The sequence below is a fragment of the Burkholderia sp. B10 genome, assembly GCF_004368385.1.
In the GTDB taxonomy this organism is placed as follows: Bacteria; Pseudomonadota; Gammaproteobacteria; order Burkholderiales; family Burkholderiaceae; genus Burkholderia; species Burkholderia vietnamiensis.
This window is the reverse complement of the sequence record NZ_PQMX01000014.1, coordinates 1-109,986: the sequence shown is the minus strand read 5'-3', so window position 1 is coordinate 109,986 and position 109,986 is coordinate 1. Positions and strand designations below refer to the sequence as shown.

Sequence of the window (109,986 nt, the reverse complement as noted above, 5' to 3'; positions counted from 1 at the left end):
TCCTGCACAGTTCCTTGACCGGCATACCGGCCTCGGCTTCCTTCAGAAACCCGATGATTTGCTGTTCCGTAAAGCGCTTCTTCATGTTCGTCTTCTTCTCCGAAAACGAACTTTACTAGACTCCGGCTGGCCCTGTTTGCAGGGGGCAGGTCAAGCGTAGTAAACATAGACGATCTGTTGAGCCGAAGCGGACTGCGGCCGACCGCACGTTCCGCTGGTGTTTCATTGTTCGATTCTCCAGATAGTATGCGGCTGTTGGAGCTATGCGAACGTTTGGGAATCGGGGTGCTAGGTATCGAGGGGTTCACGTTGTCGAATGACGATTTGTTCCCCGAGATGGACTATATAGGGGACTTCTCAGTGCTTTTAGGCCGCGACGATTTCGAGGTTGAGTCGGTCAAGGCGGCCCGGAGGTTTGTGCAGTTGGCAATGGAAGTCCCTCATCTGCTGTTCGAATACGTGCTAGCAAACCGTGATACTTCAGCGGCAGCAGCGGGATACCCATATGAGCAGCGACGCCCCGAACGCTGGGAAGTCTCTGATAGTTGGAACTGCGGCCACCGCCTTAACACCACTTGGACTTCCGCTGGATACGCTTGGAAGCGGTATCGGCGCGAAGATCGCTGTCGGAACCTACAACGGGCTTGTAAGCGCGACGGGAGCGTTCGCAGGGGCAGGAATGGTCAATCCATCGAGCGATCCATCCGCTTCCGCAGCGACTTCGGCAACCGCGTATGGCGTTGGCACCGCAGCGCAAATTTGGCTTCCCGGACACGCGGGGAATATTGCAAACCACGCTGTCCAAATTCTCTCGGGGCCAGCGCAAACGAAGGTCCAGAACAGCCTGAACAATCCGAGTTCCTCAAAATGAGATCGCTCTCATGAATCGCTTGCTAGTTTTCCCGTTCGAACTGATCAATCAAGGCGGGCTAAGCGCGGTTGTCGGGTGCTTATTTTTCGCCATTGGATTATTGCTAATTTTCATCGTTTTCAAAATATCACTTGGCTTACTTAACTTCAGTGTCATGAGTTCGACAACAAAGAAGGGCCGGATAACACGGAAATTCGTCGTGCCGGAACACACCGAGCAGCAAGGTCGGTTGTTGGTCAAAGTGCCTGCTAGAAATATGCTGGAGGTGGACGTGGAGGGTGAATTGTTTGTGATTGGGCCGCCAGATTGGAAATACGAAAGAGTAAGCGAAGGTGATGAAGTTGAGGTTCTGTTGCGCATCGGTCGCCTAACCCGAGCTGAAGTACTCGACGACATCGGGCCGTTCTAACACCGCCGCTGAACGGGGCGTTCCGGCGGGGCGCTAGACAGGAGTGCCGGCGGTTGCAAAAGGGGACACTCGATAACGGTATTGCCCCCGCTTTTCTGGATCCAAGCAGTCGGTTCGGCCCAGCATTCTACGTTGCGGAACAGCCTGTAACATCGTTGGATCAGAATGCGGTAAAAGTGTTGGACGCGATCTGATTTTTGTATTGTGCGAAGCTGATTCTATGGTAAAAGATCGAGCCTATTTCGCTGGAATTGGCCGCGAGTGTATCTAAAGGCATTGCGAATGGGCAGGGCGTGAAAATCGTGACACGCAAATTACCGCGGGCTCCGATTTGTTCGGATTGTTCCGAATGCCGTCATTGATCTTACGCGAAGTCAATTCGAACAGAATCTCGTGGATAATGGATTGGCCGCGACGCCAAAGGGTGGTGCGAACGATGTAACCGTCTACCCAAACGGGAACATTCAGTATACGGTCCGGAACAACGCCAGTTCGGCTGGTGCTGGATTCAATCGCCATTGGTGCTGCCGCGCGGGCGGAAACGCCGTAGGGAAAAATCAATGAAGATCAGATTCATCGAAGATGGAAATCTTACTTCGTGGGTGCGTCTCCTCCTTATCCTTACGGGAATCGGTTTCGCTGCAATCGCAATTGGGTTTGACCTTCCCGTTGTGTGGGCCCGCATTCTCCTGCTTGTTGGATTCGCAATCGCGCTTGTTGGGGGTATGACGAGTCGCGCAAAGATTCTGCACATCAAACCCTTCGGCAACAGTTACAAGAGGGCGCGCAGAAGCTACGAAGTGAAGGGCGATGAGCAGGACAAGTCCTGAAAGCAGCAGATCGTTGCTATACAGTCGGCAGCCTCACCAGAGCGGATACGATTGTGCGGTGAGATACGCGAAAACGGTTTTGAAGGAGCTGAGTATTGGCAAACGGGGGCCGAAGGCCGAATTGTCGCAGGGGACCTGCGTAAGTCGGATCATCGGACGGAAAGCACGATTATGAAATTAGCAGCATCGTGGGTTATCAGGATCTGAACTGCGATGGTTTCAAGAACGACCCTCAATATGCGAATCACGATAAGAATAGCCAGTACATCAAGCCGAATCGAGACGCGTACAACGCGGGACAGCAGCAGTTTGGAACCGGGCGACGGATACAGAATTGCGTAACGAGAATCTCGCGTATGAGCTGACCGGAAAGGCGGTTATTGCGAGGCTAGCAGGCCACTGGCAGAATCAGGGATTAAATTAAAATGAAGATAGCTAAACGGTTGACGGCCCTCCCAATCACGGCCTTGGTGTCGCTCGCGGTACATGCACAGCAGGCCCCCACGCCTGCTGACCAAGCGGCTGCCGCGAAGGCGAACGCCGAACAGGATCGGCAGGCGCAGCAGCAATGGGAAGCACAGCAGCGCGCCGTAACCGTGCGTGCGCCTTCCGTGCGTTCGGAAGTGCCGAAGGTCGAAGCATATCCGGCGCTTCCAACCGAAACACCGTGTTTCCGCATCGACCGCTTCACACTTGACGTTCCTGCCTCGTTGCCTGATGCGGCGAAGGCCCAAGGGGCATCAGCCTTGCCGATGGATCGCTTTGCGTTCGCCCGGGAATGGTTGAACCACTACGAAGGCCAATGCGTTGGTAAGCAAGGCATCGACGTGCTCATCAAGGGCCTGTCCCAAGCGATCCTGGCCCGCGGCTACGTCACGACGCGCGTGCTCATCCCCGAGCAAGACCTATCGACCGGCACGCTCAAACTCTCGCTGATTCCCGGCATGATTCGTCACGTGCGCTTCGCCGATGAAAAACTGCGGGGCACGTGGAAAACCGCCTTCCCGACCCGCGACGGCGAAGTGCTGAACCTGCGCGATCTCGAGCAAGGTCTCGAGCAAATGAAGCGCGTGTCGAGTCAGGACGTCTCGATGCAAATCGTTCCGGGCGCTCTGCCCGGCGAAAGCGACGTAGTGCTCGACGTGAAGCGCAGCAAGCCGTGGACCGTCGTCGCATCGATCGACAACTCTGGCACCCGCGCCACCGGCAAGCTGCAAGGCAATCTGTCGGTCGGCATCGACAACCCGCTCGGGCTGAACGACATGCTCAACGTCGGCGTCAGCCAAGACCTCGAGTTCGGCGACAAGCGCCTCGGCTCGCACGGCTGGAACGGTTTCTATACGATTCCGTGGGGCTACTGGGCGGCTACGCTGTCCGCCAGCACGAACACGTACTACCAGCAGATCGCGGGCGTGAATCAGACATTCATCGCGAGCGGCAACTCGAAGACAGTCGATTTCAAACTGGCCCGAGTCCTGGCACGCAGCCAGAATGACGTGTTCGGTGGGTACTTCCGGCTGTCGCGCCGTTTTGGTCAGAGTTTCATTGAGGACACCGAGATTTCTCAACAACGCCGCAACAACACGATCATCGAACTCGGCGTGACAGATCGTCACTATTTCGATGGCGCGCAGTTCGACGGCTCGACCGCCTATCGGCAGGGCATCGGCGGTTTCGGCGCGCAGGATGACATGCTCGCAGCTGGCCCAACGTATCGCTTCAAGATGGCAGTGCTTGACGCGAACCTGTCGGTGCCGTTCGTGATTAGCAAACAGCCGTTCCGTTATGTCGGTACGTTCCACGGCCAGTATACGGGGAACACCCTGTACTACCTCGACGACATGACGATCGGTAGCCGATACACGGTGCGCGGCTTCGACGGAGAAACGATGCTCGCCTCGTCGCGCGGTTTCTACTGGCGTAACGAGTTGCAGATGCCGATCGGCCAGACGGGTCAAGCGATTTACGCAGGGTTGGACTACGGCCGCGTATGGGGGCCACAGCCGATCGCGCTCGTCGGCACGCAGTTGGCCGGCGCTGTTATCGGCGTGAAGGGAAGCATCGGGACGCGCTTCGGCGCCTACGCGTATGACCTGTTTGCCGGTACGCCGATCTATAAACCCTCGGGCTTTCCCACTGCGCGCGTCACGTTTGGATTCCAGCTGACTTCGCAGTTTTGAGCGGGCAGCCCTTGCAGGTCACAGTCGAGCGTATGCACGTACTTTGCGTCGAATCGAGAATTACCGTGAAGCAAGAGCGACACACGGTATTTGATTGACGTTTCGCCGCTGATTGGTTGCGTCTGCGCGCTCATTTTGAGCCTGGGCGCCTTGCGTGGCATCAACATCGCCACGCGCTTTTTATGCGTGAATCACGCTGTGCGAGTTAGGGAAAATCGGACAGGTGAAGTGTAGGTGTTGTATTTAGAACTGTTTAACAATTGCGGAGAGGCGATGAATAACAAGTCAGAATTGATTGGTCTTATGAGCACCGTGGTCGTGCTTGCTGCATGTGGTGGCGGTGGCGACGGTGGCGGCAGCGCGGCGTCGGGAAATTCGGCCGGCTCGACGTCGCAAACTACGACAACGACGACCGCGGCGTTTTCCTGCCCGGCGACCTACAAGAAACTCAGTTTGTCGAACAACAGCGTCATCGCGAACGCCAACCTCAACCTGACGACCGATGACGGCATTGCGACGCTGACGGTCAAGACACCTGCGAGTGGCCAGACCGGAGACCTGACCATCTGTCTGGGCAAGCCTGATCCGGCGCCGGCCGGCGTAACCGCAAACTACATCTACGAGGTGAAATCTTCGGGCGATCTCCACGCGATGGCATCGTCGACACTGACGCTGAATTTCACGACCAATACCGTTCCGAATCCGAATCCGCCGGTTGTCGAGTTCGCCGACGTGTCCGGCTCGACCGTAGTCTATAAGCAGCTGACCCAGGGCGCATCGTACGCGACTGCACCGAACTACAGTCTGAGCGCGAATGCGCAGGATTCCGGTTTGTACGTCGTTCGACTGACGAAGTGACAACACGTTTCTGATGACCTGACGGTCGAGGTATTGGCTTGCGTGGTGGCGCTCCGCCATCACGCAAGTTTGAAAATCGCCAACGCAACTCGGACATCAACCGAGGTGCCGCTTGTCGTCGCAAATCGCGTGATGAGGATATTGGCGAACTTTGATACGATTCGACTCGCACATTGGGTGAATCGAAATTCAGACATAAATCACCAAACCAAACTCATGCGAACGACCAAAACAACCTTGACGCGATCCGTTTGCGCGGCATTAGCGTCAATTCTCTTGATCACGGGGTGTGCGACCAAGCACGCAGCATCACGCAGGACCGCGGTGCAGGAAGGCAGAAATACTTCTATACCGACGAACCTCGCCGTTGACGCTCCGAAGGATGGTGCAAGAATCGTCTTTACGACGAGCGGCATGCCCATGGCGGTGGGCTTTTCGACAAGCACGTCGGATCAGGCATGCACCGGATTCCAATCGGTCGGAGCCGTCTTCGATAGCGGGCGGGGAGCACTACTGCCGTCGATTGCGAGCTTGACCGAGAAGCTCAACAAGGCTGTCCTCAGAACCGAGACGTCGCGCGCAGTAAACGTGAAGCCCGGCGTACAAATCCAGGTCAAGGGTCTCTACGGCGACGATATGGACCGCCGTTCGGATTCGTGCGGACCGTTCGTCACCGCTTTGGTGCCGGAAAAGGGGCACGTGTATCACGTCAATTTTGCGTTCGATGGCACGCAGAGCTGTTCGCAGAGCATGACGGATATTACGGTCCGCGACCATCCGGTTTCCGTGGGGCGTCCGCTTCATTGCTCACTGCGAGATCTCAGAGCTTCGATGGGCGGTAATCCGCTCCGGGCGAAGCACGAGCAGGCGCTTGCGGCTGCACGGATACACGAGGCGGCTGCAAATTCGGCATTCGACAAGGCGTTGGCGTTGCAGGACGAGGCCGCCGCGCTCGATTCCCTCGGCGAATCCGACGCAGCACTTGCGCGAATCAACGAGGCGTTGCAATTGGCCGATCCCGCCAAAAGCAAGGATTTGATCGCCACGAAAGCCGGCATATTGTTCTCGCTGAACGATCCGCAGCAGGCGCTCTCGATTCTGGCTCCGGAAATGGAAAAGACGCGCGAGTTCGCGGCGCGCAACCCACAACTTGCACGCGTCGGTGTACTGGGTACCTATACCGAAGGATTCGTCACGGCCACTTTCGCGCGTATTCAGTTGCAGCAATGGAAGGCGGCAATCGATACATTGGCCGATGCCGAGGCTCCGCTGGAAGGGCCGAGCTTCTATGCGTACCGTGCGCTGGTCTACCGCTACATCATGGCTCGTGCCCACGATCCCGCGTTGGCGAATCCGCGGCTCGAACGGGACGCGACTTACTACGCCGCGAACGACAAGAACCAATACGGAGTCTTGTTGCGCATATGGCAGGGCGAGGACGCGCTGAAGGCGCTTTCGATCGTCAATGCCGGGTTGTCCGGCGAGGAGCGGCAGGAGGCGGAAGCCGAAGAGCAGTTCTATCTCGGCGCTTATGCGAAGTTCGTCAAAGGCGATGCCGACGCCGCGCGCAGCAGGCTGCGTATCCTCGATGGGATTGCGCCTTACGGCAGTATCGAATGGGTGTACGGCAAACGCGTCCTTCAATAAGGCGCGGTGGACGTAAAGACGGCTTTAAAAAGATGTCGTGCATAATGCGTCGCAAACGCCAACAGGCACTGAGCGGTAGCCGGCATACGCATGGATCGACCAGCGCATAAAAATGATTCGGGGTTAGCTGTTAAAAAACGAGGACCATTAAAAATGAAATTGAAGAAATTGTTCGCGATCGGCGTTTCACTGTCGATTCTGGCCGGTTGTGCGTCGGTACCGATGGGGGATCCGCAGCGCGATGCCGAGCTGAAGACCTTCAACGCTCCGCACGATAAGGCCGCGATTTACGTGTATCGAAACGAGAGCATGGGCGGGGCCGTCAAGATGCCGGTGACGCTCGACGGGAAGATTCTCGGCACGACGGGCGCGAGGACTTACCTGTATAGCGAGGTCGACCCCGGTCACCATCAATTGGTGTCGATGGCTGAAAACGACTCGACGCTGGACGTGGATACGGTCGCAGGGAAGATTTATTACGTATGGCAGGAGGTCAAGATGGGCGTCATGTACGCCCGCAACAAGCTCCAACTCGTCGACGACGTCACCGGACAAACCGGCGTGAAAGAATCGAAGCTGACGGTTCTGAAGTCCGATCAGCCTGATACTGCCAAGTGACCGCGTATTGCTGCTAGTGCTTGCAACCACGCCCGCGCAAGCGGGCGTTCTTCACTGGAGAAGACGTGCGATGACGCATTCACTGGGATCGATTCTGATCATTGTCGGCTTGGCGTCGATCATTCTTTCGCAGATCGGAATCGGGATTCATGTTTTTCTCACCAACCCTGTCAAGGGAATCGTGGGAATGTTCGTGCCGTTCTATCTGTGGGCGTACGCGCGGCGCGAGCGTGCGGGGCGCGTGTTGATTCAATGTTGGTACGCGGGGCTTGCCGCGCTGACTACGGGCGTCGTGCTGGCTTCGTAGACCGGCAACCCTGGCAGGCGTACTCCAGCGCCCGACGGGCATCTCGCGGTAGCGCTCGCGCCGCGCACGTCCCACGCGCGAGCGCCCGCCGCACCACTCCAACCGCGCGTCAGAAAATGAAGCCCGTGTTGATGAACTTCGAGTGGTGATCCGACACGATCGAGTCGAGCAATTGCTTGCTGCCGTCGGTCTGCTTGGCCGCGACCATCGAGCGGATCGAGAACGCACGCAGCGCATCGGTCACCGACAGCGTGCCTTCCGCGGAGTCCTTGCGCCCCGCGAACGGGAACACGTCCGGCCCGCGCTGACACTGGCAATTGATGTTCACGCGGCACACCTGGTTCACGAGCGGGTCGACGAGCGCGCCGATCTGCGCCGGATCTGAACCGAAGATGCTCACCTGCTGGCCATGCTCCGACGTCGTCACGTAGTCGAGCGCGGTCTCCACGTCGTCGAACGGCGCGACCGGAATGATCGGCCCGAACTGCTCTTCGCGATACAGCCTCATCCCTTCCGACACCGGATACACGACGGCCGGATAGAACAGCGTCTTGCTGAATTCGCCGCCCGACGCATTGACGACCTGCGCGCCCTTCGCCTTCGCGTCGTCGATCGCGTCGGTCATGTACGCGGTGCGATGCATGCCCGGCAGCGGCGTGATGCCGACGCCTTTCTCCCACGGCATGCCGATCTTCAACTGCTCGAGCGCGGCGGTGAAACGCTTCAGGAATTCGTCGACGATCGACCGATGCACGAGCAGCATCTTCAGCGCCGTGCAGCGCTGCCCGTTGAACGACAGCGCGCCGAGCAGGCATTCCTTGACGGTGAGGTCGAGGTCGGCATCGGGCAGCACGATTGCCGCGTTCTTCGCATCGAGGCCCAGAATCGCGCGCAGCCGGTGCGACTTCGGATGCTGCTTCTTCAGGTGATCGGCGACCTTGCTCGAACCGATCAGCGCAAGCACGTTGATCTTGCCCGAGGCGAGCATGTGCGGCACGACCACCGCGCCCGGCGCGTAGATGGTGTTGATCACGCCTTTCGGAAACGCGGCGCGGAACGCGTCGAGCAGCGGCTCGAACAGCAGCGTGCCGTACTGAGGCGGCTTGAACACCACGGTGTTGCCCATCAGCAGCGCGGGGATCAGCGTCGCGAAGGTCTCGTTCAGCGGATAGTTGTACGGGCCCATGCACAGCACGACGCCGAGCGGCGTGCGGCGAATCTGCCCGATCGTGCCTTCGGCGATCACGAAACGCGAGTTCGCGTTGTCGAGCTCCTTCAGCGCATCGATCGTCTGCGTCATGTAGGTGACGGTGCGATCGAACTCCTTCTGCGAATCGGCAAGGCTCTTGCCGATCTCCCACATGATCAGGTTCACGATCCGCTCGCGCTGCGCGACCATCCGCCGGATGAAGTCCTGCATGCACGCGATGCGCTGCTCGACCTTCATCGTCGGCCATTCGCCGCGGCCCGAATCGTACGCGCGCACCGCGGCGTCGAGCGCCGCGTCGCTTTCCGTCTCGCCCATCACCGGATAGCTGCCGATCTCCAGTTGCGCGACGCTGCCGTCGGCTTCGCGCACGCACACGGGCGACAGCACGGTCTTGGTCGCGCCGTCCCACGCGCGCAGTTCGCCGTCGACCAACGATACGCGCTGATGGATCGGCGCGGCGAGACGGAACTCGGCGGGAATGTCCTGATGAGCGGGAAACAGCTGCTGCAGCGAAGCGGAGTCGGGCATGACGGTCTCGTTTGACAGGTGTCCGGAAGGACGGGAGCGATGCGCAATCCTGGGCCGAATGGAGGCGATCCTGAACCGCCATCATGACGCGCGCACGACGAGGCGTCATGCAGATCGACCACCGAAACGCGGATTGGAACCAGTTCCATTAAAAGCGAATGCCGCGCCGATTGCAACCAGTGCAGAACGCAGGCGTCTCGAGCGTAAGCGCTTTGTAGGAATGTTTCGGAATCCGCGGAATTGCGCGTTCGCCTCATGCGCAAACGTTTCACTTCGACCGCTTTGGGCGGATAATGGCCCGACGCGACGAAGCAAAAATGCCCGGAACCTGAGAGAAAACACAAGAAGAAGTCAACGAGCGAAGCAAGGTCCGTCGCGTTGCCGAAGCAAGATCGGCTGCCCGGAGCGCCGGGGTGGGGTTGCCCGCCCGGCGCGCACCGGGTCCTGCCGCGCCACGGCGCCGTCACGCCACGTCTTCGTCATCCTCCGCGTCGCCGAGCGCGTCGCGCCCGGGCGCCGCATACGCGCTCGCCTGCTCCAGCAACCACGCGCGGAACGACTCGAGCGGCTTGCTGTGACTGAACTCCGTCGGATATACGAGGTAGTACGCGGAATCGCCGACCGTCGCGGCATCGCACGGCACGACCAGCCCGAGCTGCTGCAACTGCTGCTCGACGAAGAACTTCGGCACCAGCGCGATCCCGAGCCCGGCCGCCGCCGCGCTGATCAGCATCGTATGCAGCTCGTAGCGCACGCCCTGCATCGTGCGGATGTCCTCGACGCCATGCGTCTCGAACCACTGCGCCCACGCGCCGGGGCGCGTCGTCGAGTGCAGCAGCGGATAGGCGAGCAGATCCTCCACGCGTTCGACCGGGCGCTCGAGCAGCGCGGGCGCGCAGATCGGCACGACTTCTTCGCCGAACAGGTAGTCGGACGACGTGCCGGGCCAGGTCGGCTTGCCGTAGTGGATCGCCGCTTCGAAATGTGTGTCCTCGAACGAGAACAGATCGGTGCGGCTGCCCATGTTGACGCGCACGTCAGGCGTGCGGTCGTAGAAGCTCTTGATGCGCGGAATCAGCCAGTGCGACGCGAAGGTCGGCAGCACCGCGAGCTCCAGGTAGCCGCCGCCGCTGCCGTGCGCGATGATCGACAGCGTGTCGCGATCGAGCGCTTCGAGCGCACGCCGCACCTGCGTGCCGTACAGCTTGCCGGCGCGCGTGAGCACCACGCGCTGCTTCACGCGCGCGAACAGCCGCACGCCGAGGCTCGCTTCGAGCGTCGCGATCTGCCGCGATACCGCGCTTTCGGTGAGGAACAGCTCTTTCGCCGCGTGCGTGAAGCTCTCGTGGCGCGCTGCGGCTTCGAAAGCCACGAGCGCCCCCATGTTGGGAATCTTGAATTTGCGCATGATGCTCGTTGTGTCCGACGAACGGGGCCGCAGGGGCGGGCCACAGCGGCGAGAACGCCGACTGATTCCAAAAACTCATCACATCTCAATTTAATCTCGCTTTACGGGCGGCTGCAAGCCTTTGAATAATGCATCCCACGCAAGGCCAGGCGCGCCAGTGGGTGCCTGGCCGCCGAGTGGCCGGCGCGTTTGCCGGCGATGCCCCGAACCGAGAAACCCGATGCGCAATCCGAATATCGAAAGCCTGCTGACCCGGCTGCTGGGACAGGCAAAGACCGACGCCCTGTTCGCGACGTTGAACATGCCGTCCATCCTCGAAGAATGGGAAACCGACGTCGTCACGCGCGCGGAAATCGCGCAGGCGATGAACATGGCGCTGTTCGAAGGGCTGCTCGAGCGTTCGGCGAACGGGCGCGCGTACACGGCCGACGCGGTCGAGGGCGGCGGCTCGGTCTACTTCGATCATGGCGCGCTGCGCACGGTGCGCTGGCCGCATACGGGCGCGCTGCCGCCGGGCGAGGCGGCGTTCACGCGCATCCTGCGTCCGCTCGGCTTCCTGCTGAACGGCCGCTATCCGCTCGACAAGCTCGGCATGACCGGCCGCGCCTATGCGCACGAAGACGCGCCCGACGAGATCGCCCAGTTCTTCGTCAGCGAATTGCATCCGGAGCGTTTCTCGAAGGAATTCCAGCAGGCGGTGACGAACGTGGTGAGCTCGTCGCGCGATCCGCTGTCGCCGGCGGCCGTCGCGCTGCTGTGGGAGATCGAGCGCGAAGGCTGGCTGCCGATCGATGCGGCGCACGCGCTGCTGCCCGAGATCGTCGGCGCGTTCGCGCGCCAGCACGATGTGCCGAGCGAGCTCGACTACGACACGCTGCTGCTCGAATCCGCCGAGATGGCCTGGATCGCGACCGAGGGCAACGCGTTCAACCATGCGACCGACCGCGTGGCCGACGTGTTCAAGCTGTCCGATGACGAGAAGGCGAAGGGCCGGCCGATGAAGCCGGAAGTCGAGCGTTCGCGCTCGGGCCGCGTGTTCCAGACGGCCTACCGCGCGGACGTCGTCGAGCGCGAGTTCCGCACGCGCGACGGCGGCACGGTCAAGCGCAACGTGCCGGGCTCGTTCTACGAGTTCATCACGCGCCGTCGCACGTTCGACCAGGCGACGCGCCGCTGGGTGACCGACCTGCGTTTCGATGCGGGCAACGCGCAGGGCATCTTCAAGATGACGGCGAACGCGGCGAAGCAGGCATAAGCGCGCTACTCATCGAAGAACGGGCCGGCGGCTGAGGACAGCCGCCGGCCCGTTGGCGTTGAATGGACTGCGCAATCGGTCAGAACAGGTGCATGACGAGGTAGAACAGCACCAGCACGCCCAGCGGCACGCCGAGCAGCCATGCAATCAGGTACTTGCCCATGTCGTTGTCCTCCACGTGGCCGCGACGCGCAGCGCGTCGCGGCGGGGTATGACGACCGGTTCGTTACAGCCCGCTATCGAAGTCCTTCAGTTGTCGCTCGGCTTCGTCGCGGGCGATCCCGTAACGCTCCTGGATCTTGCCGACCAGATAGTCGCGGTTGCCTTCGGCGACGGCCAGGTCGTCATCGGTCAGCTTGCCCCACTTCGCCTTGACCTTGCCAGTGAGTTGCTTCCATTGGCCCTTGATCTTGTCTTCGTTCATCATTTGCTCCTCGAGTTAGGGGAAAAAAGTGCGGCGCTCGGGCGCGCAACGGTTCACGCCTTCGGTTTCAGTCCCGCCGCGTCGACGTGCTTCACGCCCTTGATCGAACGCGTGACGGCGACGGCCTTCTTCACTGCGGTGCGGGTCGGCAGTACGCCGGTCAGCGTGACGACGCCGTCGACAGTCTTCACGCTGATGTCGGTGCTCTTCACACCGTCGGTGGCGGCGAGTTCGCTCTTCACCTTGGTGGTGATCCACGTGTCGGTCACCGGCTGATTCGACTCGCTGGTCATGCTGCTGTCGGTCGACGACGCCTGGGTCTGGGCATGCGTGAGCGGCGCAGCGCAGAGCAGGAAGGACGCGCTGATCGCGAGGACGGTCGAGAGATGCGAGGTCTTGTTCATCGATGTTCTCCTTCGATCTTATGGTTGAAAAAATGCTGCGGTCGTACGGTCGTACGGTCGTACGGCCGATCGGGATCGCGCGACGGCTCGCCGTCAACGTGCGATCGGCGTGTCGTAGCCGGGCTCGCGCGGCGGCATGTCCGGCCGCGGCACGTCGGGCGGCAACGGCACCGGCGGGTCGGTGCCCGGCGCCGGTTCGGGCGGATTGTCCGGGGCCGGTTCGGGCCGCGTCGGATCGGGTGTCTGATGCAGCTTCATCAGGATGTCCTCCTCTGCGGTATTGCTGGGCAGCGCGGGAGCGCCGATGTGTTACCAGCGTACCGACGAGAACGCACGCGCACATCGCGCAAATTCACCGGATGCGCTAGTGCGTTTGCATGGGGACGGAACGGCGGGGCAGGAACGACGCGTGCTTCGTACCCTGCGCAAGTGCCCGCTGCACGCGGCGCAGCGCGGCTGCGCGCGTGGCGTGCACGCGCACGCGCACGCAGCGGCGGCGCGGCGCGAATGTACTATTGCGCGGGGTGCATCGGCGCACGTCGAGCGTAGCGACGGCGCCGGCTCCTCGCGGCATCCACCGGCCCGGCGCATGCCCGTGCGGGCGCGACGCGGCCGGCAACCATGCAGACCACGTGGACCATCATTCAATGGACGAACGAGTGAACGAACAGGCGCTCAAGTCGCATACCGATCGGCGCCAACTACATCAGATCATCGCGGGGCTCACCGAGGGCGTGATCCTCATCGAACCGGACCAGCGCATCGTGTGGGCGAACGAGGCCGCGCTCGCGATGCACGGCGTGACCGAGCTCGCCGAGCTGGGCGCGGACGTCACCGAGTATCGCGCGCGCTTCCGGCTGCGCTACCGGAACAATCGTCCGGTGCGTCACGGCCACTATCCGATGGACCGCGTGATCGCGGGCGAGCAGTTCAGCGACGTGACCGTCGAAGTCGAATCGGCCGCCGACGCGAACGTGAGCTGGGTCCACCGGATCCGCAGCCTCGTGTTGACGAATGCGGCCGGCGAGCCCGATTGCCTCGCGCTCGTGTTGCACGACGCAACCGAATGGGCGAGCGCCGAGGACCGCTTCGAGCGCACCTTCAACACGAACCCCGCGCCGGCCGCGATCTGCCGGCTCGACGATCTGCGCTATGTGAAGGTCAATCAGGGCTTTCTCGACATGACGGGCTACGCCCGCGACGAAGTGCTCGGCCGCTCCGTCTATGAAGTGGACGTGCTCGAACAGGCCGAGCGGCGCGAACTGGCGATCGAGCGGCTCGCCGAGCGCGCGACCATTCCGCAGATGGAGGCCGTGGTCAAACGCGCGGACGGCAGCCCGAATGCGGTCGTCGTTGCCGGGCAGCCGATCGACATGAACGGCGAAGCATGCATGCTGTTCACCTTCATGGACCTCGAGCCGCGCCGGCAGGCCGAGCTTGCGCTGCGGCAGAGCGAGGAGCGCTTCGCGAAGGCGTTCCGGATGGCGCCGGTGGCTACCGCGATCGTCACGGCCGACGGCTTCGTGCTGCTCGACGTGAACGACGCCTTCGTCGCGATGACCGGCCATCCGCGCGACGACCTGCTCGGCAAGTCCGCCGACGAAATTGGCCTGTGGGCCGAGCGCGGCGCGCGCGAGCAGCTCGACGGCCAGCTCGCGCGCGACGGCGGCGTGCGCAACGCGGACGTGCAGATCCGCACGCGCGAAGGCGACCTGCGCGATTGCGTGGTGTCGGCCGACCCGGTCGCGATTCACGGCCAGGACTGCGTGCTGATCGCGCTGCTCGACATCAGCGACCGCAAGCGCACCGAGATGGAGCTCGTCTATGCGATCGAGACGGCGATGCAGGATGCGTCGTGGTTCAGCCGCACACTGATCGAGAAGCTCGCGAACGTGCGGCGCGCGAATGCGCCGGACGCGGGGCCGCAGCTGTCGGATCTCACCGCGCGCGAGCGCGACGTGTTCGATCTGCTGTGTCAGGGCCTCGCCGACAAGGAGATCGCCGGCCGCCTCGGCCTCGCGCCGAACACGGTCCGCAATCACGTCGCGACGATCTACGCGAAACTCGACGTGCACAGCCGCGGCGAGGCCATCGTATGGGCGCGCGAGCGCGGCGTCGTCGGCGCGGCCGATCCGAACGTCGCGCGCACCGACAAGGGCGGCGACTGACGCCGTCCCGTATGCGATCGGTGCGAATGCACCAGCCACGATGATGCATCCGCATCTGCCGCGCATTGCGCGCGGCTGCGATCCTGTCCCCTCGGCGGCACGGCGCGCTGGCCGTGCGGCCGACTCTCCCTCAACTCATCGCAGGAGACGACCATGGATAGAAATCGCATCGAAGGCAAGCTCAAACAGGTGAAGGGTTCGGTCAAGGAAGCGCTCGGCAAGGTGACCGGCGACCGCGAGACGGAAGCGGAGGGCGTCGCCGAACAGCAGGCCGGGAAGCTCCAGGAGCAAGCCGGCGAGGCGGCCGACGCGGTGCGCAGGCATACGGGCATCGATACGCATATCGACCGGCAATGAGCGCTGCGCCGGCGGCAGCGTCGCGGCGCGCCTCATCGCCCCCCGGCCGGTGATGATTCTTCCACGGCATCACCGCGCGCCGCGGCTTGCCACCGTACCGGCGCGCGTTCGACCCGACGTACTTCGTTGCCGGCCCGTCCATGCGCGGGCCGGCGCGTCGTCGGCCATACCGTCGGGTGATGACAATTCCTCACAACGTAGTTCCGATATTTCGTTTGCGGCACGCGTATTGGCTACCCACAATCGGCTCACCTGTTGCGCGCGCGATAGCCGCGCACCGTGCCCCGACCCATAAAAGAAAGGATTCGCCGATGACGTTCCGCACTCGCTCGCTTTCCGGCATGGCGCTGGCCGCCGCGCTTCTCGCGTTCCAGACCGGCGCGGCTCACGCGCAGGAAGCGGTCGTCAAGGTCGGCGTGGCCGTGCCGCTGACCGGCAGCGGCGCCGCCTACGGCAAGGACATCGAGAACGGCGTGCGGATGGCCGTCGACGAGGCGAACGCGGCGCGGCCCACGCTCGGCGGCAAGCCGGTGAAGTTCGTCGTCGCGTCGCAGGACGACCAGAGCGATCCGCGCATCGGCGTCCAGGCGGCGCAGCAGCTGACCGACGCGCAGGTCGCGGTCGTGATCGGCCATTTCAATTCGGGCACGACGCTGCCGGCTTCGAAGATCTACGCGAAGGCCGGCATTCCGATGATCACGCCGTCGGCCACCAATCCCGACATCACGCGCGCCGGGCTCGGCACCGTGTATCGCGTGATCGCCACCGACGCGCAGAACGCCGGCAATGCCGGCGCGTATGCGGCGGGCGTGACCAAGGCGAAGCGCATCGCGATCATCGACGACCGCACTGCGTTCGGTCAGGGCGAAGCCGACGAGTTCGAGAAGGCGGTGAAGGCGGCGGGCGGCACGATCGTCGCGCGCGAATTCACGAACGACAAGGCCGTCGACTTCAGCGCGCAGCTCACCAAGATCAAGAGCGCGAACGCGGACCTCGTGTTCTTCGGCGGGCTCGATGCGCAGTCCGCGATGCTGGTCAAGCGGATGCGCCAGCTCGGCGTGCGCGCGCAGTTCCTCGCGGGCGGCGGCGTGATGAACGCCAACTTCATCAGGCTCGCCGGCAATGCGGCCGAAGGCGCGGCCGTGTGGGAGTACGGGCAGCCGCTCGCACGGCTCGCGAAGGGCAAGCAGTTCGAGACGAAGTTCAGGCAGAAGTACGGCGTCGACATGCTCGCCTATGCGCCGTTCGCCTACGACGCGACCTGGATCGCGATCAATGCGATGCAGAAGGCGAATTCGGCGAAGCCGGCCGACTTCAACGGCGCGCTCAAGAGCACGCGCTACGACGGCATCACCGGCACGATCGCGTTCACGACCACGGGCGACCTGAAGAACCCGAGCTCGACGCTGTATGAAGTGAAGAACGCCGCGTGGCAGCCGGTCACCACGCAGACGGCCGATTGAGCGCCGCACGCGCTCTTTCGCGGCGCGGCGTGACGTGCTGAAATAGCCGCAACGATCGGGCGCGCACCATGCGCGCGACGCGGCACGAACAACCTTCGGGCGCGGCCGGCTGGCCGCGCCTTTCATGTGCAACTGGAGTCAGTCGTGAGTTCTCAAGTCGTCATCGTCGGCGGTGGTGTGATCGGCAGCTCGATCGCCTATTTCCTGCGCGCCACCGATCCGACGGTTTCCGTGACCGTCATCGAGCGCGATCCCACCTATGCGAAGTCGTCGTCGGCGCTGTCGGCCGCGTCGATCCGCCAGCAGTTCTCGACGCCGCTGTCGATCGAGATGTCGCTGTTCGGCATCGCGTTCCTGCGCAATATCGGCGAACGGCTCGAAGTCGACGGAACGCAGCCGTCGATCGATCTGCATGAAGGCGGTTACCTGTTCCTCGCGACGCCGGCCGGCGATGCGACGCTGCGCGAAAACCACGCGCTGCAGACGCGGCTCGGCGCCGATATCCATCTGCTGGACCGCGACGCGCTGCGTGCGAAGTTCCCGTGGCTGAACGTCGACGATCTCGTGTCGGGCGCTTACGGCGCGAGCGGCGAAGGATGGTTCGACGGCTACGGGCTCGTGCAGGCGCTGCGCAAGAAGGCGCAGGCGCTCGGCGCGCGCTATGTGGCGGCCGACGTGACCGGCGTCGTGCGCGACGGCCGCAAGATCACGCACGTGGTGACGAACGACGGCGAGCGCCATGCATGCGACACGCTCGTCAATGCGGCCGGCGCGTGGACGCGCACGCTGTCGTCGATGATGGGCATCGACATTCCGGTGTATGCGCGGCGCCGCAGCATCTTCAACGTGTCGTCGCCGGCGAAGCTCGCCGATTGCCCGCTGCTGATCGATCCGACCGGCGTGTATTTCCGGCCGGAAGGGCGCACGTATATCTGCGGGACGTCGCCGAGCCCAGATCGCGATCCCGACGATCTGCCGCTCGACGAGGTCGATCACGATCTGTTCGACGAGGTGATCTGGCCGACGCTCGCGAACCGCGTGCCGGAGTTCGAGGCGCTGCGCGTGGAGAATTGCTGGTCCGGGTACTACGAGTACAACGTGTTCGACCACAACGCGATCATCGGGTATCACCCCGAGCTCGACAACGTCGTGTTCGCGAACGGGTATAGCGGGCACGGGCTGCAGCAGGGGCCTGCCACGGGGCGTGGCGTGAGTGAACTGATTCTCGGCGGGCGGTACGAAACGCTCGACCTGTCGTCGCTCGGCTGGGAGCGTGTGCTGGAAAACCGGCCGATCGTCGAAAAGAACGTCGTGTAGTGCGGCGCGCCCGCCTGGCGTGGTCCGGGCGGGGTTCTCCTCGGATCTCGATCTGATTGGCCCGGCTTTGCCGGGCTTTTTTTCGTCCGCGGCGGCCGTGCAGCGCGCAGTGGGGACCGGGCGGGACGCTCAAGCCAGCAAGCACGCAATCAGGTCATGCGTCGTGCGCACCTCATACTTCCTCAACAAACTCGCACGATGAATATCGACGGTGCGCGGGCTGATGCTCAACTCCTTGCCGATTTCCTTGCTCGTCAGGCCATGCACCAGCAGCGCGGCGACGTCGCGCTCGCGATCGGTCAGCGTGCCGGTGACATCGGGATGCTTGGAGTTTTCCGACAGATCGGTGAAGGTCCACACGGCCAGCTCGAACGGCCGCTTCGGGTTGTATCCGAAGCCGCGGACGGTGACCCAGAAATGACTGCCGTCGACCCGCCGCATGATGCGATCGTCGCTGAAGCCGGCATGCTTCGCGAGCAGCGGCGCAAGGCGGCGGCCGGTCGTCGCGAAGTCCTTCTGTTGCGGATAGAGCTTCGCGAACGACTGGTCGATGATGTCGTCGCGGGTCGCCCTGAACAGTTGCAGCGCCTTCTCGTTGCACTCGACCATGATCCGCTCTTTCGCCACGATCGCCGCGACGGGCAGGTGCCTGAAGAGATCTTCGTAGTCGAGGCTGGGCATCGTGTCGGTCATGGTCGGCATCCCGTCGCTCGGCCCGAACGACGTTCGAACCGGGCGAGCGGTGACAAGGGCGGAATCGTGAAGACCGTTCATGATATCCGCCCGCCGCTCACACGGCGCCTTCGACGCTGCGCTCCGCGTTGCGGGCCGCTCGGCCCGTCGCCGGGCCGGCGTCCTCGAGCGCCGTCTTCGACGTTTCCGGCAGCGCCAGCCCGCCGATCATCGCGAAGATCGCCACGGCGATCAGGTAGTACGCGGGCGACAGGTTGGTGCCGGTCGCGGAGATCAGCCACGTCGCGACGAGCGGCGCGGTGCCGCCGAAGATCGTGTATGCGAGGTTGTAGGTGATCGCGGAGGCCGTATAGCGGGTCTTCGTCGCGAACACTTCGGACATCAGCGGTGCCGTCACCACGCCGGAGAACACCGCGCCGATCGCCAGCAGAGCGACGCCGAGCAGCGATTGCGACAACACGCCCGACCCGCCGAGCGAGAACGCCGGATACACCGACACGATGATGAACAGGCCGGTGGTCGCGATCGTCGCGCGGCGGCCGACGAGGTCGGAGAAGAAGCCGGCGACCGGACACAGTGCCGCGGCGAAGAACAGCGCAAGCACCGTCACGAGCAGCGACGTGCCGCGCGACAGGTGGCCGGCGACCTGGAGGTAGGTCGAGAAGTACGTCGTGAACGTATAGAACGACAGCGCGGTGACCGACACGAACGCACCGAGCTTCAGGATGTTCCACGATTGCGAGCGCAGCGTTTCCATCAGCGGCGCATGCGCGACGTCGTGCTTGCCCTCGAGCGCCTGGAACGCAGGCGTTTCGTTCAGGTTCACGCGCAGATAGACGCCGATCAGCCCGACCGGCGCCGCGATGAGGAACGGCACGCGCCAGCCCCAGTCGATCATCGCCTGCGACGACAGCGACGATTCGAGCAGATACGCGACCACGGCCGCGCACGCGAACGACGAGAACGTCGAGACCGGCACGAAGCTGCCGAAGAACGCGCGGCGGCGGCGCGGCGCGTGTTCCATCACGTACGCGCACGCACCCGCATATTCGCCGCCGGCCGAAAAGCCCTGCACGCAGCGAATGATCGTGAGCAGCAGCGGCGCCCAGTAGCCGATGCTCGCGTAAGTGGGCAGCAGGCCGATCAGCGTCGTCGACCCGGCCATCATCAGGATCGTCAGCGCGAGCGTGCGCTTGCGGCCGATCCGGTCGCCGATCACGCCGAACACCAGGCCGCCGAGCGGACGGAACGCGAACGCCACCGCAAACACGGCGAACGTCTTCAGCAGCCCGATCGTCGGATCGCCGCTCGGGAAAAACTCGCGCGTCAGGATCGTCGCGAGGAAGCCGTAGGCGGCGAAATCGAACCATTCGACGAAATTGCCGATCGACGCTGCGGCGATCACACGCCGTAGCGTGCGGGTATCGACGTCCTGGGTGGTCATGGTCGTGTCCTCTCTAGGTGTGGCGCTTGGGTTCGCGCCGAAAACCATGGTAGGGACGCCAATTACCTAGGTCGATAGGTGTCAATTACCTAGGTAATCGAGGGCGGCTGCGAATGTCCGCCCGGACGGTTGCGTGACCTTGAGCCATTAGGCCGGTGTGCCGAACGCCGGCCGAGGCTCGATGAATCGAATCGTCAGAACAAAAGCCCTAGCATGGTGGCCTTGACCGCGGCTTCGGTCTTGTTGGCCGCGTTCAGCTTGCGCATCGCATTGACGAGGTGGAATTTGACGGTGCGGTCGTCGACATGCATGATCTTGCCGATCTCCGCGTAGGTTTTCCCCGCAGCGGACCATTGCAGCGCCTCGCGCTCGCGTACGGTCAGCTCGACGGTGTATTCGGGCACGAGCCGCTGGAGCAGATGCATGCTCATCGCATAGTTGGCCGTGTTGGCGAGCCATGACATCTGGTATCCCTTTTCCGCGAGCTCGCGTTCCTCGATCGGTTCGCCGGACCGGACCATCGTGATGAGCCCGATCGCGCCGGTGCGGCTGACGGACGGCATGCACCAGCCGTGCCGCAGGCCGTGCTGGCCCGCCTCCTCCCAAAACTGGACGCACTGCGTCTGGCTGTCGGCGCGCCAGATCAGCGGGCTCATCCGGCTCAACCCGTGCCGGACCGTCGGGTCCACGGCGAAATAGTTCTGGCTCACATAGCGTTCGACCCACGTCTGCGGATAGTTGGACTGCAGCATGAACTGCGGCTTGCTGATCGGCAACGGTATGCGCAGACCGAATGAACAGTGGTCGAATCCGAGCGCCCGCACATCCGCCGAAAACTCCAGAAACACGTCGGCCTCGGATTTTGCGGTGGCGAATCCATTCAGATACTTTTCTCTCCAAGCCTGCATATCATTACCTTTTCGGTCAATCTTACCCATGAGGCAGCTATATCGTGTAGTCGACACATCGGTCGATTCTTATTAAACGATATTCCAGGGTGGGGTTGAATTTTCCGGGTATCAGGCAGAAAGCATGGCGCCGGTGATATTTTTTGCTTGACGACGGATTTCGCGGAGCATCCGCACTGACGATGAGACGCTCGAAACGCTCAATTTCACGCAGGCGTGCCCCCTTTTCACGGGCTGATAATGCGATGTCATTCATCAGACGATCTGCAATAATCCTGAATCACATGCGCGCGATCGAACCGGCTATCAAGAATCACAACGCGGGCGCGCTACGAGCGTTGCAATAGCCCTCGTCTGGCCGACCACCGTGAATCTTGCCGGCCTATTCGGAAGCGATTTTAACAGGTGTCACGTCGAGATAACCGATATGCAAAAAAAATGGAACGATGGATACATACGATTGACTTTGCCCGCATTTTACGCGTTGCGTTTCCGGCAGCATATGTGTCAGCCCGATTCGGAACTGCTGCATGATCTTTGGGGCGAGGGGATCAGCGCCGTCAATGCCGGCTACTACGAGCTGGTCTGCACCGACACGCAGCCGAGCGCGAGCGTCGGCTGCGCGTGGTACGTGGCGGTGGGCCAGCCCGACGTGCAGGTCGGGCGAGGCGACGTCAGCAGCAACGTAATGCTTCTCGATACAGACGGCGACGATTATGGCGCGCAATACAGCCGGGCATTAATCCAGAACTGGCTATGCTCGGGGGCGCGGCAACGCGCACTTGAATCGGCCGTCGTCGCCGATCACTGATTTTTTGTTCGATCCCGATGATTATTTCATCAAAAAGCCACGGGTTTATCCGTTGAACCGCGCGTGCCGTGAAACGGAAATCTCGGGTCCGAGTTTCCAGAGCGGCGCGGCGCCGATTCGATCGCGACCGCAATCATCGATCCCGTGATGCGGCGCCCGAGATACCCGGCCCCCAATTTCCGATCCCACGCTCTGCTTCGGCGCTCCGTTTCGCTGATTTTCGAACGATCGTCCGTTAATCCTGAATTCGCTATCCCGGCGCCGCGTTTCGTCGTAATCGGCGCGCGATCCATCGCGTCTGCGACGTACGACCTGTCCATTCGGGCAGCTATTTTGACGCTGCAATTTCGGGTTCAATCGCGTCAACAATTCTGAGATGAGAGAGGGCATTCAGATGCTGACGTTATTGTCGGGAAGAAGCGCTGATTTGAATCGCGAAACGATGTATCAACTCGCAAAGTATCGGCATAAGGTCTTCATACAAGAACTCGGATGGACTTTGCCTACCGATAATGGCATCGAATTCGACAATTTCGATCACGCGGATACCCTTTACGTCATCGCCCGCGATCGCAACGGCGAAATCGTCGGTTGCGGCCGCTTGCTGCCGACCGACGAGCCTTATTTGCTCGGCGACGTGTTCCCGACCTTGATGGGCGACGCCGCGCTTCCCCATGCCCCCGACGTGTGGGAACTGTCCCGCTTCGCGATGAGCATGCCGCGCGGCGAGTCGTTGACCGCCGAAGAGTCGTGGCAAAACACGCGAGCCATGATGTCCGAAATCGTTCGCGTCGCGCACGCCCATGGCGCCAATCGCCTCATTGCGTTCTCCGTGCTCGGCAACGAACGGCTCCTGAAGCGCATGGGTGTCAATGTGCACCGCGCCGCACCGCCCCAGATGATCGAAGGCAAGCCGACCTTGCCGTTCTGGATCGAGATCGACGAACAGACGCGTGCGGCGCTGAACCTCGACGGGCTGGAGCGCGTCGGCGGCGTGCCGCCCAAGACGTTGCGCAGGCCGGATGCGTCGCGCGCGCTCGAGCAATCGGTATGAGCGGGCGATGCGCGCCGTGAAGGTTCGCGTGCGCCGCCGCCCGGCGGCGCGGCCCGGCGCGGCGCGCGCAATACGGTATTTCAACAGGTGTGCCTGAAGATGAACGGCTTTAACGATGTGGCTCGGCTAGTCCCGGTCAGCGAGAGGAATGTGAGATGACGCTTCGAGTGGTGGTAACCGGTATTGGCATTGTGTCTCCACTGGGTTGTGGGAAGGAATTGGTGTGGCAGCGCCTGATCGGCGGGGGCTCCGGGCTTCGCCGCCTCGGCGACGATATCGCCGGTGAGCTGTCCGCCAAGGTCGGCGGGACCGTCCAGGACGTGGCCGAAGATCCGGAAGGCGGCTTCGATCCCGAGCGCTCGGTGCCGCACAAGGAACTGCGGAAGATGGACCGCTTCATCCAGATGGCGATGGTCGCCGCGGACGAGGCGCTCGCCGAAGCAGGATGGGCGCCGGAAGCGGAGCAGCAGCGCGAGCGGACCGCTACCGTCGTGGCCTCGGGCATCGGCGGATTTCCCGGCCTGGCGGAGGCGGTGAGAATCGGCGAGACGCGCGGCGTGCGGCGCTTGTCGCCGTTCACCATTCCGTTCTTCCTGTCCAACCTGGCAGCCGGCCAGATTTCGATCAAGCACCGGTTCCGCGGGCCGCTCGGCTGTCCCGTGACGGCCTGTGCCGCGAGTGTGCAGGCGATCGGCGATGCGATGCGCATGATCAGGACCGGTGAGGCCGATGTCGTCCTCGCCGGCGGCGCAGAAGCGGCATTCGACAAGGTCAGCCTCGGGGGCTTCGCGGCGGCTCGCGCGCTGTCGACCGGTTTCAGCGAGGAGCCGGTGCGGGCGTCGCGTCCGTTCGATCGCGATCGTGACGGATTCGTCATGGGCGAGGGCGCCGCCATGGTGGTGGTCGAGTCGCTGGATCATGCCCTGGCGCGCGGCGCCCGGCCGATCGCGGAAATCATCGGCTACGGCACCACGGCCGACGCTTATCACATGACCGCCGGACCCGACGACGGATCCGGCGCGATGCGGGCGATGAAGCTGGCCCTGCGGATGGGCGACGTCGCTCCGGAGCAGGTCGACTACGTCAACGCCCATGCGACGTCGACGCCGGTCGGCGACGCCGGCGAGATCGAGGCGCTGAAGACGGTGTTCGGTGTGGGCGCCGGCCCGGCGATTTCGTCGACCAAGTCGGCAACCGGACATCTGCTCGGAGCGGCGGGCGCCATCGAAGCGGCGTTTTCCATTCTGGCGCTGCGCGATGGCGTGCTGCCCGGCACGCTGAATCTTGAGCACCCCGACCCGGCAGCCGACGGGCTGGATCTGATCGGGCCTGCCGCGCGGCACGTGCCGGTCGAGATCGCGCTGTCCAACGGGTTCGGGTTCGGAGGCGTGAACGCGTCGGTGCTGTTCAGGCGATATCCGTCGGATCGGTCCGCCGAGGCGCATTGAGCGATGGGCACGCGGGTCCCGCAGTACCGCTGATTTCGTCAGTACGTCAAACCGTAATCATTCGGCGCTGCGCCGCCGTTCGCCGGCTCTCCATCTGACCGATGGCGCCGGCGACGGCGAGGTTGCGTCCCGTGCAATTCGGACTCCGGTCGTTATCCAAAGGGAATTTTCCGTGCTAGACACCCTCATCATAGGCGCCCGCTGTGCGGGCGCCACGCTCGCGATTCATCTGGCGCGCGCCGGCAAGCGCGTGCTGGCGATCGATGCGAACCATCTGCCGAGCGATCAACCGTTGTCCACCCACTGGATTTCTCCCTACGGCATGGCGTTGCTGGACGAGCTCGAGCTCGGCGACAAGGTGCGCCGCTTCGCGCCCCCGGTGCCCAGCATGATGTACGGAAACGACGACGTGACGGGCCGCGTCGAGTACCCGGTCGGCGGGCGCTGCTCGTGCCCGCGCCGCATGGATCTCGATGCCCTGTTGCTGGAGGAGGCCCGCGCGTCGGGGGCCGAGGTGCGGGCCCGGACCCGGCTGGTCGGCCTGTTGCGCGACGGCGAGCGCGTGACGGGCGCCGTGGTCGAACATGACGGCGTGCGCGAGGAGATCCGCGCGCGGATCGTGGTGGGCGCGGACGGCCCGCACTCGACGACGGCCGAGCTGGTCGGCGCGGAGGAGTACCACGGCTATGACTGCCCGCGCGCGATGTACTGGGCGTACTGGCCGCGTCCCGACTGGTTCGACACGGATCCGCGCTATCTGGGCGGGGCGATGAACTGCACGTTCGGCGACGACATCGTCTTCGTGTTTCCGACCAACCGCGATCTTCTGCTGATCGGGGTGGCGTTCCCGAAAACGCAGTTGCCGCAGTGGAAGGGCCGCGCGCTCGAGAAGCTGACCGAAACGCTGAAGGGCAACCGCCATACGGCGCCGCTGATTACCGGTGAGCCGGTGAGCAAGGTGCTCGGCGCATTGAAGCTGCGCTTCTTCTTCCGTCAGGCTGCCGGACCCGGCTGGGCATTGGTGGGCGACGCGGGCCTGTTCATGGATCCGTCCCCCGGATTCGGCATCACCGACGCACTTCGCGATGCGCGCGCACTCGGCCAGGCCATCGTCGAGGACGACGACCGCGCGCTGGAATGCTACTGGCGCCAGCGCGACGCGACGTCGATCGACCTGTTCGAATACTCGCGCGGCCGCGGCGCACTCGGCCACAACAATCCGCTCAGCCGGATCCTGTTCGGCAAGCTGACGGCCGACCCGGTGCTGCAGGCGCGCTTGCTGGCTTCGCAGAATCGCCGATGTTCGCCGTTTGCGGTGTTCGATCCCAGCGATATCAGGAAATGGGCGGACGAGGCCATTGCCGGCGGCGAAACCGGCGTCATTCAGCCGCTGATCGACATGTCGACGCGAGGCGAGACGATCCGCGCCGAGATGGCGTTGCGCCAGCGTCTCGCCGACGAGGCGCACGCGAGGTGGGCGCAGGCATGCGAGTCGGACGATCTCGCGCCGGTGACCGCCGGTGGCGATCGCGACGTTTGCGCGAGAGCGTCGATATGAGCGCACGGAACGACGGCGCGTGGTCGTTTCGATCACGCGTATGCAAGCCGTGGCGGGGCAGTTCTGCCTGTCACCGGTCCCATGTCGACTAAGCCGAGGAGCCATTCCATGACCATCGAAGCCACGTTGGACGGCAATGCTGCATTTTCGCGGCTCAAGCTGCCGCGACACTTCCACCAGATCAGCTCCGTCGCGACGATCCTCTATGTGGCGCACGCGCTCGCATTCTTCCTGATTCCGGCCGCGGTGGCGTTCGCCGTCGTCGATATCCCGGCGTCGGCGCCGGCCCGTGTGGCGATGGCGCTCGTCCTCGGCGTGATCGCGGGCCACGGCATGCACCTGCTGACCTTCGTCGGCCACGAGGGCATGCACACCAACCTGCATCGCAACAAGTACGTGAGCGCCGCGCTGGCGCTCATCTGCTCGTCGCTGGTGCCGGGCTTCCTGATCGTGGGTTTCAGCATGACTCACTGGAAGCACCATCGCTACACCGGTCAGGACATCGACCCCGATGTCCAGATCTATTCGCAGTACCGCACCTTCTGGTCGCGCTTCTTTCTCGCGCGCTCCCGGGGCGTACGGATCTATACGAAGAACGCCGTACGCATGGCCGCTGGCCTTCCGTGGCCGGAGAACACGCGGCTGCCGTTCAGCGAGCGCGAAATGCGCTGGATCTCGCGGATCAACATTGCACTGAACCTGGGTGCGGTGACGGCCTACGGATTCATCTGGCATCGGTCGTTGTGGCTGGGCTTCACGGTCATGCTGATTCCGTATATCGGCGTCTACGTGTTCAGCACCATCCGCGCGTACATCGAGCACACGGATACCGTGCCGGGGCGTTATCGCGACAGCCGCAGCTATACGTCGCCGATCTACACCGCGCTGTTCTTCGGCAGCAACTTCCATCTCGAACACCATCAGTATCCGGCTGTGCCGTGCTACCGGCTGCCGGCGCTCCACAAGTATCTGATGTCGCAGGGGCTGCTCGCCGCGGCACGCGCGCCGGTCGAGCCGTCCTTCTTCGGCGCGCTTCGGTATACGACGGGCCGTTTCCAGTATCCCTGCGTCAATCTGCAGTCGTCGACCGACGAATTCCTCGAGCGGATGGCGCAGGGGCATCTCGACCGCGAGGCGGCATCGATGGACGCGCCGGACGCCGATGCGTTGATCGCCGTCATGCGCAAGTAGCAACGATCCGCAAGCCGCACACCGACCCGCACGCGGGTCGGGTGTGCCGCCACGTCGCCCATGTAGCAAAGAGAGGAATCATGTTTATCGAGAATGCGTGGTATGCAGCAGCACTCTCCGCGGAAGTCCAGCGCGAGCCCTTTGCCCGGACGATCCTGAACCATAAGGTCGTCATGTATCGAACCCTGGCGGACCAGGTCGTCGCGCTCGAGGATCGATGCCCGCACCGACAGGTTCCGTTGTCCCGCGGGCGCGTGGTCGGCGACGAACTCCAGTGCTGGTACCACGGGCTCAGGTACGACTGTTCCGGCGCGTGCGTCGGCATTCCGAGTCAGAGCACGATCCCGAAGGGCGCGCGCGTGCGCGCGTTCCCCGCCGTCGAGAAATACGGCTTCATCTGGCTGTGGACCGGCGACCCCGACCAGGCCGACGAGGCGGCGATTCCGAACCATTGGGTCTGCTCGGCGCCCGAGCTCGCCGGAACGATGAGCTATTGCACGATCGCGTGCAGCTACCTGTTCGGGATCGACAACATCCTCGATATTTCGCACGCCGCGTTCGTGCACGCGAAGACGCTCGGCTCGCTCGACATCGTCGAGACGCCGCCGGAAATCGTGATCGGCGAGGACGAAGTCCGCGTGCGCCGCTACTTGCGCCGCGAGAAGACGCCGCCGCTCTATACCCATATCCTGAAGCTCGACTACATCGATCGCTTCCAGGAAGTGCTCTACTGGCCCATCGGCAACACGCGGGTCGAAACGCGAGCGCACGCCTGCGACGATGCCAGCGGCCGGATCTTCCACGTCTATACGACGACGATCTTCACGCCCGCCACGGACACCACGACCCACGTATTCGTGGGCATGCACCGTGACTTCGACGTCGACAACGAGCGGTTTACCGAATTCACCGCGAAGGAGGTGTTCGCGACCGTGATGGAGGACAAGGACGTCGCGGAGAGCCTGCAGGCGAACTGGAGCCCCACGGCGCCGATGATCGACATCCAGCTCGACCGGCCGGCATTCGCCGCACGACGGATCCTGGAGCGAATGGGTGCGCGCGCATCCATTCGAGCGACGGTATGACGGCCGCGGCAACGGCGCGCCTGCCGGGCGCACCCGAACAAACGACGATGACGGCAGAGGCGGGCGCGACGATGAACGAGCCGGAACGGACGCTCTATGTGGGCGAGTTGCTGCAGGAACTCGGGATGTCGGCGCCGGACGAGGTCGCCTTGCATCATCCGATGATGTTCGGCGAAATCCTCGGTCGCGAGCGGGTCGAGCAACTCGCGGCGGCCGCCGCGGGCGTCTTTGCCGCGATCGAGCCGCAACACGCGTGGCGTGGCGCGGACATCGGCGGGCGCGAATGGCACGGCCGCTTCGAGGACCGCCAGATTCGCGGCGTGACGGTGGCGCGCAGATCCGGCACGCGCATCGAGGTCGACATTTTCCTCGGCTCGTTTCCGGCGCCGGTCCGGCGCGCGCTGTATGACGCGAGCCGGGATCTGGTCGACGTCGATGCGTGGGTATTGCCCGCCGAGGTCAACACCGCGTTGCCGCCGATTCCCGACGACGAAGTGCTGGATGCCAAGCTGCCGTTCGGCATCACCGACGAGATGTTTCTGACCAGCCCGGTGGCCTGCAAGCCGATACGCGGGCGCGCCGATGTCGAGCGCGTGTGCGGCCATTCGATCGCGGTCTATGGCGGGCGCGCGAGCGGGCCGCGTCTGTCGGCAGGTGCGATGACGCTGAGCCTGTGGACCGGCGAGGTCGGCGGGCTGCCGTTGGAAGTAGCCAACGTCATCTGCTGGGAAGACGAGCGCAACGTCAGGAGCATGGCAATGGCGATGCGCCCGTGGCCGGTCGTCGCGCTGTTCCAGGCGCGGATGCGGGCACGGACGCTGCCGTTTCTCGACCCGTCGTATTTCGAAGCGGACGCCGAACCCGAATCCGCATCGGGCGACGGCGTGACGCGCGCCCAGCTTCGCGAGGTATAAGGCCATGAGCGCACCCAGCGTGCCCGCTTCGCAGGCGCAGCCGAATTCGATTTCGCCGTGGCCGGTTTTCTGGATCGCGAGCGTCGCGGTGTTTCTGGTTTCGATCGACGTCACCGTGCTCTACGCGGCGTTTCCCGCGTTGCGACGGGCGTTTCCCGGCGCTGATTCGGGCGGCCTGTCGTGGGTGCTGAACGCCTACACGCTGGTGTTCGCCGCGTTGCTCGTGCCGGCCGGCCGCCTGGCCGACCTGTGCGGGCGCAAGCGGATGTTCCTGCTCGGGCTCGCGATGTTCGTCGGCGGATCGTTCGGCTGCGGGATCGCCTCGCGCATCGAGATGCTGTGGATGATGCGCGCGGTGCAGGGCGCGGGCGCGGCGCTGTTGCTGCCTGCCTCGCTGTCGATCCTGCTGGCGGCGTTCCCCGTCACCAAACGGGCGATCGCCGTGAGCCTGTGGGGCGCGGTCAGCGGCGTGGCCGGCGCATTGGGGCCGAGCGTCGGCTCGTTCCTGGTCGATCGCTTCGGCTGGCCGTGGGCGTTCTTTCTCAATCTGCCGCTCGGCGCGCTCGCGCTCTGGCAAGGATGGCGCGTGCTCGACGAGTCGCGTGACCCCGAGCGGGGCGCGCCGCTCGATCTGGTCGGCGTCGTCCTGCTGATCGTCGGCGTCGGCGCGATCGCGTTCGGGCTGGTGCAATCGGAAGCGCTTGGCTGGGCGTCGCCGAAGGTGGCGCTCGCGATCGCGGGCGGGCTCGCGATACTGGCCGCGTTCGTCGCGTGGGCGCGCACGGCCCGTGCGCCTGCGATCGATCTGTCGCTGTTCCAGGATCGCACTTACCGCTACATCAATCTGGCGTCGCTGTGCTTCGCGATCGGCTTCGCGATGATGTTCTTCCAGACGTTTCTGTTCACCACGGGCGTCTGGTCGTACTCGCTGACGCGCGCCGGGCTGGCCGGCACCCCAGGGCCGCTGCTCGTCGTGCCGACGGCGATCGTCTGCGGCCGGTTCGCGGCGCGCGCGGGGCACCGGCTTCTGCTGGTGACGGGAAGCCTGATCTCCATGGCGGCAAGCCTGTGGTTCGCGCTGGTGCCCGGCGTCACGCCCGACTATCTGCATGCCTGGCTGCCGGGCGCGCTGCTGACCGGGCTGGGCGTCGGGATGGTCATGCCTTCATTGTCGGCTGCCGCGGTTGCGCATCTGCCGCCCGCGCGGTTCGGCGTCGGCTCGGCCGTGAATCAGGCGATACGCCAGATGGGATCGGTGTTCGGCGTGGCGCTGACGGTCGCCATCACCGGCAATGCGATCACGCGGCTCGCCGAATTCCACACGCTCTGTTACCTGCAGATCGCGCTCGCGCTGGCGACGGCGATCCTGTGCGCGCCGGTGGATACGCGACCGCGCGTGCTCGCCTCCGCGGCGGCGCGTTGAGGGCGGCGCCGCGTTCGGCCCGGCGCCGGGCATGACGATTTGATCGAAACAATACGAAACCGATTATCCGAGGGTCTCATGATGGCCGGTAGCATTCCTCCCTCCGCTCTGCTGGCGGAGCGCACGACCTCGTCGCTGCTCCATGTGCTTCGCGAGCGTGCCGAGCACACGCCGGAGCGCGTCGCGTTCCATTTTCTGCGCGACGGCGAGGACGACGTCGCGAGCTGGTCCTACGGCCAGTTCGCCGCCGCTGCGGCCCACGTGCGCGATCTGCTCGTGCAGCACGCGCTGCACGAACGCCGCGTATTGCTGGTGCTGGAACCAGGTCTCGGTTACGTCGCGGCGCTGTTCGGAATCCTGCTGGCGGGCGCCACCGCGGTGCCTTCGTTTCCGCCGGCCGGCTCCCGCGCCGTGGCGCGTTTCGCGTCGATCTGCCGCGACGCCCGTCCCGACGTGGTGATCGCCGGCAAGCAGCATCGCTCGCTGCAACAGGAGCTCGACCGGCTGCACGACGGCGCGCGCGTCGCGCCGGCGTTGCTGACGATCGACGAGCATGCTTTCGACGCCATCGACGCATCGGCGCACGACTTCGGGCGCGTGCTGGAGCAGGGCCTCGATCTGGAGCGGCCGGCGCTGCTGCAGTACACGTCGGGATCGACGGGCGAGCCGAAGGGCGTCGTCGTCACGCACCGGAATCTCGTCAGCAACTGCGCGGTGATCGCCGAGCGGCTCGGCGCCGATCCGGAGCGCGTCGGCTGCACGTGGCTGCCGCCGTATCACGACATGGGCCTGATGGGCGCGCTGCTGCTCGCGGTGTTCAGCGGCTTTCCGCTCGTGATCCTGTCGCCGCAGCATTTCGTTCAGCGTCCGTATCGCTGGCTCAAGGCGATCAGCGACTACCGCGTGACCACCAGCGTCGCGCCGAATTTCGCGTTCGACCTATGCGTCGACCACATCAGCGACGAAGAAGCCGCCACGCTCGATCTCGGCTCGCTGCAGCACGTGTTCTGCGGCGCGGAGCCGGTGAGCCACGCGACGCTCGAGCGCTTCGCCGCGCGCTTCGGCCGGCATGGCTTCGAGCGCCGCGCCGTGGTGCCGTGCTACGGAATGGCGGAGGCGACGCTCTACGTGTCCGGCAAGCCCGGCCGTTCGCCGATCACGCTGATCGACGTCGACAAGGAGGCGCTCGCCCGCGGCCAGTGCGTGCCGCACGACGCGCAATCCGACCTGCTCGGGTGCACGACGCTGGTGGGCTGCGGGCCCGTGGCGGCCGGCCATCGGCTGCTGATCGTCGATCCTGCGACGAAGCGCGTGCTGCCGGAGCGCAGCATCGGCGAAATCTGGTTCAGCGGTCCGAACGTCGCTGCCGGCTATCTCGGCCGCGCGGACAGCGACGACGTGTTCGCGGCGGCGCTCTGCGACGAACGCGGCGACGCCGATTCGGCGCGCTACCTCCGCACCGGCGATCTCGGCTTTCTGAACCACGGCGAGCTGTTCGTCACGGGCCGGATCAAGGACGTCGTGATCGTCGCCGGGCGCAACCTCTATCCGACCGACATCGAAGGATCGGTGCAGGCCGCGCACGATGCGATCCGAACCAACGGCGTGGTGGCGTTTTCGATCGACGGCGGCCCGCGGGAGTCGCTCGTCATCGTTGCGGAGCTCAAGCGCTCGCGCCGTCTGAGCCCCGAGCAAATGGGCGAAGTGCGAGCGGCGATCACGCTGGCGGTCACGCGCGATCACGGCGTGGCGCCGGCGGTCGTGCACCTGGGGCCGATGGGCGCGATTCCGCTCACGACCAGCGGCAAGGTGCGCAGGCAAGCGTGCAAGCAGGCGTTCCAGCAAGGCAGCCTGAGCACGCTCGAGGCCCGCGCCTGAGCCGTTCGCCGCTTCCGCATTCCCGATTTCCATTGTCGCTGTCTTTCTTCGGAGCCAGTCATGGCTGAAGCAGATCTCTCGTCGTCGCGAACACCCGCGACCGCCCGTGCGGCCGACGCCGACACCGACTCGCGCGCGCGCCGGCTCGCTTATCTGACCGTCGGCGTTCCCGCGCTCGGTTTCGTGCTCGCGATTGCCTACACGTGGACATACGGCGTGCGCGCCACCGACTTCATCCTGCTCGCGGTGATGTATTTCTCGACCGCGATCGGCGTCGAAACCGGCATGCACCGTTACTTCTCACACCGTGCGTTCAAGGGACGGCCGATCGTCACCGTGATGCTCGGCGTATTCGGCAGCATGGCCGCCCAGGGGCCGATCCTGTTCTGGGCCGCGACGCACCGCATGCACCACGCGTTCACCGATCAGGACGGCGATCCTCATTCGCCGCTGCCGCGCGCGAACCGCCACGGCCAACCGAGCCGGCTCGCGGGCCTTTGGCACGGTCACGTGGGCTGGCTGTTCAGCGTGCGCCGCGAGAACTGGAGCGCGTATGCCGCGGACCTGCTGCGCGACCGCCTGATCGTCAATCTCAATCTGCGCTATGGGTGGTGGGTGCTGCTCGGCCTAGCGCTGCCCGCGCTGGCGGGCGCGTTGCTCGCGCCGGCCGGGCAGGCCTTGACCGGCGCCGTCGGCGGTTTCCTGTGGGGCGGGCTCGCACGGATCTTCCTGCTCGATCAGTCGACCTGGGCCGTCAATTCGCTGTGCCACACCATCGGCACCCGCCCGCACGCGACGCGCGACCACAGCCGCAATCTGGGCCTGCTCGCGATCGTCTCGGTGGGCGGCGCGTGGCACAACAACCATCACGCACAGCCGGCCTTCGCCAACAACGATCACGCGTTCTGGCAGCTCGATCCTTCCGCCTGGGTCATCCGCTTGCTCGACGCGCTGGGGCTCGTCACGGAGGTGCGCTATGCGCCCAAGCGCCGCGCGACGGCTCCTTCAATTTCGCCGTAATCCTGTTTAGCGTCTGGAGATTCCTATGAATTCGTCGATTCAGGTTGCACCCGGCGTGACTGCCGCAGGCGGGCTGTCGGCCGCCGACGGGCAGATCCCCGGTGTTTCGCCGCTGCTGGGCAGCGGGGCGCGCGTCAAACGCCTGACCGCCCTGGCCGTGATGCTGGTGCCGCTGGCCGGCTTCGCGCTGGCGGTACGCCAGCTCGTGCTGGGCGAGTTCGCCGCCACCGATCTCGTGCTGTTCGCGGTGTTCTATTTTCTGCACATGGGCGGGATCACGATGGGCTTCCATCGGTATCTCGCGCACAAGACGTTCCGCACGTCGAAGTGGTTCGAAGGGCTGCTGCTGATCTGCGGGTCGATGGCCGCGCAAGGACCGATCATGTTCTGGGTGACGACGCACCGCCGACATCACCTGTACAGCGATCAGCAAGGCGATCCGCATTCGCCGAATCTGGCCGGCAAGGGCCTGTTCGCGAAGCTGCGCGGCCTCTGGTATGCGCACATGCCGTGGATGCTGGCCCCCGACGTCTCGGGCTGGACCTTCTTCGCGCCCGACGTGCTGCGCGATCGCCGCCTGTTCTTCTATCACCGCACCTACGCCTGGTGGATCGTGCTCGGCCTCGTGCTGCCGGCCGCGATCGGCGGCGCCGTCGCCGGCTCGTGGCTCGGCGCATGGAACGGCCTGCTGTTCGGCGGATTGGCGCGCATCTTCGTGGCCAACCAGGCCGCGTGGTGCGTGGGGTCCGTGTGCCACATGTTCGGCGGCCGGCCGTTCAAGACCGGGGACAACAGCGCGAACAACTGGACGGTCGCCGTATTCACGTTCGGCGAAGGCCTGCAGAACAACCACCACGCATTCCCCGCGTCATACCGCCATTCGGTGAAGTGGTACGAGCCGGATCTGAGCGCCTGGGTGCTGTGGACGCTCGGCAAGCTCGGCGTCGTGCGCGATCTGCGTCAGCCGACGCCGGCGGCGATCCGCAAGCTCGCCAAGCAGCCGTATTGAAGCTAGTTGCCGTCGTCATTCAGTTCATCTCCCTCGTACGGAAGGATTAATCATCATGTCTCAAGCTGGAATCCTGGGCGGCCTGTTCGGCCGCAAGAAGGCGGTGGCCGCCGATGTCGGGCCGCTGACCGAAGCGTCGATCCGCAACTGGTTGATCGACCGGCTCGCCAAGCAGCTGAAGCTCGAGCGCGCCGCGATCGATCCCGCCAAGCGCTTCGACGAGTACGGGCTCGATTCGATCGTCGCCGTGCAGGTGTCGGGCGATCTGGAGAAGGTGGTCGAGCAGCGGCTGTCCCCGGCGCTGCTGTTCGAACACAACAGCATCGACGAGCTGGCGCGCCACCTGTCGACCGAGCTCGGTCTGCAAGCGGCGTAAGCGGGAGATCGACATGGCGAAAACCTATACGGTCCCCAGCGCGCCGCCGGCGCGTTTCGACGAATTCATGCAGAAGTCGAAGTCGCTCGAGGGCGTGCGGCTGACCGATGCGATTCCGAAATCCCTCTACGAGCCGCGCGTATGGCGCGGCATTCTCGGCTTCGTGGTGAGCTATGCGGCGTATATCGGCGCGCTCGTCGGCATCGCTTACGCGCCGCACTGGTTGTTCTACGTTCCGCTGTGGCTGCTGGCCGGCCTGGGCGGCTGGGGGCTGCATTGCATCGCGCACGATTGCGGGCACAACTCGTTTTCGCGCGTCCGATGGTTCAACCTGGCGATCGGGCACCTGTCGCTTCTGCCGCTGCTGTATCCGTTCCACGCGTGGCGCCACACGCACAACCTGCACCACGCGAATACCAACAACCTCGAGCTCGATACCGACTGGCGGCCGATTCCCGCGCCGCTTTACGATCGCATGCCGCTGTTGAAGCGGCTCGAGTACGCCGGCACCCGCAAGTGGCTGTTCTGGGCCGGCACGGTGAGCTACTGGAAGGAATCGGGCTTCCGTCCGGGCTTCTATCCGAAGCGCGAGATGCGGCGCGACGTGAAACGCTCGATCGCGTTCGTCCTGTTCGCGTCCGCGCTCTATTTCCCGGCGCTCATCTACTTCACCGGCATCACCGGCCTGTTCCTGTACTTCGTCGTGCCCTGGTTGATGATTCATGCGTGGTTCAGCGCCACGACGCTGATGCATCACACGTCGGACGAGATCCCGTTCCTGCCGTCGCAGCACTGGACGCCGAACGCCAGCCGCTTGCTGGTGACGACCGACTACCGGTATCCGAAGTGGCTGCACTTCATGACGCACAACATCTCGGTGCATACGGCGCACCACGTCGCGCCGATCGTGCCGTTCTACAACCTGCCGAAGGCGCAGGCGGCGCTCAAGCAGGCGTTTCCGGGAATGATCCGCGAAAAGGATTTCTCCTTCGGCGATCTGTGGCACGTGATCGGTCACTGCCATTTCTACGACACCGAGTCGGGTTACTACCGCAGCCTGTCCCGGGAGGCCGTGCCGGTCGGCGCGCGTGCGGCGGCGGAGGGCCGGTGATGGCGGCAGCGAACCCTACCGACGTCTCGCCGCTCGCGCGGCGCAAGGCCCGGAAGCCGTCGTGGCGCGTTCGGCTCGGCCGTCGTGCGCTGCGCGTGCTGACGACCTTCGCGCCGCACGCCGCGGGGCGCCGGGCGGCCGACACGTTCGGCTTCACGCGCGGCTACGGGCTGCCCGTCAGCGACCGCGTGCCGCTCGGTGCGAAGGAGGCGTCCATCGACGGCAACGCGGACATCGACCGCGCCTATCACTGGGAGGGCGGCGCATCGCGCGTGCTGCTCGTGCATGGCTGGGGCACCGACAGCAGCAGCATGCTGAGCTTCGTGAAGCCGATGCAGTCGCTCGGCTTCTCGGTGGCCGCGTTCGACGCGCCCGCGCATGGCCGTTCGCCGGGCAAGCATACGACGATGACGCAGTTCACCCGCGCGACGGGTGCGGTGCTGGATGCGATCGAAGGCGCGCAGGTGGTGATTGCGCATTCGCTCGGCTCGATCGCGGCCGTCTCGGCGCTGGCCGAGCGCTCGCGCCGCGCGTCGTTGCGCTGCCTCGTGCTGATCGCCCCCACCAGCGGCCTGACCGAGGTGCTGGAGCGCTGGGCCAGCCGCGACATGGCATTTCCGCGCCCGGTGGTCGAGCGCATCTATGCGGAGCTGCAGCTGCGCAACGGCGTGCCGGTCAGTCACTGGGATCTGCTCGCGCGCGGCGCGTCGCTCGACGTCCCGGTATTGGTGGTGCACGACCCGGCCGATTCGGTGGTGCCGTACTGCGAGGCGCAGCGCGTCGTGGCCGGGCTGCCGGACGCGACGCTGTGGCCGGCGCCGGGCGCCGGGCACGGCCGCATCCTGTCGGATGCGAGGGTACGCGAGCAGGTGCGCGAATTCGTGACGCGACAGACGTCGAACCTGGGAGAGATGGCGAGATGAGCACGACGGCGGTAGAGATGCGCACGCTGATGTGTCTGGTGTGCGGCTGGATTTATTCGGAACGGCACGGTGCGCCGGAAGACGGCATTGCACCGGGCACGCGCTGGGAAGACATTCCGGCCAAATGGAAGTGTCCCGAGTGCGGCGTCGGCAAGGAGGACTTCGAAATGGTCTCGATCTGACGCGATGGCGGGGCGCGCGTCGCCCCGCCACCGGTGCGTGCGTCGGCACACGAGAACGCTTTGCGAACGTGCCGGGCATGCGAATGCATGCGTTCCTTTCCCGCAAGCGCCGCGTCGAGTTGCGGCGGCATCCGTCCCGCATGAAGCGGGCTTTGAATGGAGTGTTGAAATGGTTGCTCGACAGGTAGTGATCTGCAGTCCCGTCCGGACGCCAATCGGCGCGTTCGGCGGCACGTTGAAGGACGTTGCGGCGACGGCGCTCGGCGCGGCCGCGTTGCGCGAAGCGGTGCGTCGCAGCGAGATCGATCCGGCGGAGCTGGCGTCGGTCGTGATGGGCAACGTCGTGCAGGCCGGCAACAAGATGAATCCCGCGCGTCAGGCGGCCGTCGCGGGCGGCATTCCCGTGACCGTGCCCGCGCTGACGGTCAATCGCGTGTGCGGCTCCGGTGCGCAGGCCATCGCGAATGCGGCGCAGGACATCTGGCTCGGCTTCGGCGAGGTTGCGGCGGCAGGCGGAATGGAGAACATGGACGGCGCGCCGTATCTGCTCGGCGGCGGCCGTTGGGGCTATCGGATGGGCAATGCCGAGATCGCCGACAGCATGCTCGTGGATGGCCTCGTCGATGCGTTCTCCAACCTGCATTCGGGATGGCACACGGAAGACCTCGTCGCGATGAAGGGGATCACGCGCGAGCAGCAGGACCGCTGGGCGGAACGTTCGCAACGGCGCTTCGCCGACGCGCAGGCGCGTGGGGCATTCGACGCCGAACTGGTGGCGGTCGAGGTCGCGGGGCGCAAGCAGACCGTCCGATTCGAGCGCGACGAGCAGCCGCGCCCGGACACGAACTTCGAGTCGCTTGCGAGGCTGAAGCCCGCATTTCGCGCTGACGGCACCATCACCGCCGGCAATGCGCCCGGCCTGAACAGCGGTGCGGCGGCGATGATCGTGGCCGAGCGGCGTTATGCCGAGACGCGCGGCATCGAGCCGATCGCCACGCTCGTCTCGTACGGCGTGGGGGCGGTCGAGCCGGGCCTGTTCGGACTCGGGCCGGTGCCGGCAGTGAAGATGGCGCTCGCGCGTGCCGGGTGGTCGATGAACGACGTCGAGCGGTTCGAGATCAACGAGGCCTTTGCCGCCGTGCCGATCGCGGTCGCGCGCGAGCTCGGCATCGACGAAGAGCGGATCAACGTCGAAGGCGGCGCGATCGCGCACGGTCACGCGATCGGCGCGACCGGTGCCGTCCTGACCACCCGTCTTGCACATTCGATGCGCCGCGACGGCATCAAGCGCGGCATCGTGACCTTGTGCATCGGCGGCGGCCAGGGCATCGCTCTCGCGCTCGAAGCCGTCTGACGGCAGCCCGGCCGCGACGACGGCCGGCAGCGTCCGGACCATCAGGATCACGGAGAAGACATGGACGAGCGTTCAGCACTGGAAGACCTGAGTGCCCTTGCCGCGACCGGGCATACGACGGCGCATGCCGAGCTTGCGCGCAAATGGTTGGCCCATTTCGGGGCCGACCGCGTGCAGGACCTCGACCTCGGCATGCTCGAGGCGATTGCCTGCTATGTCCGCGACGGCATAGCGCCGCCGCACGGATAGCGCACGCTTGCCGGCGGCCGGGGCACGGCGCGCCTTGCCGATGCTGCGTCGTGGTGCGTACCGCTGACGATGCGGCGAGCTCGCGCCGTGGCCCGGCCGGCCGTGGCGTCGCCGGTGGCAGCTTGCCCGACGGCCGGCCGCACACGTCCGTCAGAGCGGCCGGGCCTTGCTTCGCAACGCCGCAAGGCGCGCGTTCCCCGCGCGCCAATTGATGACCAAACCGCAAGACCTAGTGCGTAGATATCGTTTGCCGCAGCGTTAATGACTGTCGACAATCGTGGCTCGAATTCCCCGCGGCGTGCGCCACGCGCGCCGCGGCGCGCGGCCCCGGCGGCTATCCCGGCCGTCGCCGCCATCCAGCTCACGACGACATGTACGCGTTCACGCCTTCCTTCCAGAATCCCGCCGGTTCGCCGATCCGCGAGCTGTTCAAATACCTGTCCGAGCCGGGGATGATCTCGTTCGCGGGCGGCTACCCGGCCAGCGAGCTGTTCGACGTCGACGGCCTGAACGCGGCCGCCGAGCGTGCGTACGCGCAGCCGGTCCGCTGCCTGCAATACGGCCCGACCGACGGCCTCGCCGAACTGAAGCAGCAGCTGATCGCATTGATGGCGCGCCGCAACGTGGCCTGCACGCCGGCCGAGCTGCTCGTCACGACCGGCTCGCAGCAGGGCCTCGACCTGCTGCTGCGCGTGATGGTCGCGCCCGGCGACGTCGTGCTGACCGAACAGCCGGCATACCCGGCGACGCTCGCGGCGCTGCGTCTGCAACAAGCGCACGTCGTGACGATTCCCGTCGACGGCCATGGCCTCGACGTCGAACGCCTCGCGTCGCAGCTCGAAGCCGGCGCGATTGCGCGGCCGAAGCTGCTGTACACCGTCCCGACCTTCGCGAACCCGACCGGCGCGACGCTCAGCCGCGAGCGGCGCATGAAGCTGCTGCGTCTCGCGGTGCAATACCGTTTCCTGATCGTCGAGGACGATCCGTACGGCGATCTGCGCTTCGCGGGCGAAGCGGTCCCGTCCATGCTGGCGCTCGCGAGCGAAGTCGACGGCGCACGCGACTGGATCGTGCACTTCGCGAGCCTGTCGAAGATCGTCGCGCCGGGGCTGCGCGTCGGCTGGACCATCGCGCCGCCCGAGATCGCGCGGCGTTGCGTGATCGCGAAGCAGACGGTCGACCTGTGCAGCACGCCGTGGACGCAGGCGACCGCCGCCGAGTATCTGGCCGACGGTGCGCTCGAACGCCATCTGCCGCGCATCACGGCCGCCTACCGGCGCAAATGCGACGCGCTGTGCGACGCACTGCGCGACGGTTTCGGCGCGGCGATCGCCTTCCATCGCCCCGAAGGCGGAATGTTCGTGTGGGCGCGGCTCGGCGACGTGTCGTCCGACGCGCTGCTGCAACGCGCCATCGCGAACCAGGTCGTGTTCGTGCCGGGCAAGGCGTTCTTCGCGGACCACGTCGACGCCGCATCGCTGCGCCTGTCGTTCGCCGCGCCGGACGTCGACGCGATCCGGGAAGGCGTCGCGCGCCTCGTGCGCGCGTATCGCGCGGCGCTCGCCGCGTGAGGCGGCCTCGATGAGCATCGTCACCGACGGCGTCGGATCGACCGGCGCCGCGCCGGTCGTCGCCGCTATCGGGCCGGCCGCGCATCGGTCGTCGCAGATCGGCGCAGGGCCGCAGTACGTCGCGGACGTGCTCGGCCGCTTCGCCGCGGAGCCGGGCGACACGACCGCGGCGACCGTGGTGCGCGGCTACAACTGAGCCGCCCGGCGCACCGCGGCTCACGCGGGAAGCGCGCCGGCGGATCGGTTAAGCTGGCGCGATCGAATTCCTCAACCGCGCCGCGCCATCATGTCCGTTCCAGCTGCCGACTCGCTCGCGCACGTCTACGACCGTCTGTGGTCCTGCCTCGAATCCGGCGTCGGGCCGCAGCGCTCGCCGTTCACGATGGTGCAGGCCGCGACGCTCGGCGTCGACGGTGCGCCGAAGGTGCGCACCGTCGTGCTGCGACAGGCGAGCCGTGCGGAGCAGCGGCTGTCGTTCCACACCGATGCACGTTCGGACAAGGTCGCGGAGCTGCGCCGCGATCCGCGCATCGCGATCGTCGCGGCCGATCTCGATGTGCTCGTGCAGATCCGTGTCGAAGGCATCGCGTCGATCTGCGACGACGACGCGCGGCGCCGCGCGATCTGGGCGTCGAGCCGTCCGCATACGCTGCTGTTGTATCGCGCGCCGCTGCGGCCCGGCACGCCGATCGACGCGCCCGGGCACGCGCATGTCGCGCCGGCTCCCAGCACGGCATCCGCCGCCGACGGCTACGCGAACTTCTGCGTGCTCGACGTCGCCGTGACGCGCATCGACTGGCTCGACCTCGCGCGCAGCGGCCATCGCCGTGCGCTGTTCGAGCTGCACGACGACGGCTACGACGGGCGCTGGGTCGCACCTTGACCGCACCTTGACCGCGCCGCGCGGCGCACGGCTACAAACGCATACGTACCGGACAAACTCGCGATACATCGGACCTTTCAAATGGGCGACGCCGCACGACCGCGTGCGCCCGCTCGACAGACGGCGCGCCGGCGCGCGCGGCATGTTCACTTTCCACTTCAAGAAAGGAGATGCCGAACGATGTCTTCCACACCTTTTTCCCCGCTGCGTCGCCATCTGCTGGCGTCCTCCATGGCAGCCGGCGTATCGGCGATGCTGCCCACCGCGCTGCACGCGGCCACGGGCAACACCGGCATACGGCCGTTTACCGCTCGCATTCCCGAGCGGGCGCTGACCGACCTGCGCCGCCGCATCGCGGCGACGCGCTGGCCCGGCCGCGAGACGGTCGCCGACGAATCGCAGGGCGTGCGGCTCGCGCGCATGCAGGCGCTGCTGCAGTACTGGGGCAGCGACTACGACTGGCGCAAGGGCGAAGCGCGGCTGAACGGCTTCCCGATGTTCATCACCGAGATCGACGGGCTCGACATCCACTTCATCCACGTGCGGTCGCGGCACGCGAACGCGCTGCCGATGATCATGACGCACGGCTGGCCGGGCTCGGTGTTCGAGCTGGTGAAGGCGATCGGCCCGCTGACCGACCCGACCGCGCACGGCGCGAGCGCCGACGATGCATTTCACGTCGTCGTGCCGTCGCTGCCGGGCTTCGGCTTCTCGGGCCATCCGGCGAAGCCCGGCTGGGGCTCCGACCACATCGCGCGCGCCTGGGGTGAACTGATGGCGCGCCTCGGCTACACGCGCTTCGTGTCGCAGGGCGGCGACTGCGGCTCGGTGATCTCGCACCGGATGGCGATGCAGCGCGTGCAGGGGCTCGTCGGGATTCACGTGAACATGCCGGCGACGGTTCCGCCCGACATCGCGGCGCTGCTGCAGACCGACGCGCCGGCGCCGGCGTCGCTGTCGGCGAAGGAGCGGGCCGCCTACGAGCAGCTCGCGACGTTCTATCGCGACAACACCGGCTATTCGGCGATGATGGTCACGCGTCCGCAGACGGTCGGCTATGCGCTCGCCGATTCGCCGTCGGGGCAGGCCGCGTGGATGTACGACAAGATCTCGCAGTGGACCTACAGCGGCGGCGTGCCCGAACGGTCGATCCCGCGCGACGAGATTCTCGACGACATTTCGCTGTACTGGCTGACCAACTCGGCGACGTCCTCCGCTCAGATCTACTGGGAGGATCACTCCAACAACTTCAATGCGGTGGACCTCTCGCTGCCGGCCGCGATCACCGTGTTCCCCGGCGAGATCTATCAGGCGCCGCGGAGCTGGGCCGAGCGCGCGTATCACGACCTGATCTACTTCAACGAAGTCGACAAGGGCGGCCACTTCGCGGCATGGGAGGAGCCGGAGCTGTTCGCCCGCGAGGTGCGCGCCGGATTCCGGCCGTTGCGGCGCGCTTGAGCGCGGCGGCTGCCGGCCTCGACGTCGGCGGGCCGCCCGTGCGGCCCGCATCGTGCCGCGGCGCCCGCAATTTTGAATCGCCTTGTGTCATCCGCAATTGCAGATACGTTGGGATACAAACCGTCGCGGCCGCTCGGATATAACGTCGGTCAAGCGTTCGGCCCGACCGCGGCCCGCTCCCAACACCGTTCCGGATGCCCGCCCGCGCGGGCTCTTTTCTTAGCGATCGACCCTGGAGAACGAGTCATGTCTGAAACCGTCAATACCCGTCGCCGCCTGCTGCTCGGTACGACCCTCGCCAGCCTGACCCTCGCGGATCTCGGCTTCGGCTCGCCGGCGCAGGCGCAACCCGCGCCCGATGCATCGGCGGCGAGCGGTGCGGCCGGCACCGCGTCGCTCGGCACGATCCACCAGATCGACGCGGGCCTGCTGAACGTCGGGTATGCGGATCTCGGCCCGAGGAGCGGCCCCGTCGTGTTCCTGCTGCACGGCTGGCCGTACGACATCTACAGCTACGCGGACGTCGCGCCGCGGCTGACGGCGGCCGGCTATCGCGTGATCGTTCCGTATCTGCGCGGCTACGGATCGACGACGTTCCGCTCGGCCGACACGATGCGCAACGGCCAGCAGGCGGTGACGGCCGTCGACGTCGTCGCGCTGATGGACGCGCTGAAGATCGACCGCGCGGTGTTCGGCGGCTACGACTGGGGCGCGCGCACGGCCGACGTCATCGCGGCGCTGTGGCCGCAGCGCGTGAAGGCGCTGGTGTCGGTGAGCGGCTATCTGATCGGCAGCCAGGCCGCGAACGAGAAGCCGTTGCCGCCGCAGGCCGAGCTGCAGTGGTGGTATCAGTTCTACTTCGCGACCGAGCGCGGCGCGCTCGGCTACGCGCAGAACCGCGACGCGTTCAACAAGCTGATCTGGCAGCTCGCGTCGCCGCAGTGGAAGTTCTCCGACGAGACGTTCGCGCGCAGCGCGGCCGCGTTCGACAACCCCGACCACGTCGCCGTCGTGATCCACAACTATCGCTGGCGGCTCGGGCTCGCGCAGGGCGAGGCGCAATACGACGACATCGAGCGACGCCTCGCGGCCGGCCCGACGATCGCGGTGCCGACCATCACGATGGAGGGCGACGCGAACGGCGCGCCGCATCCGCAACCGGCCGCGTATGCGAAGAAGTTCACCGGCAAGTACCAGCACCGTACGATCACCGGCGGCATCGGCCACAACCTGCCGCAGGAAGCGCCGCAGGCGTTCGCCGAGGCGATCCTGCACGTGGAGCATCTGTGATGCGCGCGCGTGCGGCGGTGCGCAGTGCGGCCCGTTGCGTGCTGGCGGCGGGCGTGCTGCTGGCCATCGCCAGCGGCCCGTTCGCGTTCGCCGAGCGGCCGAAGCCGGCCGCGTCGCCGCTCTACGGCGTGACGATTCCGCCCGGCTACCGCAAGTGGGAGATGGTCGCGCCGGCCGAGGAAGCGGCGCCGCTCGACGAACTGCGCGTGGTGCTCGGCAACCCCGTCGCGATGCGCGCGCTCGAGCGTTCGACGCTGCCGTTCCCGGACGGCACGATCCTCGTGAAGCTCGCGTACAAGCGCAAGCAGTCAGACGAGTTCGCGCCGGCCACGGTGCCCGGCCAGGCGACGACCGTGCAGGTGATGGTGAAGGATTCGCGGCGCTATGCGGCGACCGGCGGCTGGGGTTTCGGGCGCTTCATCGACGGCGTGCCGGCCGATCTTGGGCAGCACCAGACGTGCTTCGCGTGTCATCAGGCGCGCGTGAAGAACCACGACTACGTGTTCACGCGGCTCGCGCCTTGACGCGACCCGTCGCGCCCGGTGGGCGCAGTTCGACGAAGGCGTGCCGCGCGCGGCACGCCTTTTTTCATCGTGGCGCGCGATGCGTCGTCCGACCGTTTTGTATCGCACTGTATCGGGCGCCGTCGTGGAAACGTCTGCTTGCACGGCACGGGGGGTTCGGAAACATGCCGGATACGTGAGCGGGTTCTACTGTCGACATGCAGCAAGCGTTCGGTGGCACGCGCAGGATCGCCGCCCCCATGATCGACCGACCCACCTTGTTCAAGGAGAACACCATGAAAGCCGCCCGAATCCTCGCCGTCGCCGTCCTCGCCGCCATCCCCGCGTTGTCGTTCGCCGCTCCCGGCCAAGGTCTCACGCGCGCCGACGTGCGCGCCGAGCTGATCCGCCTCGAGCACGCCGGATACAACCCGGCAGGCAGCGAAGCGCATTACCCGGACGACATCGAAGCCGCGCAGCGCGTGCTGGCCGCGCAGCAGGTCGCACGCTCCGACCAGAACGGCCCGTCGAAGTCGCAGGACGACCAGACCGCCGCGCTCGCGCCGGCCGCCCGCTACGAAGCAGCCGACACGCACGCGGCACGCGCTGCGCGCAACCCGCGCCCGGACACCGACGATCTGTACGCGCATTCGTGATGCGCGGCCGCGCCTGCGTCACGCCGGCGCGACATCACCGCACTTCATCCAGTCGACGACACGAAGCAAAGGAGCATGACGATGTTGGGTATGACGAAACGGCTGCTGCTGTCCGCGGCGGTGCTGGCAGGACTGTCCGGCGCGGTCGCGGCGCACGCGGCACCGAAGCAGGACTTGAAAGGAACCAACGTCGTGCTCGCGCACGGCGCGTTCGCCGACGGCTCGAGCTGGAGCCGCGTGATTCCGCTGCTCGAAGCGCGCGGCCTGCATGTGGTCGCGGTACAGAATCCGCTGAGTTCGCTCGCCGACGACACGGCCGCGACCCGTCGCGCCATCGACGCGCAGACGGGGCCGGTCGTGCTGGTCGGCCATTCGTGGGCCGGCGTCGTGATCAGTGAGGCGGGCAACGACGCCAAGGTGAAGTCGCTCGTCTACGTCGCCGCGTTCGCGCCGGACGACGGCCAGTCGATCGCCGACGTCACGCAGGGGCTGCCCGCGCCCGCGTGGGCCGGCGAGCTGCGCAAGGACGCGGCCGGCTTCACGACGCTGTCGGACCGCGCGATCGCGCAGGACTTCGCGCCGGACCTGTCGCCCGCGCAGCAGCGCGTGGTCGCGGCGACGCAGGGGCCGTGGTACGGAGGCTGCCTTTCGGAGAAGGTGACGCAGGCCGCGTGGCATGCGAAGCCGTCGTCGTTCGTCGTCACGACACAGGACCGGATGATCGATCCGAAGCTGCAGGACGCGATGGCGAAGCGGATCGGCGCGACGGTCACGCACGTGCGCGCGAGCCACGTCGCGATGCTGAGCCAGCCGAAGGCGGTGGCCGATGCGATCATCGCGGCCGCCGAGCGCGCGCAGCACGATGCACGATGAATGACGCGGCGCCGCGCGTGCCGCCGCGCGATCGTGCGGCCGCTCAGCGCCCGGCCAGCATCTTCCCGCCGACCCCCATCAGCAGCAGCCCGGCCGTCGTATCGAGCGCGGCCTTGCGCGCGACCAGCAGGCGGCGCACCGCCGGGTGCGACGCGAGCAGCGCCATCGCGCCGTACCAGGTGCCGGAGATCGCGATCGACAGCGCGACGACCGCGCCGTCGAACCATGCCGACGCCTGGGCCGGGACCATCAACGCGAAGATGCTGCCGTAGAACGCGACGGCCTTCGGGTTCGTCATGCTGACCACATAGCCTTTTCTCGCGGCCTGCCAGCCGCCCGCCGTTGCGGGCGCGGCGGGCGCTGCCGGCTGGCCGGCGGCTAGCACCATTTTCAGACCGAGCCAGATCAGATAGAGGGCGCCCGCGAGCCGCAGCGCCGTGTGCACCCATGCAACGTGGGTCACGAGCAGGCTCAGGCCGCCGATCGCGATCGCGGCCCAGCTGCCGGATGCGGCGGCGAGGCCCAGCGCGGTCATCACGCCGGCGCGGCGCCGGGCGAGCGCGGTCGACGTGACGACGACGAAGTTCGGGCCCGGGCTGGCGACACTCAGCAGCAGGACGCCGGCGAGCGGCAGCAGGGCGGTGGCGGCGGTCGACATGGGATGGGCGGCGAATCGGAGCGGGCTTTCATCTTACAGAATGCCGCCCGACGATCTGCGCGATTGTTGACGAAGTTGGAAAGGTCCAATCCAGAAACAGCAATAGGTGTCGCGTATATGACCGATTATTCTCCGGGTCGCAGTTCCGGCCACGCGCGCAAATGCTGTCGGAGTGCTTACAAAATTAATTTGCTCAGGGAGGCCTTTCATGAGACGTATCGTCGTTCCCGCCGGTATCGGCGCGATTTTCGCTATTGCAGCACCTTCCGCGTTCGCGCAGAGTTCGGTCACGTTGTACGGCCTCGTCGATACGGCCATCCGTTATCAGACGAATGCCGCACCCGACGGCAAGGACCTGATCGGCATGACGGTCGGCCCGGAAACGCACAGCCGCTGGGGCTTGCGCGGCAGTGAGGATCTCGGCGGCGGCCTGGCCGCGATCTTCCGTCTCGAGAACGGCTTCGAACTCGGCGACGGCAAGCTGCACGTCGCGAACACGCTGTTCAGCCGGCAGGCGTACGTCGGGCTGTCGAGCGACCGCTACGGCGCGCTGACGTTCGGTAACCAGTACGCGCCGGTGTACGACACGATGGGCGACATCTTCGACCCGATGACCGTCGGCGATTACTGGCAGGACAGCTGGGCCTACAACGGGATCGGCAACTTCCTGACCGTGCAGAACTCGGTCAAGTACAAGTTCGCGTACCGCGGCTTCAGCGTCGATGCGATCTACGGCTTCGGCAATCATGCCGGCGCGATGGGCCTCGACAGCACCTACGGCGTCGAACTGACCTATGCGCAAGGGCCTGCATCGGTCAACGCCGGCTATCAGCAGACCTCGGTGTCGTCGCTGAACGGCAGCGCGGTCAACGGCGCGAAGGTGAGCTTCCTGCACCTGAGCGGCGCGTACCAGATCACGCCGACCGTGCGCCTGCTCGCGGGCTGGCTGCATGGCCAGGACAAGACCGGCACGACCGACTTCAACATGCAGCAGTCGGGCGCACCGACGCTCAACGGAAGCAGCCCGAACCGGATCGACGACACGTTCTACGTCGGCGCGAACTGGCAGGCCACCGCGCCGCTGCTGATCACGGTCGCCGGCTACTACGGCCACGCGCGCAACGCGGAGCGGCTCGACGGCACGCTCGGCTCCGGCATCAACTACTCGGCGACCGTGCTGGCCGAGTACTCGCTGTCGAAGCACACCGAGGTGTACGGTACGGTCGACTTCGCGCGCGGCAACGGCGCGTTCGCGGCCGATTACCCGGGCGCGACGAACCGGCTGACGGGCAAGGTCGACCAGATCGGCCGGACCAACAACGTCGGCGCCGCGATCGGCCTGCGTCAGATGTTCTGACGACGGCGTGCACGACGCATGAAACGAAACGCGGCGCCCGAGGGCGCCGCGTTTTGCTTTGGGCGTGGGCAGGGCCGGCGCGGCCGCGATCGCGCCGACCGCGACGATCGGACGGACGACGGTTGCCACGGCTGCCCGCACCGTCACGCCTTACGACGCGACGCGAATCACCACCTTGCCGAAGTGCTGCCCGGACTGCAGGTACGCGTACGCGTGCGGCGCTTCATCGAAGCCGAACACGCGATCGACCACCGGCTTGATCCGTTGCGCGTCGACCACGCGCACGACGTCGTCGAGCATCGCGCGGCTGCCGACCATCAAGCCGTGCAGCCGCCGCAAGCCGCCGATCAGCGACAGCAGCCCGAGCTCCGGACCGCCGAAGCTGCTGAGGCCGCCGATCACCGACACGGTGCCGCCGATCTTCGTCGCGGCGACCGAGCGCGGCAGCGTATCGCGGCCGCCGACTTCGACGACCAGATCCGCACCGTCGCCGCCGGTGAGCCGCAGGACTTCGTGCTGCCAGTCGGGTATCGCCCGGTAGTTGATGGTTGCGTCCGCACCGAGTGCGCGGGCGCGTTCGAGCTTCGCGTCGCTCGACGACGTGACGATCGTGCGCAGCCCGGCCGCGTGCGCGAGCTGCAGCGCGACGATCGACACCCCGCCGGTGCCGAGCAGCACGACGGTCGCGCCCGGCCGCAGCGCGCCGTCGACGAACAGTGCGTTCCACGCGGTGATGCCCGCACACGACAGCGTCGCCGCTTCGTCGTAGTCCAGATGTGGCGGAATCGCGACGAGCGCGGCTTCGTCGGACACGAACCGTTCCGCGAGCACGCCGTCGAATTGCGCGCCCGGCGAACCCGATACCTTGTGCGGCGTCGGCGGCCCGTCGATCCAGCGCGGAAAGTAGCTGTTGATCACGCGGTCGCCCGGCTTGAAGCGGGTGACGTCGCGGCCCGTTTCGACGACTTCGCCGGCGCCGTCGGCGACGGGGATCAGCGCGTCGGTGCCGATGCCGAGATAGTCGCCGCGCGCGAACATCAGGTCGCGATAGTTCAATGAGGCCGAGTGGATCTTCACGACGACGTCGGTCGGCCCGACGGCGCGCGCGGTCGCGTCGATGCGGCGTAGCCCGGCAATGCCGTCGCCCGGTTTGACTTGCCATGCGTGCATGTCGACTCCTTTTTCGAGATAGTCGGGACTATCATAGTGTCGCGCACGGGGACGCATTGGCGAGAATTCGGCCGACGATTGTCGCCTGCAAGGACACAACCCGTCATCGCATCGGAGCGGAGCCGCATGGACGAACGACTGAGAGGCGTCGCGGAATTTGTCGACGTGGTGGAATCAGGCAGCTTCGCGGCGGCGGCGCTGCGCGCCGGCAAGACGCGCTCGGCCGTCGCGAAGATCGTCGCGCGGCTCGAACAGCGTCTCGGCGCGCGCCTGCTGCGACGCACGACACGCCAGCTCGGGCTCACCGACGAAGGGCTCATCTATTACGAGCAGTGTCGCCGGCTGCTGGCGGAGCTGGGCGAAACGGAGGCCGCGCTCGACGCGGGCCGCCGCGAGCCGGCCGGGCGCGTGCGCATCAGCGTGCCCGTGCTGTTCGGCCGACAGTGCGTGGCGCCCGTGGTGCGGCGTCTGGTCGAGCGGTATCCGAAGCTCGAAGTCGATCTGTCGTTCAGCGATCGCATCGCCGATCTCGTCAACGACGGTTTCGACGTGGCGGTGCGCATCGGCGAGCTGGCCGATACGAGCGCGCTCGTCGGCCGGAAGCTCGGCGTGCAGCGGATGGGCATCTGCGCATCGCCGGCGTATCTGTCGCGGCACGGCAGGCCGTCGGGGCTCGACGAACTCGCGTCGCACGTCGGCATCGCGTATTCGCGCGGCGGGCAGCCGTCGCCGTGGCGCGTCATCGGCGCCGACGGCACGGTGCGGGAGCATCGCCCGGCCGGCCGCCTGCGGCTGGACGACCTGCTGGCGATCGCCGACGCGGCCGCCGCCGGCGCGGGCCTCGCCTGGCTGCCGTGCTGGCTGATGGCGCCGTACGTGCGCGACGGGCGCCTCGCGCTCGTGATGGACAGCGACAGCGTGTCGGGCGCGGAGGTGTTCGCGGTGCGGCCGGCGTCGCGCCACGTACCGTCGAAGGTGCGTGTCGTCGTCGATGCGCTCGTCGACGAGATTCCGCAGATGCTCGCGTCCGACGACGCCGACGGAGAACGCGCGCCGCGACGCGCGAGCCGCACGCGGTAGCCACGGCGCACGTACGCCAGCACGATGCGCGGGCGCGAGCATTCGGCTATCGGCGAAAGCGCGTGGGCGTACGCGGATGGCCGCGCATGGCGGTTGCGGCAACCGGCTCGTATCCGGCGATGCCCGACCTCGTTGAGCGCAAGAGCAGTGACCCGTCACCGCGTCACAGCGCTTCCACCAGCAACCGGTTGCTGTTCCCGCAATACTCATGACACGCGGCGCGCGCGGCGATCGACGCGCCGTGCACGAACTTCGGCGCATCCGCGCGCCGTGACATCGACACCACGATCGACGGGGGCAACGGCTGCAGCGGCAGCTCGACCACCTCGCCGCGCTCGATCAGCGCATCGACGAACAGCACCGGAATCGCCGCGACGCCGAACCCGTCGCGCACCAGCTGCACGATGACCGAGATCGACGGCGAGCCGGTGATGCGCGTCTCCGACAGCGGCACGCCGTGCGCGTGCGCGAGCGTGCGCACGATGTCCTCGAGCGCGCGATGCGGCGCGGTCCCGCGCCCGTAGGTGAGGATCGGCTGACGCAGCACCTGCCGCGCGAGGCCCGTGCGCGTGTTCGGCAGCAGCCCCGCGCGGGCGATCCAGCGCACCGGATAGTTCGCGAGCGCGTCGCACACCACCGACGGCTCGTCGCTGCCTTCCACCCGAATGATCAGATCGAGCTCGCCGGCCATCAGCCGGCGCTGCAGCACGACGCTGACGTCGACGGTCAGGTCGACCTCCAGTTGCGGATAGTCGGCGGCGAGCCGGCGCAGGTAGTGCGGCAGCCAGCTGTGCACGACCGTCTCGATCACGCCGAGCCGCAGCTTGCCGCGCAACGCGCTGTCGCCGGCCGCGGCCGCCTGCAGCTCCTGCGTCGCGGCGACGACGGCCTTCGCGTAGCCGAGCAGGTATTCGCCGTGCGCGGTGAGGCGGAATTCGCGGCTGTCGCGGTCGACGAGCACCGTCTGCAACTCGTCCTCGAGCGCCTTCACGCGCTGCGAGATCGCGGCCGGCGTCGCATGCAGCGCAGCCGCCGTGGTGCGGAAGCTGCGCAGCTTCGCGAGCGTGACGAAGGTTTCGAGAAAGCGCGTGTTCATGGGCGATCGGTGGACGTGGGACGCGCAGCTTGCCGGTGAAGAAAACTGAACGGGATCGGGGAAGACCCCGATACGCGTTAAGGAATTCTATACACCGGCAGCAAAAAAACTCGTTGGCCGGCCAATTTTTTCTTTCCTATTCTTCGCCGTATCCGCTGACGCAAGCGCGTCATCCCGACCACCGACCGATCTTCAGAGCACCTACATGACCCCTTCAGAATTCCGCCGGTCCGTACGCAGCGGCGCGTTCCGCGGCCCGACGGCCGGCCAGTGCGGGCCGTTCGCGCAGGCGAACCTCGCCATCCTGCCGAACGCGCATGCGCACGATTTCCTGCGCTTCTGTCATGCGAATCCGAAGGCGTGTCCGCTGCTGGGTGTCGGCGAGCCGGGCGCGTTCCGGGTCGACGTGCTCGGCGCGGATCTCGACGTGCGCACCGACGTGCCGAGCTACAACGTGTACCGCGACGGCCGGCTGACCGAGCGCGTCGATTCGCTCGAAGCGCTGTGGCGCGACGATTTCGTCGTGTTCGCGATCGGCTGCTCGTTCTCGTTCGAGGACATGCTCGCACGCGAAGGGATCGCGCTGCGCCATATCGAAGAAGGCCGCAACGTGCCGATGTACCGCACGTCGATTCCGAACCGCCGGGCGGGCATCTTCGGCGGCCAGCTGGTCGTGTCGATGCGCCCGCTGCGCGGCGCCGACGCGATTCGCGCGGTGCAGATCACGAGCCGCTTTCCCGGCGTGCACGGCGCGCCCATCCATATCGGCCATCCGCGGGCGTTGGGCATCGCCGATCTCGGCGCGCCCGATTTCGGCGACGCGGTGACGGTGCGCGACGACGAGCTGCCGGTGTTCTGGGCGTGCGGCGTGACGCCGCAAACCGCGCTGATGGAAGCGAAGCTGCCGCTCGCGATCGCGCATACGCCCGGCTACATGCTGATCACCGACATGACGAACGCGTCGCTCGCGGTGTTCTGAGCCGGCGTCCGCCGGCGCGACTTACCCGACGCGCATCGACCGAACCGCACACTTCGACAGGAGCTTCACCATGGAAAGCAAGACGCTCGCGGCGCCCGCCGCCGATCCGACGGGCCCCGCACGCAACGACAACGGCCTGTTCGGATGGTATGCGCACGCGCAGCCGCGCGAGCGCCGCGCGTTCTGGAGCTGCAAGGTCGGCTACATGCTCGACGGGATGGACACGCAGATGCTGTCGTTCGTGATCCCGACGCTCGTCGCGACGTGGGGCATTTCGCTCGCGGACGCCGGCTTCATCGGCACGATGACGCTGCTCGCATCGGCGCTCGGCGGCTGGCTCGCGGGCATCCTGTCGGACCGGATCGGCCGCGTGCGCACGCTGCAGCTGACCGTGCTGTGGTTCGCGGTGTTCACCGCAATGTGCGGGCTCGCGCAGAACTACTCGCAGCTGCTCGCGGCGCGCGCGCTGATGGGCTTCGGCTTCGGCGGCGAATGGACGGCCGGCGCGGTGCTGATCGGCGAAGTGATCCGCGCGCGCGACCGCGGCAAGGCGGTCGGGCTCGTGCAGTCGGGCTGGGCGATCGGCTGGGGCCTGGCGGCGCTGCTGTATGCGCTGCTGTTCTCGGTGCTGCCGGCCGAGCAGGCATGGCGCGCGCTGTTCCTCGTCGGCCTCGCGCCCGCGCTGCTGGTGGTCGTGATCCGTCGCTACGTGAAGGAGCCGGACGTCTACGAAAAGGAGAAGGCCGCGCAGCGCGCGACCGACGCGCCGCGCCTCACCGAAATCTTCGCGCCGAAGCTGCTGTCGACCACGCTGCGCGCGGCGCTGCTGACCACCGGCGCGCAGGGTGGCTATTACGCGATCACGACGTGGCTGCCGACGTTCCTGAAGACCGAGCGGCACCTGACCGTGATGGGCACGGGCGGCTATCTCGCGACGATCATCGTCGGCTCGTGGATCGGCTATCTGACGAGCGCCTACCTGACCGACCGTCTCGGCCGCAAGCCGAACTTCATCCTGTTCGCGCTCGGCTCGATGGTGATCGCATTCGCCTACACGTCGCCGGCGCTGCATCTGACGAACACGTCGATGCTGTGGCTCGGCTTTCCGCTCGGCTTCTTCGCGTCGGGCATCTTCTCCGGGATGGGCGCGTTCCTCACCGAGCTGTTCCCGACCCGCGTGCGCGGCTCGGGGCAGGGCTTCTGCTACAACGTCGGCCGCGCAGTCGGCGCGCTGTTTCCGTTCCTGATCGGCGCGCTGTCGAAGCACTACGGGCTCGGCGCGAGCATCGGCATCTTCGCGGTCGCCGCGTACGGCGTGTTGATCGTCGCCGCGCTGACGCTGCCCGAAACGCGCGGCCGCGAACTCGACGCCGCGTAAGCGCACCGCGCCCGCCGCTTCACCTTCCCACGTTCATCGAAGCCCACCCGCGGCGCGCGACGCGCGCCGTGCGGCGGCGCTCGTCCTCCGCTTCAACGACGCATCGACTTCAACGCCATGACCGACCGACACACTTCCCCCGTTTCCTCCGACGCCGCGCGCTGGCAATTCTGGATCGACCGCGGCGGCACGTTCACCGACATCGTCGCGCGCCGCCCGGACGGCACGCTCGTCACGCACAAGCTGCTGTCGGAAAACCCCGAGCAGTATCGCGACGCAGCGGTGGCCGGCATCCGCCAGCTGCTCGGCCTCGCCGACGGCGAGCCGATCACGCCCGAGCGCGTCGAGATGGTGAAGATGGGCACCACGGTCGCGACCAACGCGCTGCTCGAGCGCAACGGCGAGCGCACCGCGCTCGCGACGACCCGCGGCTTTCGCGACGTGCTGCGCATCGCGTATCAGAACCGGCCGCGGCTGTTCGATCTCGACATCGTGCTGCCCGACGCGCTGTACGAGACGGTCGTCGAGATCGACGAGCGGATCGGCGCGCACGGCGACGTCGTCGTGCCGCTCGACCTGCACGGCGCCGAAGCCGCGCTGCGCAGCGTGTTGGATACCGGCGTGCGTGCGCTGGCGATCGTGCTGATCCACGGCTACCGGCACACCGCGCACGAGCGTGCGCTCGCGCTGCTGGCGCGCCGGATCGGCTTCACGCAGGTGTCGGTGTCGCACGAGGTGTCGCCGCTGATGAAGATGGTGCCGCGCGGCGACACGACCGTGGTCGACGCATACCTGTCGCCGATCCTGCGCCGCTACGTCGAGCAGGTCGCGCACGAGATGCCCGGCGTGAACCTGCAGTTCATGCAGAGCAGCGGCGGCCTCACGCGCGCCGACGCGTTCCAGGGCAAGGACGCGATCCTGTCGGGGCCGGCCGGGGGCATCGTCGGGATGGCGCGCGCCGCGCGCGCGGCCGGCTTCGAGCGCGTGATCGGCTTCGACATGGGCGGCACGTCGACCGACGTATCGCACTACCACGGCGAGTTCGAGCGCGTGTTCGACACGCAGGTGGCCGGCGTGCGGATGCGCGCGCCGATGATGAGCATCCACACGGTCGCGGCCGGCGGCGGCTCGGTGCTCGGCTTCGACGGCGCGCGGCTGCGCGTCGGGCCGGAGTCGGCCGGCGCGAACCCCGGGCCGGCCGCATACCGGCGCGGCGGCCCGCTGACGGTGACCGACTGCAACGTGATGCTCGGCAAGATCCAGCCCGAGCACTTCCCGCGCGTGTTCGGCCCGAACGCGGACCAGCCGCTCGATCGCGACGGCGTCGTCGCGAAGTTCGCCGCGCTCGCCGACGAAATCCACGCGGCGACTGGCCGGCGCGAGACGCCCGAGGCGCTCGCCGAAGGCTTCCTGGAGATCGCGATCGGCAGCATGGCGAACGCGATCAAGAAGATTTCCGTGCAGCGCGGCCACGACGTGTCGCGCTACGTGCTGACGACCTTCGGCGGCGCGGGCGGCCAGCACGCGTGCGGCGTGGCCGACGCGCTCGGGATGACGCAGGTGTTCGCGCACCCGCTCGCGGGCGTGCTGTCCGCCTACGGGATGGGGCTCGCCGACCAGACCGCGATGCGCGAGGCCGCGATCGAAGCCGTGTTGTCCGACGCGTCGCTGCCGGCGCTGAACGCGGCGCTCGACCGCCTCGCCGACGACGCGATCGGCGCGCTGCTCGAGCAGGGCGTGGCGCCCGAGCGCATCGCCACCGAGCGGCGCGTGCACCTGCGCTACCAGGGCACCGATTCGGCGCTCGACGTGCCGGCCGGCAGCGTCGCCGCGATGCAGCAGGCGTTCGAGGCCGCGTACCGGCAGCGCTATGCGTTCCTGATGCCCGGCACGCCGCTGGTGGCCGAGCTGGCGTCGGTCGAGGCGATCGGCCGCTCCGACGCGCCGGTCGACGTCGCGCCGCTCGCGCCGCGCGACGCGGCGGCGAGCGTGCCCGTGCACGACACCGTGCGGTTTTATTCGGGCGGCCGCTGGCACGATGCGGCGCTCTACGTGCGCGACGCGCTGCTCGCTGGCGACACGATCGACGGCCCGGCGATCGTCGCCGAGCGCAACGGCACGACGGTCGTGGAGCCGGGCTGGCGCGCGCAGATGACCGCGCAGGGCAACCTCGTGCTGACCCGCACGACGCCGCTGCCGGTGCGCCGCTCGCTCGGCACCGAGGCCGATCCGGTGCGGCTCGAGATCTTCAACAACCTGTTCATGTCGATCGCCGAGCAGATGGGGCTGCGGCTGCAGAACACCGCGTATTCGGTGAACATCAAGGAGCGGCTCGACTTCTCGTGCGCGATCTTCGACGGCGCCGGCAACCTGATCGCGAACGCGCCGCACATGCCCGTGCATCTGGGCTCGATGGGCGAGAGCATCCGCACGGTGATCGAGCGCAACCGCGGCCGCATGCGCGACGGCGACGTGTTCATGCTGAACGATCCGTATCACGGCGGCACGCATCTGCCCGACGTCACGGTGATCACGCCGGTGCTCGCGGACGATGCCGACACGCCGCTGTTCTACGTCGGCTCGCGCGGCCACCACGCGGACATCGGCGGCACCACGCCCGGCTCGATGCCGCCCGATTCGACCCACATCGACGAAGAAGGCGTGCTGATCGACAACTGGCAGCTCGTGTCGGCGGGCGTGCTGCGCGACGCCGAGACGCGCGCGCTGCTCGCGTCGGGCCGCTATCCGGCGCGCAACGTCGAGCAGAACATGGCCGACCTGCGCGCGCAGATCGCGGCGAACCAGAAGGGCGTCGACGAGCTGCGGCGGATGGTCGCGCAGTTCGGCCGCGACGTGGTGGTCGCGTTCATGGCGCACGTGCAGGACAACGCGGAAGAAGCGGTGCGACGCGTGATCGGCGCGCTGCAGGACGGCGCCTATCGCTATCCGCTCGACAACGGCGCGGAGATTCGCGTCGCGATCCGCGTCGACCGCGCGGCGCGCAGTGCGCGGATCGACTTCGGCGGCACGTCCGCGCAGCTCGACAACAACTTCAACGCGCCGAAGGCCGTCTGCATGGCCGCGGTGCTGTACGTGTTCCGCACGCTGGTCGGCGACGACATTCCGCTGAACGCCGGCTGCCTGAAGCCGCTCGACGTGATCGTGCCGGCGCGCTCGATGCTGAACCCCGAGTATCCGGCGGCCGTCGTGTCGGGCAACGTCGAGACGTCGTCGGCGATCACCAATGCGCTGTACGGCGCGCTCGGCTGCGTCGCGTCGAGCCAGGGGACGATGAACAACTTCACGTTCGGCAACGCGCGCTACCAGTACTACGAGACCATCGCGGGCGGCAGCGGTGCCGGCGACGGCTTCGCCGGCGTGGGCGCGGTGCAGACCCACATGACGAACTCGCGGCTGACCGATCCGGAGGTGCTCGAATGGCGCTACCCGGTGCGGCTCGAGTCGCACCGGCTGCGCGCCGATTCCGGCGGGCGCGGGCGCTGGCGCGGCGGCGACGGTGCGGTGCGGCGGATCCGCTTCCTCGAGCCGATGACCGCATCGATCCTGTCGAACAACCGGATCCATGCGCCGTTCGGCGCGGCGGGCGGCCAAGCGGGCGCGCTCGGGCGCAACACGATCGAGCGCGCCGACGGCACCGTCGAGACGCTCGCGCATATCGGCCGCGCGCAGATGGCGGCCGGCGACGTGTTCGTCGTCGAAACGCCGGGCGGCGGCGGTTACGGCTTCGTCGACGGCGAATAGGCATGACGCGCGCCGCGCGGCCGTATGCGCGGCGTGCGATTTTCCGCGCGGGCGGGGCGCCTCGCTGGATTAGTACCGGTTCCACCGCGCGTCGCGTCGCCGCCCGCGTGCCGATATGGATGCGATTCGTCCGATGGAACGCCGCAACGGGACGGGAATTAATATGCGCCACTACGCGTGCATTCTCATGCGTACGGCAATAAAAATACGGCTTTAAGCGCTAATCCGCATTGCGTTCCGACCCCGGCTGGGCACGTGACCGCCGCTCGATTGCCGCGCTCGTCCGCTGCGCCGCAAAGCCCGCCGGACGCGGCTTCCCGACGGCCCCCACCACGTGCTTCGACGCCCGCGCAAGTCGCGGGCGCGATGCGGCGCGCATTCATGGAAAATCGTTGTCAATCATTGCGTGATTCCTTGACACTCGCCGTCAAATGTGAGTGTCAATCCGCATCGTCATTTGATAAGATGGGTTACATCATTCGTTTGAATAATCCTGCGCGCGTCGAGCGCGAATGCCGGGTCGCATTGGTTGAAAACACGTACGGAACGAGGGCCGCTGTCCCTGTCGTCACGACTGCGCCGCCGCGCATGCACGGTGCACCTGCAGCGACCGATGGCAGATGGCTCGCCTCCGTCTACACTATGCGTTTTTTCTGGATCGGGGCGTGTCGATGGATGACGAAAACGATTGCGCGGTGCTCGAAGCGCATCTCGGTACGCGCAGCCCATGCTGGCGCCTCGGTAGCGACAGCAATGCACTCGAACTGGCCGCGCAGCGCGGCTGTACCAATGTCGCCGTCGCGCTGACCGGCGAGCAGGCCGCGCGCATCCGCGCGCTCACCGGCGTCACGTCGCACCTCGTGCTCGAACTCGCGTTGTTCGGCGATCCGGTGAGCCTGCACCTCGTCGGCCGCAAGGTCGACACCGCCAACTGGGCCGGCACCGCGTCCGCCTACTCGGATACCGAGTCCGTCGCGGCCGACCTCGCCCACGGGCTCGCGTTCGCCGAGCAGGTCGTGTCCGAAGTGAATTCGCTCGTCGTGATTCTCGACCGCAACGGCATGGTGCAGCGCTTCAACCGTCTGTGCGAGGAAGTGACGGGTAAGCGCGAAGTCGACGTGATCGGCCGCAGCGCGTTCGAGCTGTTCATGAGCGAGGAGCAGGGCGAGCAGTCGCGCAGCAACATCACCGGCTTTTTTGCGAGCAACCGCCCGTTCGCGGTCGAGCGCTACATCAACACGGTCAACGGGCCGCGCCTGTTCCAGTTCCGCAACAAGTTCGTGCAGAGCGGCAGCGGCGTCGACGAGCAGTACCTGATCTGCTCGGGCATCGACATCACCGAGGAGCGCAACGCGCAGCAGCGGCTCACCGAGCTCGCGAATACCGACGTGCTGACCGGGCTGCCGAACCGCCATGCGATCAGCGAGCGCATCCGCATCGCGCTCGCGGCCGATCGCAGCGACGTGCGCGGCCAGGTCGGCATCCTGTTCCTGGATCTCGACAACTTCAAGCGCGTCAACGACCACTACGGGCACATCACCGGCGACCGGCTGCTGCAGGACGTGTCGGCCGTGATCGGCGGCTGCCTGCCGTCGGGCGCGACGCTGGCGCGGCTCGGCGGCGACGAGTTCCTCGTGCTGTTCGAGCACGGCACGCGGCCGCTGCTCGAGGCCACCGCACAGATCATCCTCGAGCGGCTGCGCACGCCGATCCATCTGGGGCTCGTGGAGGTCTACACGAGTTGCTCGATCGGCATCGCGATGTATCCGCAGCACGGCGATTCGCTCGAGACGCTGATCCGCAGCGCCGACACCGCGATGTACGTCGCGAAGGAAGAAGGCAAGCACACGTACCGCGTGTTCTCGCTGGAGATGAACCAGAAGGTCGCGAAGTACATGTGGCTCGACACGAACCTGCGCAAGGCGCTCGAGGACGAGCAGTTCGTGCTGCATTACCAGCCGGTCGTCGACATCGCCACCGGCGACGTGCGCAGCGTCGAGGCGCTGATCCGCTGGCAGTCGCCCGATCGCGGGCTCGTCGCGCCGGTCGAGTTCATCCGCTTCGCCGAGGAGTCGGGGCTGATCGCGCCGCTCGGGCGCTGGGTGATGCGTACCGCGGCCGCGCAGGCCGCCGCATGGAAGGCGCAGGGGCTCGGCGTGCGGATCGCGGTGAACGTGTCCGCGCGGCAGTTGCAGGACATGAACGTGGTCGATCAGTTCGCGTCGATCCTCGACAGCGCCGGACTGAAGCCGAGCCTCGTCGACGTCGAGCTGACCGAGAGCAGCTTCATCGAGGACGAGAACGCGGCGCACGGGCTGATGAAGCAGTTCCGCCAGCTCGGCGCGCAGATTCACCTCGACGATTTCGGCACCGGCTATTCGTCGCTGTCGCAGTTGTCGCGGCTGCCGCTCGATTCGATCAAGCTCGATCGCAGTTTCATCACCGGCATCGATCGCAACACGCGCTCGCAGGCGCTGGTGAGCTCGGTCGTGTCGCTCGCGCGGGCGCTGAGCTTCTCGGTGGTCGCCGAGGGCGTCGAGACGCGCGCGGAGGCCGAGTTCCTGAAGCAGATCGATGTCGACCGCGCGCAGGGTTTCTACTATGCGCGGCCGATGCCGGCTCAGGCCTTCGAGGCGTGGCTCGCCGAAACGAGAAAGCTCAGGCTGATCGCCTGAGCGTGTCCGCATCGCGGGCGCGCCGCCGCGACGCGGCGGCGCGCTCCGCTTCCGTTACACCGTGCGCAGCTTCGACACGCGCCGGTTCTGCAGCATCACCAGGCGTTCCATGTAGGCGAGGTCCTTCGGCTCGATCGTGAACGCCGCGTGAACCCATTGCTCGGTGATGTCCATCAGCTCGGAACGCGTGAGCTGGAACACGCGCTCACGCGCGCGCAGCATCGCCCGGATGCCGTTCAGCTTCGGCTTGACCACGTCGATGAAGGTGCGTGTCGTGACGTACGCGTCGCCCGCGTCGAACGTCTCGTCGACGAGCCCGCGATCCTCGTACCACTCGGCCGCATGCGCCTCGCCCGACGCGATCAGCGTTTCGGCGAGGCCGCGGTCCGCCTTGCGCGCGACGAGCGAATAGCCGCCCATGCCCGGGAACAGGTTGAACGCGATCTCGGGGAAGCCGAGCTTCACGCCCTTTTGCGCGAGGATGTAGTGATGCGCGAGCGCGGCCTCGAAGCCGCCGCCCAGCGCGCTGCCTTCGATCATCGCGATCGAGATCGCGCCGGTGCCGAAGCCCGTGTAGATCTCGTACACGCCGTCGATGCACGAGCGCGCATAGGCCATCAGCTGATCGCGTCTGCCGCTGCGGATCGCGTCGACGAAGAAGCTCAGGTCGCCGCCGACGTTGAACAGCTCGGGGACGAGCGAGCCCGTCACCCAGAAGTCGAACGGCAGGCCCGAATCGCGTGCGACGCGCGCGAGGTGGATGATGTCCGTGACGAGCTGCTGGTTGAAGCACGGACGCGGCTCCGATCGCAGCATCATCCACATGACGTTGCGGCCTTCTTCGTAGAACGCGGTCAATTGCGTGAGTTCGCCTGCTTCATGGAACGGACGGCACGCCGGATGGGATTGGAGTTGCATGGTATGTCCTCGTGAGATGTGGTTCTTCGGAAAGCGCCGCGGCCGGCGTCGCGGAAAAACAGGCCCCCGGACGGCGCCGGTCGCGAGGCACCGCCATTGTTGCGCGCGCACAAATGCCGAAATGCGGGGAACAACGCACGAGTTGGGCGCTTACGCGAGCCGCGCACGCGGCGAGCGATGTGATCGCGCGAGTGGAGAGGGAGGGGTGGTGCCGCGCGCGTGCGCTTGCCGCGCGGCGGCGGCGATGGGCAGGGTGGTTTCGTGCGGGGCGAGCGAATGCCGGGCGGGTTGACGCTGGGCGGTGCGGCGAACACACTGGCTGCTCGAACTGAGCGAGCCGACCTCATCGGCTCGCGCTCGTTGCAGCCGGCGCCGATACGCCGGCCGAATTCCTGACCCGAACCCCCACGCGTTGGAGCGCTTCGACGTGGTGCGATTTCCCTTCCGCCGGTCCGGCAGCGGGCCGCGTCGCGCCTTTGCATGGGCGGCGGTCGCCGCCGTCGCGCTGACCGCCGCGCGCCCCGTGCCCGCCGCCGACACGGGCGACGCGGCGCCCGTCACGCTCGTCGACGATGTCCACGTATTCGTGATCCAGCGCGACGGCTCGCTCGACGAGGACGACGATTCGACGCTGCGCGCCAACGACGCGAGCGGCATCGATGCGATTGCGCAGCGCTACGTCTGGTACGACAAGAATCTGGAGAAGGTCGAACTGGTCGCGGCCGAGACGATCGATCGCGACGGCGTCGCGCATCCGGTCGGCGCCGACGGCATCCGCGACGTGCAGGAGCCGCGCTCGGCCGGCGCGCCGACGTTTCAGGACGGGCTGCTGCGCACGGTGGTGTTTCCCGGCGTCGAGGCCGGCTCGCGCACCCGCATCGCATTCCGCAAGTCACGCACGAAGCCGGTCAACGCGGGCTACTTCGGCTACTACGTCGAACCGTCGCGCGAGCCGGTGGAGCATCAGCGGCTGATCTTCGACGTGCCGGCCGACATGCCGCTGCATGCGGACGCGCGCGGCTACGTCGCGTTGCCGCCGGTGACCGCGAACGGCCGCACGCGCTACGCGTTCGATTACCGGCATGGGCCGTACGAGCGGATCGAGAGCGGCTCGGTCGGTTATCAAACTTACGGCGACCGGCTCGTGGTGTCGACGCTGCCGGACTACGCGGCGTTCGCCGCGCGGTATCGCAACGCGGCCGTCGATGCGGGCGCGCACGATCCGGCCGTCGTGCAACTGGCGCGCGCGCTCACCGCCGACGCCGACGGCGCGCGCGACAAGGCGCGCATCCTGTACGACTGGGTACAGGCGAACGTGCGTTACGTCGCGATCTTTCTCGGCGAGACGGCCGCCGCGCCGCATCGCGTGACCGACATCCTGCGCAACCGCTACGGCGACTGCAAGGACCACGTCGCGCTATTCGGCGCGTTGCTCGCGGCGGTCGGTATCCGCAGCGAGCCGGTGCTGATCAACCTCGGCGCGGTGTACACGCTGCCGTCGGTGCCCGGTTACGGCGGCGGCGCGATCAATCATGCGATCACGTGGCTGCCCGAGCTCGGCCTGTACGCCGATACGACGACGGCCGGCATCGCGTTCGGCTACCTGCCGCCGATCGTGATGGACCGGCCGGCGCTGCTGGTCGACAGCGGCGTGCTGTCGCGCACGCCGGCCACGCAGCCGCGGCGCCGCACCGCGCGGCTCGCGATCGATGCGGCGCAGGCGGGCGCCGCGCCGTTCCACGCATTCGTCGAAGACGACGGCTGGACGGCCGAGCTCGAGCGCAACCTGTTTCGCCGTGCGCCGGCCGAGCGGATCGGTCAGCTCGCGAACGAACGCCTGCGGCAAACCGGGCTGCGCGGCCGCGCGCAGATCGAGACGAGCGATCGCCGCGCGACGGACGGCCCGTTCGACGTGACGTTTGCCGGCACGCTCGATCATTTCGTGTGGCCGGACGGCACGACCGCGGTGCCGGCGTTGTCGAGCGTCACGGGCGGCATCGCGACGCAGATCGAAGGGTGGCTCGCCGAACCGATGCGCACGCAACCATGGACCTGCATCGGCGGCACGTTCGACGAGACCGGCCAGATCGCGCTGCCGGCCGGCGCGGCGCTGACGGACCTGCCGGCCGACACGATCGTGCATGGGCGCTTCGTCGACTTCACGTCGCATTACGTGTTCGACCCGGTCGCGCGCATCGTGCAGGTCACGCGCCGGATGACGGCGGCGTTCGGCACACAGGTTTGTTCACCTGAAGTGTTCGCGGCGTTGCGCGGTTCGCTGGAGCGTATCGAACGCGATACGCAGGCGCAGATCGTCGTGCGGGTCGGGCAACGGTGAGCGTCGAGTGCGGTGTGATGGGAGGCGCGGTCGAAACCAACGCCGCGGCAACCAAACCCAGCCCCGCCGCATCGACCGAGCCACTCCCCCTAAACCTCCGCCCGCGCATCGCCCTCCGCACGCACCGCACCGGGCGGCCGGCCGACCACGCGCTTGAACGCGCGGCTGAACGCGGCGAGCGATCCGTAACCGAGCCGGTACGCGACCGTCTCGATGGTGTCGCGGTCGCGCGCGATCCACTGCGCGGCGAGCCGCATCCTCAGCTCGGTCAGGTAGCGCACCGGCGTCATCCCGGTGGCGGCGAGAAACCGCTCGGCGAACACCGAGCGCGACACGCCGGCGGCGGCGGCCAGTTCCGCGACGCTCCAGTTGCGCCCCGGATCGCGATGCAATGCGACGATCGCGCGGCCGAGCTTCGGCTCGCGCAGCGCCTGCACCCATCCGGTGGCGTCGCCGCAGCCGCACTCGACCCAGCCGCGCACGATGAACGCGGCGACCACGTCCGCGAGCCGCGCGAGGATGCCCGCGAAGCCCGCGCGTTCCGAGCAGGATTCGCGCTCCATCGCGTCGAGCATCGGGCGGATTTCCGGGTAGCGGGCGAGCAGCGTGCCGACGTGCATGAACGCCGGCATCGTGCCGACGAGCGGCTGCATGCCGCCCAGATCGAGTTCCATGCACGCGCTGAAGATCAGCGCGTCGCCGGCGGCCGGCTCCGTCGCCGCGCACGCCCCGACGCCGACCGATGCCACCGTGTCGCAGATCTTCGCGGCCTCGAAGCCGCCGATCTCGCGGCACGGCGCATCGCGGTCCGACAACAGCGCATGCGTGCGGCCGTGCGGCAGCAGCACCGCGTCGCCGGCCTCGAGCTGCATCGTCGTGCCGTCCGCGTCGCGCAGCAGCACCGGTCCGCGCCCGACGAAATGGAACTGCGCGCGCCCCGGCGCATGGCCGAAGCTCAGCCCGAACGGCCGCGCCACCTGGATCCGGCGGTATTGCACGCCGCTCAGCCGCATCCCGAGCAGCAGTTCGCTGACGAGGTCGTGCGGGTCGGACGTCGGTGGGAGCAACGGAGTGGACATTGCGAAATCCAGACGATGGATCAATAAGAACGGATTGTATGTCATAGACCGTCCTGTCGTTGTTCCTTACGATACGTCGACATCGGTACTTTCCCCAGACGACTCGGAACGACGCATGAATCCCGGAATCTCCTCTGCCGCCGCCCCGGCGGCTCCCCGCGAACCCGCATGGGGCGCCGTCTTCGCGATGACGCTCGGCGTGTTCGGCCTCGTGACCGCGGAATTCCTGCCCGCGAGCCTGCTCACGCCGATGGCCGACAGCCTCGGCGTGACCGAGGGCGTCGCGGGCCAGGCCGTCACGGCCACGGCGACGGTCGCGCTGGTCACGAGCCTGCTGATCTCCGCGCTCACGCGCACCATCGACCGGCGCCGCGTGCTGCTCGTGTTCTCGGTGCTGCTCGTCGCGTCGAATCTCGCGGTCGCGTTCGCGCCGAACCTGACGACGCTGCTGATCGGCCGCGTGGTGCTCGGCATCGCGCTCGGCGGCTTCTGGACGATGGCGACCGCCACCGCGATGCGGCTCGTGCCGACCGCGATGGTGCCGCGCGCGCTGTCGATCATCTTCAGCGGCGTGGCGGTCGCAACGATCGCTTCGGCGCCGATGGGCAGTTACTTCGGGCACCTGATCGGCTGGCGCAACGTCTTCCTGATCGCGGCCGCACTCGGCGGCGTCGCGTTCGTATCGCAGGCCGCCACGCTGCCGTCGATGCCGCCGAGCGGCACGACGCGCCTGCGCACGCTCGTCGACGTGCTGCGCCGGCCGACCGTCGGCCTCGGGATGTTCGCGACGATCCTCGTATTCACCGGGCATTTCGCGTTCTTCACGTATTTGCGGCCGTTTCTCGAACAGGTTGCCGGCGTCGGCGTGAACGGCTTGTCGGCGATCCTGCTCGGCTACGGGATCGCCAACTTCGTCGGCACGTCGCTCGCCGGCCGCGTGCTCGAACACCGGCTGCGGCCGATGCTGATCGGCATGCCGGCGTTGATGGTCGTGCTCGCGATCGCGCTGGTCGCGCTCGGCCGCGCGCCGATGCTCGACGCGGTGCTCGTCGCGTTGTGGGGGATGGCGTTCGGCGGCGTGCCGGTCGCGTGGTCGACGTGGGTCACGCGCACCGTGCCGGACGAAGCGGAAAGCGCGGGCGGGCTGATCGTCGCGGCGATCCAGCTCGCGATCGCAACGGGCGCGGCGGCCGGCGGCGTCGTGTTCGATGCGAACGGCGCGGGCGGTGTGTTCGTCGGCGCGGCCGCGGTGCTGGCCGTCGCGGTCGCGACGATCGTGGCCGGCGTGCCGAAGCGCGCCGGCGTCGCGGCGGCGCTCGCCGAGTGACGTGCACGCGGGCCGATCGGCCCGCTGCCGCCCGGCTGCGGCAAGCATCAACCCGCTGCATCAACCAGCTATGACGCGCGCCTCAGCCGCGCGTCGCCGGGTCTTCCGACAGCATGCGCAACTGGTCGCGCAGCACGTCGACTTGCTCCGGTGCGAACGACTTTTCGATGTCGGCATGCGCTTGCTGCCACAGCGGAAACGCGTCGGCGAGCAGCTGGCGGCCGGCCGGCGTGAGTTCGAGCAGACGGCTGCGCCCGTCGTCCGGATCCTGAGCGATCGTGAGCAGCCCGCGCCGCTCCAGCGGCTTCAGCGCGGCAGTCAGCGTGGTGCGATCCATCGCGAGCAGCGACGCCACCGATTTCATCGTCGCCGGCTGCGGCCGGTTCAGCGACATCAATAGCGAAAACTGGCCGTTGGTGAGATCCAGCGGACGCAGCACATCGTCGAAGATGCGCGCGAGATTGCGCGCCGCGCGCTGCATGTGCAGGCACAAGCAGCAATCGCGCACCATCAACGTCGTTTCGAAGGGAAGGTCATTATTGCGGGCCATGTTGCAATTGTGTTGATATCAACCTATTGTGTCAAGGGCGAGGTGCGGCAGCCTGCCGCGCCCGCCACCGGACGGAGGAAGCATGGATGCTCGACAGCAGTTGTATCTCGCGGTTTTCGTCGGCAGCAAGGACAGTGCGCCCATGAAGGCGTGGCTCGCGCTGTCGGAGGACGAGCGGCGCGCACGCGAGCGGGACGGAATGGCCGCGTGGCATGCGTGGGTCGACCGGCATCGCGATGCGATCGTCGAACTCGGCGGCCCGCTCGGCAAGACCAAGAGGATCGACACGCGCGGCGTCGCCGATACGGCCAATGCGCTCGGCGCGTTCACGATCGTGCGCGCCGCGTCGCACGACGCAGCGGCCGCGCTGTTCGAAGGTCATCCGCATTTCACGCTGTTTCCCGGCGAGGCGGTCGAGGTGATGCCGATTCTGCCGGTGCCCGGCATGTGAGCGGCGGCACGCGCTGCGCGCGACCGACGCCGGCCGTGGTCGGACACGACGCGGCCCGCGCGACATGACACACAATCTGGACGGAGACATTGCGATGAAGCTTTACGGATTTGCCGGCACGCGTTCGCAGCGCGCGCTCTGGGGGCTCAAGGAACTCGACGCGGATTTCGAATTCGTGTCGGTCAACCTTCCGGCGGGCGAGCACAAGCATCCCGAATTCCTGCGCCTCAATCCGGCCGGCAAGGTGCCGGTGCTGGTGGACGGCGATCTGGTGATTCCCGAGTCGGCCGCGATCGTGCTGTATCTCGCGGACAAGTATCCGCAGAAGGCGCTGCTGCCCACGGATCCGGCGCTGCGTGCGCAGGCTTACCGATGGGTGATGTTCGCGGTGACGGAGCTCGAGCAGCCGCTGTGGCGCATCGCGCGCCACACGTTCCTCTATCCGCCGGAAAAGCGTCTGCCGGCCGACATCGCGCTCGCACGCGAGGACTTCGTGACGATGGCCGCGATTCTCGAGCGGCATCTCGAAGGCCGCGAGTTCATCGTCGGCGATGCGCTGTCGGTGGCCGATTGCGTGACCGCTTATCTGATCGACTGGGCCGGCGAATGCCAGTTGCTCGATACGTTCCCGCAATTGCAGGCGTATCTCGAACGGCTCTATGCGCGCCCGAAGGCGCCGCAACGGATCGCGCAGGCGCGTCAGGCGGCGTGACGGGGCGGGCGCCGTCACGCCGCTTCGTTGGGGCTGCCGAAGGCGCGACTCGGGATCGACGGGTTGTGAGCGGAGCGGGCGATGTCGATCGGCGGTGCGTCGTCGACGCAATTTGCCTCGTGCGCGCTGAAGGTCGTATCCGTTGGGCTCGTGCGCGCGTGTCGAGCCGCATGCGCGCACCGCAACGCATCGTCGAAGTCAAACGTGCTTGCGCATACGCGAGATGACCGCATGGCGACGCAACCTGCCGCGCGCGGCGGCGCTCACCATGGCCACGGAACGCGGTGGCCTGCGCCGTGCTCGACGGCCTGTCGATAGACGACGCGCGCGACGGTCAGATCCTGTAGCGCGAGGCCCGTCATGTCGAACACGGTGATGTCGTGCGCCGCACGATCGACCGTGACGACGCCCGCGAGCACGTCGCCGATCTCGATGCGCGGCAGCTCGGGCGCCCATTGGCATTCGCCGATGCTGCGCGCCTGCTCGTGATCGTCGACGAAGATTCGCGCGCGCGCCAACAGGTGTTCGGGAAGCTCGCGCTTGCCGGCGGTGTCGGCGCCGACGCAGGTCAGATGCGTGCCCGGCTGCACTGCGGCGGCGTCGAACAGCGGGCCGCGGCCGGGCGTCGCCGTGATCACCACGTCGCTGCCGGCCACCGCATCGTTGCGGTCGCGCGCGGCCCGGATGTCGCAGCGTGCGCTGAATGCCGACTCGAACGCCGGGTCCGGATCGCCGCCGGCGCTCACGTATTGCACCGCGCATCGCTGCGGCAGCAGCGCGAGCGTCCGGTCGAGCTGGGCGCGCGCCTGCACGCCGGTGCCGAATACGCAGACGCGCGAGCTGTCGGGACGCGCCAGCGTCTGCAGCCCGAGCGCCCCGGCCGCCGCGGTGCGCGCGGTGGTGATCGCATTGCCGTCCATGATGCACAGCGGGCGGCCGGTGGCCGGATCGAACAGCGCGATCGTCGCCTGGTGCGGCTCGCCGCCGCGGCTTCGGTTGCCGGGCCAGAAGCCGGCCGCCTTGAAGCCGAGCAGTTCCTGCTGTGCGACGTCGCCCGACTTGATGCCGAATATGCCGCCGGTATGGAGCTTTTCGCGCACCACCGGGAAGACGCGCCCGGCGCGCCGACTGTGCAGCAGGAAAGCGTCGCGCACGGCCGCCGTCACCTGTTCGGCCTGAAGCGCGGGCCCGACGGCATCACGATCGAGAAGCAGGAGCTGGGCGTCTGACGGCATGGCGGGCGAGCCTGTGGAAAGATGATGCAAAGTGGAATTCGATGAGGCGACTGTCGTTGAACAAACGGTTGCCTCGACGTTGAATCGCAACGGCCGCGATGGCCGGCGCTTTTACCACCCGTAGAAACGCGGCCAAGTCTGCGTCGCGCCGTCGCGCGTCAGCGCACGGTATTCCGGATGTTGCGCACCGGTCGCGCACGCGTGATTCGGCAGAATCCGCAAGCGGGTGCCGATCGGAAACCGCTTCGCGATATCCGGATCCGGCGTGCCGCTGCGCGACACGATCCCATGCTCCTGATTCGCCGAGCTCATCAGATAGCCGTCGAGCGCGTCGCCGGCTTCAGTGCACACCTGACCGTAGCCGAAGTCCCGCGCCTGCCGCTGCGTGCCGCGATCGCGGCTCATCGCCATCCAGCCCGCATCGACGATCGCCCAGCCTTTCTCTTCCTGGTGGCCGATGACGGTGGTCAGCACCGACAGCGCGATGTCGGACAGCGCGCACACGCCGATGTTGTGCATCACGAGGTCGAACATCACGTACACGCCCGCGCGGACTTCCGTCACGCCGTCGAGGTTCGCCGCGGACAGCGCGGTCGGCGTCGAGCCGATGCTGACGACGTCGCACGGCAAGCCCGCCGCCCGCAGGCGCTGCGCGGCGTGCACGGTGCGCGCGCGCTCCTGTTCGGCGATCGCGACCAGCGCGTCGTGCGTGTCGTATTCGTAGCTCGAGCCGGCGTGAGCCAGGACGCCGCCGAGCGTCATGCCGCCAGCGGCGAGCGTGCGCCCCACGTCGATCAGCAAGTCGTCGTCGGGGCGGATCCCCGAACGGTGACCGTCGACGTCGATCTCGATCCAGACTTCGAAGCGCTCGCCATGCTCGCGGCCGAACGCCGCGATCGCCTGCGCGGTGTGCAGGCTGTCGGCGACGATCTTCAGGTCGCAGCCGCGCCGGCGCAGCGCGAGCGCCTGCGGGAGCCGGGCGGGAATCATCCCGACCGCATAGACGATGTCGCGCACGCCGCTCGCGAAGAACTGCTCGGCCTCCTTCAGCGTCGACACCGTGATGCCGCGCGCGCCGGCCGCGATCTGCGCGTCCACGACCTGTTGGCACTTGGTCGTCTTCACGTGCGGCCGGAACGCGACGCCGAATGCGTCCAGATGCGCGTGCAAGCGCGCGATGTTGGCGTGCATCCGATCGACGTCGATCAGTGCGGCGGGGGTGGTGACGGTGGGGATGCCCATGATGCGTTGCCTCGATGGTTGGCGACGCACACACTCTACGGCGTTCGACTCGCCGCGGGTTTAACGCGGCGGAAATCGGTCATTAACACCAATTTAATGAGGGGCGGGCGGCGGCACCTTCGCGCGCCACGGCGGCGGCGCGAGAAATTGCGTGGCCGCTTCGAGGAACACCCGTTGTCGCGCGGAACGGCCCGTGCGCGACGGCAGCAGCGCGGTCACCGGCGCGGGCGGCAGATGCCAGTCGGGCAGCAGCCTGACCAGCTTGCCGCTCGCCAGCAGCGGCGCGACGTCCCATTCGGAGCGTTCGACGATGCCGAGCCCCGCGAGCGCCCAGTCGGTGATCACGGTGCCGTCGTTCGACGACAGCGCGCCCGTCACGCGGATCACGGCCGAGCGCCTGGCGTCGCCTTCGCCGTCGCCGGCTTGCGAGAAGCGCCAGCGGACGATGTCTTCGTCGTTCTCGCGCAGGCACAGGCAGTCGTAGCGGGCGAGGTCGGACGGATGGCTCAGTGCGCCGATGCGGCGTGCGTAACCGGGGCTTGCGCACAGGAAGCGTTCGTTGGGCGCGAGCGGATAGCCGATCCACGACGACGATTTCAGGCTGCCGACGTGGATCACCACATCGGCGCCCGACGCGCTCGTCAACGGGCTCTCCGACAGATGCAGCGAGATCTCGAGCTTCGGATGCGCACGCTGCACGTCGCGCACGATGCGCGCGACGTACTTGCGCCCGAAGCCGAACGGCGCGACGACGCGCAGCGTGCCTTGCACGTCGCCGTGATCGCCGGAGAGGCTGAGCGGCAACGCTTCGACGCGCTCGAGAATCGCGACGGCTTCCTGGTACAGCCGCTGCCCTTCGTCGGTCAGCGCGATGCCTTTCGACTGCCGCACCGCGAGCCGGACCTCGAGCCGCGCCTCCATCCGCTGCAGGCGCAGCGTGACCGCGGGCGGCGTGAGGTCGAGCAGGCGCGCGGCAGACGCCAGCGAGCGTGACGCGCCGATCGCGCGAACGAGCCGAAGATCTTCGAGGTCGAGCATGAAATGTCCGTTGATGCTGGCGTGGCCGGGCATCGATTAAACCGCACTTGGCGCGCGGAATCCATCGCTGCGCAGCGGTTGTGACGCCGGATTCCATCCGCGGCCAGCAACAATCACTTCCACGCAGCCCGATAACTCTCGAGGGCGCACGTGCTTAAACTTTAGTCATTGGCAACGAACGAGGTGTTCGAAGCCACACAACCAGACACAGTCGGAGGTACGTATCATGAAGAACCTTATTCAAGCCGTTGTCGTTGCTGCTGCCCTTGCCGCTCCGGTCGCCGTTTTCGCTCAGAACACCGCACCGCTCACCCGTGCGCAAGTGCGCGCCGAGCTGATCGAACTGGAGAAGGCCGGTTATAACCCGGCGGTCGGCGAAGACCCGCACTATCCGGACGACATCCAGGCCGCACAAGCCCGCGTCGATCAGCAACATGCGCTGGCTCGCGCACAAGGTGTCGACAACAGCGGTGTGGGCAACAACGCACAAGGCGCCGCAGCGGCCGGCAAGCCGGCGAAGGTCGTCGCGCCGCGCGCGAATGACGAGATGAAGTCGCTGTACCGCGGTCACTAAGCAGCACGAGTGACGCGAGGTTCGAGCGGGAGGCCGTAGCGCTCCCGCGTCGAACCGGACGGCCCGCGATTGCGATCAGCGCAATCGCGGGCTGTTTTTGTATCGGTTGGGCGGGCGTGGGTGCGCTGCGCGGCCGGGATCGATGGTCGCGCTCGGCGCATTGAATCACGCGGGTTTTGTCGAGCCGTCGCGGTTGCCGGTTCGCGCTCATGGTCGGCTGGGCCCGACGCGAGGCGATGCGGCATGTCGTTCGCGTTTCTCTTGCGGCTCGCGTCGGCTTTGGCTTCGGTATCGCCATCGCCATCGCCGTAGAGTCATCGAGCCGACGAACGCTCGGCGCAAGCGCGTTCGAACGATGCGCAATCGCGGCCGGCCTGCAACGATCGCGGTTGCGCCCGCGCGTCGCATCGACGGATGGGTAGCCAGTCGGCAATACGCACGACGACGGCCCGCGTATCTTCTGCTGCCGATCTCACGCGAATGACCGGCCGCGACGGCGTCGGTTTCGACGACGACCGACGCCGTCGCCGCAATGCCGCGTCTGCGCCATCACACTCACTCGCGCGTGCATGCCACGAACGCATTCGCACGCCGATCCCAACCGCCAGCGAACCGCCACTCCGGCCCGGCACGGCCCCCCGCGCTATCGCGGCCGACGTCCTGCAGCAGGCCATCCGACGCATTCCTGCACGCCGCGAAAGCCGTCGCGCCCGTGTCCCGTCCCCCGGACTTCTGCCCGATTCGCCCGCCACAGGGCAAAATACGGGTTTTCCGCACCCGAGAGGGCGCGCCCGAACTACGCGCCGGGCCGGGCGGCGTGCGTTCCGCGCATGCCGCTGCCGGGCGCTCAGGCAAGCTGCTCGCCGCGTCGCGAGCCCACAGGAGTCCACACCCCATGCCCGAATCCAACCTGTCCTTCTTCGGCCGGCTGTCGCTGGCCGTCGGCACGTTCTTCTCCGTGCTCGGCAACCGCGAGTTCGCGGCCGGCGTGCTGCGCGTGCGCGACGGCGCCGCGGCACCGATCGCACCGGCACCGGTTGCGCCGGCACCGGCCGCGGCGCCCGCACCCGCACCTCCTCCCGCACCGGCCAAGGCGCCGGCGCCCGAACTGCGCGAAGCGAGCCCGCAAGCCGCGCTTCAACTGCTCGGCCTGCTGCAGCGCGATGCGCGTTTCATCGATTTCGTCGAGGAAGACATCGCCGGCTATGCGGACGCCGACATCGGCGCAGCCGCGCGCCTCGTGCACGACGGTTGCCGCGCCGCGCTGCGCGAACACTTCACGATCGTGCCGGTACGCGACGAAGCGGAAGGCACGCGCGTGACGCTGCCGGCCGGCTTCGACGCGACGGCCGTGCGCGTGACCGGCAACGTGGTCGGCGCCGCGCCGTTCACGGGCACCGTCAGCCATCGCGGCTGGCGCGTGGCCGACGTGCGCCTGCCGAAGCTGACGGGCAGCCACGACGCATCGGTGATCGCACCGGCGGAGGTGGAACTGTGAGCGATCCGCGCTATTCGATCGGTATCGATCTCGGCACGACCCACTGCGCGCTGTCCTACGTCGACAGCGCCGCGAGCGACGGCGAGAAGATCGTGCAGCAGGTGCTGCCGATCGCCCAGCTGACCGCGCCCGGCGCACTGGAGTCGCGCGACCTGCTGCCGTCGTTTCTGTATCTGCCGCACGAGAGCGAGCTCACGCAGGGCGACCTGACGCTGCCGTGGACGGCGTCGCGCAATTTCGCGGTCGGCGAGATGGCGCGCACGCGCGGCGCCGGCACGCCGATTCGGCTGGTGTCGAGCGCGAAGAGCTGGCTGTGCCACCCCGGCGTCGATCGCCGCGCGGCGATCCTGCCGAGCGATGCGCCGCCCGAAGTCGCGCGCGTGTCGCCGCTGGAAAGCTCGACGCGCTACCTCACGCATCTGCGCGAAGCGTGGGACCACGCGCATCCGGACGCGCCGTTCGCCGATCAGGACGTGACGGTCACGATCCCCGCGTCGTTCGACCCGGCCGCGCGCGAGCTGACGGCCGAGGCCGCGCGCGCGGCCGGCTACGCGCGGATGACGCTGCTCGAGGAGCCGCAGGCGGCGCTCTACAGCTGGATCCAGAAGAGCGAAGGCGGCTGGCGCAAGCAGGTGCAGGTCGGCGATCTGATCCTGTGCGTGGACGTCGGCGGCGGCACGACCGACCTGTCGCTGATCGCGGTGGTCGAACGCGACGGCAATCTCGAACTGCATCGCGTCGCGGTGGGCGAGCACATCCTGCTCGGCGGCGACAACATGGACCTCGCGCTCGCGCACGTGGTCGCGCGCAAGCTCGCGCAGAACGGCACGCAGGCCGATCCGTGGCAGCTGCGCGCGCTGACCTACGCGTGCCGCTCGGCGAAGGAAACGCTGCTGTCCGACCCGACGACGGATGCGGTGCCGCTCGTCGTGCCGAGCCGCGGTTCGAAGCTGATCGGCGGGTCGATCCGCACCGAACTGACGCGCGCGGAACTCACGCAGACGATCCTCGAAGGCTTCTTCCCGCAGGTCGATGCGGCGGCGCGGCCGGTGAGCCGCGCGCGCGTCGGCCTCACGCAGCTCGGCTTGCCGTATGCGCAGGACGCGGGCATCACGCGCCATCTGGCGGCGTTCCTCGGCCGTCAGGTCGCGGCGCTCGACGCGCTCGACGGCGTGGCGCGCACGCTGCCGGCGGGCGCGACGTTCCTGCATCCGACCGCGGTGCTGTTCAACGGCGGCGTGTTCAAGTCGGCGCTGCTCACGCAGCGCGTGCTCGATACGCTGAACGGCTGGCTCGCCGCGGAAGGCGCGCCGGCCGCCCGCCTGCTCGAAGGCGCGGACCTCGATCTCGCCGTCGCGCGCGGCGCGGCCTACTACGGCTACGTGAAGCGCGGCCGCGGCGTGCGCATTCGCGGTGGCACGGCGCGTGCGTACTACGTCGCGATCGAATCGGCGATGCCCGCGGTGCCGGGGCTCGAGCCGCCGGTGCAGGCGCTGTGCGTCGCGCCGTTCGGGATGGAGGAGGGCACCGATGCGGCGCTGCCGCCGCAGGAGTTCGGCCTCGTCGTCGGCGAGCCGGTGCAGTTCCGCTTCTTCGGGTCGTCGGTGCGCCGCCAGGATCAGGTCGGCACGCTGCTCGACTACTGGTCGCCGGATGAATTGCAGGAGCTCGAGGAAATCCAGGCGACGCTGCCCGCCGACGGACGCACCGTCGGCGAGATCGTGCCGGTCAAGCTGCATGCGCGCGTGACCGAAGCCGGCACGCTCGAGCTCGAGGCGATCCCGAGCGGCACGAGCGAGCGCTGGAAGGTCGAGTTCGACGTGCGCGGCGCCGCCTGAGCGCGATGAAGCGCTATACGGTCGGTATCGACCTCGGCACCAGCAACACCGTCGTCGCGTACGTCGAGGCCGGCTCCGACGCGATCCGCGTGTTCGACGTCGAGCAGCTGGTCGGCCCCGGCGCGGTGGCTGCGCAGCCGCTGCTGCCGTCGGTGCGCTATCACCCGGCGGCCGGCGAACTGCCGGCCGACGCGATCGCGCTGCCGTGGACGGCCGGCAATGCGGCCGACGCCGTGCCGGCCGTGATCGGCCGCTACGCGCGCACGCTCGGCGCACAGGTGCCGGGCCGGCTCGTCAGCAGCGCGAAGAGCTGGCTGTCGAACGCAGCGGTGGACCGGCTCGCGGCGATCCTGCCGTGGGGCGGCGCCGACGGCGTCGCCAAGGTGTCGCCGGTCGATGCGAGCGCGAGCTACCTCGCGCACGTGCGCGCGGCCTGGGACGCGCACTTCCCCGATGCGCCGCTCGCGCAGCAGGACGTCATTCTGACCGTGCCAGCGTCGTTCGACGACGGCGCGCGTGCGTTGACCGTCGAAGCCGCGCGGCGCGCGCAACTGCCGGCGTTGCGCTTGCTGGAGGAGCCGCAGGCCGCATTCTACGACTGGCTGTACGGTCAGCGCGCGACGCTGCGCGCTACCTTCGCCGCGCCGCGGCGCGTGCTGATCTGCGACGTCGGCGGCGGCACGACCGATCTGACGCTCGTCGACGTCGCACCGGGCGACGACGGCGAACCGACCTTCACGCGCGTGGGCGTCGGCAATCACCTGATGCTCGGCGGCGACAACATGGACCTCGCGCTCGCGCGCCTGGTCGAGCCGCGCCTGACCGAGCCCGGCACGCGGCTGTCGGCCGCGAGCCTGTCGCAGCTCGTCGAACGTTGCCGCGCGGCCAAGGAGCGGCTGCTCGGCGCCGCTGCGCCGGCGTCCGTCACCGTGACGCTGCTCGGCGCGGGCAGCCGGCTCGTCGGCGGCGCGCGTTCGACCGAGCTGACGCGCGCGGAGGTCGAGCAGATCGTCGTCGACGGTTTCTTTCCGCAGGTCGACGCGAACGACATGCCGCGCCGCACGCGCGCCGCGATCGTCGAGTTCGGCTTGCCGTACGCGAGCGATCCGGCCGTCACGCGCCACGTCGCCGCGTTCCTGAATCGTCACGCGCAGGGGCCGCTGCCCGACACGCTGCTGCTCAACGGCGGCGTGTTCCGCGCGGACGCGCTCGCCGGCCGCCTCGCGCAGACGCTCGGCGCATGGCGCGGCGCGCCGCTCGACGTGCTGCACAACGCGCATCCGGACGTGGCGGTCGCACGCGGCGCGGTGGCCTATGGGCTCGCGCGCGGCGGGCATGCACCGCGCATCGGCGGCGGCTCCGCGCGCAGCTATTTCCTCGTGCTGGACGACGGCGGCGATGCCGCCGCCGCGCCGCGCGGCGTGTGTCTGTTGCCGCGCGGCACCGACGAAGGCCGCGAGCTCCCGCTCGATGCGCGCACGTTCGCGCTGCAGCTCGGACAGCCGGTGCGATTCCATCTGGTGTCGACGGTCGCCGACACGGCCTATCGGCCCGGCGATCTCGTCGAACTCGCCGGCGGCGACTTCGTGCGGCTGCCGCCGATCGCGACGGTCATCGACCGGCAGGCGGGCGGCGGCGCACGCGAAACACCGGTGAAGCTCACCGCGTCGCTGACCGAGGTCGGCACGCTCGAAATGCACTGCATCGCGACCGATGATGCGTCGCGGCGCTGGCGGCTCGAATTCCAGCTGCGCGGCGATGCGCCCAGCCCCGGCGATGTCGACGGGCCCGCGCGCCATCCGCGGCTCGATCAGGCGATCGAGTTGATCGACCGCTCGTTCGGCGGCAAGGCAGCGAACGTCGAGCCGAAGGACACGCGGCGGTTGCGCGCGCAACTGGAGCAGGTGCTCGGCCCGCGCGACGAGTGGGACGTCGCGCTCGCGCGCGAGCTGTTCGACGCGTTGCTCGCGCGTGCGCGTCGCCGCCGCCGTTCGGCCGATCACGAGCGCGCGTGGCTGAACCTCGCCGGCTATTGCGTGCGTCCTGGCTTCGGCCATCCGCTCGACGCGTGGCGCATCGAGCAGCTGTGGCCGCTGTTCGACGACGGGATCCAGTACGTGAACGACGCGCAGGTGTGGTCCGAATGGTGGACGCTGTGGCGGCGTGCGGCCGGCGGCCTCGACGACGATGCGCAGGCGCAGGTGCGCGACGCGATCGCGTTCCTCGAACCGTCCGACGACAAGCGCCGCAAGCTGCCGTTCGACCCGGCCAAGGTCGGGCCGGCCGACATGACGCGCTTGTCCGCGTCGCTCGAGCGATTGCCGGTCGAGCGCAAGGTGGAACTGGGCGAGCGGTTGATCGCGCAGTTGCAGAAGCCGGCCGAGCGCACGCTGTGCGCGTGGGCGCTCGGGCGCATCGGTGCGCGGCGGCCGTTCTACGGCAGCGCGCACAGCGTCGTGCCGGCCGACGTCGCGCAGCGCTGGCTCGATGCGCTGTTCGCGCTCGACTGGAAGCAGGTCGAACCGGCGGCGTTCGCGGTCGCGCAGATCGCGCGGATGACGGGCGATCGCGAACGCGATCTGCCGGACGACACGCGTGCGGCGGTGATCAAGCGGCTGTCGGCGGCGAACGCGTCGGCCGCCTGGATCGACATGGTGCGCGAAGCGATCGCGTTCGATGAAGCGGACACGGCGCGCGTGTTCGGGGAGACGTTGCCGGCGGGGTTGAAGCTGCTGGAGGGTTGAGCGAACGGCCGGGCGCCGCATCGACGGCTCGCCGGCCGGCGAGCAGCGCCACCGTCAAGTGTTCGTCGTGGCCTGCGGAAACACCGGTTCGCCGAGCGTCAGCATCAAGCGGTTCGCCCACGCGAAGATCGCGATCGCATGCGACAGGTCGAGTATTTCGTCATGAGCGAGTCCCGCGGCCTCGAGCGCGGCGATGTCGCTGTCGTCCACCGTGTCGGGCCGCTCGGTTAGCGCGATCGCATAGCGGACGATCGCGCGTTCGCGCGCGTTCGTCCCCGCCGTCGATGGGTCTTCAAATACCTGCTCGATCGAATCGCTGCGTTTCGCGAGCTGCGTGAAGCGTTGCGCATGGACCGATGCGCAGTACACGCAGCCATTCACACGCGACACCACCGTGCTCGCCAGTTCCCGCTCCGCGCGCGACAGTCCGCCGGGGCCGTACATGATCGCGTTGAACACGGCCGAGCGTTGCCGCAGGATCTCGGGCTGATGCACGAGCAGCAGGTAATAGTCGGACGTCGTTGCGTGCGGATGGCTCGCCTCGAGCACGTCGAGCTGCTCCGCGGTGGCGCGTTCGAGCGGCACCGTATCGAGCCACGCACGCCAGCCGAGCGTGTCGGACGTGAAGCCGTGGGAGGTGACCGTGGTCATGCGGCCTCCCGCGCGACGCGCGTGTGCAACGCGCTGGCCGCCGCCGCGACGCGCAGCTGATACGCGACGAACGCGACGAGCTGCGACAACGCAACGATTGCCGCCGTCGTGAATCCCGCCGACTTCAGTGCGGCGAGATCGGACGCGTGTGCGTCGACGGGCGACAGCGTCAGGCGCCGCGCATGCGCGAGCAGCGCACCCAGACGGCGCGGCAGCGCATCGAATGCGTCGGCGTCGGCGCGCGCGATGTCGTCCGGCGTGCCGCCCGCCTCGATCAGCCGCGCGTGGTAGGTCGCGGCGAGTGCGTGCGCACTCGATCGCTGCGCGACGTAGCGCGCCGCATGCAGACGCTCGATGAGCGAAAGATCGGGCAGCGCGGCATCGAACAGCGCGGCTTCGCTCAACTGCGTATGGCGCAGCACCTTCTCGCGCGCGCGGCGCAGTGCGGCGACCGGACTGTCGTCGCGCAGCCCGGCGACCGCGTCGATCGTATCCGGCGCGGCGGCCGGCGGTTGGGTATCAATCATCGTGGTGGGTTCCGGTGGTCACGGGTGTCGTGGAAGGCGCCGTCCACGCGTCGGCGTCGCGCCATTCGTCGCCATGCAGCTCCGCGTTGGCGAACGCGACGAGCGCGTCGTAGTGGCGGTCGCGATCGTCGTCGAACAGCCGGCTCGCGATGCCGCGCGCGAGCCGTCCCGCGCCCGCGCTGATCGCGGGGATGTCGCCGGACAGCTTGCCGTGGCTCAGACTCGCCGCATTGTTGAAGCAGTGGATGCGCGTGACGGCTGGGCATGCGCCGCGCTCGCGTTCCTGGAACGCGAACGCGGGACCGAGATCGGGCGACTCGGCGAGTTCGTCGAGCCAGGTGCCGGGCGGCGGTTGGTAGCGATCCTTCCAGCGCCGCACATGCGGCCCGAACGATGCGAATTCCGTGCGCGTGGTCCAATCGGAATGGAAGCCCGTCGCGAAGATCAGGAAATCGACCGTGTAGCGACCGCGCGGCGTGACGACCTGCAGCCCGTCATGAGCGTCGACCAGCGTTTCGATCGGGCTGGCCGCATGGAAGTACGCGTGCGGGTGCCGCGACACGCGCAGCACGCTCTCGCGCGGCGGCGGTGTCTGCGACGTCAGCGCATAGTGCATGAAGCGCCACTTCGTCGCGTCGTCGAGCGCGGCGAAGCCATGCACGAGGCCCGGGCTGCCGATGCCGGTCAGCTTGTTGATGCGCGGAATGTCCGCGCGACGGAACAGCAGGTCGACGCGAGCGGCGCCTGCCTCGAGTGCGGTACCGGCATTGTCGAACGCGGACGCGCCCGCGCCCACCACGCCGACGCGCTTGCCGGCGAGCGCCGCGAAATCGATCGGCTCGGACGAATGCGCCCAGCGCGTGCGCGGCACGCGTTGCGCGACGGGCGGAACGTACGGGCCGCCGAGTCCGTCGCGGCCGGTCGCCAGTACGACGTGACGCGCGAGCACCGTCCGCGTTGCGCCGCTCGCTTGCAAGTCGAGCGCAAGCAGGCCGTCGTCACGCGGGCGCAGTGCGACGAGCGTGGTGTCGTTGTGCACCGACAGGTCGAGCACGCGGCGGTACCAGCGCAGATAGTCCATCCACTGCGTGCGCGGGATCTTGTAGAGCGCATCCCATGCGTCGCGGCCGTGGCAGGCTTCGAACCACGCGCGAAAGGTCAGTGCGGGGAGCCCGAGCGCGGGGCCGGCGAGCTGCTTTGGCGAGCGCAACGTCTCCATCCGCGCGAAGGTGACCCACGGGCCTTCATAGCCGGCCGGCGCGCGGTCGATCACGCATTGGTTGTCGATGCCGAGCAGACGCAGCTCGGCCGACGCCGCGAGCCCTGCCATGCCGCCGCCGACGATCGCGACGTCGAGTACGCGCGCACCGTCGACCTCGCGCGGCGGCACCCACGACGGCGGGGGCAGGTCGAGCCAGCGCAGGTCCTGCGCGACACGTGCTTCCAGTGCCGCGAGTGTGTCGGGCGTCGCCGTCATGCGGCCTCCTTGCGGGCGCCGCGCGCGTGCGCGGTTCGGGTCGATCGGGTAGGGCGCGTCGCGCGAGCCGGGCGCGCGTCGCCGTCGGTGCGCGGCCGGTCGCCGCGCATCCACGCGTCGTGCACAGATGCATCGTGAAAGATCACGCCGTCGAGGAGTGTGCGCGTCGTGCGCTGCAGCGCGTCGAGCAGCGCGTCGACGGCGGCCGTGCGCGGCTTGCCGGCCGGCGTCGCGACGCCGAACGCAAACGGTATGTCCGCATCGAGCGGGCGTACGACGACGCCTTCGACCGGCAGTGCGACGCCCGTTGCCGGATCGACGATCGCGATCCCGAGCGCGGCGCGCGCGGCCATCACGGCATTCAGCGATGCGTTGGTCTCGACGAATACACGGACGTCGACACGTGCTGCGGCCAACGCCGCATCGATGCGCTGGCGCAGCCGGTGCCGGTTCGCGACCGTCACGATGCGGCGCCGCGCGAGATCGCGCAGTGTGATACGCGGCTTGGTCGCGAGCGGATCGGCCGCGGCCAGCACGGCGACGCAACGGGCTTGCGCGATCCAGTGCACGTCGAGCCCGGCATGCGCGATCGGCAACGTGACGACGCCGATATCGGCGGTGCCTGCCAGCACTTCGTGCACGACGTGTTCGGCCGATTCGCTGCGCAGCTGGTAATGCGGCGCGTGCGCGCCGTCGGGCAGCGCGGCGAGCGCGGCCGGCACGAGCGCGGCCGCGAGCGAAGGCGTGGCCGCGATGCGCACGGGCTCGGCCGTTTCGTCGCCGAGTGCGCGTGCCCGCGCTTCGATCGCGCGCAGGCCGACGAGCGAACGCTCGACTTCGTCGTAGAGCAGGAACGCGCGGCGCGTCGGCGTGACGCGGGGGCCGTGCCGGTCGAACAGCGCATAGCCGAGATCGGCTTCGAGCTCCTGGATCTGCCGCGTGACGGCCGGCTGCGAACGGCCGAGCAGTTCGCCCGCGCCGGTGACGCTGCCGGCCGACATGACCGCCGAAAATGCTTCGAGTTGATGCAACTCCATGGCGCGTTCCGATGATGCAATGTGCGCATTGTAGGAGCGCCAGCATGCGTGATTCATATAATGATTTTTGCTATCGACAGCGCGAAAAGTGCGAAGCGCGGGCGCACCGCGCGGAGTTCGATTACGTGCATGCGTGCCGGTCCCGCACGGCCGCGCATGTCGAACCTCAATCGAATCAAAGCGCTGCGCCGCGTACGCACGCGCCGTGCATGTGCGCCGCACGCCGATGCATCGACGCACGCGTTCGGCTTCGCGCCGCGTGCGATATCGATATGCGCAAAACTTCGTTGGAACGCCCTGAGGCAGATGGTTACATGCCGTCACTCTTTTCGATTGGCGGACGGCTGGGGGGCGTATGAAGGTATCGGGCATCGACACACGCGGCGCATGGCGGCGCGCACTGGGCACGGTTGCGGCGCTGGCTGCCGCATGGGGTTTGTCGACGGGCGGCGCGCTCGCCGCGGGCGTATCGGGCGAGCCGCTGGTGATCGGCGTGAGCGGACCGCTCACCGGGCAGGACGCGCAATACGGCGAGCAATGGAAGCGCGGCTTCGATCTCGCGCTCGACGAGATCAACGGCAGCGGCGGCATCCATGGCCGCCCGCTCGCGGTGGATTTCCAGGACAGCCGCAGCGACCCGCGCCAAGCGGTCGCGATCGCGCAGAAATTCGTCGCCGATCCGCGCATCGTGATCGAGCTCGGCGACTTCTCCAGCGCGACGTCGATGGCCGCGTCGCCGATCTACCAGCGCGGGCAGCTGATTCAGTTCGGCTTCACGAATTCGCATCCCGATTTCACGAAGGGCGGCGACTACCTGTGGAGCACCGCGCTCAGTCAGGCCGAGGAGCAGCCGCTGCTGGCGCGTTACGCGGTGAAGGAGCTCGGCTTCAAGCGGATTGCGGTGCTGTACCTGAACACCGACTGGGGCCGCACGAGCAAGGACATCTTCGCGAAGGCGGCGGCGGGGCTCGGCGCGCAGGTCGTCGCGGCCGAAGGCTACCAGCCGGCGGAGAAGGACTTCCGCTCGACGCTCGTGCGCATCGGTGCGTCGAAGCCCGATTCGATCGTGCTGATCTCGTATTACGCCGACGGCGCGCAGATCGTGCGTCAGGCGCGTAGCGCGGGCCTCGCGTTGCCGATCGCGGCGGTCGGCTCCGTGTATTCGCCGAAATTCCTCGAACTGGGCGGCACGGCCGTGGAAGGCGTCTATACCGAGTCGAACTTTTTCCCGGCCGAACCGCGTCCGGAAGTGCAGGCGTTCGTGCAGCGCTATCGCGCGAAATATCATGCGGATCCCGATTCGTTCGTGGCGCGCGCGTACGACGCGCTGATCCTGTCGGCCGACGTGCTGCGCCGCTACGGGACCACGCGTGCGGCCGCGCACGACGGCTTCGCGAAGGTGAGCGACGTGCCGAGCGTGATCTTCGGCAAGGTGCGCTTCGACCCGCAGACGCGCCGTGTCGCGGGCGCCCGCACCGTCTATCTCGTGGTGAAGCAGGGGCAGTGGGCGCTGTGGGACGGCGCGAAGCCGCAGCTCGCCGCGCGCTGATCCAGCGCGCGCCCTGACCCGCATGCTTTCGACGGACGTATCGTGATGGCTTCCTGGCTCGACTACACGCTCAACGGTCTCATCGTCGGCAACATCTACGCGTTGCTCGCGGTCGGGCTCGCGTTGATCTTCGGCGTGTCGCATCTGATCAACTTCGCGCACGGCTCGGTCTACATGGTGGGCGCGTTCGTCGGCTGGCTGTGCCTGACGCGCTTCGGCCTGCCGCTGCCCGTCGCGCTCGCGGCGGTGGTCGCGGGCTGCGCGGCGCTCGGCATCGCGATCGAGCGCATCGGGCTGCGGCCGTTGCGCCACGCGGCGCGGATCGCGCCGCTGCTCGCGACGATCGGCATCAGTTTCATCCTCGATCAGCTCGTGCAGCTCGTGTTCGGCGCCGATCCGCGCGCCGTGCCGACGCCGTTGCCCGACTGGCACGTGCGGATCGCGGGCGCGACGCTCGGCGCGCTCGACCTGCTGATCGCGGGCATCGGCATCGCGGCGGCCGCACTGCTGTACGGATTCCTGCGCTTCACGCGGCTCGGCTGGGCCGTGCGCGCCACTGCGCAGGACCGCGACGCGGCGCTGCAAATGGGCGTCGACGTCGATCGCGTGAACCAGGCCGTGTTCGCAATCGCATGCGCGCTCGGCGGCGTCAGCGGGCTGCTGGTCGGCATGTACTACAACAGCATCGATCCTGCGATGGGCTTCCAGGCGACGCTCAAGGGCGTGGTCGCGCTGCTGATCGGCGGGCTCGGCAACGTGCCGGGCGCGATTGCGGGCAGCCTGCTGCTCGGTCTCGTCGAAAGCTACGGCGTCGCGCTGTTCGGGACGAGCTATCGCGACCTGTTCGCGTTCGGGCTGCTGATCGTGTTCCTGGTATGGCGGCCGAACGGGCTGTTCAGCGCGAAGCGCGCGCTGCCGCCCGAGCCGATGACCGGCACCTTCCTCGCCGCTGCGAGGCACGTACGCGTGTCGCGCCCGGCCGTCGCGGCGCTGATCGTGCTGGCTGCCGCGCTGCCGTGGCTCGGCGCGTCGCCGTATGTGCTGCAGACACTGACCAACGCGTGGCTGTACGGGCTGCTCGCACTGAGCCTCACGCTGGTGGCCGGCACGGTCGGGCAGATCTCGCTCGGCCATGCGGCGCTGCTCGTGATCGGCGCGTATGCATCGGCGCTGCTGTCGTCGGATCTCGGCTGGTCGCCGGCCGTGACGATCCCGTGTGCGGGCGCGATCACCGCGGCGCTCGGCACGCTGCTCGTCTATCCGGCATTCCGCTTGCGCGGCCACTACGTGTCGATCGCGACGCTCGGCATCGGCGAAGTGGTGAGCCTCGTGATCCTGAACTGGGACGGCCTCACGCGCGGCCCGCTCGGCATCACCGGCATCGCGCCGCTGCCGTGGGCGAGCACCGCGCGCGCCGCGTACTGGTTCGCACTCGCGGTGCTCGTCGTGCTGGCGCTGCTGCAGGTGCGGCTGCTGCGCTCGCATCTCGGCCGTACGCTGCGCGCGGTGCGCGAGGACGACGTCGCCGCACGCGCGCACGGCATCGCGCCGAATCGCTACAAGGCGATCGCATTCGCGGTCGGCGGCGTGGCGGCCGGCGTGAGCGGCGGAATCGCCGCGCATCTGTACAGCTACATCAATCACCAGACCTTCGATTCGCAGGTCTCGATCCTTGCGTTGACGATGGTGATCCTCGGCGGGCTCGGCAACGTGCTTGGCGGTATCGTCGGCGCGGTTGCGCTGATCGGGCTGCCCGAGCTGTTCCGCTGGGCGGCCGACTATCGGATGCTGATCTACGGCGTCGTGCTGGTGCTGCTCGTCCGGTTCCGGCCGCAGGGCCTGCTCGGCACCGTGTAAGGAGAAATGCGATGACCACTCGTCGACCGTTGCTCGACGTGCGCGGATTGACACGCCGCTTCGACGGCGTGACCGCGCTCGACGCCGCGAGCCTGACGCTCGCCGACGGCGAATTGCTGAGCGTGATCGGCCCGAACGGCGCGGGCAAGTCGACGCTGTTCAACCTGATCGCGGGCGCGGACCGTCCCGACGCCGGCCGCGTGACGTTCGACGGGAGCGACATCACCGGCGTCGCACCGGAGCGGCTCGCGGCGCTCGGCATCGCGCGCACGTTTCAGCACGGCCGCGTGTTCGGCAACCTGAGCGTGCTCGACAACGTATTGATCGGCGCCCATGCGCGGCTGCGGGCGGCGCGACGCGGCTGGCCGGTGCTCGGCGCGGCGGCCGAGGTATGGCGCGCGCTGGTGCGGCCCGCGTCGGTGCGGCGCGAGGAAGCCGCGTTGCGCGCCGAAGCGCGCGACATCGTCGCGCGATTCGGCGAGCGGCTCGCGCCGCGCATCGATCACCCGGCGCATAGCCTGTCGTATGCGAACCGCCGACGCGTCGAGATCGGCCGCGCGCTCGCGCTGCACCCGCGCCTGCTGCTGCTCGACGAGCCGACCGCCGGGATGAACGAGACCGAGACCGCCGAGATGCTGCAACTGATCCAGTCGCTGAAGGCGGGCGGCCTGACGATCCTGCTGATCGAACACAAGCTCGAGCTCGTGATGCGCGTATCCGATCGCGTGATGGTGCTCGACAACGGCGTGAAGATCGCCGAAGGCGCGCCGCGCGACGTGCGGCACGATCCGCGCGTGATCGAGGCCTATCTCGGGCGCCGCCATGCGGACGCCGCGCGCGCGGCGGCATGAGCCCACCATTTTCTGGAGCTGACCTCGCGATGACCGACACGCTGCTGAAACTGGAGCACCTCGACACGTTCTACGGACCGGTGCAGGTGCATTTCGACGTGAGCTTCGAGGTCGGCCGCGGGCAGATCGTCAGCCTGCTCGGCGGCAACGCGAGCGGCAAGTCGACGACGATGAAGCTGATTCTCGGGCTGATGCGGCCGGGGCGCGGCGTCGTGCGCTTCGACGGCGACGACGTGACGTCGCTCGCGACGCCGCAGCGCGTCCGGCGCGGGATCGCGGCGGTGCCCGAGGCGCGGCGGCTGTTCGGCGACATGAGCGTGCGCGAGAACCTGTTGATGGGCGCGTACACGCGTGGCGACCGCGCGGCGGTCGCCGACGATTACGCGCGCGTGCTCGACCTGTTTCCGCGCGTGAAGGAGCGGCTCGCGCAGCGTGCGGGCACGCTGTCGGGCGGCGAGCAGCAGATGCTCGCGATGGCGCGTGCGCTGATGGCGCGGCCGAAACTGATCTGCATGGACGAGCCGACGATGGGCTTGTCGCCGCTCTACGTCGACAAGGTGCTCGAACTCATCGATGCGATCAACCGGCAGGGCGTGACGGTGTTCATGGTCGAGCAGAACGCGAGCCTCGCGCTGGAGATCGCGCACTACGGATACGTGTTGCAGACGGGGCGCGTCGCGCTCGAAGGGCCGGCGAGGGCGCTGCTCGACGACGAACGCGTGCGCGATGCGTATCTCGGCGGGGATGCCGTGACGGCCTGACGGCGGCAGTATGCTGCGTGCTCACGCTCCCCGCCCACTCCCCACCGCCCGTGGAAACGTCAACACGACCGCAAACCCGCCCGCGTCGGGAAACGCGAACCCGACGCGCCCGCCGTGCGCCTTCATCACCTCCTGCACGATCGCGAGCCCGAGCCCCGAGCCCGTGCGGCGCTCGCTGCCGTCCGCCGCGATCCGCACGAACGGCTGTAACGCCGCGTCCCAATGCTCGCGCGCGATCCCGCGGCCGTTGTCGGTGACGGTGAGCGTGACGCCATCCTCCGCATTGCCCGCCGTCGCGACCGACACGACGATATCGTCCGCATGTCCGTGCAGCAGCGCGTTGTGCAGCACGTTCGACAACGCCTCCTGCAGGCTGATCGCATCGCCGTCGATCCACGCTTGCGGTGCATCGCTCGCGAACGCAACGGCCACGTCGCGCGCGCCGGCGAGCGGAATCGCGCGGCCGAGCACGTCCTTCGCGAGCGCGACGAGCTCGACCGGTTGCAGCGGCACCGCCTCGGTGCGATGGATCACCATCGCGTGATTGAGCAACTGCCCGGTGAGACGTCCGACATCGGCGCAAGTCGCGCGCAACGCATCGAGCCGCGCCGCATGCCGGGCCGGATCGTGTTCGCCGTCGAGCAGCTCGATCTGCGCGTCGAGCCGCGCGAGCGGCGTGCGCATCTGGTGCGCGGCATCGGCGATGAAGCGTTGCATCGCGTTGATCCGCTCGGCCAGCCTTCGCATCAGCCCGTTGATCGAGCCGATGATCGCGTCGATCTCGCTCGGCGTGTCGACGGCCACCGGCCGCAGGTCGGCCGGGTCGCGCGCAGCGATGATCGCGCCGATCTGCGCGAGCGGGCGCAGGCCGCGCCGGATCGCGAGCCCGCTTGCGCCGATCGCGAGCACGCTCATCAACACGATCAGCGTCCACACCTTGATGCTCATGTCGTTGGTCAGCTGCTGCCGCGCGTTCGTTGTCTGCGCAACGGTGACGATCGCCCAGCCCGGCGTGCTCTCCTCGGGCATGTAGCGCGCGATGGTCGCGGTGCGCACGCGATGCCCCTGGTACACGGCGTCCGCGAACGCCGGCCCCTGCTTCGCGGCGGCCGCTGTCGCGGGGCTCGCGAGATCGCCGTAGCCGGCCACGACGACGCCGCGCGAATCGACGACCTTGTAGTAGACGAGGTCGTAGCGCGACAGCGTCGACAGCGCGGCGACCGGCGGGTTCAGCGCGAGCACGCCGCCTTGCACGTAGAGGTTTTCCGCGACCTGGATCGACGCGCCTGCAAGCAGCTGGTCGTACGCGCGCTCCGCCGCGACGCCCGCGTAGTAGCGCGCGATCGCGGCGAGCGCGAGCGCGCCGGTCGCGACGACGAGCGCGATCAGCAGCAGCGTGCGGCCGAACAGCGTCTTCGGAAACCAGTCAGTGCGCGGCAATCTGATACCCCATCCCGCGCGCGGTGCGGATCTCGACCGAGCTGCCGTGCAGCTTCCTGCGCACGCGCGTCACGTACTGCTCGACCGCGTTCGCGCTCGGCTCGTTGCCGAAGCTGAACAACTGATTCAGCAGCTCGTCCTTCGAGAAGATTCGCTGCGGGCGGCTCGCGAGAATCTCGAGCAGTGCGAACTCCTGGCGCGACAGCGACAGCGGCTGGCCGTCGAGCTCCGCGAGCCGGCTGCTGCGGTCGATCACGAGGCCGCCGAGCGTCAGCACGTCGTTCGCATGACCGCTGTTGCGGCGCAGCAGCGCCTGCACGCGCGCATCGAGCTCGCGGTAGTCGAACGGCTTCACGAGGTAGTCGTCGGCGCCGAGGCCGAGGCCGCTCACGCGGTCGTCGATCGCCGAGCGCGCAGTGACGAGCAGCACCGGCGTCGTGCTGCCCGCCGCACGCAGGTTGCGCAGCACGGCGAAGCCGTCGAGGCCGGGCAGGTTCGCATCGAGCACGACGAGATCGAAGCGCTCGACGCGCAGCAGGCTGTTGGCGGTCGCGCCGTCGGTTTCGTGGTCGACCGCATGGCCGAGCCGCGTGAGCCGCGCGCGGATCGCCGCGCCGATTTCGGCATCGTCCTCGACGACGAGAATGCGCATGGTGCCGTTCGCAATGAAGGGTTACGGGTTTCCCCGGGGGCGGGATCTCAGCATTTTCTCAGACTCGCCCGATAACCTGTGTTCAGCCGAAACGAGCGAAGACGGCATTAATACCAGAGGAGACGGCAACATGCAGCATCTGACGCGCACCGCGAGCGCGCGGCCCCATGCGCGACGCAGCGCAGCGCACGCCGGCCGGTCCGCGTGCGATCTCCGTTGCACGCGGAGCTGCGCGTGACGACGTCGCCGCGCCGACGTGCGCTCGTCGCCGCAGGCGCGGGCCTCGCGCTCGGCCTGCTGGCCGCACCGCCGCTCGCGCGTGCGAAGCCGCGTACGGTACGGATCTCGAAAGGATATGGCGTGCTGTATCTGCCGCTGCTCGTGATGGAGAAGCAGCGGCTGTTCGAGCGTCACGCGGCGCGGCATGGGTTGCGCGACATCGCCCTCGACTGGGTGCTGCTCGACGGCGGCAACTCCGTGAACGACGCGATGATGGCCGGCACGCTCGATTTCGCGGCGGCCGGCGCGCCGGGCTTCATCGAGCTGTGGGCGCGCGCACGCGGGATTCCGAACGTCGAGGTGATCGGCATCAGCGGCCTGTCGACGACGTCGCTGTCGCTGAATGCGAACCGGCCGGGCCTCGTCGCACTGCGCGACTTCACGCCGTCCGACCGGATCGCGGTGCCCGGCATTCGCACGTCGCTGTCGGCGGTGGTGCTGCAGATGGTCGCGAGCCGGCAGCTCGGCGCGCGCCATTTCGCGCAGCTCGATTCGATCACCGTGAACCTGCCGCACCCGCAGGCGATGCAGGCGCTGATCCGCCGCGACGGCGGCATCACCGCGCACTTCACGTCGCCGCCGTTCTCGACGCTCGAGCTGCGGCAGCCGGGCATTCATCGCGTCGTGAATTCGGTCGACGTGCTCGGGCCGCTGACGCTCGACGTCGTGTTCGCGCCGAAGCGGCTCGTCGATACGGAGCCCGCGCTGGCGATGGCGTTTCTCGGCGCGCTCGACGAAGCGAACCGGCTGATCGCGCAGGACCCGCGCGCGGCGGCCGCGCTGTATGCGGCGTCGTCGGGCGTCGGCGTGTCGCACGACGACGTGCTGCAGATGCTGGCCGCGCCCGACACGCGTTTCTCGGTGCGGCCGAACCAGCTGATGGACTACGTCGACTTCCTGTACCTCGCCGGCACGATCAAGGCGAAGCCCCGCGCGTGGCACGAGATGTTCGCGCCGATGCTCGACGCATACCGGCCGAGCTGAGCACCGATTCAACCGATACCACCGAATAGCCGGGCGCGCGCGTCGCGCCGGTTCAACCGATCAGCAACCGATTCACGGAGGAGCCCGTAGTGAATGCCACCGATACCCTGGACCCCGCGTCCGCCGAAGAACAGCGCATCATGTCGAAGATCGCGCGGCGCCTGCTGCCGATCCTCGTCGTGATGTTCCTGATCGCATTCATCGACCGGCAGAACGTCGGCTTCGCGAAGCTGCAGATGGTGCACAGCCTCGGGATGACCGAAGCCGCGTTCGGCCTCGCGTTGTCGCTGTTCTTCATCGGCTACCTGCTGTTCGAAGTGCCGAGCACGCTTGCGCTGCATCGCTACGGCGCGCGCGTATGGCTCGCGCGGATCATGCTGACGTGGGGGCTCATCACCGTGCTGATGGGCTTCACCACGTCGATGCCGGCGTTCTGCTCGCTGCGCTTCCTGCTCGGCATCGCCGAGGCCGGCTTCTATCCGGGCGTCATCTACTACCTGACGCTGTGGTTCCCGCAGAGCTACCGCGCGAAGGTGCTTGGCATCTTCACGCTCGGCAGCGCGCTCGCGAACATGCTGGGCTCGCTGGTCGGCGGCGTGCTGCTCGGCCTGAACGGCGTGTGGGGGCTCGCGGGCTGGCAGTGGGTGTTCGTGGCGACTGGCGTGCCGGCCGTGCTCGTCGCGATCGTCGTGTTCCGCGTGCTGCCCGCATCGTTCCGCGAGGCGCCGTTCCTCGACGAACGCGAGAAGCAGATCGTCGCCGCCGCGCTCGAACGCGAGAAGCCGGCGCAGGCCGTCCATGCGAAGCCGTGGGCTGCGCTGCTCGATCCGCGCGTGATGCTGTTCGCGGCCACCTACATGCTGATGTCGACGTCGCTGTACGGCGTCACGTACTGGCTGCCGACGCTGGTGAAATCGTTCGGCGTGTCGAGCAGCACGAACGGTCTGCTGAGCATGCTGCCGTGGGCGCTCGCGGTCGTGCTGCTGGTGTGGCTGCCGTCGAAGCTGCGCCGCGCGAAGAGCATCCTGCGCACCATCGCGATCGTCGCCGCGCTCGGCGCACTCGGCTTCCTGATGAGCCTCGTGCTGCCGTCCACACCGTTGCGCTTCATCGCGCTCGTGCTCGGCGGTGCGTGCATTCCGCTGCTGTATCCGTGCTTCTGGTCGATGCCGCCGCGCTACTTCACCGGCGCGCGCGCAGCGGCGAGCGTCGCGGCGATCAACTCGATCGGCAACCTCGGCGGCTTCTTCAGCCAGAACCTGATGCCGTTCGCGGGCAAGGTCACGGGCACCGCGTTCGGGCCGATGATCGTGCCGATCGTGTGCCTCGCCTTGCTCGGGATCGGCGCGCTGATCGCGTGGGCGCGCTCCGAGCGCACGATGGTCGCCGCGCAGGCGTGATGCGCCACGCCGCGCGCGCCGGCGTGCTCCTCGCCGGTCATTCCTGTGTGCGCGCGGCGTGGCGTGCGTCGTACGCGATCGCGACATGCGCGGCCGCCACCGGAACCTCCACCTCGACCGTCGTTCCTTCGCCGAGCGTCGTGTCGATGCGCAGCGTGCCGCCGACGAGGTAGGCGCGCTCGCGCAGGCCCACCAGCCCGAACGAGGCGGATTTGCGCGGCGCACCCGGATCGAAGCCGGCGCCGTCGTCGCGAATCGTCAGCACGAGCGTTTCGTCGCGATACGCGAGCGCCACGCTCGCGCTCGACGCCGCCGCATGCCGCGCGACGTTCGCGAGCGCTTCCTGCGCGATGCGGAACACGGCGGTCGCATACGGCTCGTCGAGCTGCAATTCGCCGGGCTCGACGCGCAGCGTGCAAGCGACCCCATGACGGCGCTGGAAATCTTCGACGAGCCATTGCATCGCGGCCGCGAACCCGAGGTCGTCGAGCATCAGCGGGCGCAGGTCGGACGCGATGCGCCGCGTCGCGGTGACCGCGCCGCGCGCGAGCGCGTGCATCGCGCCGATCTTGCGGGCCAGGGTCGCGTCTTCCTGCGGCACGTGATCGAGCAGCCATTCGAGGTCGTTCTTCAGCGTCGCGAGCGTCTGCGCGAGTTCGTCGTGCAGCTCGCGCGCGATGCGGCGCTGTTCGGCCTCGCGCGCGCTCGCACTCATCGCCGCGATTTCCCGCAACTCCTCGCGCGACGCCTGCAGCGCCCGCTCCGCGCGCACGCGCTCCTCGACCTCGCGCCGCAGGTCGCGGTTCGACGCGCTCAACTGCGCGGTGCGCGCCGCGACACGCTGCTCGAGCCGTTCGTTCGCGTCGTTGAGCTGCGCGCTCTTCTGCACGACCAGCAGGTGCTGATAGCGCGCGCCGGCGAGCGCGTGCACCGTCTGCGCATGAAGCCGGCCGTTCTCGAACAGCAGCGCGAACAGCACGACGGCCGACGCGACGAGGCCGTAGGTGCGCCCCGCGTAGAAGCCGAGGTCGAAGCGCCCGTGGTTCAGCATCGACGACAACGCGATGTCGAACAGCCACGCGACCAGCACGATCATCAGCCACAGATCGAGTACCGAGTGACGGCGCCGCTGCCGCCACAGCAGCACGAGCGCCGCGAGGTTCAACCCCCAGACGACCGCGATCGCGTTCGTCATCGTCGCGGTCATCCGGTTGCCGTCCATGATGCGCGGCAGCAAATCGTGGCCGGCGGTCGCGAGCAACGCGAGCGCGGCGGTCGCGCCGGCGGTCAGCGCGATGCACAGCAGCACGGGAACCGCCGCGCGGCGCCGCTGCAGCGATGGGCTGCGCGTACGCGAGGCCGCGCGCAGCAGCGCGTATACGCCGAGCGCCAACGGAAAGCCGCCGTGCCAGAACAGATACAGCCATGCGGTGGTCTGCTCGCCGGCGCCGAGCAGGCCGGTCGGCGCGAACAGCCCCGGAAAGGTCAGCATGTGCGTGCCGGCCATGAAGCCCGTGAACAGGTAGCCGCCGGCGAGCGCGAGCAGCGATTTCTCGCGCAGGATCGCGAACTGGCCGAGCAGCAGCCCGGCCGTCACGATGTCGCTGACGACGATCGCCGACTGGTACACCGGAATGAAGCCCCATACCCGCGGCAGCTGCATGCGCGCGAACGGCGCGAGCGCGACGAAGATCGCGACCGACACGAGCACCGTCGCGAGCGCGAGCCGCCGCTCGCGCCGGCCCGGCGGCAGCGACGACATGAACATGTGCGACGGCTGTGGCGCGTCGTCGTCGGCGGCGGCGGCCGGCTCGCGCATGCGGAACGCGGCCATCATGCGTCGCCCACGCCGAGATCGAGCTCGTGGCGCACCGCATAGCGCACCAGCGCGGCCTCGTGCGGCAGATCCATCTTCTCGAGGATGCGGGTCTTGTAGGTGCTGACCGTTTTCGCGCTCAGCGCCAGCTCCGAGGCGATCCGCGTGACCGTCTGACCGGCCACGATGCGACGCATCACGTCGAGCTCGCGCGCGGACAGCCGTTCGTGCGGCAGCAGGTCGGCCGGCGTACGCAGCGTGCGCGCGAGGCTCTCGGCGGCCGACGGGCTGACGTACACGCCGCCCGCCGCGACCTTGCCGACGGCTTCCACCAGCGCGGTGCTCGCGCTGTCCTTGGTCAGGTAGCCGGTCGCGCCGGCCTTGAACGCGCGTGCGGCGTATTGCGTCTCCGCGTGCATCGTCAGCACCAGCAGCCGCAGCGACGGCGCGCGTTTCTTCAGCAGCCGGATCAGGTCGATGCCGGTCGGCCCCGGCATCGACAGATCGAGCAGCAGCACGTCGGCGGTGTGCCGTTCGGCGAGCGCCAGCGTGGCGTCGCCGTCGCTCGCCTCGCCGACGATGTCGAAGCCGCCGGCCGTCTCCAGGATGTGACGCAGCCCGTCGCGCATCACTGCATGATCGTCAGCCAGAATTACCCTGATCATCGAGCGGTTCTCTCCCGGATGGCGCCGCGTGGCCGCGGCTGTTCGTCCAACAATATATTCCGCCGCAGCGGCAAACGGTGTGCCCGATGTATCTTTTTGAGACACTTGAGCGGGGAATGCATATTGCAGCGAAACGATCGCCGCGTACAGGTGCAGGCGGCAGCGCCAGACGGGGCGGGCGTTTCCGCGTGGTCGTCGGCCGCCGGTCGATGCCGCGGACCGCGGGCCGGCCTGTTTAAGAGATAAACTGGTGAGCGATTGGAATGCGTCCCGCCGAAGGAATCCCGACGATGGTCGATCTCGTCCACATCCTGCCGTCCGTGCTGCCCGACGCCGTCGCGTGGGCCGGTGCGCAGGCCGCGCAGGGGCTTGCGCACGGCGCGCCTCTGACGCGCGCGCAGCACGCCGATGCGCGCGCCGTCGGCGTCGCGCAGCCGGAGCGGATCCGCGTCGTGATCGCGGATCGGCTGCCGTTTCCCGATACGCCGACGCTGGGCGCGATCGCCCACGACTCCGGGCTGCTCGCGCCGGAGACGATCGGCCTCACGCTCGGCCACGCGGTCTTCGTGCTGCGCGGCCACGACACGCGGCGTTTGCTCACCCATGAGTTTCGTCATGTCCATCAGTACGAGGAAGCCGGGTCGATCGGCGCGTTTCTCGCGCGCTATCTGCACGAAATCGCGACCGTCGGTTACCACGACGCGCCGCTCGAGGCGGACGCGCGGCAGCACGAGTTCGACTGACGCTGCCCACGGGCGCGCACGCGCATCGACGAAGCCGCGCGCCGCCGCGATGCGCCCGCTGCCGGCGCGGCGCACAGTGATGCCCGGCGGCCCGCGATGAGCGACGCGATCCACGGCTGGCTGGCCGCGATCGGCGCGCATCCGCTGCTCGTGCTGGCGGTGGTGTTCGTCGTCGCCTGTGCCGAATCGATCGCGCTGATCGGCACGATCGTGCCGGCCGGTGCCGTGATGTTCGCGGCCGGCACGCTGGTCGGCGCGGGCGCGCTCGACGCCTGGACGACGCTCGGCGTCGCGGCGGTCGGCGCGATCGTCGGCGACGGCGTCAGCTACGAGGTCGGCCGCCGCTATCGCGGCGCGATTCGCAACGGCTGGGTGCGCTTCGGCTACGCGAACGCCTATGCGCGCGGCGAGCAGTTCGTGTTGCGCCACGGCATGAAGAGCATCGTCCTCGCGCGCTTCCTCGCGCCGGTGCGCGCGGTCGTGCCGGTCGTGGTCGGATGCGCGACGCTGCCGCGACGCGCGTTCTATCCGGTCAACATCGTCTCGGCGCTGATCTGGGCGCCCGTGCACGTCGCGCCCGGCATTCTGTTCGGTGCGTCGGCCGCGCTGGCCGCCGCGATCAGCGTGCGGGTCGCGGCGATTCTGCTGGTGGTGGCCGCGCTCGTCGCGCTCGTATGGATCGGCGTGCGCCTCACGCTGCGGCGCGGCTGGCCGTTGCTGCGCCGCATAGCCGCCGCGGGCATGCACGCGTGCGCGCGGCGCTGGCCGCGCTTCGGCACGCGGCTGCACGCGGCGATCGAAGCGCTTCGGCGGCTGCCCGGCGCCGTGCCGGTGCTCGCGCTGCTGTTCGTCGGCTGCGTGTGGCTGTTCGGCGACGTCGTGCGCGACGTCGTCGCGAACGATCCGCTCACGCATGCCGACATTGCGCTGTACTCATTTCTGCAGAACCTGCGCACGCCGCCCGTCGATGCGGCGATGCGCGCGCTGGCCGTGCTGCATGGACGCGATACGGGGCTGATCGTCGCCGCTGCGTTTCTCGTCTGGTTGATGATCCACCGCTGCTGGCTGACGTCGGCGTGGTGGGCCGCGACGGTCGGCGTCGCGGTCGTGCTCGCGCCGGCGTTCGGCGCCGGCGCGCTCGGCACGACGCCCGCGAGCCTGCCGCCCGGCACGTTGCACGTGCCGCTGCCCGACGCCGACGCGGCGTTCGCGATCGTCGCGAGCAGCGGCATCGGCTGGCTGCTCGCGCGCGACCGGCCCGCGCTGTGGCGCGTGCCGGTCGTCACGGCCGTCGTGCTGTGGATCGTACTGGGCGGCTTCGCGCGGCTCTATGTGGGCGACACCTGGCTGTCGGGGCTGATCGGCGGCTGGAGCCTCGGGCTCGCCTGGTTCGCGGTGCTGGCCGCCACCTATGCGTACTGGCGGGTGCGCGAGCACGTGCAGCCGCGCGGCGCGCTGGTCGCGCTGGTGGTCGTCACGGCGACGGCCGGCGTGTGGACCGTGCCCGCGCAGTGGGCGCTCGATCGCGCGGCGCGTCCGCATGTGGGCGACGTCGTCGCGATGACGGTCGACCAGTGGCTGCGCGGCGGCTGGCAGCGCGTGCCGGTGCGACGCACCGAGATCGGCGGCGATCGCGAGGAGTATCTGCCGCTGCAATGGTGCGCGACGTCGGATACGCTCGATCGCCATCTGTCGCTGGCCGGCTGGCAACGCGCGACGCCGTGGTCGCCCGCGAGCGCACTGCGCTGGCTCCTGCCGCAGGCGCAGGCCGACGCGTTGCCGGTGCTGCCGCGCTACACGCACGGCGAGAGCACGCGGCGCGAGTTCGTGCGCGTCGATCCCGCGCGGCCGGACAGCCGTCTCGTGCTGCGGCTGTGGCGTTATCCGTACGTGTTGCAGGACGCGCTCGGCACGCGGCCGCTGTGGTACGGCGCGCTGTATCGCGAGACGCTGCATCGGCCCGCGCGGCTGATGACGATCGTGCGCACGACGACGGTCGACGATGCGGCCGCGATTGCGCAGGCACTCGACGTCGAGCCGAGGCTCGAACGCCCGCCGGCGGACATGCACGCGGCGCCGGCGACGGTGGTGCTCGTGTGGATGGTGCAGCCTTGATGCGCGCGCCACTCCGCTCCCATCTTTCAACCGCAAGGACCCCAATGATCACGCTTCGCCCGATGACCGAAGACGACTTCGCGCGTTTCTGGCCCACCTACCGCGCGGTCGTCGCCGCGCAGGAAACCTACGCGCTCGATCCCGCGCCGACGCTCGAAGCCGCGCGCACGCTGTGGCTCGATGCGCCGCTCTGCACCTGGGTGGCCGAACAGGATGGCGAGCTGCTCGGCTCGTACTTCCTGAAGCCGAACGCGGCCGGCCCCGGCAGCCACGTGTGCAACTGCGGCTACATGGTCAGCGAGGCCGCGCGCGGCCGCGGGCTCGCGCGCGCGATGTGCGAGCACTCGCAGCAGGTGGCGCGCGAGCGCGGCTTTCTCGCGATGCAGTTCAATTCGGTGGTCGCGACGAACGACGTGGCCGTCGCGTTGTGGCAGAAGCTCGGCTTCGAGATCGTCGGGCGCCTGCCGCGCGCGTATCGGCATGCGCGGCTCGGCTTCGTCGACTGCTTCGTGATGTTCAAGTGGCTCGGCGACGCTGCCGCCGCCGAAGCCTGACGCGCGCTCAGACGGCGAACGCGCCGTCGAACACGATCCGCTCGTCGAACGCGAGCGTGCCGCGCGCGAAGATCAGGTCGAGATGATGACTGCCGTTCGCGCCGCCGCCCAGACCGAGATGCAGGCCCGGGTGGCGTTCCTCGAAGCCGGCGTTGCGGCCGTACAGCGCGCGGATGCCGAGGTTCGTGCCGATCCCGAACTCCTCGATGCGCCGGTGATTGTCGTGGCGCTCGAGATAGGCGGCGAAGTCGCGCCGGAAGCCCGCATCGTCGCTGTCGAAACCGTCGATCAGGCTGTCGCGCACGTGCAGCGTCGCGAGCCGCTCGGCCACGCGGTATTTGATCGCGAACGGCACGGTGCCGAGGAAGGTGCCGCTGAACACGATCGAGCCGTTGAGGTCGGTGACGTGCGTCGCGATCTCGCCGGGCACGACGTCGTGGTTGCCCATGCCGTCGACGCTCGTCCATTTCTGGTCCGCCGCAAGCGAACCGCTGAGACGGTTGCCGGCCTCGTCGATGAAATGGATCTGCGATGCGTGCACGGCCGCTTCGATCAGCCGCGCGTTGCGCGCGGCGATGTCGTCGAGCGATTCGGCGAACGCCTCGTCGAGATGCGGGCCGTAATCCTTGAACAGCACCGACTTGTTCCAGTGCTCGACGATCGCGGGACGGATCGCCGCAAGAAACGGCGGCCCGCTCGGCGACGGCGTGGGCAGGCATGAGGAGTCGTACAGCAGCACGAACAGATCGGCCTGCGTGAGCGCGGCGGCGATGTCGTCGGGTGCGGTGTTTTCGAGGCTGAGAGTGGTCGCGTCGAGCGAGGCGGGCAGGGCGGAAAACGCGCGCAACGCGGTGTCGCGATTGCGGGTGTCGTAGCCGACCAGCAGTTTGCCCGTCTCGCCGCGTGCGAGCTTGTCGCGCAGCGCCGGATGAAAACCCAGCGCGCGATGCAGGTTCAGCATGCGTGTCTCCGGAAGCGGCGGAAGGGCCGCAGCCCTTCCGCGGGAACGGGCGGGCCGCTCAGACCGGCCAGAGCGCGGTGCCGAACGGCACCACCGCATCCTCGACCATCATGTCGACGGCCTCGGGGTGCGTGTCTTCCTGCATCCAGTCAAGCAATTCGATCTGCTGGGTTTCCTGCATGTCAATTCTCCTGTGGTGAACAGCGATTCAACATGAAAGCACGGTAAGGGTATTACCGCCGCCCACCCGGTATTTCCTGAATGCCGGGCGAGTGGCGTCGATATTAGTCTGAGGATTTATCGAATGCAATGCATTGCTGCGTTTTTAGTCGTTCGCTGATAAACACGCGGAATTCGCGCCTGTCGGCGTGATCCGGGGCCGGATGAAGCCGAATCGATTCAAACGCGCGCGGCGATTTTTTTTGGAATATCGGCGATGGGAGCAATTCAGCGGGGAATTGTATTTTTTATAATTTCAATCGGCGTATAGCGGCTTCTTTTTTTGCATTCGGTCATGCGCAACATGCGCACGCACGACCGGCCGCGCTCGCGCGCCGGCGGTTGCCGATGCCGCACCGGGCACGCGCGGCGCCGCCGGTTTTCTGGCACCATCTGACGGCTTCCTCACGCGCGGCCACGGCCGCGCGCACGGCCGGTCAGGCTGGACGATTCGAACCATCATGGAGACACCGCGATGCGCGCAGCGCCGCCACCGCAGCATGCCGCCCGCGCACGGGCGGGCGCCGGCACGGCCGAAGCCGACCGGATGGCCGCATGGCGGCTCGCGGTCCGGCTGTCGCTCGGCAGCGCGATCGCGCTGGGGCTCGCGCGCTTTTCGTATGCACTGCTGTTGCCGCCGATGAAGGCCGATCTCGGCTGGTCGTTCGCCGAGGCCGGCGCGCTCAATACGGCCAACGCGGCCGGCTATCTGCTCGGCGCGCTCGTCTTCCCGTTGCTGTCGCGGCGCTGGCGCGCGGGCACACTGCTCACCGCCGGCTGCGTGCTCACCGTATCGCTGATGGCCGCTTGCGGGCTGCTGTCGGGCGCCGACGCGCTGCTCGCCGCGCGCGTCGCGACGGGCATCGGCAGCGCGCTGATCTTCATCAGCGGCGGCGTGCTGGCCGCGCGGCTCGCGTCCGCGTCGCCACGCGACGCGGGGCTGCTGCTCGGCCTGTACTACGGCGGCACCGGCTGGGGGATCGTCGCGTCGTCGCTGCTGGTGCCCGCGACGCTCGTGCATCGCGCGCACGGCTGGCAACCGGCCTGGTTCGCGCTCGCAGTCGCGTGCGTGCTGTTCTCGGCGGCGGCCGTGTCGGCCGCGCGCCGCATCGAGCACGCGCACGCGGCAGCCGCCGTGCGGCGCGACGCCGCCGCGCCGGCCGCGATCGCCGGCCCCGCGCGCTTCGCGTTCGCGCTCGCGGGCTACGGGCTGTTCGGCGTCGGCTACATCGGCTACATGACGTTCATCGTCGCGCTGCTGCGCGGCGCCGGGATGAGCGGGACGGTGGTGGCCGCGTTCTACGTGATGCTCGGCGTCGCGACCGTCGTGTCGGCACGGCTATGGTCGACGCTGCTCGACCGGATGCGCGGCGGCCAGGCGCTCGCGGTGCTCAATGCGTTGCTCGGCGTGGCGACGCTGATGCCCGCGCTGTTCGTTCATCCGGCAGCCGCGTTCGCGTCGGGCGTGTTGTTCGGCGCGACGTTCCTGTCGGCGGTCGCGTCGACGACCGCGTTCGTGCGTCACAACCTGCCGCCGCAAGGCTGGGCGAAAGGCATCAGCGCGTTCACGACGGTCTTCGCGTTCGGACAGATCGCCGGGCCGGTCGCGATCGGCTGGGTGTCGGACAGCGCGGGGCTCGCGCGCGGGCTCGTCTATTCGGCGCTGACGCTGTTCGCGGGGGCTGGGCTGGCGGCGGCGCAGCGGGCGTTGCCGCGCCGCTGATCGCCGGCGCGCGGCCGGCGCGCACCGCGTCCGCGGAGGATGGCCGCGGCGCCGGCGATGGCGCACCCCCAACCCTCGACACTCACCGCTCGATCTGCCGATTCCAGCGCGTATCCCACTGCGTGCGATGCGCGTTGATCGCGGTCCAGTCGACCACCGTCACCTTGTGCAGCAGATCGTCGACGTTGCCGAGGCTCTGCTGCATCGCGGCGGGCATCTTCGCGAGCCGGTTGGTCGGGATCTGCCTGCCGGCCTCGGCCGCCTTCGTCTGCGCGGGGGCCGACAGCAGGAACTGCGCGAGCTTCTGCGCGAGTTGCGGGTCCGGGTTGTTCGCCACCACGCACAGGTCGACCAGCAGCAGCACCGGCCCTTCCTTCGGGTTCGCGTAGGCGACCGGAATGCCCTTGTCCTGGAGATCGCCGACACCGGTCGGCGTCAGCGGGAACAGGCCGGCTTCGCCGGTCTGCACCATCTCGGAGATCTTCGCCGAGTTCGGAATGTACTCGACGACGTTCGGGCCGACCGTGCTCGCCCACTTGCTGAAGCCCGGCTCGACGTTCTGCTCGCTGCCGCCGAGCAGCCGGTTGATCGCGAGGAAGCCGTGCAGCCCGAAGGTGCTGCTCGATGCGGACTGGAACACGACCTTGCCCTTGTATTTCGGATCGGCGAAATCGAGCCACGACGTCGGCGGCGCCCAGCCCTTTTCCGCGAACAGTTTCCGGTTGTACGCGATGCCCGTCATGCCGAGCTGCACGCCCGCGCCGACGTCGTCCTTCATCCGCGCGAACGGATACAGCTCCTTGAGCACCGGCGAATCGTCGAGCTTCTGGCACACGCCGAGGCTCACCGCGCGCGCCATCACGCCGTCGTCGAGGAACGCGACGTGGATCTGCGGCTTGTTGCGATTCGCAAGCAGCTTCGCGAGCACGTCCGACGACGTGCCGGGCACGACGACGACCTTCACGTTGTTCGCCTTCTCGAACTCGGGCAGCACCTGGCTCGTATAGGCCTTCTCCATCGGGCCGCCGTTCATGCCGACGTAGATCGTCCTGGTTTGCGCGGACGCGGGCGCGACGGCGCACGCGATGCAGAGGGCGGCCGCCGCCGCGATCGTTGCGGGCAGTTTCATCGTTGGGTCTCCTGTTGACGGATAGGGGCGCTCGGCGCGGCTTCGCGGAAGAAGCGGCCGATCGAGAATGCACTGAGCGGCGTGGCGGTTTCGCCGGCCGTGACGAGGTCGGCGAGCACTTCGCCGACGCCCGGCGCGAGCAGGAAGCCCCCGCCGGAAAAGCCGAACGCATGCAGCAGCTTCGGTGTCGTACGGCTCGCGCCGATGACGGGGTTGTGGTCCGGCGTGCAGCCTTCGACGCCGCTCCACGTGCGGATCAGCAGCGCGTCGCGCAGCGCGGGCAGCAGCGCGCACGCGTCGCGCATCACCGCGCGCGTCGTGTCGACCGACGGCTGGCCGAACTCGCCGTCGCCGCGGCCGCGTCCGCCGCCGATCACGCAGTTGCCGCGCGCGACCTGCCGCGCGTATACGCCGCCGCCGTACACGCCGAGGTTGTGCGTGATGAACGGCGGCAGCGGTTCGGTCACCCACATGTTCGGGTAGATCGGCTCCATCGGCACCGCCTCGCCGAAGCGTTCGGCGATCGTGTTCGCCCACGCGCCGGCCGAGTTGATCAGCCACGTCGCGACGCATGTGCGCGCGCCCGCATGGATATGAAACTGCGTGCCGTCGTGTCGCACGTCGTCGACGGGCGCGTGTTCGAACACGTCGGCGCCGGCCGCGCGCGCCGCGCGCGCGAACGCGGGCGACACGATGCGCGGGTTCGCGTGCCCGTCGGTCGCGCACAGCGAGCCGCCGAGCGCCGCGCTGCCGAGCCAGGAGTAGCGGCGGCGGAACGCCGCGCCGCGCATCACTTGCAGCGGCAGCCCGTGCTCGCCGGCGAGCGTCGCGTATGCATCGAGCGCGTCGAGATCGGCGTCGCTGCGCGCGAGCCGCAAGTGGCCGGACACGACGAACTCGCCGTCGCTGCCGATCAGCTCGGGCAGCCGATCCCAGATGCGCCGCGCGCGCAGCGCGAGCGGCAGCTGTTCGGCCGGGCGGCCCTGGCAGCGCACGCCGCCGTAGTTGACGCCGCTCGCCTGCGCGCCGCAATCGCGGCGCTCGAACAGCGCGACGCGCAGCCCGCGCCGCGTCAGCGCGAGCGCCGCCGACGCGCCCACCAGCCCCCCGCCGACGATCGCGACATCGTAACGGCTGCGCTCATTCATCGCGCGCCTCGTCGGGAATCGTCGCGACGTCGTCGCTTGCGAGCGCGGCCGCGATCGGAAACGGCTTCACCGGCGGTTGCGCGCGCAACCGTCCGACCTCCGCCAGCGGGCGGCCGGTTTCGGCGGCGAGCACGCGCGCGGCCGCGTCCGCGCACATGCGGCCCTGGCAGCGGCCCATCCCGGCACGCGTCAGCGCCTTCAGCCGGTTCAGTTCGGTTGCTGCGCCGTCGCGAACACAGCGGCGCAGCGTGCCCGCATCGATCTCCTCGCAGCGGCACACGATCGTGTCGTCGGGGCAGCGTGCGGCGAGCTCGGGCGGCGGCGCGAACGCCGCCTCGAGGCCCGCGCGGAACGCACCGAGCCGCGCCAGCGTGCGCTCGAGCGCGGCCGCGCCGGGCTTGCCGGAGGGCGAGCCCGGCGCGAAGCCGGCATCGTCGAGCAGTGCGAGCGCCGCGCGCCGGCCCGATGCTTCGGCCGCGTCGGCGCCCGCGATGCCCGCGCCGTCGCCGGCGACGTAGACGCCGCGCATCGACGTGCGGCCGGCCGCGTCGCGCTCCGGCAGCCACGTGCCGCTCAGCGGATCGAAGCGGAACCGGCATCCGGCGAGATCGGCGAGCTGCGTTTCGGGGCGAAGCCCGAAGCCGAGGCCGAGCGCATCGCAGTCGAGCATGTGCGCGTCGCCGTCGGCCGCGCGCCACGCGAGCCCGCGCACGTGCTGGTCGCCGAGCACGCGCTCGAGCGTCACGCCGGTTTCCACCGCAACGCCGTGCGCGCGCAGCCAGCCGATGTAATACAGCCCCTTCGCGAAGGTCGTCGGCATCCGCAACAGCGCGGCGGCGGCGGCCGTCTGCTGACGCAGCGGGCTCGTATCGAGCACGGCCGCGACCTGCGCGCCGGCTTTCGCATATTGATAGGCGACCAGATACAGCAACGGCCCGGTGCCGGCGAACACGACGCGGCGGCCGATCGCGCAGCCCTGCGCCTTCAGCGCGACCTGCGCGCCGCCGAGCGTGTAGACGCCCGCGAGCGTCCATCCGGGCACCGGCAGCATGCGGTCGGTCGCGCCGCTCGCAACGATCAGGCGCGAAAACGGCACCGTCACTTCGCGGCCGTCCTGCAGCGTGTCGATACGGCCCGTGCCGCACGCCCACGCGAGCGTGTTCGGCCGGTAGTCGACGTGCGGCAGCAGCGCGGCCATGGTGCGGTGCACGGCGTCGGCCTTCGCGGCGTCGAAGCCGTACAGCGTGCGCTTGCCGCGCGTGAACGCGTGCCCGGCCGGCGGCTGCCGATAGATCTGCCCGCCCCAACGTGCGTTCTCGTCGATCACGACGGGGCGCAGCCCCGCGTCGACCAGCGCCTCGGCCGCGCGCACGCCCGCCGGCCCCGCGCCGACGATCACCGGCTGCAGCGCGGCCGTCACGACGCGGCTCCGGTCGCGGCCGGCTGCACGGCTGTCGTCACGAGGCGCATGCCTTCGGCGATCGGCGTGGAGCACGCGCGCAGCCGTGCGCCGGCTTCGGTGCGCACCCAGCAGTCCTGGCATGCGCCGATCAGGCAGAAGCCCGCGCGCGGCTGGCCGCTGAATTCGCTCACGCGCACGCGACGCTGCGCGACGAGGATGGCGGTGAGCACGGTGTCGCCGGCGAGCGCCTGCGCGGCGCGGCCGTCGAGCGTGAACCCGACCGCCGTGCGTCCGTGTTCGGCGACGCGCACGAACTGCGCGCCGTCGTCGGCGATATCGGTGGAGCGGGAAGCGGAAGTCGTCATCAATGTTGGCCGATCAGGATGCGGTTCAGGCCGTACACGCGATCGAGCAGCAGCATCGCGCCGGCGGTGATGAAAATGACGAGCGCCGACACCGACGCCATCATCGGGTCGATCGATTCGGTCGCGTACATGTACATGCGCACCGGCAGCGTGACCGTCTGCGGCGACGTGACGAAGATCGACATCGTCAGCTCGTCGAAGCTGTTGATGAAAGCGAGCAGCCAGCCGCCGGTGATGCCCGGCACGATCATCGGCAGCGTGATGCGGCGGAAGATCGTCCACGGGTCGGCGCCGAGCGAGCACGCGGCCTGTTCGATGCTGCGGTCGAGCCCCGCGACGGACGCGAGCACGAGCCGCATCACGAACGGCGTGATGACGATCGTGTGCGCGAGCACGAGCCACGCGAACGAGCCGGTCGCGCCGATCAGCGCGAACAGGCGCAGCAGCGCGATGCCGAGCACGAGGCCGGGAATCACCAGCGGCGACAGCAGCAGGCCGTTCACGAACGCGCGGCCGGGGAACGTCGCGCGCCCGATCGCGAGGCCGGCCGGCAGGCCGAGCGCGAGCGACAGCGTCGCCGACGCGAACGCGAGCTTCACGCTGTTGGCGAACGCCGTGATGAAGTCCGGATAGTCGAGGATCGCGCGGAACCAGCGCAGCGACAGTCCGTGCGTCGGCAGCGTCAGCGTTTCGTCGGGCGTGAACGCGACCAGCACGACGATCGCGAGCGGCGCGAGCACGAACAGGATCACGAGCGTGTGGAACGCCAGCGCGACAGGGCCGTTGTTTCTCATCGGGAAGCGCCTCCGAGGCTGCGCGCGTAGCGGCGTTCGAGCACGCGGTAGTAGGTGAGCATCACGACGAGATTCGCGACCAGCAGCAGCACGGCGATGGTCGCGCCGAGCGGCCAGTTCAGCGAGCCGAGGAATTCGTCGTAGACGGCGGTGGCAGCAACCTTCAGCCGGCGTCCGCCGAGCAGGCCGGGAATCGCGAACGCGCTCGCCGACAGCCCGAACACCATCAGGCTGCCCGACAGCACGCCGGGCATCAGCTGCGGCACCACGATGCGCCGCAGCGTCGTGAACGGCGATGCGCCGAGCGACAGCGCCGCGTGCTCGGTTTGCGGATCGAGCCGTTGCAGGGCCGTCCACACGGGAATCACCATGAACGGCAGCATCACGTGGACGAGCGCGATCACGATCGCGAACGTCGTGTACTCGAGCTTGTACGGGCCGAGCCCGACGAGCGCGAGCGCCTGGTTCGCGAGGCCGCCCGTGTTGAGCAGCATGCTCCAGCCGAATGCGCGCACGACCACCGAGACGAGCAGCGGCGCGAGGATGACGAGCAGGAACAGCGAACGCCACGGGTCGCGCATCTTCGACAGCACGTACGCTTCCGGCGTGCCGATCGCGACGCAGATCGCGGTGGTCAGCGCGGCGATGCCGAAGGTGCGCGCGAAGATCGCATGGAAGTACGACGAGCCGAGCACCTCCGCGTAGTGACCGAACTGGAACGCGGCGCTCGGGCCGGTGGCCGGATCGAAGCGGTAGAACGTGAGCGCGAAGGTCATCGCGAGCGGCGCGAGCACGAGCGCCGCGAACAGCGCGAACGCCGGCGCGCACATCAGCCACAGCGGCGCATGGGCGCGCCACGTCGCGCGCGGCGGACGCGGGGCGGCCGCGCGTGCCGGCGGCGTAGCGGCGCTCGTATTGGTGCTCGTGCTCGTGCCGCGTTGCGCGGGATCGGCAGGCAGCGGGCGGGCAGGCTGTGCCATTCATGCCTCCCCGCGCATCACGCGCACCGCGTCGCTGTGCCAGTCGACGCCGACCGGCGCGCCTTCCTCGAGTGGCTCCGCGCCTTCGTTCTGGCAGCACACGAGCACTTCGCCGAGTGCGCTGTCCACGCGGTACAGCCACTGGCTGCCGAGGAAGAAGCGGCTCGTGACGGTCGCGGCGAAGCGGCCCGCGCCCGGCGCGCACAGCCGCAGCTTCTCGGGGCGGATGCATACCGACACGGCGTCGCCGACGCGCACGTCGCGCTCGTGCATCGGCAGATGCGCGGTGCGGCCCGTCTCGGCGAGATCGTGGCCGAGGTCGATGCGAATCGCATCGCCGTCGTGCGCGACGACCGTGCCGGGCAACAGGTTCGCCTTGCCGATGAACTGCGACACGAAGCGGTTCTCCGGGCGTTCGTACGCGCGGTACGGCGTGTCGGTCTGCGTGATGCGGCCGGCTTCCATCACGACCACGCGGTCGCTGATCGACAGCGCCTCGGACTGATCGTGCGTGACCATGATCGTCGTCGTGCCGATCTTGCGCTGGATCGCGCGCAGTTCGAACTGCATGTCCTCGCGCAGCTTCGCGTCGAGGTTCGACATCGGCTCGTCGAGCAGCAGCACCGGCGGCTCGATCACCACCGCGCGCGCGATCGCGACGCGCTGCCGCTGCCCGCCGGACAGCTCGCGCGGAAAACGCTGCGCGAGCGCATCGAGTCGCACCAGCGACAGCGCCGCGCGGATGCGCTCCGCGCGCTCGGCCTTGTCGACGCCGCGCATGTCGAGGCCGAAGCCCACGTTCTGCTCGACGCTCATGTGCGGAAACAGCGCATAGCTCTGGAACACGATGCCGAGGCCGCGGCGATTCGGCTTCATGTGCGTGATGTCCTGCCCGTCGAGCGCGATGCGCCCGCGCGTCACGTCGACGAAACCGGCGATCATCTGCAGCGTCGTGGTTTTGCCGCAGCCCGACGGCCCGAGCAGCGACACGAACTCGCCTTGCTCGACCGACAGGTTGACGTCCGCGACGGCGGTGAGCTCGCCGTACGTTTTCGTCAGATCCGTAAGCGTGAGAAACGACATGGGAGGCTCCGGTTCGCACACCGGAGCGCCGGTGCGTCATTGACGCGGACTCTAGCCAGCCATATTTCGGCGCGTCAATTTCGAATTCTGCTCAACGAGAGGAATTTCGGAAAAATTCCGGTGAACGGAATGAATCGACGAAGCGGGTGCGATTCGTTCCGTTGGATGAAGGGCGGCCGTGCCGCGAAAAACGCACGTCAATCCCGTGCACACCCGGATGCCCGCGGTTTTTCGGCGGGACCACAATGGCGGCTCACCCTGTTCCATTCAATGAAATCATCGAGGAGCGCCGGTATGCAGGAACCCGATTCGCGCGGAACGTCGGCGGAAGCGCCCGTGCGGCAGCCGGACGACGCCAGCGGCGCAGCGGGCGTCGGCATGCTGCAGCGTGCGTTCGCGATCCTGCGCGCGCTGGCGGGCATGCAGCAGGACGGCGTGCGCGTCACGCACCTCGCGAAGGCCGTCGGCCTCACGCAAGGCACCGCGCATCGCATCCTGCAGTCGCTGATCGCCGAGCGCATGGTCGAGCAGGACGAACAATCGAAGCTGTATCGGTTGAGCGTCGACTTCTTCGCGCTCGCCGCGCTGGCCGGCAATCCGAGCAGCATGCGCACGCTGTGCCGGCCCGCGTTGCTGCGGCTGTGCGCGAGCCTCGGCGAGACGATCTTCCTGCTCGTGAAGAGCGGCTTCGACGCGGTGTGTCTGGACTTGTGCGAAGGGCCATTTCCGATCCGGTCGTTTACCGGCGACATCGGCGGGCGCATCGCACTCGGCGTCGGGCAGGGCAGCCTCGCGATCCTCGCGTTCCTGCCGGAAGCCGAGCGCGAGGAGGTGATCCGCTTCAACGTGCCGCGTATCCGCGGCTACGGCGTGCTCGACGAGGTGTATCTGCGCACCGAGATCGAGCGCGTGCGCGAGCTCGGCTACGCGGGTCGCAACAGCGGCGTGCTCGACGGCATGGCCGGCGTCGCGGTGCCCATCCTCGATCGCACCGGCTATCCGGTCGGCGCGCTGAGCGTCGGCACGCTGGCGTCGCGGCTCGGCGACGACCGGATGCCGATGGTCGTCGAACTGCTCAGGCGCCAGGCCGACGCGATCGGCCCGCGCACGAATCCGTTCGATGCCGCGCTGCGGCGGCCGATGCACGGGCTGTCGGGGAACGGCGGCTAGAGGCGGTGCGCGGCGGCGCTGCGGCGCGGCCGGTTCCGCGGTTGGGCGTCGCCTGTCGGTCACGGCTCACCGCTCGCGCGCCATCAGCGTGCCATCAGCGTGCCATCAGGCCGTCGCCGCGCCGTGCAGACGAAACTGCGCGACGGCATCGCTCAGCCGCGCGCCCTGATCGTCGAGCGACAGCGCGGCCGCCGCCGCTTCTTCGACGAGCGCGGCGTTGCGCTGCATCGTCTGTTCCATCTGGATCACGGCCGCGTTCACCTGCTCGATGCCGGCGGTCTGCTCGTCGAACGCGGTGCTGGTTTCGCTCATGATCGCGTTGACGCGCTCGACCGCGGTGACGAGTTCGGACATCGCCGAACCGGCGAGCGCGACGAGCGCGCTGCCGTCCTCGACACGCTGCGCGGAGTTGCCGATCAGTTCGCGGATTTCCTTCGCTGCCGACGCGCAGCGCTGCGCGAGCCCGCGTACCTCGGTCGCGACGACCGCGAAGCCGCGTCCCTGTTCGCCTGCCCGCGCGGCTTCGACGGCGGCGTTCAGCGCGAGGATGTTGGTCTGGAACGCGATGCTTTCGATCACGCCCACGATGCCGGAGATCCGCGCGGAGCTGGTGGAGATCGCCGACATCGTTTCGACGACGCGCCGCATCGCATCGCCGCCCCGCGCCGCGATGCCGGCCGCGCCCTGCGCGTAGGTGCGGGCATCGCGTGCGTTGTCCGCGTTCTGGCGCACCGTCGCGGTCAGTTGCTCCACGCTTGCGGCGGCTTGTTGCAGCGAGACGGCCTGCTGTTCGGTGCGCGTGGACAGATCGACGTTGCCGCTCGCGATCGTGCGCACGTCGCCGACGATCGTCTCGGTGCTCGTGCGTACCTGGGTCACGGTGTCGACGAGGCCGGCCTGCATGCGCTTCAACGCCTTCAGCAGATAGGCCATTTCGTTTTCGCCGCGGATCGCGACCGCGCCGGTCAGATCGCCTTTGGAGATCCGGTCGAACTGATCGACGGCCAGATGGATCGGCTCGATGATCGCCTTCGCCAGCACGCGCTGCGCGACGAAGCCGACCAGCAGCGCGAACGCGGCGACGCTCGCCATCGCCCATACGATCCGGTGAAAGCGCGCGCCGGCTGCGTCGTAGCGCGCCTTCTGGCGCGTGACCTGGAACGATTCGAGCGCGTCGATCGCCTGCTGATAGGCGGTGAACAGCCCGGGCGGCGCGGTGCGGTGCGTTTCGAGGAAGTCGAAGGCGTTGTCGTGGTCGAGCTGCGACATCGCCTTGAGGAACACCTGATCGAGCAGCGTGCGGCGACGTGATTGCAGCGTGTCGAACAGCGCCTGCTCGTCGGCGTCGCGGGCGTGCAGTCGCGTGTACGCGTCGAGCTCGTCGTTGCTTTGCTGGAGCAGCGTATGGAGCTGCGCGATTTCGGCGTTGGCCGGCTGGCCGGCGCTGATGATCTGCGCGACGTCGCTCACGCGTTCGCGCAGCACGAGCATCCGCTCGGAGCTGGTTTTCAGATGCAGCAGCGACGCGGTGTCGTCACGGTACATCGCCTCGAGCGAATGGTTGCCCGCGTAGAGCGCGGCGATGCAGGCGCCGACCACCAGCAGGAGCAGCACGGTGTAGCCGGCGATGGTCGCGACGAGGCCGCCGCGGATGGTGAGTTTGCGCATGACGTTCCCTTGCCGGCGGCCGAACGGCGGCCGACGGGCGATGTGGATGGCGGATCACGAACGACGACGGGCGCCGCGTCGAAGCTCGGGGCGCCGGGGTTACGAACGCGTTAACGGCGGGCGGGGCGCGGAGGTTTTATCCGTATGCGACGTGGATATGGATGGATG

At 68.0% G+C, this 109,986-nt stretch carries 99 protein-coding genes; 62 read left to right on the top strand and 37 right to left on the bottom strand.

What is annotated here, in order from left to right; genetic code table 11:
• A partial coding sequence (locus tag C3Y15_RS10305; RefSeq protein ID WP_134206827.1) for a transposase occupies positions 1-85 on the bottom strand: 85 nt, incomplete at its 3' end.
• Positions 86-881: 796 nt separating this feature from the next.
• Between C3Y15_RS10305 and C3Y15_RS10300 the strand changes: the two genes are divergently transcribed.
• From C3Y15_RS10300 to C3Y15_RS10270, 7 genes are all read left to right on the top strand, one after another.
• The gene (locus tag C3Y15_RS10300; RefSeq protein ID WP_034194866.1) at positions 882-1,280 is read left to right on the top strand and encodes a hypothetical protein; all 399 of its coding nucleotides are present in this window, start codon (positions 882-884) and stop codon (positions 1,278-1,280) included.
• Positions 1,281-1,840: 560 nt separating this feature from the next.
• On the top strand, positions 1,841-2,110 hold the full coding sequence (locus C3Y15_RS10295) for a hypothetical protein (protein WP_011881335.1): 270 nt from the start codon (positions 1,841-1,843) through the stop codon (positions 2,108-2,110).
• Positions 2,111-2,535: 425 nt separating this feature from the next.
• Complete coding sequence (locus tag C3Y15_RS10290; protein WP_069246564.1) at positions 2,536-4,290, top strand: ShlB/FhaC/HecB family hemolysin secretion/activation protein; 1,755 nt, start codon at positions 2,536-2,538, stop codon at positions 4,288-4,290.
• A gap of 273 nt (positions 4,291-4,563) precedes the next feature.
• Positions 4,564-5,148: a hypothetical protein gene (locus tag C3Y15_RS10285; RefSeq protein ID WP_059890522.1), complete on the top strand. Its 585-nt coding sequence runs from the start codon at positions 4,564-4,566 to the stop codon at positions 5,146-5,148.
• Between the two features lie 531 nt (positions 5,149-5,679).
• On the top strand, positions 5,680-6,795 hold the full coding sequence (locus C3Y15_RS10280) for a hypothetical protein (RefSeq protein ID WP_124259906.1): 1,116 nt from the start codon (positions 5,680-5,682) through the stop codon (positions 6,793-6,795).
• 153 nt (positions 6,796-6,948) lie between these two features.
• Complete coding sequence (locus tag C3Y15_RS10275; RefSeq protein ID WP_014724421.1) at positions 6,949-7,413, top strand: DUF2846 domain-containing protein; 465 nt, start codon at positions 6,949-6,951, stop codon at positions 7,411-7,413.
• A 70-nt stretch (positions 7,414-7,483) separates the two neighbouring features.
• Positions 7,484-7,720, top strand: a complete 237-nt coding sequence (locus tag C3Y15_RS10270) for a hypothetical protein (RefSeq protein WP_034194870.1) — start codon at positions 7,484-7,486, stop codon at positions 7,718-7,720.
• 109 nt (positions 7,721-7,829) lie between these two features.
• On the opposite strand, the gene C3Y15_RS10265 is transcribed toward C3Y15_RS10270, so the two are convergent.
• Together C3Y15_RS10265 and C3Y15_RS10260 are read right to left on the bottom strand one after the other, a co-directional pair.
• Positions 7,830-9,458, bottom strand: coding sequence for an NADP-dependent glyceraldehyde-3-phosphate dehydrogenase (locus C3Y15_RS10265; protein WP_124259905.1), 1,629 nt, complete (start codon positions 9,456-9,458; stop codon positions 7,830-7,832).
• Between the two features lie 463 nt (positions 9,459-9,921).
• Positions 9,922-10,866, bottom strand: a complete 945-nt coding sequence (locus C3Y15_RS10260) for a LysR family transcriptional regulator (RefSeq protein WP_014724424.1) — start codon at positions 10,864-10,866, stop codon at positions 9,922-9,924.
• A 220-nt stretch (positions 10,867-11,086) separates the two neighbouring features.
• Between C3Y15_RS10260 and C3Y15_RS10255 the strand changes: the two genes are divergently transcribed.
• Positions 11,087-12,121, top strand: a complete 1,035-nt coding sequence (locus C3Y15_RS10255) for a DUF1338 domain-containing protein (protein ID WP_059475667.1) — start codon at positions 11,087-11,089, stop codon at positions 12,119-12,121.
• Between the two features lie 226 nt (positions 12,122-12,347).
• Here the strand turns inward: C3Y15_RS10255 and C3Y15_RS10250 are convergent, their stop codons facing one another.
• From C3Y15_RS10250 to C3Y15_RS31690, 3 genes are all read right to left on the bottom strand, one after another.
• Positions 12,348-12,545 carry a CsbD family protein gene (locus tag C3Y15_RS10250; protein ID WP_014724426.1) on the bottom strand — a complete coding sequence of 66 codons (198 nt, stop codon included), beginning with the start codon at positions 12,543-12,545 and terminating at the stop codon, positions 12,348-12,350.
• A 53-nt stretch (positions 12,546-12,598) separates the two neighbouring features.
• On the bottom strand, positions 12,599-12,949 hold the full coding sequence (locus tag C3Y15_RS10245; protein WP_041494066.1) for a BON domain-containing protein: 351 nt from the start codon (positions 12,947-12,949) through the stop codon (positions 12,599-12,601).
• Positions 12,950-13,042: 93 nt separating this feature from the next.
• Positions 13,043-13,207 (bottom strand): hypothetical protein, encoded by a 165-nt coding sequence (locus C3Y15_RS31690; protein ID WP_006484627.1) that lies wholly within the window; start codon positions 13,205-13,207, stop codon positions 13,043-13,045.
• A gap of 389 nt (positions 13,208-13,596) precedes the next feature.
• Between C3Y15_RS31690 and C3Y15_RS10240 the strand changes: the two genes are divergently transcribed.
• The 4 genes from C3Y15_RS10240 to C3Y15_RS10225 all read left to right on the top strand — a co-directional run bounded on the left by C3Y15_RS10240 (position 13,597) and on the right by C3Y15_RS10225 (position 18,254).
• Positions 13,597-15,117, top strand: a complete 1,521-nt coding sequence (locus tag C3Y15_RS10240; RefSeq protein WP_014724427.1) for a helix-turn-helix transcriptional regulator — start codon at positions 13,597-13,599, stop codon at positions 15,115-15,117.
• A gap of 153 nt (positions 15,118-15,270) precedes the next feature.
• Positions 15,271-15,474, top strand: a complete 204-nt coding sequence (locus tag C3Y15_RS10235) for a CsbD family protein (protein WP_059739703.1) — start codon at positions 15,271-15,273, stop codon at positions 15,472-15,474.
• A 311-nt stretch (positions 15,475-15,785) separates the two neighbouring features.
• Complete coding sequence (locus C3Y15_RS10230) at positions 15,786-16,937, top strand: branched-chain amino acid ABC transporter substrate-binding protein (protein WP_014724429.1); 1,152 nt, start codon at positions 15,786-15,788, stop codon at positions 16,935-16,937.
• Positions 16,938-17,081: 144 nt separating this feature from the next.
• Positions 17,082-18,254 carry an FAD-binding oxidoreductase gene (locus C3Y15_RS10225; protein WP_014724430.1) on the top strand — a complete coding sequence of 391 codons (1,173 nt, stop codon included), beginning with the start codon at positions 17,082-17,084 and terminating at the stop codon, positions 18,252-18,254.
• Between the two features lie 129 nt (positions 18,255-18,383).
• On the opposite strand, the gene C3Y15_RS10220 is transcribed toward C3Y15_RS10225, so the two are convergent.
• From C3Y15_RS10220 to C3Y15_RS10205, 4 genes are all read right to left on the bottom strand, one after another.
• Complete coding sequence (locus tag C3Y15_RS10220) at positions 18,384-18,956, bottom strand: PAS and helix-turn-helix domain-containing protein (RefSeq protein WP_034194877.1); 573 nt, start codon at positions 18,954-18,956, stop codon at positions 18,384-18,386.
• 88 nt (positions 18,957-19,044) lie between these two features.
• Positions 19,045-20,391 carry an MFS transporter gene (locus C3Y15_RS10215; RefSeq protein WP_034194878.1) on the bottom strand — a complete coding sequence of 449 codons (1,347 nt, stop codon included), beginning with the start codon at positions 20,389-20,391 and terminating at the stop codon, positions 19,045-19,047.
• Between the two features lie 194 nt (positions 20,392-20,585).
• Positions 20,586-21,329 (bottom strand): LuxR family transcriptional regulator, encoded by a 744-nt coding sequence (locus tag C3Y15_RS10210; RefSeq protein ID WP_224022544.1) that lies wholly within the window; start codon positions 21,327-21,329, stop codon positions 20,586-20,588.
• 7 nt (positions 21,330-21,336) lie between these two features.
• A complete protein-coding gene (locus tag C3Y15_RS10205; protein ID WP_124259904.1) occupies positions 21,337-21,555 on the bottom strand; it encodes a hypothetical protein in 219 nt (72 codons plus the stop codon).
• Between the two features lie 171 nt (positions 21,556-21,726).
• Between C3Y15_RS10205 and C3Y15_RS10200 the strand changes: the two genes are divergently transcribed.
• The 25 genes from C3Y15_RS10200 (at position 21,727) to C3Y15_RS10080 (ending at position 46,119) form a co-directional block, all read left to right on the top strand.
• Entirely contained in the window at positions 21,727-22,110 is a 384-nt protein-coding gene (locus tag C3Y15_RS10200) for a DUF4902 domain-containing protein (protein ID WP_034194879.1), read from the top strand.
• A gap of 394 nt (positions 22,111-22,504) precedes the next feature.
• Complete coding sequence (locus C3Y15_RS10195; protein WP_011881339.1) at positions 22,505-23,164, top strand: acyl-homoserine-lactone synthase; 660 nt, start codon at positions 22,505-22,507, stop codon at positions 23,162-23,164.
• Positions 23,165-23,319: 155 nt separating this feature from the next.
• The gene (gene fabF, locus C3Y15_RS10190) at positions 23,320-24,612 is read left to right on the top strand and encodes a beta-ketoacyl-ACP synthase II (RefSeq protein ID WP_011881340.1); all 1,293 of its coding nucleotides are present in this window, start codon (positions 23,320-23,322) and stop codon (positions 24,610-24,612) included.
• Between the two features lie 172 nt (positions 24,613-24,784).
• A complete protein-coding gene (locus tag C3Y15_RS10185; protein WP_059739699.1) occupies positions 24,785-26,170 on the top strand; it encodes an NAD(P)/FAD-dependent oxidoreductase in 1,386 nt (461 codons plus the stop codon).
• A gap of 108 nt (positions 26,171-26,278) precedes the next feature.
• Positions 26,279-27,361, top strand: a complete 1,083-nt coding sequence (locus tag C3Y15_RS10180; RefSeq protein WP_011881342.1) for a fatty acid desaturase — start codon at positions 26,279-26,281, stop codon at positions 27,359-27,361.
• Positions 27,362-27,441: 80 nt separating this feature from the next.
• Positions 27,442-28,446, top strand: coding sequence for an aromatic ring-hydroxylating dioxygenase subunit alpha (locus C3Y15_RS10175; protein ID WP_045578272.1), 1,005 nt, complete (start codon positions 27,442-27,444; stop codon positions 28,444-28,446).
• The gene (locus C3Y15_RS10170; RefSeq protein WP_069239923.1) at positions 28,443-29,360 is read left to right on the top strand and encodes a hypothetical protein; all 918 of its coding nucleotides are present in this window, start codon (positions 28,443-28,445) and stop codon (positions 29,358-29,360) included. Before C3Y15_RS10175 ends, C3Y15_RS10170 begins: the two co-directional genes overlap by 4 nt.
• Before the next feature lie 4 nt (positions 29,361-29,364).
• Positions 29,365-30,783: an MFS transporter gene (locus C3Y15_RS10165; RefSeq protein WP_046425884.1), complete on the top strand. Its 1,419-nt coding sequence runs from the start codon at positions 29,365-29,367 to the stop codon at positions 30,781-30,783.
• Between the two features lie 78 nt (positions 30,784-30,861).
• Positions 30,862-32,661 (top strand): fatty acyl-AMP ligase, encoded by a 1,800-nt coding sequence (locus tag C3Y15_RS10160; protein WP_230459746.1) that lies wholly within the window; start codon positions 30,862-30,864, stop codon positions 32,659-32,661.
• 60 nt (positions 32,662-32,721) lie between these two features.
• Positions 32,722-33,681, top strand: a complete 960-nt coding sequence (locus tag C3Y15_RS10155) for an acyl-CoA desaturase (RefSeq protein WP_034194882.1) — start codon at positions 32,722-32,724, stop codon at positions 33,679-33,681.
• Between the two features lie 25 nt (positions 33,682-33,706).
• Complete coding sequence (locus C3Y15_RS10150; RefSeq protein WP_069239924.1) at positions 33,707-34,690, top strand: acyl-CoA desaturase; 984 nt, start codon at positions 33,707-33,709, stop codon at positions 34,688-34,690.
• Positions 34,691-34,745: 55 nt separating this feature from the next.
• The gene (locus C3Y15_RS10145; RefSeq protein WP_011881349.1) at positions 34,746-35,066 is read left to right on the top strand and encodes an acyl carrier protein; all 321 of its coding nucleotides are present in this window, start codon (positions 34,746-34,748) and stop codon (positions 35,064-35,066) included.
• Between the two features lie 13 nt (positions 35,067-35,079).
• Positions 35,080-36,177, top strand: a complete 1,098-nt coding sequence (locus tag C3Y15_RS10140; RefSeq protein WP_011881350.1) for a fatty acid desaturase — start codon at positions 35,080-35,082, stop codon at positions 36,175-36,177.
• Positions 36,177-37,100 carry an alpha/beta fold hydrolase gene (locus C3Y15_RS10135; protein WP_011881351.1) on the top strand — a complete coding sequence of 308 codons (924 nt, stop codon included), beginning with the start codon at positions 36,177-36,179 and terminating at the stop codon, positions 37,098-37,100. Before C3Y15_RS10140 ends, C3Y15_RS10135 begins: the two co-directional genes overlap by 1 nt.
• Positions 37,097-37,282 carry a rubredoxin gene (locus tag C3Y15_RS10130; RefSeq protein WP_011881352.1) on the top strand — a complete coding sequence of 62 codons (186 nt, stop codon included), beginning with the start codon at positions 37,097-37,099 and terminating at the stop codon, positions 37,280-37,282. Before C3Y15_RS10135 ends, C3Y15_RS10130 begins: the two co-directional genes overlap by 4 nt.
• A gap of 169 nt (positions 37,283-37,451) precedes the next feature.
• Positions 37,452-38,636 carry a thiolase family protein gene (locus C3Y15_RS10125; RefSeq protein WP_011881353.1) on the top strand — a complete coding sequence of 395 codons (1,185 nt, stop codon included), beginning with the start codon at positions 37,452-37,454 and terminating at the stop codon, positions 38,634-38,636.
• 60 nt (positions 38,637-38,696) lie between these two features.
• Positions 38,697-38,885, top strand: coding sequence for a hypothetical protein (locus tag C3Y15_RS10120; protein WP_014724447.1), 189 nt, complete (start codon positions 38,697-38,699; stop codon positions 38,883-38,885).
• A 371-nt stretch (positions 38,886-39,256) separates the two neighbouring features.
• Positions 39,257-40,456 carry a PLP-dependent aminotransferase family protein gene (locus C3Y15_RS10115; RefSeq protein ID WP_045578268.1) on the top strand — a complete coding sequence of 400 codons (1,200 nt, stop codon included), beginning with the start codon at positions 39,257-39,259 and terminating at the stop codon, positions 40,454-40,456.
• Between the two features lie 10 nt (positions 40,457-40,466).
• Positions 40,467-40,652 carry a hypothetical protein gene (locus tag C3Y15_RS10110; RefSeq protein ID WP_069224512.1) on the top strand — a complete coding sequence of 62 codons (186 nt, stop codon included), beginning with the start codon at positions 40,467-40,469 and terminating at the stop codon, positions 40,650-40,652.
• Between the two features lie 90 nt (positions 40,653-40,742).
• Positions 40,743-41,339 (top strand): pyridoxamine 5'-phosphate oxidase family protein, encoded by a 597-nt coding sequence (locus C3Y15_RS10105; protein ID WP_059735869.1) that lies wholly within the window; start codon positions 40,743-40,745, stop codon positions 41,337-41,339.
• 180 nt (positions 41,340-41,519) lie between these two features.
• Positions 41,520-42,797 (top strand): epoxide hydrolase family protein, encoded by a 1,278-nt coding sequence (locus tag C3Y15_RS10100; RefSeq protein ID WP_011881357.1) that lies wholly within the window; start codon positions 41,520-41,522, stop codon positions 42,795-42,797.
• A gap of 246 nt (positions 42,798-43,043) precedes the next feature.
• Positions 43,044-44,087 carry an alpha/beta hydrolase gene (locus tag C3Y15_RS10095; RefSeq protein ID WP_059735870.1) on the top strand — a complete coding sequence of 348 codons (1,044 nt, stop codon included), beginning with the start codon at positions 43,044-43,046 and terminating at the stop codon, positions 44,085-44,087.
• Positions 44,087-44,611, top strand: a complete 525-nt coding sequence (locus tag C3Y15_RS10090) for a cytochrome P460 family protein (protein ID WP_014724452.1) — start codon at positions 44,087-44,089, stop codon at positions 44,609-44,611. The genes C3Y15_RS10095 and C3Y15_RS10090 overlap by 1 nt, the downstream gene beginning before the upstream one ends.
• Positions 44,612-44,886: 275 nt before the next feature.
• A complete protein-coding gene (locus C3Y15_RS10085; RefSeq protein ID WP_059623070.1) occupies positions 44,887-45,246 on the top strand; it encodes a DUF4148 domain-containing protein in 360 nt (119 codons plus the stop codon).
• Between the two features lie 81 nt (positions 45,247-45,327).
• The gene (locus tag C3Y15_RS10080) at positions 45,328-46,119 is read left to right on the top strand and encodes an alpha/beta hydrolase (protein WP_069246608.1); all 792 of its coding nucleotides are present in this window, start codon (positions 45,328-45,330) and stop codon (positions 46,117-46,119) included.
• Positions 46,120-46,162: 43 nt separating this feature from the next.
• Here the strand turns inward: C3Y15_RS10080 and C3Y15_RS10075 are convergent, their stop codons facing one another.
• Positions 46,163-46,777: a LysE family transporter gene (locus C3Y15_RS10075; RefSeq protein WP_059890507.1), complete on the bottom strand. Its 615-nt coding sequence runs from the start codon at positions 46,775-46,777 to the stop codon at positions 46,163-46,165.
• A 208-nt stretch (positions 46,778-46,985) separates the two neighbouring features.
• Between C3Y15_RS10075 and C3Y15_RS10070 the strand changes: the two genes are divergently transcribed.
• Complete coding sequence (locus tag C3Y15_RS10070) at positions 46,986-48,134, top strand: porin (protein WP_014724456.1); 1,149 nt, start codon at positions 46,986-46,988, stop codon at positions 48,132-48,134.
• Between the two features lie 150 nt (positions 48,135-48,284).
• Here the strand turns inward: C3Y15_RS10070 and C3Y15_RS10065 are convergent, their stop codons facing one another.
• Complete coding sequence (locus C3Y15_RS10065) at positions 48,285-49,304, bottom strand: NAD(P)-dependent alcohol dehydrogenase (protein ID WP_011881364.1); 1,020 nt, start codon at positions 49,302-49,304, stop codon at positions 48,285-48,287.
• A gap of 126 nt (positions 49,305-49,430) precedes the next feature.
• Between C3Y15_RS10065 and C3Y15_RS10060 the strand changes: the two genes are divergently transcribed.
• Entirely contained in the window at positions 49,431-50,384 is a 954-nt protein-coding gene (locus C3Y15_RS10060; protein ID WP_014724458.1) for a LysR family transcriptional regulator, read from the top strand.
• A 163-nt stretch (positions 50,385-50,547) separates the two neighbouring features.
• Here the strand turns inward: C3Y15_RS10060 and C3Y15_RS10055 are convergent, their stop codons facing one another.
• Positions 50,548-51,480, bottom strand: coding sequence for a LysR family transcriptional regulator (locus C3Y15_RS10055; protein ID WP_011881366.1), 933 nt, complete (start codon positions 51,478-51,480; stop codon positions 50,548-50,550).
• A 205-nt stretch (positions 51,481-51,685) separates the two neighbouring features.
• Here C3Y15_RS10055 and C3Y15_RS10045 point away from each other — a divergent pair, with 205 nt between their 5' ends.
• From C3Y15_RS10045 to pdeR, 4 genes are all read left to right on the top strand, one after another.
• Positions 51,686-52,459 carry a putative hydro-lyase gene (locus C3Y15_RS10045; protein WP_011881367.1) on the top strand — a complete coding sequence of 258 codons (774 nt, stop codon included), beginning with the start codon at positions 51,686-51,688 and terminating at the stop codon, positions 52,457-52,459.
• 70 nt (positions 52,460-52,529) lie between these two features.
• Positions 52,530-53,837, top strand: coding sequence for an MFS transporter (locus C3Y15_RS10040; RefSeq protein WP_059623024.1), 1,308 nt, complete (start codon positions 52,530-52,532; stop codon positions 53,835-53,837).
• Between the two features lie 117 nt (positions 53,838-53,954).
• Complete coding sequence (locus tag C3Y15_RS10035) at positions 53,955-57,599, top strand: hydantoinase B/oxoprolinase family protein (protein WP_069239931.1); 3,645 nt, start codon at positions 53,955-53,957, stop codon at positions 57,597-57,599.
• A gap of 671 nt (positions 57,600-58,270) precedes the next feature.
• Positions 58,271-60,274 carry a cyclic di-GMP phosphodiesterase gene (pdeR, locus tag C3Y15_RS10030; protein ID WP_011881370.1) on the top strand — a complete coding sequence of 668 codons (2,004 nt, stop codon included), beginning with the start codon at positions 58,271-58,273 and terminating at the stop codon, positions 60,272-60,274.
• A 54-nt stretch (positions 60,275-60,328) separates the two neighbouring features.
• Here pdeR and C3Y15_RS10025 read toward each other — a convergent pair whose 3' ends face one another.
• The gene (locus C3Y15_RS10025) at positions 60,329-61,192 is read right to left on the bottom strand and encodes a crotonase/enoyl-CoA hydratase family protein (RefSeq protein WP_011881371.1); all 864 of its coding nucleotides are present in this window, start codon (positions 61,190-61,192) and stop codon (positions 60,329-60,331) included.
• Positions 61,193-61,619: 427 nt separating this feature from the next.
• On the opposite strand from C3Y15_RS10025, the gene C3Y15_RS10020 reads away from it, so the two are divergent.
• Positions 61,620-63,530 carry a DUF3857 domain-containing protein gene (locus tag C3Y15_RS10020; protein WP_011881372.1) on the top strand — a complete coding sequence of 637 codons (1,911 nt, stop codon included), beginning with the start codon at positions 61,620-61,622 and terminating at the stop codon, positions 63,528-63,530.
• 89 nt (positions 63,531-63,619) lie between these two features.
• Here C3Y15_RS10020 and C3Y15_RS10015 read toward each other — a convergent pair whose 3' ends face one another.
• Positions 63,620-64,654, bottom strand: a complete 1,035-nt coding sequence (locus C3Y15_RS10015) for an AraC family transcriptional regulator (protein WP_069246563.1) — start codon at positions 64,652-64,654, stop codon at positions 63,620-63,622.
• A gap of 70 nt (positions 64,655-64,724) precedes the next feature.
• Here C3Y15_RS10015 and C3Y15_RS10010 point away from each other — a divergent pair, with 70 nt between their 5' ends.
• On the top strand, positions 64,725-65,936 hold the full coding sequence (locus C3Y15_RS10010; protein ID WP_034194894.1) for an MFS transporter: 1,212 nt from the start codon (positions 64,725-64,727) through the stop codon (positions 65,934-65,936).
• Between the two features lie 82 nt (positions 65,937-66,018).
• Here the strand turns inward: C3Y15_RS10010 and C3Y15_RS10005 are convergent, their stop codons facing one another.
• Positions 66,019-66,486 carry a MarR family transcriptional regulator gene (locus C3Y15_RS10005; RefSeq protein ID WP_011881375.1) on the bottom strand — a complete coding sequence of 156 codons (468 nt, stop codon included), beginning with the start codon at positions 66,484-66,486 and terminating at the stop codon, positions 66,019-66,021.
• A gap of 82 nt (positions 66,487-66,568) precedes the next feature.
• Here C3Y15_RS10005 and C3Y15_RS10000 point away from each other — a divergent pair, with 82 nt between their 5' ends.
• Both C3Y15_RS10000 and C3Y15_RS09995 read left to right on the top strand, forming a co-directional pair.
• Positions 66,569-66,937, top strand: a complete 369-nt coding sequence (locus C3Y15_RS10000) for a YciI family protein (protein WP_014724471.1) — start codon at positions 66,569-66,571, stop codon at positions 66,935-66,937.
• A gap of 94 nt (positions 66,938-67,031) precedes the next feature.
• Entirely contained in the window at positions 67,032-67,649 is a 618-nt protein-coding gene (locus C3Y15_RS09995) for a glutathione S-transferase family protein (protein WP_011881377.1), read from the top strand.
• Between the two features lie 263 nt (positions 67,650-67,912).
• Here the strand turns inward: C3Y15_RS09995 and C3Y15_RS09990 are convergent, their stop codons facing one another.
• From C3Y15_RS09990 to C3Y15_RS09980, 3 genes are all read right to left on the bottom strand, one after another.
• On the bottom strand, positions 67,913-68,884 hold the full coding sequence (locus tag C3Y15_RS09990; protein WP_069246562.1) for an ornithine cyclodeaminase family protein: 972 nt from the start codon (positions 68,882-68,884) through the stop codon (positions 67,913-67,915).
• Positions 68,885-68,995: 111 nt separating this feature from the next.
• On the bottom strand, positions 68,996-70,126 hold the full coding sequence (locus C3Y15_RS09985) for a DSD1 family PLP-dependent enzyme (protein ID WP_011881379.1): 1,131 nt from the start codon (positions 70,124-70,126) through the stop codon (positions 68,996-68,998).
• A gap of 93 nt (positions 70,127-70,219) precedes the next feature.
• Positions 70,220-71,164, bottom strand: coding sequence for a LysR family transcriptional regulator (locus C3Y15_RS09980; protein ID WP_014724475.1), 945 nt, complete (start codon positions 71,162-71,164; stop codon positions 70,220-70,222).
• Between the two features lie 226 nt (positions 71,165-71,390).
• Here C3Y15_RS09980 and C3Y15_RS09975 point away from each other — a divergent pair, with 226 nt between their 5' ends.
• The 4 genes from C3Y15_RS09975 to C3Y15_RS09960 all read left to right on the top strand — a co-directional run bounded on the left by C3Y15_RS09975 (position 71,391) and on the right by C3Y15_RS09960 (position 77,818).
• Entirely contained in the window at positions 71,391-71,738 is a 348-nt protein-coding gene (locus C3Y15_RS09975; RefSeq protein ID WP_011881381.1) for a DUF4148 domain-containing protein, read from the top strand.
• An 895-nt stretch (positions 71,739-72,633) separates the two neighbouring features.
• Complete coding sequence (locus tag C3Y15_RS09970) at positions 72,634-73,236, top strand: DUF2760 domain-containing protein (RefSeq protein ID WP_059567535.1); 603 nt, start codon at positions 72,634-72,636, stop codon at positions 73,234-73,236.
• The gene (locus C3Y15_RS09965) at positions 73,233-75,074 is read left to right on the top strand and encodes an Hsp70 family protein (protein ID WP_011881383.1); all 1,842 of its coding nucleotides are present in this window, start codon (positions 73,233-73,235) and stop codon (positions 75,072-75,074) included. Before C3Y15_RS09970 ends, C3Y15_RS09965 begins: the two co-directional genes overlap by 4 nt.
• A gap of 5 nt (positions 75,075-75,079) precedes the next feature.
• Positions 75,080-77,818 (top strand): Hsp70 family protein, encoded by a 2,739-nt coding sequence (locus C3Y15_RS09960; RefSeq protein ID WP_060042960.1) that lies wholly within the window; start codon positions 75,080-75,082, stop codon positions 77,816-77,818.
• A gap of 54 nt (positions 77,819-77,872) precedes the next feature.
• On the opposite strand, the gene C3Y15_RS09955 is transcribed toward C3Y15_RS09960, so the two are convergent.
• Genes C3Y15_RS09955 through C3Y15_RS09940 form a run of 4 tightly spaced genes read right to left on the bottom strand, consistent with a single transcriptional unit; the run spans position 77,873 to position 81,510 of the window.
• Complete coding sequence (locus C3Y15_RS09955) at positions 77,873-78,469, bottom strand: peroxidase-related enzyme (RefSeq protein WP_014724477.1); 597 nt, start codon at positions 78,467-78,469, stop codon at positions 77,873-77,875.
• Positions 78,466-78,996 (bottom strand): hypothetical protein, encoded by a 531-nt coding sequence (locus tag C3Y15_RS09950; RefSeq protein WP_011881386.1) that lies wholly within the window; start codon positions 78,994-78,996, stop codon positions 78,466-78,468. Before C3Y15_RS09950 ends, C3Y15_RS09955 begins: the two co-directional genes overlap by 4 nt.
• Complete coding sequence (locus tag C3Y15_RS09945; RefSeq protein ID WP_059567593.1) at positions 78,989-80,473, bottom strand: NAD(P)/FAD-dependent oxidoreductase; 1,485 nt, start codon at positions 80,471-80,473, stop codon at positions 78,989-78,991. Before C3Y15_RS09945 ends, C3Y15_RS09950 begins: the two co-directional genes overlap by 8 nt.
• Positions 80,470-81,510: a LysR family transcriptional regulator gene (locus C3Y15_RS09940; protein WP_069239941.1), complete on the bottom strand. Its 1,041-nt coding sequence runs from the start codon at positions 81,508-81,510 to the stop codon at positions 80,470-80,472. The genes C3Y15_RS09945 and C3Y15_RS09940 overlap by 4 nt, the downstream gene beginning before the upstream one ends.
• Positions 81,511-81,865: 355 nt before the next feature.
• Here C3Y15_RS09940 and C3Y15_RS09930 point away from each other — a divergent pair, with 355 nt between their 5' ends.
• The 4 genes from C3Y15_RS09930 to C3Y15_RS09915 are packed head-to-tail and all read left to right on the top strand — an operon-like array spanning position 81,866 to position 86,528.
• Positions 81,866-83,059, top strand: a complete 1,194-nt coding sequence (locus tag C3Y15_RS09930) for an ABC transporter substrate-binding protein (protein WP_011881389.1) — start codon at positions 81,866-81,868, stop codon at positions 83,057-83,059.
• A gap of 45 nt (positions 83,060-83,104) precedes the next feature.
• Positions 83,105-84,916 carry an ABC transporter permease gene (locus tag C3Y15_RS09925; protein WP_069239942.1) on the top strand — a complete coding sequence of 604 codons (1,812 nt, stop codon included), beginning with the start codon at positions 83,105-83,107 and terminating at the stop codon, positions 84,914-84,916.
• An 11-nt stretch (positions 84,917-84,927) separates the two neighbouring features.
• Positions 84,928-85,767 (top strand): ABC transporter ATP-binding protein, encoded by an 840-nt coding sequence (locus tag C3Y15_RS09920; protein WP_011881391.1) that lies wholly within the window; start codon positions 84,928-84,930, stop codon positions 85,765-85,767.
• A gap of 29 nt (positions 85,768-85,796) precedes the next feature.
• Positions 85,797-86,528, top strand: a complete 732-nt coding sequence (locus tag C3Y15_RS09915; RefSeq protein WP_185499741.1) for an ABC transporter ATP-binding protein — start codon at positions 85,797-85,799, stop codon at positions 86,526-86,528.
• Between the two features lie 21 nt (positions 86,529-86,549).
• Here C3Y15_RS09915 and C3Y15_RS09910 read toward each other — a convergent pair whose 3' ends face one another.
• On the bottom strand, positions 86,550-87,968 hold the full coding sequence (locus C3Y15_RS09910; protein ID WP_011881393.1) for a sensor histidine kinase: 1,419 nt from the start codon (positions 87,966-87,968) through the stop codon (positions 86,550-86,552).
• Entirely contained in the window at positions 87,955-88,620 is a 666-nt protein-coding gene (locus C3Y15_RS09905) for a response regulator transcription factor (protein WP_011881394.1), read from the bottom strand. Before C3Y15_RS09905 ends, C3Y15_RS09910 begins: the two co-directional genes overlap by 14 nt.
• A gap of 234 nt (positions 88,621-88,854) precedes the next feature.
• On the opposite strand from C3Y15_RS09905, the gene C3Y15_RS09900 reads away from it, so the two are divergent.
• Positions 88,855-89,883 (top strand): ABC transporter substrate-binding protein, encoded by a 1,029-nt coding sequence (locus C3Y15_RS09900; protein WP_059696506.1) that lies wholly within the window; start codon positions 88,855-88,857, stop codon positions 89,881-89,883.
• A gap of 89 nt (positions 89,884-89,972) precedes the next feature.
• A complete protein-coding gene (locus C3Y15_RS09895; RefSeq protein WP_124259903.1) occupies positions 89,973-91,283 on the top strand; it encodes an MFS transporter in 1,311 nt (436 codons plus the stop codon).
• Between the two features lie 37 nt (positions 91,284-91,320).
• Here C3Y15_RS09895 and C3Y15_RS09890 read toward each other — a convergent pair whose 3' ends face one another.
• Together C3Y15_RS09890 and C3Y15_RS09885 are read right to left on the bottom strand one after the other, a co-directional pair.
• Positions 91,321-93,120, bottom strand: a complete 1,800-nt coding sequence (locus C3Y15_RS09890; protein WP_069246561.1) for a sensor histidine kinase — start codon at positions 93,118-93,120, stop codon at positions 91,321-91,323.
• Positions 93,117-93,764, bottom strand: coding sequence for a response regulator transcription factor (locus C3Y15_RS09885; protein ID WP_041494073.1), 648 nt, complete (start codon positions 93,762-93,764; stop codon positions 93,117-93,119). Before C3Y15_RS09885 ends, C3Y15_RS09890 begins: the two co-directional genes overlap by 4 nt.
• A gap of 290 nt (positions 93,765-94,054) precedes the next feature.
• Here C3Y15_RS09885 and C3Y15_RS09880 point away from each other — a divergent pair, with 290 nt between their 5' ends.
• From C3Y15_RS09880 to C3Y15_RS09870, 3 genes are all read left to right on the top strand, one after another.
• Positions 94,055-94,507, top strand: a complete 453-nt coding sequence (locus tag C3Y15_RS09880) for a hypothetical protein (RefSeq protein ID WP_043292355.1) — start codon at positions 94,055-94,057, stop codon at positions 94,505-94,507.
• 96 nt (positions 94,508-94,603) lie between these two features.
• Positions 94,604-96,622, top strand: coding sequence for an LssY C-terminal domain-containing protein (locus C3Y15_RS09875; protein WP_046425927.1), 2,019 nt, complete (start codon positions 94,604-94,606; stop codon positions 96,620-96,622).
• 44 nt (positions 96,623-96,666) lie between these two features.
• Positions 96,667-97,176, top strand: coding sequence for an N-acetyltransferase (locus C3Y15_RS09870; protein ID WP_014724489.1), 510 nt, complete (start codon positions 96,667-96,669; stop codon positions 97,174-97,176).
• Between the two features lie 7 nt (positions 97,177-97,183).
• Here C3Y15_RS09870 and C3Y15_RS09865 read toward each other — a convergent pair whose 3' ends face one another.
• Together C3Y15_RS09865 and C3Y15_RS32535 are read right to left on the bottom strand one after the other, a co-directional pair.
• Positions 97,184-98,137, bottom strand: a complete 954-nt coding sequence (locus C3Y15_RS09865; RefSeq protein WP_059475646.1) for a hypothetical protein — start codon at positions 98,135-98,137, stop codon at positions 97,184-97,186.
• A gap of 58 nt (positions 98,138-98,195) precedes the next feature.
• The gene (locus C3Y15_RS32535; protein WP_006479692.1) at positions 98,196-98,318 is read right to left on the bottom strand and encodes a hypothetical protein; all 123 of its coding nucleotides are present in this window, start codon (positions 98,316-98,318) and stop codon (positions 98,196-98,198) included.
• Positions 98,319-98,831: 513 nt separating this feature from the next.
• Between C3Y15_RS32535 and C3Y15_RS09860 the strand changes: the two genes are divergently transcribed.
• Positions 98,832-100,079, top strand: coding sequence for a YbfB/YjiJ family MFS transporter (locus C3Y15_RS09860; protein ID WP_069239951.1), 1,248 nt, complete (start codon positions 98,832-98,834; stop codon positions 100,077-100,079).
• Between the two features lie 82 nt (positions 100,080-100,161).
• Here the strand turns inward: C3Y15_RS09860 and C3Y15_RS09855 are convergent, their stop codons facing one another.
• Genes C3Y15_RS09855 through C3Y15_RS09825 form a run of 7 tightly spaced genes read right to left on the bottom strand, consistent with a single transcriptional unit; the run spans position 100,162 to position 106,980 of the window.
• Positions 100,162-101,208: an ABC transporter substrate-binding protein gene (locus tag C3Y15_RS09855; protein ID WP_011881405.1), complete on the bottom strand. Its 1,047-nt coding sequence runs from the start codon at positions 101,206-101,208 to the stop codon at positions 100,162-100,164.
• On the bottom strand, positions 101,205-102,356 hold the full coding sequence (locus C3Y15_RS09850; RefSeq protein WP_059896129.1) for an FAD-binding oxidoreductase: 1,152 nt from the start codon (positions 102,354-102,356) through the stop codon (positions 101,205-101,207). The genes C3Y15_RS09855 and C3Y15_RS09850 overlap by 4 nt, the downstream gene beginning before the upstream one ends.
• Positions 102,349-103,776: an FAD-dependent oxidoreductase gene (locus C3Y15_RS09845; RefSeq protein ID WP_069239952.1), complete on the bottom strand. Its 1,428-nt coding sequence runs from the start codon at positions 103,774-103,776 to the stop codon at positions 102,349-102,351. The genes C3Y15_RS09850 and C3Y15_RS09845 overlap by 8 nt, the downstream gene beginning before the upstream one ends.
• The gene (locus C3Y15_RS09840; RefSeq protein ID WP_011881408.1) at positions 103,773-104,123 is read right to left on the bottom strand and encodes a (2Fe-2S)-binding protein; all 351 of its coding nucleotides are present in this window, start codon (positions 104,121-104,123) and stop codon (positions 103,773-103,775) included. Before C3Y15_RS09840 ends, C3Y15_RS09845 begins: the two co-directional genes overlap by 4 nt.
• Entirely contained in the window at positions 104,123-104,917 is a 795-nt protein-coding gene (locus C3Y15_RS09835; protein ID WP_011881409.1) for an ABC transporter permease, read from the bottom strand. The genes C3Y15_RS09840 and C3Y15_RS09835 overlap by 1 nt, the downstream gene beginning before the upstream one ends.
• Entirely contained in the window at positions 104,914-105,897 is a 984-nt protein-coding gene (locus tag C3Y15_RS09830; RefSeq protein WP_059889744.1) for an ABC transporter permease, read from the bottom strand. The genes C3Y15_RS09835 and C3Y15_RS09830 overlap by 4 nt, the downstream gene beginning before the upstream one ends.
• A complete protein-coding gene (locus C3Y15_RS09825; protein ID WP_034194912.1) occupies positions 105,898-106,980 on the bottom strand; it encodes an ABC transporter ATP-binding protein in 1,083 nt (360 codons plus the stop codon). It lies immediately after the preceding gene.
• A 294-nt stretch (positions 106,981-107,274) separates the two neighbouring features.
• Between C3Y15_RS09825 and C3Y15_RS09815 the strand changes: the two genes are divergently transcribed.
• On the top strand, positions 107,275-108,150 hold the full coding sequence (locus C3Y15_RS09815; RefSeq protein WP_011881412.1) for an IclR family transcriptional regulator: 876 nt from the start codon (positions 107,275-107,277) through the stop codon (positions 108,148-108,150).
• Between the two features lie 105 nt (positions 108,151-108,255).
• Here C3Y15_RS09815 and C3Y15_RS09810 read toward each other — a convergent pair whose 3' ends face one another.
• On the bottom strand, positions 108,256-109,818 hold the full coding sequence (locus tag C3Y15_RS09810; protein ID WP_059567524.1) for a methyl-accepting chemotaxis protein: 1,563 nt from the start codon (positions 109,816-109,818) through the stop codon (positions 108,256-108,258).
• Positions 109,819-109,986 lie beyond the last annotated feature (168 nt).

Bases quoted from the DNA above. Each gene is read 5' to 3' on its own strand.
- C3Y15_RS09830 (WP_059889744.1), bottom strand. From the start codon at position 105,897: ATGGCACAGCCTGCCCGCCCGCTGCCTGCCGATCCCGCGCAACGCGGC.
- C3Y15_RS10295 (WP_011881335.1), top strand. From the start codon at position 1,841: ATGAAGATCAGATTCATCGAAGATGGAAATCTTACTTCGTGGGTGCGT.
- C3Y15_RS09865 (WP_059475646.1), bottom strand. From the start codon at position 98,137: ATGCTGAACCTGCATCGCGCGCTGGGTTTTCATCCGGCGCTGCGCGAC.
- C3Y15_RS10095 (WP_059735870.1), top strand. From the start codon at position 43,044: ATGTCTGAAACCGTCAATACCCGTCGCCGCCTGCTGCTCGGTACGACC.
- C3Y15_RS10220 (WP_034194877.1), bottom strand. From the start codon at position 18,956: ATGCCGACCATGACCGACACGATGCCCAGCCTCGACTACGAAGATCTC.
- C3Y15_RS09920 (WP_011881391.1), top strand. From the start codon at position 84,928: ATGACCACTCGTCGACCGTTGCTCGACGTGCGCGGATTGACACGCCGC.
- C3Y15_RS09880 (WP_043292355.1), top strand. From the start codon at position 94,055: ATGGTCGATCTCGTCCACATCCTGCCGTCCGTGCTGCCCGACGCCGTC.
- C3Y15_RS09825 (WP_034194912.1), bottom strand. From the start codon at position 106,980: ATGTCGTTTCTCACGCTTACGGATCTGACGAAAACGTACGGCGAGCTC.
- C3Y15_RS09980 (WP_014724475.1), bottom strand. From the start codon at position 71,164: ATGCTCGACCTCGAAGATCTTCGGCTCGTTCGCGCGATCGGCGCGTCA.
- C3Y15_RS10120 (WP_014724447.1), top strand. From the start codon at position 38,697: ATGGACGAGCGTTCAGCACTGGAAGACCTGAGTGCCCTTGCCGCGACC.
- C3Y15_RS10115 (WP_045578268.1), top strand. From the start codon at position 39,257: ATGTACGCGTTCACGCCTTCCTTCCAGAATCCCGCCGGTTCGCCGATC.
- C3Y15_RS10085 (WP_059623070.1), top strand. From the start codon at position 44,887: ATGAAAGCCGCCCGAATCCTCGCCGTCGCCGTCCTCGCCGCCATCCCC.
- C3Y15_RS10275 (WP_014724421.1), top strand. From the start codon at position 6,949: ATGAAATTGAAGAAATTGTTCGCGATCGGCGTTTCACTGTCGATTCTG.
- C3Y15_RS10230 (WP_014724429.1), top strand. From the start codon at position 15,786: ATGACGTTCCGCACTCGCTCGCTTTCCGGCATGGCGCTGGCCGCCGCG.
- C3Y15_RS10250 (WP_014724426.1), bottom strand. From the start codon at position 12,545: ATGAACGAAGACAAGATCAAGGGCCAATGGAAGCAACTCACTGGCAAG.
- C3Y15_RS09835 (WP_011881409.1), bottom strand. From the start codon at position 104,917: ATGAGAAACAACGGCCCTGTCGCGCTGGCGTTCCACACGCTCGTGATC.
- C3Y15_RS10010 (WP_034194894.1), top strand. From the start codon at position 64,725: ATGAATCCCGGAATCTCCTCTGCCGCCGCCCCGGCGGCTCCCCGCGAA.
- C3Y15_RS32535 (WP_006479692.1), bottom strand. From the start codon at position 98,318: ATGCAGGAAACCCAGCAGATCGAATTGCTTGACTGGATGCAGGAAGAC.
- C3Y15_RS09840 (WP_011881408.1), bottom strand. From the start codon at position 104,123: ATGACGACTTCCGCTTCCCGCTCCACCGATATCGCCGACGACGGCGCG.
- C3Y15_RS10265 (WP_124259905.1), bottom strand. From the start codon at position 9,458: ATGCCCGACTCCGCTTCGCTGCAGCAGCTGTTTCCCGCTCATCAGGAC.
- C3Y15_RS10210 (WP_224022544.1), bottom strand. From the start codon at position 21,329: ATGGGTAAGATTGACCGAAAAGGTAATGATATGCAGGCTTGGAGAGAA.
- C3Y15_RS10135 (WP_011881351.1), top strand. From the start codon at position 36,177: ATGGCGGCAGCGAACCCTACCGACGTCTCGCCGCTCGCGCGGCGCAAG.
- C3Y15_RS09915 (WP_185499741.1), top strand. From the start codon at position 85,797: ATGACCGACACGCTGCTGAAACTGGAGCACCTCGACACGTTCTACGGA.
- C3Y15_RS10080 (WP_069246608.1), top strand. From the start codon at position 45,328: ATGTTGGGTATGACGAAACGGCTGCTGCTGTCCGCGGCGGTGCTGGCA.
- C3Y15_RS10155 (WP_034194882.1), top strand. From the start codon at position 32,722: ATGGCTGAAGCAGATCTCTCGTCGTCGCGAACACCCGCGACCGCCCGT.
- C3Y15_RS09940 (WP_069239941.1), bottom strand. From the start codon at position 81,510: ATGGAGTTGCATCAACTCGAAGCATTTTCGGCGGTCATGTCGGCCGGC.
- C3Y15_RS10170 (WP_069239923.1), top strand. From the start codon at position 28,443: ATGACGGCCGCGGCAACGGCGCGCCTGCCGGGCGCACCCGAACAAACG.
- C3Y15_RS09885 (WP_041494073.1), bottom strand. From the start codon at position 93,764: ATGATCAGGGTAATTCTGGCTGACGATCATGCAGTGATGCGCGACGGG.
- C3Y15_RS09990 (WP_069246562.1), bottom strand. From the start codon at position 68,884: ATGCCGTCAGACGCCCAGCTCCTGCTTCTCGATCGTGATGCCGTCGGG.
- C3Y15_RS09860 (WP_069239951.1), top strand. From the start codon at position 98,832: ATGCGCGCAGCGCCGCCACCGCAGCATGCCGCCCGCGCACGGGCGGGC.
- C3Y15_RS10090 (WP_014724452.1), top strand. From the start codon at position 44,087: ATGCGCGCGCGTGCGGCGGTGCGCAGTGCGGCCCGTTGCGTGCTGGCG.
- C3Y15_RS10105 (WP_059735869.1), top strand. From the start codon at position 40,743: ATGTCCGTTCCAGCTGCCGACTCGCTCGCGCACGTCTACGACCGTCTG.
- C3Y15_RS10125 (WP_011881353.1), top strand. From the start codon at position 37,452: ATGGTTGCTCGACAGGTAGTGATCTGCAGTCCCGTCCGGACGCCAATC.
- C3Y15_RS10070 (WP_014724456.1), top strand. From the start codon at position 46,986: ATGAGACGTATCGTCGTTCCCGCCGGTATCGGCGCGATTTTCGCTATT.
- C3Y15_RS31690 (WP_006484627.1), bottom strand. From the start codon at position 13,207: ATGAAGCTGCATCAGACACCCGATCCGACGCGGCCCGAACCGGCCCCG.
- C3Y15_RS10130 (WP_011881352.1), top strand. From the start codon at position 37,097: ATGAGCACGACGGCGGTAGAGATGCGCACGCTGATGTGTCTGGTGTGC.
- C3Y15_RS09850 (WP_059896129.1), bottom strand. From the start codon at position 102,356: ATGAATGAGCGCAGCCGTTACGATGTCGCGATCGTCGGCGGGGGGCTG.
- C3Y15_RS09960 (WP_060042960.1), top strand. From the start codon at position 75,080: ATGAAGCGCTATACGGTCGGTATCGACCTCGGCACCAGCAACACCGTC.
- C3Y15_RS10040 (WP_059623024.1), top strand. From the start codon at position 52,530: ATGGAAAGCAAGACGCTCGCGGCGCCCGCCGCCGATCCGACGGGCCCC.
- C3Y15_RS10270 (WP_034194870.1), top strand. From the start codon at position 7,484: ATGACGCATTCACTGGGATCGATTCTGATCATTGTCGGCTTGGCGTCG.
- C3Y15_RS10110 (WP_069224512.1), top strand. From the start codon at position 40,467: ATGAGCATCGTCACCGACGGCGTCGGATCGACCGGCGCCGCGCCGGTC.
- C3Y15_RS09875 (WP_046425927.1), top strand. From the start codon at position 94,604: ATGAGCGACGCGATCCACGGCTGGCTGGCCGCGATCGGCGCGCATCCG.
- C3Y15_RS09995 (WP_011881377.1), top strand. From the start codon at position 67,032: ATGAAGCTTTACGGATTTGCCGGCACGCGTTCGCAGCGCGCGCTCTGG.
- C3Y15_RS10200 (WP_034194879.1), top strand. From the start codon at position 21,727: ATGCAAAAAAAATGGAACGATGGATACATACGATTGACTTTGCCCGCA.
- C3Y15_RS09855 (WP_011881405.1), bottom strand. From the start codon at position 101,208: ATGAAACTGCCCGCAACGATCGCGGCGGCGGCCGCCCTCTGCATCGCG.
- C3Y15_RS09955 (WP_014724477.1), bottom strand. From the start codon at position 78,469: ATGACCACGGTCACCTCCCACGGCTTCACGTCCGACACGCTCGGCTGG.
- C3Y15_RS09925 (WP_069239942.1), top strand. From the start codon at position 83,105: ATGGCTTCCTGGCTCGACTACACGCTCAACGGTCTCATCGTCGGCAAC.
- C3Y15_RS10025 (WP_011881371.1), bottom strand. From the start codon at position 61,192: ATGCAACTCCAATCCCATCCGGCGTGCCGTCCGTTCCATGAAGCAGGC.
- C3Y15_RS10175 (WP_045578272.1), top strand. From the start codon at position 27,442: ATGTTTATCGAGAATGCGTGGTATGCAGCAGCACTCTCCGCGGAAGTC.
- C3Y15_RS10285 (WP_059890522.1), top strand. From the start codon at position 4,564: ATGAATAACAAGTCAGAATTGATTGGTCTTATGAGCACCGTGGTCGTG.
- C3Y15_RS10260 (WP_014724424.1), bottom strand. From the start codon at position 10,866: ATGCGCAAATTCAAGATTCCCAACATGGGGGCGCTCGTGGCTTTCGAA.
- C3Y15_RS10235 (WP_059739703.1), top strand. From the start codon at position 15,271: ATGGATAGAAATCGCATCGAAGGCAAGCTCAAACAGGTGAAGGGTTCG.
- C3Y15_RS09970 (WP_059567535.1), top strand. From the start codon at position 72,634: ATGCCCGAATCCAACCTGTCCTTCTTCGGCCGGCTGTCGCTGGCCGTC.
- C3Y15_RS10240 (WP_014724427.1), top strand. From the start codon at position 13,597: ATGGACGAACGAGTGAACGAACAGGCGCTCAAGTCGCATACCGATCGG.
- C3Y15_RS10290 (WP_069246564.1), top strand. From the start codon at position 2,536: ATGAAGATAGCTAAACGGTTGACGGCCCTCCCAATCACGGCCTTGGTG.
- C3Y15_RS10160 (WP_230459746.1), top strand. From the start codon at position 30,862: ATGATGGCCGGTAGCATTCCTCCCTCCGCTCTGCTGGCGGAGCGCACG.
- pdeR (WP_011881370.1), top strand. From the start codon at position 58,271: ATGGATGACGAAAACGATTGCGCGGTGCTCGAAGCGCATCTCGGTACG.
- C3Y15_RS10300 (WP_034194866.1), top strand. From the start codon at position 882: ATGAATCGCTTGCTAGTTTTCCCGTTCGAACTGATCAATCAAGGCGGG.
- C3Y15_RS10075 (WP_059890507.1), bottom strand. From the start codon at position 46,777: ATGTCGACCGCCGCCACCGCCCTGCTGCCGCTCGCCGGCGTCCTGCTG.
- C3Y15_RS09815 (WP_011881412.1), top strand. From the start codon at position 107,275: ATGCAGGAACCCGATTCGCGCGGAACGTCGGCGGAAGCGCCCGTGCGG.
- C3Y15_RS10065 (WP_011881364.1), bottom strand. From the start codon at position 49,304: ATGCACGCATGGCAAGTCAAACCGGGCGACGGCATTGCCGGGCTACGC.
- C3Y15_RS09930 (WP_011881389.1), top strand. From the start codon at position 81,866: ATGAAGGTATCGGGCATCGACACACGCGGCGCATGGCGGCGCGCACTG.
- C3Y15_RS09950 (WP_011881386.1), bottom strand. From the start codon at position 78,996: ATGATTGATACCCAACCGCCGGCCGCCGCGCCGGATACGATCGACGCG.
- C3Y15_RS09905 (WP_011881394.1), bottom strand. From the start codon at position 88,620: ATGCGCATTCTCGTCGTCGAGGACGATGCCGAAATCGGCGCGGCGATC.
- fabF (WP_011881340.1), top strand. From the start codon at position 23,320: ATGACGCTTCGAGTGGTGGTAACCGGTATTGGCATTGTGTCTCCACTG.
- C3Y15_RS10060 (WP_014724458.1), top strand. From the start codon at position 49,431: ATGGACGAACGACTGAGAGGCGTCGCGGAATTTGTCGACGTGGTGGAA.
- C3Y15_RS10195 (WP_011881339.1), top strand. From the start codon at position 22,505: ATGCTGACGTTATTGTCGGGAAGAAGCGCTGATTTGAATCGCGAAACG.
- C3Y15_RS10245 (WP_041494066.1), bottom strand. From the start codon at position 12,949: ATGAACAAGACCTCGCATCTCTCGACCGTCCTCGCGATCAGCGCGTCC.
- C3Y15_RS09975 (WP_011881381.1), top strand. From the start codon at position 71,391: ATGAAGAACCTTATTCAAGCCGTTGTCGTTGCTGCTGCCCTTGCCGCT.
- C3Y15_RS09985 (WP_011881379.1), bottom strand. From the start codon at position 70,126: ATGGGCATCCCCACCGTCACCACCCCCGCCGCACTGATCGACGTCGAT.
- C3Y15_RS10005 (WP_011881375.1), bottom strand. From the start codon at position 66,486: ATGGCCCGCAATAATGACCTTCCCTTCGAAACGACGTTGATGGTGCGC.
- C3Y15_RS10215 (WP_034194878.1), bottom strand. From the start codon at position 20,391: ATGACCACCCAGGACGTCGATACCCGCACGCTACGGCGTGTGATCGCC.
- C3Y15_RS10015 (WP_069246563.1), bottom strand. From the start codon at position 64,654: ATGACATACAATCCGTTCTTATTGATCCATCGTCTGGATTTCGCAATG.
- C3Y15_RS10045 (WP_011881367.1), top strand. From the start codon at position 51,686: ATGACCCCTTCAGAATTCCGCCGGTCCGTACGCAGCGGCGCGTTCCGC.
- C3Y15_RS09945 (WP_059567593.1), bottom strand. From the start codon at position 80,473: ATGACGGCGACGCCCGACACACTCGCGGCACTGGAAGCACGTGTCGCG.
- C3Y15_RS10145 (WP_011881349.1), top strand. From the start codon at position 34,746: ATGTCTCAAGCTGGAATCCTGGGCGGCCTGTTCGGCCGCAAGAAGGCG.
- C3Y15_RS10255 (WP_059475667.1), top strand. From the start codon at position 11,087: ATGCGCAATCCGAATATCGAAAGCCTGCTGACCCGGCTGCTGGGACAG.
- C3Y15_RS09810 (WP_059567524.1), bottom strand. From the start codon at position 109,818: ATGCGCAAACTCACCATCCGCGGCGGCCTCGTCGCGACCATCGCCGGC.
- C3Y15_RS10055 (WP_011881366.1), bottom strand. From the start codon at position 51,480: ATGAACACGCGCTTTCTCGAAACCTTCGTCACGCTCGCGAAGCTGCGC.
- C3Y15_RS09870 (WP_014724489.1), top strand. From the start codon at position 96,667: ATGATCACGCTTCGCCCGATGACCGAAGACGACTTCGCGCGTTTCTGG.
- C3Y15_RS10165 (WP_046425884.1), top strand. From the start codon at position 29,365: ATGAGCGCACCCAGCGTGCCCGCTTCGCAGGCGCAGCCGAATTCGATT.
- C3Y15_RS10100 (WP_011881357.1), top strand. From the start codon at position 41,520: ATGTCTTCCACACCTTTTTCCCCGCTGCGTCGCCATCTGCTGGCGTCC.
- C3Y15_RS10140 (WP_011881350.1), top strand. From the start codon at position 35,080: ATGGCGAAAACCTATACGGTCCCCAGCGCGCCGCCGGCGCGTTTCGAC.
- C3Y15_RS09890 (WP_069246561.1), bottom strand. From the start codon at position 93,120: ATGATGGCCGCGTTCCGCATGCGCGAGCCGGCCGCCGCCGCCGACGAC.
- C3Y15_RS10000 (WP_014724471.1), top strand. From the start codon at position 66,569: ATGGATGCTCGACAGCAGTTGTATCTCGCGGTTTTCGTCGGCAGCAAG.
- C3Y15_RS10035 (WP_069239931.1), top strand. From the start codon at position 53,955: ATGACCGACCGACACACTTCCCCCGTTTCCTCCGACGCCGCGCGCTGG.
- C3Y15_RS10205 (WP_124259904.1), bottom strand. From the start codon at position 21,555: ATGAATGACATCGCATTATCAGCCCGTGAAAAGGGGGCACGCCTGCGT.
- C3Y15_RS10180 (WP_011881342.1), top strand. From the start codon at position 26,279: ATGACCATCGAAGCCACGTTGGACGGCAATGCTGCATTTTCGCGGCTC.
- C3Y15_RS10150 (WP_069239924.1), top strand. From the start codon at position 33,707: ATGAATTCGTCGATTCAGGTTGCACCCGGCGTGACTGCCGCAGGCGGG.